The sequence below is a fragment of the Pseudomonas sp. O39 genome, assembly GCF_045447295.1.
Lineage (GTDB): Bacteria > Pseudomonadota > Gammaproteobacteria > Pseudomonadales > Pseudomonadaceae > Aquipseudomonas > Aquipseudomonas antarctica_A.
In genome coordinates, this window is the sequence record NZ_JBJGXV010000006.1 from 1 (window position 1) to 115,343 (window position 115,343).

The window sequence follows — 115,343 nt, forward strand, 5'->3', positions numbered from 1 at the left end:
ACCAACGACAAAGCAGCGCCCTATCACCATCATAGGTGGAGTCTAACCCCCCAACCCCCTAGAATCCCGCCCACGCGACACGCCACGATTAAAGGAGACGATTTCATGCTGATGGTGATTTCCCCCGCCAAAACCCTCGATTTCGAGTCAAAGCCGGTCACCCCGCGCTTCACCCAGCCGCAGTACCTCGACCACTCCCAGGAGCTGATCGAACAACTGCGCGAACTCAGCCCGGCGCAAATCAGCGAGTTGATGCACGTCTCCGATAAAATCGGTGGCCTCAACGCCGCCCGCTTCGGCAGCTGGACGCCCGCTTTCACCCCGGCCAATGCCAAGCAGGCCCTGCTGGCATTCAAGGGCGACGTCTACACCGGCCTCAACGCCGAAACCTTCAGCGATGCCGACTTCAGCTACGCCCAGGACCACCTGCGCATGCTCTCGGGCCTGTACGGCCTGCTGCGCCCGCTGGACCTGATGATGCCGTACCGCCTGGAGATGGGCACCAAACTGGCCAACGCCCGTGGCAAGGACCTCTACGCGTTCTGGGGCACGCGCATCAGCGAGTGGTTGAATGAAGCACTGGCCGAACAAGGCGATGATTTGCTGCTCAACCTGGCCTCCAACGAATACTTCTCGGCCGTCAAGCGCACGGCTCTGAACGCGCGGATCATCAACACCGAATTCAAGGACCTGAAGAACGGTCAGTACAAGATCATCAGCTTCTACGCCAAGAAAGCGCGGGGCATGATGAGCCGCTTTGTGATCGAAGAGCGCATCAACGACCCGGCCAAGCTCAAGCAGTTTGATGTGCAGGGTTATCGCTTCAACGCAGAGCAGTCCAAGCCGGACAATTTGGTGTTTTTGCGCGATCACGCGCCGGAATAAGGCCTTGCTCAGCCCTCACAAACGCTAACACTCTAATGTGGGAGCTGGCTTGCCTGCGATAGCGGAGTATCAGTCGACTGTTCTCTGACTGAAATTGCGCCATCGCAGGCAAGCCAGCTCCCACATTTTTGTTTACATTCCAAGCCCGAAATCGTCATTTATTTGACGTCAAAAAACACAAAGACACATCCCTAACAAATCTTTCACTCGACATTTCAAATTTTTTTTCGTAGTGGCACCGTTTTTTTCAAACGGTAGTGGCACAAAACTATCCTGCCTCACCAACTCCCTATTACGACTCGCCCAAGTAGCAAGTGCTATCACTGTAATGCCAGTGCCATCTTTTCTAATATTTCAAGAAATTTCTGGAAACAGGATGAGCGGCCAGGAACTTCATCCTGATGCACCGCTCATACCACCGGTAACGAAATTCTCTGTTGCTGTAAGAGATGACTTACATGGCGACCAACGGAAGTAGCAAAGTTGTCATATTTAACTTTGACTCAGGGGTCATATTACCAACCGATTAGTTAATAGCGGCGACAAGGAAGAATTGCCACGAACTATAAGGCCAAGGCTCAACCTCCCCTAATGGGTCAGTGATACAACCCAAGGCATTGATAATTAAAGGCTTAAAGCCTCTATCAAGGCTCTGCGGCACTGGCGCCAGGCCCTTCTCCCAAGAAGGCTGGCTGCATTTCAGGGCAGGCTCCAATAACAAGGCCACGTTTCGCACAACTTGAGTGCAATGATGAGTCACTCGTTATTTAACATGCCTATACACGGCAAGTCGGCGTCTATTCGCCCAACTTTCGTGGCATCAGTGACGCTTGCAAACATGAACTCCGGCCATCTAATTGGCATGATTAATATCGTCTTCAATGACAAAGAGGTAAATGCGATGCGCATCAGCATATTTGGTCTAGGTTACGTCGGCGCAGTCTGTGCCGGTTGCCTGTCTGCCCGTGGCCATGAAGTGGTCGGTGTAGACATCTCCAAGGATAAGATCGACCTGATCAATGCCGGCAAATCGCCCATCGTTGAACCGGGTCTGGGCGAACTGTTGAGCCAAGGCATCGCAAACGGTCGACTGCGCGGCACGACCAACTTCGCCGACGCCATCCGCGATACCGACCTTTCGATGATTTGCGTCGGCACGCCGAGCAAGAAAAACGGCGATCTGGAACTCAACTACATCGAATCGGTATGCCGCGAGATCGGTTTTGTCCTGCGTGACAAGACCACCCGCCACACCATCGTGGTGCGCAGTACCGTATTGCCGGGCACTGTGGCCAACGTTGTCATCCCGATCCTCGAAGACTGCTCCGGCAAAAAAGCCGGCGTCGACTTCGGTGTCGCGGTCAACCCGGAATTCCTGCGCGAATCCACTGCCATCGCCGACTACGACCTGCCGCCGATGACGGTCATCGGCGAGTTCGACAAAGCCTCCGGCGATGTCCTGCAGTCGCTGTACGAAGAACTCGACGCGCCGATCATCCGCAAGGACATCGCCGTCGCCGAAATGATCAAGTACACCTGCAACGTGTGGCACGCCACCAAAGTCACCTTCGCCAACGAGATCGGCAACATCGCCAAGGCCGTTGGTGTCGATGGCCGTGAAGTGATGGAAGTGGTGTGCCAGGACAAGACCCTCAACCTGTCCCAGTACTACATGCGCCCAGGCTTCGCGTTCGGCGGCTCGTGCCTGCCAAAAGACGTGCGTGCCCTGACCTACCGCGCCGGTGCCCTGGACGTGGAAGCGCCGCTGCTGAACTCGCTGATGCGCAGCAACGAGTCCCAGGTACAGAACGCCTTCGACATCGTCGCCGGCCATGACAAACGCAAAGTCGCCCTGCTGGGCCTGAGCTTCAAGGCCGGCACTGACGACCTGCGCGAAAGCCCACTGGTAGAGCTCGCGGAAATGCTGATCGGCAAGGGCTTCGACCTGAGCATCTACGACAGCAACGTCGAATACGCCCGTGTGCACGGTGCGAACAAGGACTACATCGAAGGCAAGATCCCGCACGTGTCGTCTCTGCTCAACTCGGACTTCGATGAGGTGATCAACAACTCCGACGTGATCATCCTCGGCAACCGTGACGAGAAATTCCGTGCCCTGGCGCATAACGCACCGCACGGCAAGCAAGTGGTCGACCTGGTGGGCTTCATGTCCAAGGCCACCAGCGTAAGTGGCCGTACCGAAGGTATTTGTTGGTGAGGAGCAGCGGCTAGTTTCAAGCGGCAAGCTGCAAGTTAGAAGCGATCTTTTTTCAGCTTGTAGCTTGCAGCTTGAAGCCCTACTCCTCCGTGACGGACATGAATATGCAACGGTTAAACCAAGCGACTGGCTGGCTATTATTTCTGGGGCTTTTAGCGCTTCTAGCTCTGGCTTTGCCAGCCAGCACATTCGACTCCGAGTCGAAGAATTTTATTTTCCTGATTGGCGCCGTCGGTATCTGGCGCTACTCGATGGGTGCTACGCATTTCTTTCGCGGCATGCTGTTCCTGTATGTGGTCTACCCACACCTGCGGCGCAAGGTGCGCAAGCTGGGCAAGGCGGCAGACCCGTCCCATGTGTTCCTGATGGTCACCAGCTTCCGTATCGATGCACTGACCACCGCCCAGGTCTACAGCTCGGTAATTCGCGAGGCCATCGAATGCGGCTTCCCCACCACCGTGGTCTGCTCGCTGGTGGAAATGTCCGATGAGCTGCTGGTGAAAAGCCTGTGGGAGCGCATGAACCCGCCGGACCACGTGAAGCTCGACTTCGTCCGCATCGCCGGCACCGGCAAACGTGACGGCCTGGCCTACGGCTTCCGCGCTATCTCCCGCCACCTGCCGGATGACCGTGCAGTGGTCGCAGTGATCGATGGCGACACCGTGCTCGCCGAAGGCGTAGTCCGCAAGACCGTGCCGTGGTTCCAGCTGTTCGGCAATGTCGGCGGCCTGACCACCAACGAGTTCTGCGAAGTGCGCGGCGGCTACATCATGAGCGAATGGCACAAACTGCGCTTCGCCCAGCGCCACATCAACATGTGCTCCATGGCCCTGTCCAAGCGCGTGCTGACCATGACCGGTCGCATGTCGGTATTCCGTGCCAGCGTCGTCACCGACCCGGGCTTTATCGCCGACGTGGAAAGCGACTCGCTGCAACACTGGCGCCTGGGCCGCTTCAAGTTTTTGACCGGGGATGACAAGTCCAGCTGGTTCAGCCTGATGCGCCTCGGTTACGACACTTTCTACGTGCCGGACGCCGCGATCAACACCGTGGAACACCCACCGGAAAAGAGCTTTATCAAGGCCAGCCGCAAGCTGATGTTCCGCTGGTACGGCAACAACCTGCGCCAGAACTCGCGCGCGCTCGGCCTGGGCGTTCGCCGCCTTGGCCTGTTCACCAGCGTGGTGCTGTTCGACCAGCGCGTGTCGATGTGGACCTCCCTGCTCGGCCTAACCGTGGCCGTCATCGCCACCTTCAAGTACGGCGGCGCGTTCATCCTCGCGTACCTGCTGTGGATCGGCATCACCCGCTTGATCCTGACCCTGCTGCTGTCGTGCTCCGGCCACACCATCGGCCCGGCGTACCCGGTGATTCTCTATTACAACCAGATCATGGGCGCGCTGGTGAAGATCTACGTGTTCTTCCGCCTTGATCAACAGTCCTGGACCCGCCAGGACACCAAACTGACCCGCGATTTGGCCAGCTTTCAACGTTGGTTCAACACCTGGTCGTCTCGGACCATGACCTTCTCCGCCGGCAGCATATTCGTCGCCGTGTTGCTGATGATGGTCTGACAGCCAAGCCTGAATTAACTCTAGGAAATTGCCCTGATGAACAGCCCCGTAAACGCCAATGTTGTCCACGAATCCGAAGCCCAGCGCCAACATGCCCGGGTCAAAATCCCGGCCAAGCTGCGCTTTTTCAACACCGACCGCACCCAGACCGAAGCACGGGTAATCGACCTGTCCGCCGGCGGCCTGGCGTTCACCGCCACGCAGCCGCTGACCGTGGGTGAAGTGCACAAGGGCCGCCTGCAATTCGTCATCGACAACCTCGGCCTGGCCATGGATGTAGAGCTGCAGATTCGCTCCTACGATCGCCAGAGCGGCCGCACCGGTTGCCAGTTCCAGAACCTCGATGCCCAGGATATTTCCACCCTGCGCCACTTGATCACCTCGCACTTGTCGGGCGACATCGTGACCATGGGCGACGTGTTGGCGACCCTGCAACGGGACAACTTCACCAAGGCGCGCAAGGTCAAGGATGGCGGCAGCGGCATGACCGCGTTCGGTCGCCTGCGCGCCGTGGTGTTCAGCGCCGGGATCTTCATTGTCGGCCTCGCCGCGTTCGGTTTTGTCTTCAAGTCGGTCTACGGCATGTACTTCGTCAGCCACGCCCAGGCCGGCCTCGTCAGCGTGCCCGGCATGAACGTAACCATGCCGCGCGACGGTACCGTACAAAGCCTGCTCAAAGGTGACGCGGTAGCGGCCAAAGGCGCGCCATTGGCGACGTTCAGCACCAGCATGCTCGATGTGCTCAAGGGCCATCTGGACGAAGAGCAGTTGCAACCGGCCAAGGTCGAAGAACTGTTCGGCAAGCAAATGACCGGCACCCTGACCTCCCCGTGTGATTGCGTCGTCGCCCAGCAACTGGTCGCCGACGGTCAGTACGCCAGCAAGGGCGACGTGATCTTCCGACTGGTGCCACGCGGCAGCCTGGCCAATGTAGAAGCGCGCTTCACCTATCGCCAGTTCGCCGACGTGCGCCCAGGTACCGCCGTGAGCTTCCAGGTGGCCGACGAAGAACAGGTCCGCACCGGCACCATCGTCAGCAGCGCCAGCCTGAACAGCGACGACCTGTCCTCGGACATCCGCGTACAGATCAAGCCGGATGCGCCGCTGGACAGCACCTACGCCGGCCGCCCGGTTGAAGTGACCAGCGACCGTGGCCCTTCGCTGAACTGGCTGATCGATAAAGCCATGGCTCACGGTCTGTAAGCGAGGACATGCCTGTGAACCCTATTTCAAGCACAACACAGAGCACTGTGGGAGCCGGGCTTGCCCGCGATGGGATCGACTCGGTGCACCTGAAAGATCGAGTTGCCCGCATCGCAGGCAAGCCAGCTCCCACACAGAGCGGGTCGCACTTCGCCTCTGCATTCTGCACATTGGCACTGGCGGTCAGCCTCGCCGGTTGCGCCGGCCTGCCCGACCAGCGCCTGGCCAACGAAGCCCTCAAACGTGGCGACACGGTCACCGCCCAACAGAATTATCAGCAGTTGGCGGACCTGGGTTACAGCGAGGCCCAAGTCGGCCTGGCGGATATCCAGGTGACCACCCGCGACCCCGAGCAAATCCGTCAGGCCGAGGCCACCTACCGCGCCGCCGCCGATACCTCGCCGCGAGCCCAGGCCCGTCTGGGTCGGCTGCTGGTGGCCAAGCCGGGCGCCACCGAGGCCGAGCAGCACGAAGCCGAAGGGCTGCTGAAAAAAGCCTTTGCCAATGGCGAAGGCAACACCCTGATCCCGCTGGCGATGCTTTACCTGCAATACCCGCACAGCTTCCCCAACGTGAATGCCCAGCAACAGATCAGCAAGTGGCAGGCGGCGGGTTACCCGGAAGCAGGTTTGGCCCAGGTGCTGCTGTATCGCACCCAGGACACCTACGACCAGCATCTGGATGATGTGGAGCGCATCTGCAAGGCCGCGCTGAACACCACCGACATCTGCTACGTCGAGTTGGCCACGGTCTACCAGAAAAAAGCCGAACCGGAAAAACAGGCCGAACTCCTCAAGCAGATGGAAGCCGCTTACAGCCGTGGCACCGTCACTGCCCAGCGCGTCGACAGCGTTGCACGTGTATTGGGCGACGCGACCCTCGGCAAGCCTGACGAAAAAACCGCCCAGGCCCTGCTGGAAAAAATCGCCCCCGGCTACCCCGCCTCTTGGGTCAGCCTGGCGCAACTGCTCTACGACTTCCCCGAACTGGGCGATGTCGACCAGATGATGAAGTATCTGGACAACGGTCGCGCCGCCGACCAGCCGCGCGCCGAACTGTTGCTGGGCAAGCTCTACTACGAAGGCAAGTGGGTGCCGGCGGACGCCAAGGCCGCCGAAGCGCACTTCGAAAAAGCCGTCGGCAAGGAAGTCGCCGCCGATTACTACCTCGGCCAAATCTACCGCCGTGGCTACCTGGGCAAGGTTTACTCGCAAAAAGCCCTCGACCACTTGCTGACCGCTGCGCGCAATGGCCAGAACAGCGCCGACTTCGCCATCGCCCAATTGTTTTCCCAAGGCAAGGGCACCCAGCCCAACCCATTGAACGCCTACGTCTTCAGCCAGTTGGCTAAAGCCCAGGACACGCCAGAGGCCAACGACTTGGCCACGCAGCTCGAAGCCCCACTGACGCCAGAGCAACGCGCCGAAGGCCAACGCCTGGTGCAACAGGAGCTGGCCACGCGCGGCACCCTGGCCCAGAGCACGCTGCAACTGCACGCCCTGCAAGAAGAAGACGGCGAGGAATCCCTATGAAGCTCAACCCATTCGTCAAGGCCGGCATCGGCCTGACCTGCGCCCTGCTGTGGTCATGCCCGACCCTGGCCGCGCTGACCGAAGCCAAGAACTTCGGCCTGGAAGTGAAAATCACCGGCCAGTCCGAAGACGACCGCGACCTGGGCACCAAGCCCGGCGGCGACGTCAACGGCATCGGCCTCGACCTGCGCCCATGGGTCTATGGCGAAAGCGGCGCGTGGAGCGCCTATGCCATGGGTCAGGCCGTGACGTCGAGCGACATCATCGAGACTGACACCCTGCAACAGTCCTCCGATGACAGCGCCTCACAATCGAGCAACAACGACCGCAAGACCAAGAAAAACTACCTGGCCATGCGCGAGTTCTGGGTCGGCTACAGCGGCTTCACGCCCTACCCTGGCGAGCTCCTCAAGTTCGGTCGCCAGCGCCTGAACAATGACGACGGCCAATGGCGCGATACCAATATCGAAGCGCTGAACTGGACCTTCGACACCACCTTGCTCAAGGCCAATGTCGGCGCCGCCGAACGCTTCAGCGAATACCGCACCGACCTGAAAAAACTGTCGCCTAAAGACAAAGACCGCAAGCACTTCTACGCCGACGCCGCCTACCAGTGGACGCCAGGGCAGTGGATCGGCCTGCGTGGCCACCACACCCATGACGACGGCAAGCTCGACTATGCCGAACCGGGTGTGGCCAGCGACCCGTTGGACAAGCGCGAAAACGGCGACATGACCTGGCTCGGTATCGAAGCCAACAGCGACGCCTATAACTGGCGCAACACCAACACCGTCAACTACTGGGCCAGCGTCACCGGCATGAAAGGCAACCGCGACACGGTCAACGCCTTGAACGCCGACGGCTCCCGCCCGACAGAAGCCAAGCGCAGCGATGACGTGAGCGGCTGGGCCACCGACCTGGGTATCCGTCTGCGCCTCGACCCGCAGTGGCAAGTCGGCGCGGCTTACTCGCGCGCCAGTGCCAATTACGAGCAGAACGGCCTGCAAAGTAACCGTTCGAACTGGACCGGCACCCAATCGCGCGTGCACCGCTTCGGCGAGGCGTTTCGCGGCGAGATGAACAACATGCAGTCCATGAGCCTGTTCGGTTCCTGGCAGCTGCGCGAGGACTATGACGCCAGCCTGGTCTACCACAAGTTCTGGCGCGTCGACGGTAACAAGCCGGTGGGCAGCAACGGCATCGATGCCGTGCAGAACAACACCGATGACGTGACCGGCGCAATCCTCTCCAGCACCTCGTTGCCGCTTGAAGACGGCAAGAAGGACCTGGGCCAGGAGATGGACGTCGTGGTCACCAAATACTTCAAGAAAGGCTTGCTGCCGGCCGCGCTGAGCCAGTCGATCAACGAACCGTCGGCCCTGGTGCGCTTGCGGGCGGGCGTGTTCAAGCCGGGCGACGCCTATGGCAGCGGCGTCGACTCGTACATGCACCGCGCCTTTGTCGACGTGATCTGGAAATTCTGATGGGAGCCTGCGCGATGAACCCTCAAGCCCTCAAAGGCTCGGTCAGCCTGCTGGTCGCAGCCATGCTGCTGGCCAGCACTTCGGCCTTTGCCGACGGTGCGGCGGTGAAAGCGCCGACCATCGCCAAAGAACTGCAACAGGCCAAAACCTACACCATCTCCAGCCCGCCAACCGCGCCACTGGAAATGGCCAAACCGGCCCTGCCGGACCTGTCGGGCTACACCGCTGCGGCGATGGAAAAGAAGATCGTGCGCAGCAAACCCGGCAAAGTCAGCATCCGCCGCATGATGCAAGAAGACGCCCTCAAGGACTTTATCGGCGGCGACAACAAGATGGCCGAATGGGTGGTGCGCCAACACGGTATTCCCCAGGCGATCTTTGTCGACGACGGCTACATGAACCTCAAGGACCTGCTCGGCAAAGTGCCCAAGCAGTACCTCAGCGAAACGTCGCCGGGTGTGTTCCTGGCCAAGCTGCCGATCGTGGTCGGCCGCAAGGGCATCCTCGAAATCGACAAGAAGACTCAGGAACTGCGCCTGTCCCAGCAGGCCGGTTCGTTCCTGATCAACGACGGCCAGCTGTTTGTGCGCGACACCCGGATTACCGGCTGGAACGAAAAGGCCAACGGCCCGGCGGCCTTCCAGTCGCCCAAGGAATTCCGCCCGTTCCTGTTGGCCTGGGGCGGCACCGAGACCTACATCGCCAACAGCAAGATGGCCAGCTTCGGTTACGCCAACAGTAAGTCGTACGGGGTGAGTATTTCCCAGTACACGCCGAACATGGCCAAGGTGCTCAAGCGCTCCGAGCCAACCGGCTGGATCATCGATTCCGAATTCTCGGACATGTGGTACGGCTTCTACTGCTACGAGACCACCGGCTTCGTGATCAAGGGCAACACCTACAAAGACAACATCGTCTACGGGATTGACCCGCACGACCGCTCCCACGGCCTGATCATCGCGGACAACACCGTCTACGGCACCAAGAAGAAGCACGGCATCATCATTTCGCGGGAAGTGAACGACAGCTTCATCTTCAATAACCGCAGCTATGACAACAAGCTTTCAGGCCTGGTGATCGACCGTAACAGCGTGAACAACCTGATCGCCGACAACGAGATCTACCGCAACCACACCGACGGCATCACCCTCTATGAGAGCGGCGACAACCTGCTGTGGGGCAACAAGGTGATTGCCAATCGTCGCCACGGTATCCGCATCCGTAACAGCGTGAACATTCGCCTGTACGAGAACAGCGCCATGGCCAACGGCCTGACCGGCGTGTACGGCCATATCAAGGATTTGACCGACACCGACCGCGACATCGCCCTCGACCCGTTCGACACCAAGGTCTCGCTGATTGTGGTCGGCGGTGAACTCGCGGGTAACGGCAGCGGGCCGCTGTCCATCGACTCGCCGTTGAGCGTCGAGCTGTACCGCGTAGCGATGCTGGCGCCGACCAAATCAAGCGGCATCAGCTTCAACGGCGTGCTGGGTGACCGTCAGGAAGAAATTCTCGACCTGCTGGTGCGCCAGCAGAAAGCCGTGCTGATCGATCCTGTCGAACGCCAGACCCAAATGCAGGACTGAGGATGACCCTTATGCACCCACACATGATCAAACTGCTGAGCCTCTCGGGTCTGACCCTCGGCCTGCTGGCGGCCAGCCAGGGCGTGCGCGCCGATGAAGTGAAAGCGCCTACGTTCAGCGCCGAGCCGTGCTGCAGCCTGTGCCCGGCCGCCCATGACGCGAAGAACTACACCACGCGCTACCAGCAGAACTTCACCACCCTGGTGCAAGCCCAGGGCGACTGGCTGTTCCGTACCCAGGAAGATTTGCGCACTGAATTCGACACCAGCCCCGCCGGCTACAAGCGCATGCAACAACTGCACGATGCGTTCAAGGCCAAAGGCGTGGAACTGGTGGTGGTCTACCAGCCGACCCGTGGCCTGGTGAACCGCAACAAGCTCAACCCCGCAGAGAAAGCCAGTTTCGACTTCGACAAAGCGCTGGGCAATTACAAAACCATGCTCGGGCGTTTTGCCAAGATGGGTTACGTGGTGCCGGACTTGTCGCCGCTTACCAACGAGCAACTGCCGGATGAGTTGCCCGCCCACGATTTCTACTTCCGTGGCGACCAACACTGGACCCCGTACGGTGCCCAGCGCACGGCGAAAATCGTCGGTGCCAAAGTGCGTGCAATGCCGGAGTTTGCCGGCATCCCCCAGCGTGAGTTCGAAACCAAGCGCTCCGGGCGCATGGGCAAGACCGGCACCCTGCACAACATGGCCGGGCAGCTGTGCGGCACCAGCTACGCGATCCAGTACATGGACCAATTCACCACCGAGCCCAAAGGCGAAGCGGGCGACGGCGACCTGTTCAGCGATGCCGGCAACCCGCAGATCACCCTGGTGGGCACCAGCCACAGCGGCAAGAACTACAATTTCGCCGGCTTCCTTGAACAGGAAATCGGTGCCGACATCCTCAACGTCGCCTTCCCCGGCGGTGGCCTGGAAGGGTCGATGATCCAGTACCTGGGCAGCGATGAATTCCAGAAAACCCCGCCGAAAATTCTGATCTGGGAATTCTCGCCACTGTATCGCCTCGACCAGGAGACCATCTACCGCCAGATGATGTCGCTGCTCGACAACGGCTGCGAAGGCAAGACCGCGCAGATGAGCGCCAGCACCACGTTGAAACCCGGCAAGAACGAATTAATGGTCAACAGTTCGAACAAAGACCTGCGCAACAGCAGCCATCAGGTCGACATCCGCTTCGCCGACCCGTCGGTGAAAACCCTGCAAGCCACCCTCTGGTACATGAACGGGCGCCACGAGGACATCAAGATCGACAAACCCGAAACATCCGATACAGACGGGCGTTTCGCCTTTGAACTGCGCACCGACGAAGACTGGGCCTCGCAAAACTTGCTGGCCGTGGAAGTGCAGGGCCCAGAAAAGGGCGCTGCCGCGCAGAAAGTCGAAGCGAAAATTTGCACACGCAACGTATTCCCCGCCGGTGGTCAACAGACCGCCTCAACCGGGCAATGAGGTTACCTATGCAGAAGTTATTGATCCCAACATTACTGGGCCTGGCGATGTTCGCCGGCTCCGTGAATGCCGCCGCGCCACTGCGTCCACCCCAGGGCTATTTCGCCCCGGTGGAAGCATTCAAGACCGGCGATTTCAAGAATGACTGCGACGCCATGCCGGCGCCGTACACCGGCTCGCTGCAATTTCGCAGCAAGTACGAAGGTTCGGACAAAGCCCGTTCCACCCTGAATGTGCAATCCGAAAAAGCCTTTCGCGACAGCACCGCCGACATCACCAAGCTGGAAAAAGACACCAGCAAGCGCGTGATGCAATTCATGCGCGACGGTCGTCCGCAGCAGCTGGAATGCACCTTGAACTGGCTCACGAGCTGGGCCAAGGCGGATGCGTTGATGTCCAAGGACTTCAACCACACCGGCAAGTCCATGCGCAAATGGGCGCTGGGCAGCATGGCTTCGGCCTATGTACGCCTGAAGTTCTCCGACTCGCACCCGCTGGCCAACCACCAGCAGGAGTCGCAGTTGATCGAAGCCTGGTTCAGCAAAATGGCCGATCAGGTCGTCAGCGACTGGGACAACCTGCCGCTGGAAAAGACCAACAACCACTCCTACTGGGCGGCCTGGTCGGTGATGGCGACGTCCGTCGCTGTGAACCGCCGCGACCTGTTTGATTGGGCGGTGAAGGAATACAAGGTCGGCGCCAACCAGGTCGATGACCAGGGCTTCCTGCCGAATGAATTGAAGCGCCAGCAACGTGCCCTGTCGTACCACAACTACGCGCTGCCGCCGCTGTCGATGATCGCCAGCTTCGCCCTGGTCAACGGCGTGGACCTGCGCCAGGAAAACAACGGTGCATTGAAACGCCTGGGTGACAAGGTGCTCGCCGGGGTCAAAGACCCGGAAATCTTCGAGAAGCAGAACGGCAAAGAGCAGGACATGAAGGACCTCAAGGAGGACATGAAATTTGCCTGGCTTGAACCCTTCTGCACCCTCTACACCTGCGCCCCGGATGTGCTCGAGCGCAAGCATGGCATGCAACCGTTCAAGACTTTCCGATTGGGCGGTGACCTGACCAAGGTCTACGACCCGACGCATGAAAAAGGCAACAAAGCTAACTGAAGAAACCGGCTCCAAATGTGGGAGCGGGCTTGCTCGCGAATGCAGTGTGTCAGTCGACACATCCGTTACTGAGCCACCGCATTCGCGAGCAAGCCCGCTCCCACACTGACCCGGTTCCTTCAGTGAGAGTGCAATACAACCTCCCCCGAAATCGTGGGGGGGTTTGGGGGGGCTCTGGCCCTTGACTGTTGGTTAAACATGGAGAGATCGGGATGGTTTTCTCGTCCAATGTGTTCCTGTTTCTGTTCTTGCCGATTTTCCTCGGCTTGTACTATTTGAGCGGGCAACGCTATCGCAACCTGCTGCTGCTGATTGCCAGCTATGTGTTCTACGCCTGGTGGCGAGTGGACTTCCTGGCGCTGTTCGCCGCCGTCACGCTGTGGAATTACTGGATCGGCCTCAAGGTCGGTGCGGCAGGCGTGCGCACCAAGCCGGCTCAACGCTGGCTACTGTTGGGCGTGGCCGTCGACCTGTGCATTCTCGGCTACTTCAAATACGCCAACTTCGGTGTCGACAGCATCAACGTGATGATGAAGTCGGCGGGCCTGGAGCCGTTCATTCTCACCCACGTGCTGTTGCCGATCGGGATCTCGTTCTACATCTTCGAGTCCATCAGCTACATCATCGACGTGTACCGCGGCGACACCCCGGCCACCCGCAACCTCATCGACTTTGCGGCGTTCGTAGCGATCTTCCCGCACTTGATTGCCGGCCCGGTGCTGCGCTTTCGCGACCTGGCCGACCAGTTCAACAACCGCACACACACCCTCGACAAGTTCTCCGAGGGCTGCACGCGGTTCATGCAGGGTTTCATCAAGAAAGTCTTCATCGCCGACACCCTGGCGGTGGTGGCCGACCATTGCTTCGCCCTGCAAAACCCCACCACCGGCGATGCCTGGCTCGGCGCGCTGGCCTACACCGCGCAGCTGTACTTCGACTTCTCCGGCTACAGCGACATGGCCATCGGCCTGGGCTTGATGATGGGTTTCCGCTTCATGGAAAACTTCAAACAGCCGTACATCAGCCAGTCGATCACCGAGTTCTGGCGCCGCTGGCACATCAGCCTGTCCACCTGGCTGCGCGATTACCTGTACATCACCCTGGGTGGCAACCGTAAAGGCACGCTGACCACCTACCGCAACCTGTTCCTGACCATGCTGCTCGGTGGCCTGTGGCACGGTGCGAACATCACCTACATCGTGTGGGGCGCCTGGCACGGCATGTGGCTGGCGATTGAAAAAGCCATCGGCCTCAACACCGCGCCGCGCAGTTTCAACGTGGTGCGCTGGGCCTTCACCTTCCTGCTGGTGGTGATGGGCTGGGTAATCTTCCGCTCGGAGAACCTGCACGTCGCCGGCCGTATGTACGGTGCGATGTTCAGCTTTGGCGAGTGGTCGCTGTCGGAACTCAACCGCGCCAACCTCACCGGCCTGCAAGTGGCAACCCTGGTGGTGGCCTACGCAACACTGGCGTTCTTTGGCCTGCGCGACTTCTACAGCAACCGCCCTGCCGAGAAAGCCAAGCCAGCCGACCCGAGCCTGATCAAGGCCGTGCCGGGCGACAACCCGGGCAGCATCCATCAGCCAGGTTTCACCGTCGGCCAGGACGCCGCCGTGCAACCGGCCTACTGGACCGCTGACTGGCCACGCTACGCCATGCGCGCCGCAGTGCTGCTGCTGTTCGTGGCGTCGATCCTGAAATTGTCGGCGCAGAGTTTCTCGCCGTTCCTTTACTTCCAATTCTGAGGGAGCCGACCATGACCCGTTCATTCCGCGTCCTCTATATCGCGCTGTTCCTGCTGGTGCTGCTGGCCCTGGGCGCCTGGTCGATGCGCAGTTTCTTCGGCTTCAGCACCAATCCCGACGCGACGGTGCTCAATGGTCGCTGGACCAAAGCCGTCGAAACGCATTACGACGACCAGTTCCCGATCAAGCGTATTGGCACCAACCTGTGGGCTGCGCTGGACTACAAGCTGTTCAACGAAGGCCGCCCTGGCGTGGTGCTGGGCCGCGATCACTGGTTGTACAGCGACGAGGAGTTCAACCCCGCCGTCAATGAAGACCAGAACCTGGAGGGCAACTACGCGCTGGTCGAAGGCGTACGCCAGAAGCTCAAAGCCCAAGGCATTCAATTGGTCATGGCGATTGTGCCGGCCAAGGTGCGCCTGTACCCGGAACACCTGGGTGACGTGAAACCGGCGAGCATCCACGCCAACCTGTACCAGGACTTCCACGCCCGCGTGGCTGCCGACAAGATTATCGCCCCGGACCTGCTAGGCCCGCTGCAACAGGCCAAGCTTGGCGGCAAGCAAGTGTTCCTGCGCACCGACACCCACTGGACGCCGGACGGCGCCGAAATCGCCGCCAAACAGCTGGCCAAGGTGATTAGCGAAAAGACGCCGCTCAGCGGTGAACGACAACGCTTTGTGACCGAGGCCGAGAAGACGGAGCCGCACAAAGGCGACCTGCGTCTGTTCCTGCCGCTGGACCCGTTGTTTGAAAACCTGATGCCGCCCAAGGAGCCGCTGCAAAAACGCGTGACGCACCTGGCTGAAAACCAAGGCGACGACGCGCTGTTCAGCAACAGCGAAACCCCAGTGGCACTGGTCGGCACCAGCTACAGCGCCAACCCCAACTGGAACTTCGTCGGCGCGCTCAAGCAAGCCTTGCACAGCGACGTCATCAACTACTCCGAAGACGGCCACGGCCCGATTCTGCCGATGCTCAGTTACCTGAAAAGCGACGATTTCAAGAACAGCCCGCCACAGGTGCTGATCTGGGAATTTCCTGAACGTTATCTGCCCGTCAACAACGAAATCGGTGACGCCGACCCGCAGTGGGTTGCGCAGCTTAAACAAGCCGGTTCGCGCCAACAAAACATGGCACTGAACACCCCAGTTAAACACCAAAAATCCGAGACGCCCGACCGGGCGCAAAACTGAAAGAGAGGTAACTCACATGACTTTCACTACTACTCCGCGTCGTCTCGCCAAGACCCTGGCTATTGCTGCCGGCTTGAGCTTCGTATCGATGTCCGCCTTCGCCGGGGGTGACGCCGCCCTCTACGGCCCAACCGCGCCGAAAGGCTCAAGCTTCGTGCGGGTCTACAACGCCAGTAACCAGGAAGTCAGCGCCACCGTCGGCGCCACCAACCTGAACGACGTTGCACCGCTGGCCAGCAGCGACTTCAGCTTCATGCCGGGCGGCGACTACAGCGCCAAGGTCGGCAGCCAGACCGTACCGGTCAAACTCGCCGCCGACCACTACTACACCCTGGTGAACAGCGGCAGCGGCCAACCACAACTGATCGAAGAACCGCCGTTCAAGAACAAGCAGAAATCCCTGGTACGCGTGCAGAACCTCAGCGACAAGGCCCTGACCCTGAAGACCGCCGACGGCAAGACCGACGTGGTCAAGTCGGTGGCCGCCAAAAGCCGTGGCGAGCGCGAAATCAACCCGGTGAAGGTGAGCCTGGCGTTGTATGACGGTGACAAGAAAGTCGGCGATGTGAAGCCGGTGGCGTTGGAACGTGGTGAAGCGGCGGTGCTGTATGTGACCGGTTCCGGTTCGAGCATCTCGCCAGTCTGGGTGAAACGCCCGGTGTCGACCCGCTGATTAGATTTTCAATTTGACGCTCCCCCTGTGGGAGCGGGCTTGCTCGCGAATGCGCTGGTTCAGCAACAGATGTGCTGACTGAAACACCGCTTTCGGGAGCAAGCCCCCTCCCACAGGCTCTGACCCAAATCGATTCAAGGAGAAACATCCATGATCCCAGTAATCCTTTCCGGTGGTAGCGGCTCACGTCTTTGGCCGCTTTCCCGCAAACAGTTCCCTAAGCAATTCCTGGCCCTGACCGGCGAGCACACGCTGTTCCAGCAAACCCTGGAGCGCCTGGTGTTTGAAGGCATGGACGCCCCAATCGTGGTCTGCAACAAGGACCACCGCTTTATCGTCAACGAGCAACTGAGCACGCGTAAGCTCGAATGCCAACGCATCCTGATGGAACCGTTCGGGCGCAACACCGCGCCGGCCGTGGCCCTGACCGCGATGATGCTGGTCAACGAAGGCCGCGACGAACTGATGCTGGTGCTGCCGGCCGACCACGTGATCGACGACCAGAAAGCCCTGCAACGTGCGCTGGCCCTGGCTACCGTGGCCGCCGAGCGTGGCGAGATGGTGCTGTTCGGCGTGCCGGCGACCCGTCCGGAAACCGGTTATGGCTACATCAAGTCCACCAATGACTCGCTGCTGCCCGAAGGCGTGAGCCGCGTGCAACAGTTCGTGGAGAAACCCGACGAAAAACGCGCGATCGAGTTCGTCAAAAGCGGCGGCTACTTCTGGAACAGCGGCATGTTTCTGTTCCGCGCCAGCCGCTTCCTCGAAGAGCTGAAAAAACACGATCCGGACATCTACGACACCTGCGTACTCACCCTGGAACGCAGCGAGCAGGATGCCGACACCGTGACGTTTGACGAAGCCACCTTCGCCTGCTGCCCGGACAATTCCATCGACTACGCCGTGATGGAAAAAACCCAGCGCGCCTGCGTGGTGCCGCTGAGTGCCGGCTGGAGCGACGTAGGTTGCTGGGCCTCGTTGTGGGCGGTCAACGACAAAGACGTCAACGGCAACGTCAGCAAAGGCGACGTGGTCATCCAGGACAGCCGCAACTGCATGATCCACGGCAATGGCAAGCTGGTGTCGGTGATCGGCCTGGACAATATCGTGGTGGTGGAAACCAAGGACGCGATGATGATTGCCCACAAGGACAAGGTCCAGGGCGTCAAGCAGATGGTCTCGACCCTCAACGAACAGGGCCGCAGCGAAACCCAGAACCACTGCGAAGTCTATCGCCCATGGGGCTCCTACGACTCGGTGGACATGGGCGGGCGTTTCCAGGTCAAGCACATCTCGGTCAAGCCGGGGGCGTGCCTGTCGCTGCAAATGCACCACCACCGCGCCGAACACTGGATCGTGGTCAGCGGCACGGCCGAAGTCACCTGTGACGAGAACGTGTTCCTGCTCTGCGAAAACCAGTCCACCTACATCCCCATCGCTTCGGTGCACCGCCTGCGCAACCCGGGCAAGATCCCGTTGGAGATCATCGAAGTGCAATCGGGCAGCTATTTGGGCGAAGACGATATCGAGCGGTTTGAAGATATCTACGGGCGCTCCACGCCGATTGAACGTGGTGTGTCGGTGAAAACTATCGCGCAGTAAAACGGTCGTAGAAGAAGCCCTCGTCCAGCCCATTGCGTCCCCTATCCGCAGTGGGCCGGGTGGGGGCTTTTTGTTTGGGCGTTGTGGTGCCTGTAAAGGCCTCATCGCAGGCAAGCCAGCTCCCACAGGGGAATGCATTCCAACGGATGTACCCGGTCAACTGTGGGAGCTGGCTTGCCTGCGATGGCGCCCGAAAGCACAACCGCCATCATTGACCCTTGCCCCCATCCTGCCTATCCTCGCGCCTGTCACGACTCATTCGTGATGAGGTTTGACGGCCTCGGAAACTCATAGGACCAAGCACAGCGTTATGGCGACTGTGCGTGGGGCGCTTTCGAGCGCGCCGGGTTCCTATGACCGGTCCGTCAACCTGCGCACAGTTGCCACCCATTCGTTTGACGGCGAAGCGTGGCAACTCCGATTTTCATAGGAGTTTTACCATGTCCAAACAAACCACCCGCCCCACCCCGTTCGGCCCTAGCGAGCGCAGTGAAGAACCGCTGTTTTGCGTACAACCCGGCATTCCCATCGAACATGCACTGGAACATGCCAGTTATGTTTTGGGCACCGCGCGCGTGCTCACCCTGGCGGCTCAAGACTTATGCACAGAACACCAGAGCTACCTGAATTGGGCCAGCCTGCAATTGGCCGAAACTGGCTTGGCATTGGTTGAGGCTTCCATCGAAGGCTTGCAGGCGGATTCTTCTGCGCAGTAAGCAAGTCATCGTGAGCAAGCCCCCTCCCGCGGTTGGCCGTATCTCAAACGCGGTACGCGGTTAAATGCGGGAGGGGCCGTAGAGGCTACGCGGTGAATGGCGTTTGACCGTGGGTAATGATTCGACTCACCTGCTCACCCTCGACTCTGTACTTCAAGGGCAGGGCAAATTTCGTCTCCACATAAAAAATATGCGGGTTATCGGTTTTCATGACCGTCAGCCCCGAGGTATTGACCTCGTAGTAATGCGTCATCTTGTCCAATTGGTTGCCATGTCGACGGCGCCCAAAAATAGTCGTGGAGATCTCTTTGGTTGCCGCATCATCAGGCGCCAGATCCGTGAAGTAATGCCTGGCTCGCCCACCCGGTAACGGCTTGCCATCCACGTTAAGCACCGAGGACTGCAGATGCCAATCGCTGTTGATTGCGGCATGAGACTTTGCCCCGGTGTAATGGTAGAAACGGTTCTCGCCTGTGACGGGCGGATCCATCAGCGCCTTTTCACCCGGGAAAGCTTCAGGCACCTTGGGTCGTTTAAAGGCCGGCTGACTGCCGGATACCCCCACGCCTGCAGATGAACCAGAGCTGCCTTGCCCGGCAGGACGTTTTTGCGGCTGAGGCCTGATCCCACTCATGCGTTGCAGTGTTTCGGGCTTGACGCCTCCCAGCATGCTGTTCAGTCGCCATTCGCCGGTGCCCGTTGGCTGCAGGAACATCACCGTTTTCTGGGTGACAGGATCAATAACCCGAACCTGGCCGCCCGCAACTTTATAGTTCCGGCTGATTTCAAATACTCGGCTGGTGGCCGTGCCATCGGTGAAACGAACATAGTGCTGATCACCGACTTGGTAAGTGCCATCCCCTTTTATATTACGGCCCTCAAGCAGGCTATCAGGCAGTGAGTGAGCACTGTAGTCGGGCAGCTGGCGACCGGTGCCGGCGATGTCGGATACCGCGTTCGATACCTTCCCAGAGACGCCAACACTGACAGACTGCTCCTGCAATAGTTGCTTCAGCTCCCTGTAACTACTTTTCAACACTGTCTTCCCGCCCCTTGCCAGTCCCACTGCCAGGTCTCCCAGACCATCGGTGGGGTTCAGGCCACTGGCAACTGAGCGCAAAACACCATTGGACACCTTGAACGCCCGTGTTCCGAGCTTTTCACCCAACTTGCCCAACGCTTTGCTCGCCTGCCCCAGCCCTTTGCCGAATGGAAGGATGAAGCCAAAGATATCCAGCGCAAAGTCCTTGATGGCCGCGCCGGTATTGCCCTTGACTGCGTTTTCGATGGCATTTTTGAACGGAATCAGTCCGGTCACAAAATCATGCCCGGCCTGGATGCCGACCTCTTCCTTTTCCACCTCGGTCACGTCTTTGGCGCCTGCCTTTATGGCATCGCGATCATGTAACAGGTGGTCGGCGATCACCTTGGCGATCGTGTTGAACCGAGCATTCACGGAAACCGTGGAACTGGCGTCCTGCCCTTGCCTGGGCTCAGGCAAATAAGGTGCGTTGAGCTGCTGAGTCAGCAGGCCCGTCGAAACCTTGCCGGCCTGTGACGGGGTGCCGTTTTCATAGGCCTCATAATCGACCGGAACACTGACCCCTTTAGCCTGAGTCGTGGCGTAGGTTTGAGCGTTGGCCACTCGTGGAGGCGGGTTAGGCAGATACCGGGGCAGGTCGTCGCGACGGCGGATGACGCCTTGCAAGGGGAACACTTCGTAGTACACATGGCGCAGGTTTTTATCGTCCCGGTCACTGCCGTTTTTGTCGATTTTGGTCAGCACCCGCATCAACAATCCGTAACGCGCCTTGGCCGCTTGTGCCTGCTCCGGGGTCTGCGCCCCCTCAGCCTGCGCAACACCGGCTTTGCGTAGAGAAAAAAACTCGACCTTACCCGACGCAATGGTGTGTTTGTCTTGCGCAGACAGCTGCAATAATTGGTGTCTGGAGGTGGTTGTCACGCCCTCCTTCAAGTTGTTGAAGTAGCTATCGAACTGGCTGTCGAATGTCTGGTTAACATCAGGAAGCGGCTTGACCCGGGGGAAACGGTTACCTAATTGAAAATCGTACCGCTCCCCTCTTGGGATACGGTCCATCTTTCCAGACATGTAGATATCCAGTAACGAGTGGTGCTGGCTTTCGCTGGCATCGATGTTGGCAATACTGATATTACGCACATCAAATGGGTGATCGGCGCCGTAGGCAGCCTTCAGGTTTTCAAGTGCGATGTTCTTGCGGACAGGCATGGCAGCGCTTATCTGCTCCTGGGCTTTTTTCAGTGAGGAGAGCTCCTCATTGAAAGCGTCGCGTAACCCGGCCACGTCTTCCGACGTATAGGCTTCATCGTCCTTTCCTGCAATTTTGTCCTGGGCAACGCCCCACTGAATCAACGCATTGGACTGAGCCTTGGCCTCGACAACCACCTCGGCCTCCGAGACTGGACTGTGGTTGGCCAGCCCCATGAACGTTTGAAAATCGGTGTATGTCGCGATGCCAGGCGCCCAAAACTCTTGCGCCTGCACAACCGCCGACAGCTTGGCAAAAGCCGCCGACTTGACCACCAGGTTGCTGGGCATATCTTCGGCAATGAAGGCAGGGTCAGCGCCTGCAAGCAACAAGCGCGCGGCGGCCGATGCCAGCGCGGCAGGTACCTTGCCCTGGTCCACCAGATGTTTCTCCAGGCGCGAGACCACCACCGAAGGATGGACGTCCCGATTGGCTGGCTGGTAAAGGTCATACCCGGCCACGACGCCACGCTTGCTGCCGGCCTGTGGATCCAGCGCCAGCACCATTGCCGCCAACGCCCAATTTGCATCTCTGCTGGTCAGTGACGCGTCACTGTTGAAGGCCGTTTCCAGCGCTTGGCCCAAGTGTCTGATCTGAGCACTGCCCAGCATGCTTTCAAGCATCTGCGCGGCGCTCATGCCTTGAAGCGAAGCCCCATGCGTCTCATAAAAAGCAGCGAAGATACCTTTGCCAGGCGACAACTTGGCCATTTCAGCGGTCGCCATTTCGCTTAGCCGGGTGCGCTGGCCACTGTCCAATGTGGCGGGCTGGGATAACAGCCCCCAGTAATTGCCGTGCTCAACCGGCTCGGGCAGCGGCTCCTTGCACACGGCGATGAGGTTGGCCAGTTGCCCGAGGTCCTTGGGGACCAGCAATTGATTTTCCCGCAGGAACCACGCCAGCGGCACATCCTCGCCCGGCGCGATTTTATAGGCGCGCCCAAAGGTTGAAACGTAATGAGCGGAAAACGTCTTCGCTTCGAGCAACGCTGCAACATCCAGACTCGGATCCTCGGCGATGGCCGCTTGAATATCTTCCAACGCCACCGTCAGGCAATAATTGTTATGAATGTTCCCTGCCAATTCTTGGCGCTGACTGAGCGTCAGCGCCGAAGGCTTAGAGGTGTCGCGGGCCGGAGGGTTTTCCAATGGGGCTCTGCGCAACCGAGGCAACGTGGGCGTTTGGGGAGCCGAAGGCGCTTGTGACGTTTCATAGCCCACCGCCGCCGCAGGTGGTTCAACCGGCAATGAAGAGGGTGGCGTTATAGCCAAAAGCGGTTGCAGATTGCCTGGACTGAGGGGGAGGTTAATCATCGACTCTTTCTCACATAAAAGGACTGGAAATAGGACCTGTTGAAGCGCTCTGTTCCGACAGGCTTCGGTACTTCCTGAGTGTCGATTCGTACAAAAACCGCTAAAAAAACTTGTTTGATCATGTGTTCAATGCAGCGCACATACCCTGTCTGTGTCCGCAGATAGTCAACCCAGCCCAGCCACAGGTACGATGGTCTATCCCTTCGCGAGGTCATCATCATGTTCTTCGGCGTTCTACTGATCATCACCTGGCTGATCCTGCTGCTGCGCTACCCCGCCAAGGCGTTGCCGGTGTCGCTGGCCGCTGCCGTCGGCCTGGGCTTTGTGGCCATTTGGGTGGTGTGGCTGGACAACCGCGAAGCCTCGCAACTGTCGCGCCTGGAATTGCGCATCAGCTATGCACCACAGGAATGCCCGGCCGACCGCCCCTTGAAACTGGTGCTGAACAACGGCAACGACGTGCCCCTCACCGAGCTGCGCTGGCGGCTCGCCGCTTATGCACCGGGCGATACCGTCAACCTGGCCGACAACGTCTATGCGGCACCACGTTATCGCGGCCCCGGCGAACTGCAGGCCGGCGCTACCTGGGACGATTGCCTGCCCACACCTCCATTGCGCCCAGGCTACCGCCCGCAAACCCTGGAATTTCGCGCCGAGCACCTGCAAGGCAGCTTCTCGGACTGACAAAGGACTGATCCATGCCCAACGTACTCATCACCGGTTGCTCCAGCGGCATCGGCCGCGCCCTGGCCGACGCGTTCAAATCTGCAGGCTTTGAGGTCTGGGCCAGTGCCCGCCGCGAGGCAGACGTCGCCGCCCTCGCTGCAGCCGGCTTCAACACGGTGCAACTGGACGTCAACGACAACGCCGCCTTGCAGCACCTCGCCGAACAGTGGGGCGAGCTGGATGTGTTGATTAACAACGCCGGCTACGGCGCCATGGGCCCGCTGCTCGACGGCGGCACCGCAGCAATGCAGCGCCAGTTCGAGACCAACGTGTTTTCCATCGTTGGCGTGACCCAGGCGCTGTTCCCCGCGCTGCGTCGCGGTAAAGGCCTGGTGGTCAATATCGGCAGCGTTTCCGGGGTGCTGGTTACACCGTTTGCCGGGGCTTACTGCGCGTCGAAAGCCGCGGTGCATGCCCTGAGCGATGCATTGCGCATGGAACTGGCACCATTTGGTGTAAGGGTCATGGAAGTACAGCCGGGGGCTATCGACACGAGCTTTGCGAAAAATGCAGGCGCCCAGGCCGAACTGTTGATCAACGAAAAGTCGCCGTGGTGGCCGTTGCGCGACGGTATTCGTGCGCGCACCCAGGCCTCGCAAGACAACCCGACCTCAGCCGAGCACTTTGCTGCTCAAGTGCTGAAAGCGGTGCAACAGTCAAAACCGCCACGGTTGTTGCGCGCGGGCAATGGCAGCCGGGCGTTGCCGTTGATGGCGGCCTTATTGCCCAAGGCGTTGCTGGAGGCGGTGTTGAAAAAGCGCTTCGGCCTGACGGGTTCACTCTAACCTTTCATAAAATCAATAAACGCCCGCACCTTCAGCGGCAAATGCCGGGTATCCGGGTACATCGCATAAACCCCTTGTGGGGCGAAGCGATGGTCGGCCAATAACCGCACCAGCCGCCCCGCCTCCAGATCCTCCTGCACCAGCCATTGCGGCAGCACTGCCACGCCGTGGCCACGCACGGCGAACGCCTGGAGGACGGCAGCACTGTCGGCCACCAGCGCCGTTTGACCGGCGCGGTATTGATGCGCGGCACCTGCCGGGTCGGTCACGCTCAGTTCCGTCAAACGGCCATGGCCCAACCTGGGCACGCGTTCCAACTCATCCAACGTCTGAACGCCGGAAAACTCGGGGGCGGCCACCGCGAATACCTCGAACGTCGACAGCTGCACCGCGCGATGGGTGGAGTCCAGCAGGCGGCCTAGCCGAATCGCCACGTCAAAGCGTTCCGAGATCAAATCGGCATGGGTGGAGGATGTGGATAAGTGAATGTTCAGGTCCGGGTGCGCGCGGCGAAAGGCTTCCACCGCCGGGGCGACTACCGCCAGCGCATATTCCACAGTGGTGGTGATGCGCAACGTGCCTTTGAGCTGGGCATGTTCGGAGCGCGCCTCTTCCACCGCCAGACGCGCTTCTTCAAGCATGCGTGTGCAACGCAGGTAGAAGCGTTCGCCGGCATCGGTCAGCGCCAGTTGCCGGGTGTTGCGGGTCAGCAGGGTGACGCCCAATTCTGCTTCCAGGCGCTTGAGGTTGAAGCTGACCACGGCACGGGTCTGGCCCAACAGGTCCGCCGCCGCGGTCAGCGAGCCGGCCTCGACCACGGCCTTGAAGGTGTCGAAACGGTCCAGGCTGACCATCGGCCACGCCCTCCTTTGTCAAAATATTTTTGACAAACTAACAGGCAAACCGGCGTATCCCAAACCCTGCATCGCGCCTACCCTGCCCGCTTCACTCGCAGGATCGCGTTCATGACCTACCGCTCGAAAGTCGCCTGGATCTTTTTACTGGGCTTCGCACTGGACCTGGTGAACATGTTTGTCGCCACAGTCGCCTACCCGGATATCGCCCGCGAACTGCACGCCTCGGTCACGCAATTGGCGTGGATCAGCAACGCGTACATGCTCGGGCTGACCGTGATTATTCCCTTGAGCGTCTGGCTGGCGGCGATCCTGGGCGAGCGAACACTGATCGCCGTGAGCCTGCTGGTGTTTGCCGGCGCGTCGGTAATGGTCGGCCAGGCCGGTTCCATCGAAACACTGATTGGCTGGCGTGCGTTGCAAGGGCTGGGCGGCGGCTTGCTGATTCCCGTGGGCCAGGCCATGGCTTATCGGCACTTTCCACCGGCAGAACGCAGCCAACTGACGGCACGCGTGATGTCGGTCGCCCTGCTGGTTCCGGCGCTGTCACCGGCGTTGGGTGGGTTGATTGTCGACACCATGGCCTGGCGCTGGATCTTTTACGCCAACCTGCCACTGGCACTGATGACCCTGCTGCTGGCGTTGCTGTGGATAAAACCTGATAGCCCGACAACCGTTCGACCGGGCCTGGAGCTGGGCAGCATTTTCAAACAAATCCGCAGCCCGCTGTTGCGGGTGGCGATGCTGATCTATCTGTTCATCCCCGGCGTATTCATCGGCACCAGCCTGATCGCCATCCTCTACCTGCGCGGCCTGGGCTATGACGCGACACACACCGGCGCACTGATGTTGCCGTGGGCGCTGGCCTCGGCGCTGGCGATTTTCCTCAGCAAAAAGCTGTTCAACCGCTGCGGCCCGAAACCGTTGCTGCTGGCGGGCATGGTGTTGCAATGCATCGGAATCCTCCTGCTGACCAAACCCGAGCCCGCCGTGATTATTGCGGCCTACGCCTTGATGGGCCTGGGTGGCAGCCTGTGCAGCAGCACCGCGCAGACGCTGGCGTTTCTCGACATTCCCGATACACACATGGGCCACGCCAGCGCCCTGTGGAATATCAATCGGCAAGTGAGTTTCTGCCTCGGCGCCGCCGCACTCAGTGCGCTGTTGTCGGCCTTGGATTCCTTCGCCATAACCTTCACGATAGCGGCAGCCCTGACACTGCTGCCCCTCTTGGCAGTGTTGCGCCTGGATGCGTCCAGAGTCCGCACACTGCTTCACCCTGCCAGCGAGCCACAGCCATGATTGATTACCGCGATTTTTTTGAGGAAGTGACCCAGACCCACGTCGAGATCGAACAGTGGTTTGCCGGGGTTGCGCCAGAAGGCACGTTGCAAAGTTTGCTGGCGCGCTTCTCGCCTGAATTCAGCATGGTTGCCCCCGCCACCGGCGCGAGGGTAAATGCAGCCGGATTGAATGCCTTGTTCACGCGCCTGGGCGGCATGCGCCCGGGGCTGAAAATCACCTTGAGTGAAATGGTCGGGATTGACCGGCATGCGCGCGGTGCCATCGTGACCTATCGCGAACATCAGGTTGACGACAGCGGCACCCAGACCGATCGCCGCGCCACCGTGGTGTTCGAAAAGCAGGCCAGCGGCGCGCTGCTGTGGCGCCACCTGCATGAAACCTTCATCAAGGCTTAACACGATCAAGTGTGGGAGCGGGCTTGCTCGCGAATGCGGTGGATCAGTCAGTACTTGCGTTAACTGACACACCGCATTCGCGAGCAAGCCCGCTCCCACACAAGCCAGCGCCACCTTTCAGTGTTGTGCTGGGTCAACGATAACGGTGCAGGTGATACCCGCCGCCAGCAACACGCCGTCCGGCACTTCATCAATGTGAATCCGCACCGGCACCCGCTGGGCCAGGCGCACCCAGTTGAAGGTCGGGTTCACATCCGCCACCAGCTCGCGGCTCTCGGGGTTGTCGCGGTCGTAGATGCCGCGCGAGATGCTTTCCACATGGCCCTTGAGCGTCTCGCCGCTCATCAGTTGCATATCGGCCTTGTCGCCGATTTTGACGTGGGGCAGCTTGGTTTCTTCGAAGAAGCCATACACCCAGAACGAGTTCATATCGACCACAGCCATCTTCGCTTCACCGATGCGCGCGTAGTCGCCACGGTGCACGTTGAGGTTAGTGACGTAGCCGTCCACCGCCGCCACGACTTGCGTTCGCTTCAAGTTAAGTTCAGCGGCTTCCAGCTGCGCCAGCGCGTGTTGATAGTCGGCCAGGGCGGAGTCAGCAATGTTGCTGGCGTCGTCGCGGTTTTCCCTGGAGATCACCAACGCGTCGAGGTCGGCGCGGCGGTGGGCGTTGACCTTGCGCATTTCCCAGGTGGCTTTACGGGACGCTACCAGGGACTGGGCTTGCTTGACCGCGATGCGGTAGTGCTCGGGGTCGATCTGCATCAGCAGGTCGCCCTTTTTCACCAACTGGTTGTCCCGCACCGGCACGTCGACCACTTCCCCGGTAACGTCGGCGGCGACGTTGATGATGTCGGCGCGCACGCGGCCATCGCGGGTCCACGGCGTTTCCATGTAGTGCGCCCACAATGTGCGGCCAATCCAGATCGCCAAAGCCAGTACCAGCAAGGTCGCAAGCAGGCTGAAAAACTTTTTCATCGGGGCATTCTCAACGGTAGACGGTCAGCGCCAGCGCGCCGAACAGGCAAACGAACAGGCTCAGGCGCAGCAACGCCGGGTGCCAGAAAAAACGGTACAGGTCGAACCCGGCCAGGAAGCGATCCAGGGCCCAGGCAAGCGCGGCCGCGATCAAGAACATCAGGGTCATGGTCGGCATGTAGAGGCCGTGAAAGGCTATTTCACGCGGCATGTGGAGATCCTTTGAGGGCAGCCAGCGGCGATTGCGGGTCAAACAACGAGGTGCGAATAAAGTGCAGGTAGCTTTTCACCCGGCGCAGGGCCGAGGTGTCGAAGTGCGGGGCGAAAGGTTCGTCGGTGGCCTGCACGCGGCTGATCGCATGGTCGACGGCAACTAGCCCGCGCTCCAGGTTGCTCGCGCTGGGCTGCAGGAACAGCCGCACCAGCGAGCGACCCATCACGCGGATTGCCTGGCGCCATGGCTGGGATTCGGCATAGGCCGGGTGCACCGGCAAAATCGCCTGCTCCTTGCGCAGTTCGATGATCGCGTGGCCGACTTCCAGCACCACGAACATCCAGCGCAGCAGGTCGCGCTGCACTTGCGGCTGGCCGACGGCTAGGCCGTAAGCCTGGTGCAGCAGGTCGCGGGTGCGGCTTTCGAAACTCGACGCCAGGCCCTTGAGCTTACCACTGATCGCATACACCACTTGCTCGCGCAGGTCCTGCTCGAGGCGGCGCCACAGCCAACGGCTGTTGGGCGGCAGGATGATCGCCCCCGCCGCCGCGCACACCAGCATGCCGATGACCATGGCGATGTAGTCGTTGATAAAGGTGTAGGGGTTGTAGACCGTGAGGTTGTCCGGCACCGAGCCGGTGCTGAAGAAAATCAGCAGGCCCACACCGACGCCCGCATATTTTGGCCGTGAGGCGAGGAAGGCGCCGAAGATGATCACCGGCGCAAGCATCACGCACAGCAGCGGGAAGCCGTCGATCCAGGGGAACACGAAGAACATTTCGACGAAGCCCACCAATGCGCCGATCAAGGTGCCGCAGGCCATCTGGAACGCCATGCGTTTGGGGTTGGGCGTGGCGGCGGACAGGCCAACGGTGGCGGCGGCGATCAGGGTCATGGTCGCGCCACTCGGCCAGGCGGTGGCCACCCAGTAGCTGCCGAGCACGATCAGGATGAACGACGCGCGAATCCCCGAAGCGGCGCAGGCCAGCCAGTTGGTTTTGGGGATAAAGGTTTCATCCCACTGCTCGCGTGCATGGCTGTGATCAGCCAAGGAGGCGTGGGTCTGCGCGTAGTTGTGCAGGTCGTCGACGAAGCGGTACAGCAGCTCGTAGGCCGTATGAAAATCCAGTTGCTCGGCTTCGCTCGGGTTGCCTTCCTGGAAGGTGGCACGCAGGCTGCGCACTTTGGCGGGCAGGCCGTCCTTGTAGGCGCTCAGTTGGTTGACCAGGCGCGCGGCGTCGGGGCTGGTGAGGGCACGGCCGGAGAAGCCGTCGAGCACTTCGGCAAGGTCCTGCAGGCCGGGCTTGATCGCCGCGACCACATGATCGGCTTCAACCGTGCGCAGCCGTTCCAACAGCTGGTGCAGCGCATTGAAACGCGTAGTAATGCTCATGAACTCGCTGTTGAGGCGGCTGAGCCGACCGTTGCGCCGACGCATATGCGGGTCTTCAAACACGGTGACGCTGCGCAAGCCTTCCAGGCCCACGGCTTCGGCGATAAAGCGCACGTTGCTGGCCTCAAAACCTTCGCGCTGGCTGCGCCCACGCAGGCCGTCGGTGACGAACAGCGCGAACACGCCAAAGCGCTGATACAGGGCGTTGCGCATGGCTGCGCTGCTGGTCTGCGGCAGGATCGCGGCGCTGACCAGCGTGGAACAGAGAATCCCCAGGGAAATTTCCAGCACCCGCCACACCGCCGCCATGAACGCGCCGTCCGGGTGCGCGAGGGCCGGCAAACCCACCATCGCCGCCGTGTAGCCAGCCAGCACAAAACCATAGGCGCGGAAGTTGCGGTTACGCGTTGCGCCAGCGGTGCAAATGCCGACCCAGATCGCCAATGCGCCGAGGAACAATTCGGTGTTCTGCGCAAACAAGGCAATCAAAAAGACCATCACCGCCGAACCCGCCAGGGTGCCGAGGAAGCGGTAAAAGCTCTTGGCGAACACCTGGCCGCTCTGCGGTTGCATCACGATAAACACGGTGATCATCGCGGTACGCGGTTGCGGCAGCTCCAGGCGCATGGCCAACCACAGCGTGAGGAACGCAGCGATCAGCACCTTGAAGATATAGACCCAGGTCACGCCATCACTGCGTGCCCAGTCGAAAAAACCACGGCGCCACTCAAGGGAGTGCAACCAGCGCAGCGGTGCAGGCAAGGAAGTCATGAACGCCTACTCAGTGATCAAACACGGCAAGCGCCGCCGGGGTTTTGCCGGGGAGACTCTTGGCATCTTGTGGCATATCGTTACCGGCGCCGAGCCCGCCACCCAGGGCGGTCACCAGTTCGGCATGGGCACTCAGGCGCGCGGCCTGCACCTGTTGCTCCACCTGTTGCTGGCGGAACAGCAGGGTCTGGGCGTTCAGCACATTGAGGTAGTCGGTAAGGCCGCGCTGATAGGCGATCATCGCGATGTCGTAGGTTTTCTGTGCCGAGGCCACCGACTGCGCGGCAAAGGCCGACTGCTTGTCCATGGATTCGCGGCGGATCAACTGGTCGCTGATGCCCTTGAGCGCATTGACCAGAGTCTGGTTGTACTTGGCCACGGCGATGTCATAACCGGCGCTGGCCTCGCCCAACTGCGCGCGCAAACGGCCGCCGTCGAAGATCGGCAAGGTGATCGCCGGGCCGACGTTGTAGTTGAATTTCTGACCGCTGAGAAAGCCCAGCATGGTGCCGCCGGTAGCGACGAAACCCAGGCTACCGACCAGGTCGACATTGGGGTAGAAACCGGCATGGGCCACATCAATGCCTCGGGCCTGGGCGGCGACTTGCCAACGGCTGGCGACCACGTCCGGGCGCTGACCAAGCAATTGCGCCGGCAAGCTCGATGGCAATTTCAGCGGCGCGGCGAGGGCCAGGCTCGGCCGTTGCAGTTGCGCGCCTTCACCCGGACCTTTGCCCGCCAACGCCGCCAACTGGTTACGGCTCAGGGCGATTTCTTCATCCAAGGCGTCGAGTTGGCGATGGGTTTCCGGCAGCGGCGTTTCAGCCTGGCTGACATCGAAATGGGTGCCGATCCCGGCACTCAGGCGTTTGTTGGCCAGGTCGAGAATTTGCTGTTGCTGGGCCAACGTGGCGGCAACGATGTCGCGGTTGGCATAGTGCAACGACAGCTGGATATAGGCGCGCACCACGTTGTTTTGCAATTCGAGCTGGGCCTGGCGCGCTTCGGCAGCGCTCATATGGGCCAGGTCGACGGCGCGTTCGGTGCTGTTACTTTCGCGGCCCCACAGGTCGAGGGCGTAACTCAGGCCCAGGGACGAATTGTTGTCCCAGGTGTTGGCGCCGCTCAATTCGCCCGGACCGTAAAACTGATCCTTCGGCCAATTGTGGCGCTTGAGGGTAGTGTCACTGTTGATCTGCAACGACTCGGCCGACTCGGCAATCCCGGCCATGGCCCGCGCTTCACGCACCCGCGCGGCGGCCATGGCCATGCTCGGGCTGTTTTGCGTGGCAAGTTCCACCCAGCGGTTCAATTGCGGATCGCCGTAGGCTTGCCACCAGTGGGTGGTGGGCCAGTGGGCGTCCCGGGCGGCGCTCTGGATCGCTTCGTCGGTGACCAGGTTACTGGCGTTGAGGGCCTGGCCTTGAGGGGCGATTCCTCCGGTTCCGATGCAGCCGCTGATTGCTAACGATAAGGCCCAGACACTGAGAGCCTTCAGCTCTCTGTTGATGCGACGCGGCACGGCAAGCGTATTCCTGAGGTGGTGTTGCGGGGAAGGTGGCGCAATTCTAGGGGGCGCGATGGAGGACGATAAGCTGGCATTCCTGTGAATCTTTGTTACCGTTCAGGCGATAATCCGTTGGTAGGGATCACTGGACGGCGTAACTTTCTGTCACAATTTGTTATCTCCCCTGAGAACACTCCATGGACACTTTGCAAAACATGCGCGCTTTCAGTTGCGTGGCCGAAGCCGGCAGCTTCACCGCCGCCGCCGTGCAACTGGACACCACCACCGCCAACGTCTCGCGCGCGGTCTCCAACCTTGAGGCCCATCTGCAAACCCGCTTGCTCAACCGCACCACCCGTCGCATTGCACTGACCGAAGCCGGTAAACGTTACTTGCTGCGCTGCGAACAGATCCTCGCCTATGTCGAGGAGGCCGAGGCCGAAGCCAGCGACGCCCACGCGCGCCCTGCCGGGCAGTTGAAAGTGCACACCATGACCGGTATCGGCCAGCATTTCGTGATTGACGCGATTGCCCGCTACCGCCGCACCCACCCCGACGTGACCTTCGACCTGACCCTGGCCAACCGCGTGCCGGACCTGCTCGACGAGGGCTACGACGTGTCCATCGTGCTGGCCAGCGAGCTGCCGGATTCGGGCTTCGTGTCCCAGCGCCTGGGCATCACCTACAGCATCGCGTGCGCCTCGCCGGACTACGTCAAGGCCAAAGGCTGCGCGCAACGGCCGCAGGATTTGCTCAACCACGCCTGCCTGCGCCTGGTAAGCCCGGTTATCCAGCTGGATAAATGGACCTTCAATGGCCCCGAAGGCCAGGAAAGCGTGGCGATCAACACCTCGCCGTTTCTGGTCAACTCGGCCGATGCGATGAAAACCGCGATCACCAGCGGCATGGGCGTTGGCCTGTTGCCGGTGTATGCGGCCATTGAAGGCCTGCGCAACGGCACACTGGTGCGCGTGATGCCCACCTATCGCTCGCAAGAGCTGAACCTGTACGCCATCTACCCGTCACGCCAGTACCTGGATGCGAAGATCAAGACCTGGGTCGAATACCTGCGCGGTTCGTTGCCGGAGATTCTGGCGGCGCATCAGGCGGAGTTGGTGGCGTATGAATTGAGTGGCAGCTTGAGCGGCGCTCGGCTGGCGAACTGATTTCTGCTCGTCGATATAACTCAAATGTGGGAGCGGGCTTGCTCGCGAAGGCGGTGTATCAGTTACAGATAAGCTGGCTGACCCATCGCATTCGCGAGCAAGCCCGCTCCCACATTTGGATCTCGATACATCAGACAGAGAGTGTGCCGCTGTGCTTCTGCCCTGCTTTTGCTTCAACCACTCAGGTCGGCTACCAGGCCGCCGTGCTCTTGCTTTTGATCTGACAGGCCCCGTTAACCACGGATTCAAGCCTAAGCGAGGCCCCGAGTGGTGGGGTAAAGCCAGCTCCCCTGTTAAAGGGTCGTCCTGACAATCGTCGACAGGAATGTTAGCGTGCTTGGTATTCTTCCGTAGTCGATGAGCCCGCCTGCAATGAAAAAGACTGTCCTCGCCTTCAGCCGCGTCACCCCGCACATGATCGAACGCCTGCAACAGGACTTCGAGGTGATCGCGCCCGACCCCAAGCGCGGGGACATCAATGCTCAATTCAATGAAGCCCTGCCCCACGCCCACGGTTTGATCGGCGTGGGCCGCAAACTCGGGCGCGCGCAGCTTGAGGGCGCCAGCAAACTGGAAGTGGTCTCCAGCGTCTCGGTGGGCTACGACAATTACGACGTGCCGTACTTCAACGAGCGCGGGATCATGCTCACCAATACCCCCGACGTACTCACCGAAAGCACCGCCGACCTGGCCTTCGCCTTGCTGATGAGCAGCGCACGCCGTGTGGCCGAGCTGGACGCCTGGACCAAGGCCGGCCAGTGGAAAGCCAGCGTCGGCGCTCCGCTGTTCGGCTGCGACGTGCATGGCAAGACCCTCGGTATCGTCGGCATGGGCAATATCGGCGCGGCTGTCGCCCGACGTGGACGCCTGGGTTTCAATATGCCGATTCTGTACAGCGGGAACAGCCGCAAGACCGAGCTGGAACAGCAGCTGGGGGCGCAATTTCGCAGCCTGGACCAGTTGCTGGCCGAGTCGGACTTCGTTTGCCTGGTGGTGCCGTTAAGCGAAAAGACCCGCCACCTGATCAGCACCCGCGAGTTGGGGCTGATGAAGCCCAGCGCGATCCTGATCAATATTTCCCGTGGCCCGGTGGTGGATGAGCCGGCGCTGATCGAAGCGCTGCAAACCCAGAAAATCCGTGGCGCCGGGCTGGATGTGTATGAACAGGAGCCGCTGGCTGAATCGCCGCTGTTCCAGCTGAGCAATGCCGTGACCCTGCCGCACATCGGCTCGGCCACGAATGAAACCCGTGAGGCCATGGCCAACCGCGCCCTGGACAACCTGCGCAGCGCCCTGCTCGGCCAGCGTCCGCAGGATCTGGTGAACCCGCAGGTGTGGAAGGGCTGACACCTGACCAATGCAGGAGCGGCCCCATGTGGGAGCCGGGCTTGCCCGCGATGCAGGCGCGTCGGTGTATCAGTGATACCGAGGTGACGCTATCGCAGGCAAGCCAGTTCCCACACACGCCTGTTCATCTCAACAAGCTGCATTCCATAAATCCGGTTAAAGCCTGGCGTGCCCAAGTCGATAACCCTCTATAGATCGTCATTCCTGATCCTCAGAAGGTTTTTATGTCCACCACCAAAGCCCGCGCAGATTCACTCTCGCTTCTGCTCTTTACCTTGCGCAGCGGCAAGTTGATGGCCATTAACCTGCTTAAAGTCAGTGAAATCATCCCGTGCCCGCCGCTGACCAAGCTGCCGGAGTCACACCCCCACGTCAAAGGCATCGCCACGCTGCGCGGTGCCTCGCTCTCAGTGATCGACCTGAGCCGCGCCCTCGGCGAAATGCCCCTGCAAGACCCGAACGGCGGCTGCCTGATTGTGACCGACGTCAGCCGCTCCAAGCAGGGCCTGCACGTACAGGCGGTGAGCAAGATCGTGCACTGCCTGACCACCGACATCCGCCCGCCGCCCTATGGTTCCGGCGGTAATCGCTCGTTTATCACTGGGGTGACCCAGGTCGAAGGCGGGCTGGTGCAGGTGTTGGATATCGAAAAGGTCATCCACGCCATCGCCCCGGCGCCGATTGAAGTGGCGCCGACCGACTTGACCATGGAAGAGGCCGAAGTGCTCGGCAACGCGCGGATTCTGGTGGTGGACGACAGCCAGGTCGCCCTGCAGCAATCGGTGCACACCCTGCGCAACCTCGGCCTGACGTGCCATACCGCACGCAGCGCCAAGGAAGCCATCGACGTACTGCTGGAGCTACAAGGCACGGTCGAGCAGATCAACGTGGTGGTGTCGGACATCGAAATGTCCGAAATGGACGGGTACGCCCTCACCCGCACCCTGCGCGAAACCCCGGATTTCCAGGAGTTGTACGTGTTGCTGCACACCTCCCTGGACAGCGCGATGAACAGTGAAAAAGCCCGCCTGGCCGGCGCCGACGCGGTGCTGACCAAGTTTTCGTCGCCCGAGCTGACCAAGTGCCTGGTTATCGCTGCCAAGGCTGTGGCGCAAAAGGGCCTGTAACCGGTGGCGGAATACTTCCAACTGCTGCGCCGCGACCTTACCGCCAGCCTGCCTGCGCCGCAGTGGCCAGCGGAGACCCGGCTGGAGCATTACCGCGACGAGCTGGCCCCGGCGATTCATGCGGTGTTGCGCATGACCCAGGATCAAGGCGGTGGTCGTGTCGCCAGCCTGGAACACTGGCGGCAGCAGTTCGTCACCGATGCCGAGTTCGACCCGACGCTGTGCCTGGTGGCCAGTCACCGTGACGGTATTCTCGGCGTGGCTCAATGCTGGACCAGCGCGTTTATCAAGAACCTCTCCATACACCCCTGCGCCCAAGGCCAGGGGCTGGGTCGCGCGTTGCTGCTGCACACCTTTCAGGTGTTCAAGCAGCGCGGCGAACCCTACGTAGACCTCAAAGTACGCGAGAGCAACCTGCGCGCCCGGCAACTGTATGAAAGTGCAGGCATGGTCTTTGTGCTGCGCGACCTGGTCCCCGCAGACTGACAGGCACTGGCGCATAACTTGCTTCCACAGAGCCTGAACAGTGAATAGAGGCAAAATCCCGCCACTGTTCAAGAGTGCCCTCTGACCTTGCCTGGTGACAGATCCTCCATGAACACTCATTTTTCCTGCGTGGGTTGCGGCAAATGCTGCACCGACCATCATGTGCCCCTGACCCTCGAAGAGGCCCGGAGTTGGGCGGCTGACGGCGGTAACGTTATTGTTCTGGTAGAGGGTTTTCTCGGCAATGGCCTGGGCTTGCCCGTGCTACAACGCGAACACGCCGAGCGCCGTTCGGTGGTGGTGCCCAGTGGCAATACCGAGGCGTTCGTGGCCATCACGTTTGCCGCCTACAACGCCGGGCGCTGCCGGAATCTTGACGAAGACAACCGCTGCGGCATTTATGAGCGCCGCCCGTTGGTGTGCCGTATCTACCCGATGGAAATCAACCCGCACATCCCGCTGAACCCTGCCGCCAAGGACTGCCCGCCGGAATCCTGGGAACAGGGCCCGGCGCTGATCGTGGGAGGCGAGTTGGTGGACCAGCAGCTGGCAGAACTGATACGCCGCTCCCGGCAGGCAGACCGTGACGACGTACACACCAAAGAGGCTGTGTGTGCGCTGCTGGGCATTCGCACCACCGCGCTAAAGGGCGATGGGTTTACCGCGTACCTTCCCGACATGCACGCCTTTGCCCAGGCCATCGAGCTGGCGGTTGACCAGCCATCCGTGGCCAGTGAGTGGGTGTTTCATGTGTCCGGCCTGGACATCGCCGAGCAGTTGCTGGATGCCGGCGCACAGATTGCTACCGAGGTGCCGGCCAACTACGCGTTTATTTCCTTGCGCACGGCTTGAGCACACAGGTTGCAAGGCGTCAGAGGCTGGCTATGAACCTGTCCTGCGCCAGCGCGCGCAATTAATGAACCGTCACGGCGCTTCCAAGTGGTAGGGCGCGAGGATCCGTTGGTATTGGCCGTTTTGCATCAGCTCTTCAAGGGCCCGGTTGAGTTGATTGCGCAACGCCGTATCGGGCTTGCGCACCGCGATTGCCACGCCGTCACCCAACAGTTCGGCCGAAATGGCAGGGCCCAGGAAGTTGAAATCCTGGCCGGCGTCGGTGTCGAGCAGCGCACCCCGAATTTCCACGGTGCCCTGCAGGGTCGCATCGATATCGCCGGCCACCAGGCTGCGGACCAGTTCGTCATTGAGCCAGAAACTCTCGATGATCACGCCCTCGGGCGCCCACTTCGAGCGGGTAAAAGCTTCGCGGTTGCTGCCCAGCAATACACCCACTCGCTTGCCCTTGAGCGAACTGATGGTCGGCATCAGGCCTGAGGACCTGCGGGCGACCAAACGCGTAGTGAAGGGATAAAGGTTATTGGTGAAGCCCACCCATCGCCGCCGCTCAGACGTGGGAGCCATCCCCATGATCGCATCGAATTGCCGGGCATCAAGCGCGGGGATGTTTTCGACAAGCACCTGGTCGACCCAGGTGCAGCGCACCTTCAGTTGCTGGCACAGGGCGTTACCCAGGTCGATATTCAGGCCGACCAGTTGGCCTTGCAGGTTGCGGCTTTGGAAAGGCGGGAATTGCGCGGCAACAGCGAAGCGGATTTCGCGCCGAGGCGGTTCAATAACCGCAACGGCATCAATCGAGAACAACAGGGCAAGCAGTGCAAAGCGCTGTATCAGTGCCACGGGAAACGTCCTTTTCCTGAAAGACCAGCCTCACTGCACCCAGCTCCGTTCAATTAATGGGGCGGTGCAGCGGCTGTGCAAACTTTCAAGAAACGGTCGCGGACCTACAATCAGAAATATAAGCAGAACCTGTAGGCAAACGCCGCTATAGCGCTCGCTGACTTATTCTTAGCGTTTACCCATGGAGCGACGAGTGCCCGGCGGGGCCATGCCTGGCGATTTGGTGTGGCCGTTTTTGGCGCCATTTTTATACCAAGGCTGGGCGGCATTCTTGGCCCCGGCCAGTTCACCCGGCTTGAACGGAAACTTGAACGCCGGGATCTCGGCTTTCTCAACGCTTTCAGCGCTGGCCGGATCGACGAGGTCGGCCGCTTCAACAGGGGGTTGTGTCGGGGAAGTCATGAAAGCTCCGGGGCGTGCAAAAAAATGAGGCAGGGCCAACTTGCGGGCCACGCTGGCGCGCAGTATACCTGCGCGCCTGGGATCTTTAACCACCGCTGGTACGAATGGTCGGAGTTTACTGACAGCCCTGTCAGTTAGCAGTCACCGTGCTGACCGGGTCGGCAGGCTATAAATGACCTTCACTCTCCCACCCCTTTGCCCCGGCGCCCCACCCCATGCACATTCAACGAAAAACCGCCTTGATCGTGGGTGCCCTCGTGGTCGTGGCAATTACAGCTTGGGCATTCAACCGACCGGCCAAGAGCAAACTGGCGGCGTCGACCGCTATTCCGGTACGGGTGGTGAGTGTCACGCAACAGGACATCCCCCGGTTTGTCAGCGGGATCGGCTCGGTGCTGTCGTTACACAGCGTGGTGATCCGCCCGCAAATCGACGGCATCCTCACCAAGCTGCTGGTCAAAGAGGGCCAGTTGGTCAAGGCCGGTGACTTGCTGGCGACGATCGATGACCGCTCGATCCGCGCCAGCCTCGACCAGGCCAAGGCTCAACTGGGGGAAAGCCAGGCGCAGCTGCAAGTGGCGTTGGTCAACCTCAAACGCTACAAAGAACTGAGCATCGACGACGGCGTCTCGAAGCAGACCTATGACCAGCAACAAGCCTTGGTCAACCAGCTCAAGGCCACGGCGCAAGGTAATCAGGCCGCGATTGATTCGGCCCAAGTACAACTCTCCTACACCCAGATTCGCTCGCCGGTCACTGGCCGCGTCGGTATTCGCACGGTAGATGAGGGCAACTTCCTGCGCATGAGTGACACCCAGGGCCTGTTCTCCGTGACGCAAATCGACCCGATTGCCGTCGAATTTTCCTTACCGCAACAAATGCTACCAACCCTGCAAGGCTTGATCGCGGCGCCGACCCAAGCCAGCGTCGATGCCTACATGGGGGCCGACACCGACGGCCAGACCGGCGACCTGCTCGGCGAAGGCCACTTGAGCCTGATCGACAACCAGATCAGTTCCACCACCGGCACCTTGCGCGCCAAGGCTGAATTCCAGAACGCCTCGCAGCGCCTGTGGCCGGGGCAACTGGTGACCATCAAGATCCAGATCGCCCTCGACAAAAATGCCCTGGTGGTACCGCCGACCGTGGTGCAACGCGGCCTGGACTCGCATTTCGTGTACCGCATCAACGGTGACAAGGTGGAGGTTGTGCCGGTGCAGATCACCTATCAGAACAGCGATGTGAACATCATCAAGGGCGTGCAGGCCGGCGATGTGCTGGTCAGCGACGGCCAGTCGCGCCTTAAGGCCGGCGCCCAGGTGGAAGTGCTCAAAGAACCGCCTCAAGTCATCCGTACCGTCGACGCCAAGGTGCAGCCATGAGTGGCAGCCGTTCGCCGTCCGCCTGGTGCGTTGACCACCCGGTTGCCACCCTGCTGCTGACCTTTGCTTTGGTGCTGCTGGGGCTGATTGCCTTCCCGCGACTGGCCATCGCCCCACTGCCGGAAGCGGAATTTCCGACCATCCAGGTGACCGCAACCCTGCCCGGCGCCAGCCCGGACACCATGGCGTCGTCGGTTGCTACGCCGCTGGAGGTGCAATTCAGCGCCATCCCCGGCATGACCCAAATGACCTCCAGCAGTGCCTTGGGCTCAAGCCTCCTGACCCTGCAATTCACCCTGAACAAGAGCATCGACACCGCTGCCCAGGAAGTGCAGGCGGCGATCAACACCGCGTCCGGCAAACTGCCCAGCGATATGCCGAGCCTGCCGACCTGGAAGAAGGTCAACCCGGCGGACAGCCCGGTGCTGATCCTCAGCGTCAGCTCCGACAACATGCCCAGCACCGAACTGAGCGACTATGTAGAAACCCTGTTGGCCCGTCAGATCAGCCAGATCGACGGCGTCGGCCAGATCAACATCACCGGCCAGCAGCGCCCGGCGATTCGTGTACAAGCCTCGCCGGATAAACTTGCGGCGATCGGCCTGACCCTCGCCGACGTGCGCCTGGCTATTCAACAGTCCAGTTTGAACCTGGCCAAAGGCGCGATTTACGGCGAGAACAGTGTGTCGACCCTGTCGACCAACGACCAATTGTTTCAGCCGGAGGAATACGGCCAGTTAATCGTTTCCTACAAAAATGGCGCGCCGGTTCAACTGCGTGATGTCGCCAAAGTGATCAATGGTTCGGAAAACGCCTACGTTCAGGCCTGGTCCGGCGATACACCGGGGGTCAACCTGGTCATTTCGCGCCAGCCCGGCGCCAACATTGTCGAGACCGTGGACCGCATTCAAGCCGAGCTGCCGCGCCTGGAGGGCATGTTGCCGGCGTCGGTGCAGGTCAGCGTGTTGACCGACCGCACCAAGACCATCCGCGCTTCCCTGCATGAAGTGGAGGTCACCTTGCTGATCGCCATCTTGCTGGTGGTGGCCGTGATGGCACTGTTCCTGCGCCAGTTATCCGCGACGATGATTGTGTCCAGCGTGCTGGGTGTGTCGCTGATCGCCAGTTTCGCCTTGATGTACCTGATGGGCTTCAGCCTGAACAACCTGACGCTGGTGGCGATCGTGATCGCCGTGGGCTTTGTGGTCGACGATGCCATCGTGGTGGTGGAGAACATTCACCGCCACCTGGAAGCAGGGCTCGACAAGCGCGAAGCCGCGATCAAGGGTTCCGGCGAGATTGGCTTTACCGTGGTGTCCATCAGCTTCTCGCTGGTGGCGGCGTTTATTCCGCTGCTGTTCATGGGCGGCGTGGTCGGAAGGCTGTTCAAGGAGTTTGCGCTGACGGCCACGTCGACCATCCTGATTTCGGTGGTGGTCTCGCTGACACTGGCGCCTACCCTGGCCGCGTTGTTCATGCGCGCGCCGACGCATCACGCCCACGACAAACCCGGCTTCAGCGAACGTCTGCTCGCCGGCTACGCGCGTAACCTGCGCCGTGCATTGGCCCATCAACGCACGATGGCGGCCATTTTCATGGTGACCCTGGCCTTGGCCGTGGTCGGCTACGTGTTTATCCCCAAGGGTTTCTTCCCGGTACAGGACACCGGCTTTGTACTCGGCACCAGCGAAGCGGCGGCCGACGTGTCGTACCCGGACATGGTCGCCAAGCACAAGGCCCTGGCCGAAATCATCAAGGCCGACCCGGCGGTGGAAGCCTTTTCCCACTCGGTGGGCGTCACCGGCAGCAACCAGACCATCGCCAACGGCCGCTTCTGGATCGCCTTGAAAGACCGCGGTGATCGCGATGTATCCGCCAGCCAGTTCATCGACCGCATCCGCCCAAAACTGGCGAAGGTGCCGGGTATCGTGCTGTACCTGCGCGCCGGCCAGGACATCAACCTCAGCTCCGGCCCCAGCCGCGCCCAGTATCAGTATGTGCTCAAGAGCAACGACGGCCCGACGCTGAACACCTGGACCCAACGCCTGACCGAAAAACTGCGCGCCAACCCGGCCTTCCGCGACCTGTCCAACGACCTGCAACTGGGCGGCAGCATTACCCACATCAGCATCGACCGCCAGGCCGCTGCGCGCTTTGGCCTGACCGCTACCGATGTCGACCAGGCGCTCTATGACGCGTTCGGCCAGCGTCAGATCAACGAGTTCCAGACCGAGATCAACCAGTATCAAGTGGTGCTCGAACTGGACAGCCAGCAACGCGGCAAGGCGGAAAGCCTGAACTACTTCTACCTGCGTTCACCCCTGACCAACGAGATGGTGCCGCTGTCGGCGCTGGCCAAGGTCGACCCGCCGACCGTGGGGCCGTTGTCCATCAGCCATGACGGCATGTTCCCCGCCGCCAACCTGTCCTTCAACCTCGCCCCCGGCGTGGCGTTGGGTGATGCGGTGATCATGCTCAACCAGGCCAAGAATGAAATCGGCATGCCGGCCACCATGATCGGCACGTTCCAGGGTGCGGCCCAGGCGTTCCAGAGTTCGCTGGCCAGCCAGCCGTGGCTGATCCTCGCCGCGCTGGTGGCGGTCTACATTATTCTGGGTGTGCTGTATGAGAGCTTCGTGCACCCGTTGACGATCATCTCCACCTTGCCCTCGGCGGGCCTGGGTGCACTGATCATGCTGTGGCTGCTGGGCCAGGACTTTTCGATCATGGCCTTGATCGGCCTGGTGTTGCTGATCGGGATTGTGAAGAAAAACGGCATCCTGATGATCGACTTTGCCCTGGAAGCCCAGCGCGTACGCGGGCTGGCGCCTGAGGAGGCGATTTACGAAGCGTGCGTCACCCGGTTCCGACCGATCATCATGACCACCCTCGCCGCCTTGCTCGGCGCGGTGCCGTTGATGCTGGGTTCCGGGCCTGGTGCGGAACTGCGTCAGCCACTGGGTATCGCAGTGGTTGGCGGCTTGCTGGTGAGCCAGGCGCTGACCCTGTTCACCACACCGGTCATATACTTGTACCTTGAACGGTTTTTCCACCGGCCCAAACCAGCCCCTGAGCTGGCGACCACACACTGAGGCTCAGGCCCCGTCCTGGAGCAAAAGGCTCATGCGCGTCCTGATTATTGAAGATGAAGAAAAAACCGCGGACTACCTGCACCGCGGCCTGACGGAGCAAGGCTACACCGTCGATGTGGCGCGCGAAGGCGTCGAGGGTTTGCACCTGGCGCTGGAGAACGATTACGCGGTGATCGTGCTCGACGTGATGCTGCCCGGCCTCGATGGCTTCGGCGTATTGCGAGCACTGCGTGCGCGCAAGCAAACGCCGGTGATCATGCTCACCGCACGCGAGCGCGTGGAAGACCGCATTCGTGGCCTGCGTGAAGGTGCCGACGACTATTTGGGCAAACCGTTTTCGTTCCTGGAACTGGTGGCGCGCCTGCAAGCCCTAACCCGTCGCAGCGGCGGCCATGAGCCGGTGCAGGTCACCGTCGCCGACCTGTGGATCGATTTGATCAGCCGCAAGGCCAGTCGCAACGGCTTGCGCCTGGACCTGACCGCCAAGGAGTTCTCACTGCTCAGCGTCTTGGCGCGGCGCCAGGGTGAGATCCTGTCCAAGACCGCCATTGCGGAGATGGTCTGGGACATCAATTTCGACAGCGACGCCAATGTGGTCGAAGTGGCAATCAAGCGCCTGCGCGCCAAGCTCGACGGGCCGTTCGAACAGAAGCTGCTGCACACCATTCGCGGCATGGGCTACGTGCTGGAGAACCGCAGTGTCGGCTAACTCCATCGCCCTGCGCCTGAGCGGCATGTTCACCCTGGTGGCGCTGCTGATCTTCGTGTTGATCGGCGGCGCGCTGTACCAGCAAGTGGATCGGGGCCTGGGGTTGTTGCCGGAGGCCGAACTGGAGGCGCGCTACAGCGTGCTGGAATCGTCGGTGAACCGCTTCGGCACGCCGGACCACTGGGCGAAAATCACCGCCAAACTGAAATTGCTCGGCGAGGAAGACAAGCGCATCCGCTTCTGGGTGGTGAGCAGCGACCCGAACTACGAGTACGGCAACCCCGACGCGCAGATCCGCGCCTTCGCCCAAGGGCCGACCGGCAAACGCGACTTGCGCCTGCCTGGGCATAAATACCCGTTCAAGGTGTTGCTGAGCCAATTCCCAGCCAAAGAACAACGCCCGCCGCTGCGCTTTATGATCGCCATCGACACCGAAAACTTCCGCGCCACCCAGCACCACCTGTTGATGGCCTTGATCGGCCTGGCGTTCGTCGGCGTGGTCCTGGCGGCGCTGCTGGGGTTCTGGGTCTCGCGTATCGGCCTCAAGCCGCTGGGCAAACTCTCGGATGAAGCGCAAAAACTCGCACCGCCCAAACTCTCCGGGCGCCTGCACTTGTCGCCGTTGCCGCCGGAGCTGAGCCAGTTCGTCAACTCGTTCAACTCAACGCTGGATCGAGTTGAACAGGCCTACTCGCGCCTGGAGTCATTCAACGCCGACGTCGCCCACGAACTGCGCTCGCCGCTGACCAACCTGATCGGCCAGACCCAAGTAGCGCTGACGCGCGGCCGTTCCGCCGAGCATTACTTCGAGGTGTTGCAATCGAACCTCGAAGAGCTGGAACGCCTGCGCTCGATCATCAATGACATGCTGTTCCTCGCCAGCGCCGACCAGGGCAGCAAGGCCACCAAGCTGATTGAAAGCTCCCTGGCCGATGAAGTCGCCACCACCCTCGACTACCTGGACTTCATCCTCGAAGACGCCCAAGTCAAGGTTCGGGTGCGCGGCGATGCCGTGGTGCAGATCGAAAAAGCCCACCTGCGCCGCGCGCTGATCAACCTGCTGAGTAATGCGGTACAGCACACCGCGCCAGGGCAGATCATCGAAGTGAACATCGAAGTGCAGGCGCATCAGGTGGCCATCGGGGTGACCAACCCGGGTGATGAAATTGCCAGCGAGCATTTGCCACGGCTGTTCGAACGCTTCTATCGGGTGGACGCGTCGCGCAGCAACAGCGGGGCCAATCACGGGTTGGGGCTGGCCATCGTCAAGGCAATTGCGTTGATGCATGGCGGGGATGTGTTTGTGCGCAGTGACGGTGGCGGCAATACGTTTGGCATTACGTTGCCGGTTTAGATCTTTAGAACACCTCAGTCCAATGTGGGAGCTGGCTTGCCGGCGATGCAGGCACCTCGGTACACCTTTTCGCACCGCGGCGATGCTATCGCAGGCAAGCCAGCTCCCACACACGCCAATCCCACCTTGAACCTCCCGACGTCCTGACTGTTGCGGTTTGGGCAACAGTCATTATCTTGTTACACTCTGTATCGCACCGCTCGCCTGCGTTACTTTGACGCACCGATGAGCGCGACGGCAAAGACAGCTTCCCCGCTCACCCGAATTTCCCTCGACTTATTTCCAGGGCTCTACACTGGGAATCTGTTTAAAGCCGCTGACTTCAGCGGCTTTTTTTTGCCGTTAAAAAAGGCCAGGCATACCCCCACGACATTGGCCGTTTTCGATTGACCAAAGGAGCTCCACCGGTGAAGAACTCGCTGACGTTCACCCCGTTATTCCTCGCGATTGCAGCAACGATCATCCCCCTTGCCCACGCGGCAGACACGCCTAAAGCTGACGGCTTTGTCGAAGGTTCAAGCTTCAAAATCAACACTCGCAACTACTACATGAACCGCGACCGTCGCGACATTCACACCGATGACAGCAAGGAATGGGGCCAGGGCTTTATCGGCACCTTCGAGTCCGGCTTCACCGAGGGCACCGTCGGCTTTGGCCTCGACCTCAACGCCATGCTCGGCCTCAAGCTTGACGGCGGTGGCGGCACCGATGGCTCCAGCATCCTGCCCGTAGGCTCCGGCAACGGCAAAGCCCCAGGCTCGTTCTCCACCGCTGGCGGCACCTTGAAAATGCGTGCCTTCGACACCGAACTGAAGGCCGGTGACCTGTTCCTCAACAACCCGGTCATCGCCGGCGGCATGACCCGCATGTTGCCGCAGGACTTCCGTGGCGTAAGCCTGACCAACCACAGCTTCGACGGCTGGATGCTCGAAGGCGGCCAGGCCAGTTTCACCAAGCTCTACAACCAGAGCGGCCACCGTCGCATCGGCACCAGCTACGGCACGCTGCCGGACCACGCCGACAGCCAGCACCTGAACTGGGCCGGCGTGTCGTTCAGCGGTGTTCCCGGCCTGACCAGCAACCTGTATGCCTCCGAACTCAAGGATGTATGGCATCAGTATTACTACGACCTGGACTACACCTACGCGCTGAATGATCTGGTCAGCCTCAACCCCGGCCTGCACTACTACCACACCGAGGACACCGGCCAGTCGCTGCTGGGTACTATCGACAACAACACCTACAGCCTGCATTTCACCGTCGGCGTGGGTAACCACAGCGTCACCGCTGCCTACCAGCGGGTCAACGGCAACACGCCGTTCGACTACATCAGCCAGGGCGACAGCATTTACCTGGACAACTCCCAGCAATACTCGGACTTCAACGGCCCCAACGAGCGCTCGTGGAAACTCAAGTATGCCTACGACTTCGCCGGCCTCGGCATGCCCGGGCTGACGTCCGCCGTGTCCTATATCAGCGGCAAGACCGACCTGACCAAAGTCGACCCGAACAGCCGTGGCTACAGCGCCTGGTACAGCGCCGATGGCAAGGACGCGAAACACTGGGAACGGGATATCGACTTGAAGTACGTGGTGCAAGGCGGCAAAGCCAAGGATTTGGCCGTGCGGCTGCAGTGGGCGACCAACCGCGGCGGCAACGGCTACTCGGCAGTGGACCGGGATGTGGATGAATACCGGGTGATCGTGGACTACCCGATCAACGTGTTCTAAGGCACTGATCTTTCTTTTTCACCCATGATTTAATTTTCATCGCGTAGAACTAAACTGCCAGCATCTTCCCTGCTGAAGCCTGCGCGATGAGTCCACCCCGCACTCCTACAATGCCTGCACGCCCAGAGCTTTTGCTGATTCTGGGCAGTAGTCTCACCGTCACTCTGATTGTGGTTATCGTCGCCGCGTTGCTGACCCGCGAACACGCCAGCACCGTGCAGGCGGCCAAGCGCGCCACCACCAACATTACCCAACTGATCAACGCCGATGTGCTGCGTAACGTCGAACTCTATGACTTGGCGCTGCAGGGCCTGATCTCGGCCACCGAGCTCAAGGACCTGTCGCAGGCGTCCCCGGACATCCGCCACATGGTGCAGTTTGATCAATCCACCGCGGCGCCCTTCAAAGGTGAAGTGCTGTTGCTGGATGCCGATGGAAACGTGATCGCCGACTCCTCGACCCTCTGGCCGACGCCGCGCAATTTCGCCAACCGTGATTATTTCCAGACCCATAAACAAAACGCGCAGGCGGGGCTGTTTATCAGCCGCCCGTTCAAGATCCGCTGCGCCTGCGATCAGGTATGGCGCATCGCGTTCAGTCGCAGGGTAACGGGCCCGGACGGCGAATTTGCTGGCGTGGCCGTGGCGACGATGCGCCTGGCGTATTTCGATCAATTGTTCAACCGCCTGACCATCGGCAATGGCAGCTCCGTCAACCTGCTGAACAATCAAGGCATTCTCCTGGCCCAGCAGCCGTTGCTGGAGCGCGACATGATTGATAAGGACCTGAGCGATCGGCCCAATTTCAAACGTATATTGCGCGAAGGCGAAGGCAGCTTCCGGGCGATCTCGACCCTCAGCGGTACTGAGCGTTTGTACACGTTCACCAATGTCGGCGAGTTGCCACTGATTGTGGTGGTGGCGCTGGCCAGCGAGGACGTGTTCGCGCCCTGGAAGCGCGCCGCACTGCTGACCAGTGGCGCCACCGGCGTGCTGTGTATTGGCCTGCTATGGCTGACCTGGATGCTGCGCCACGAACTGCGCCGCCGCTATCGTGCCGAACAGGAACTGTCTGAACTGGCAGCCACCGATGCCCTGACCGGGCTTGCCAACCGCCGCACCCTGGACCAGCGCCTGCGTCAGGAATGGGACCGTGCGCAACGCTCGACCGAGCCGCTGACGCTGCTGATGATCGACGTTGACCACTTCAAGGCCTTCAACGACCGCCATGGCCACCGCGGTGGCGACGAGGCATTACGCACGGTCGCCCAAGTCATCGGCAGTAACATCCGTCGCCCGGCCGACTTGGCCGCACGCTATGGCGGAGAAGAATTTGCAGTGGTGCTGCCCGACACGGATGCCAAGGGCGCCTGGGTGATCGCCGAACATATCCGCAGCAGTGTCGAACACTTGCCACGGGTAGCCGGCGCCGAGCATCCGATTACCGTGAGTATCGGCATGAGTACCTGGGACAAACACAGCCGCTTGCCTCTGGAAGCGTTGCTGCTGCGGGCGGATCAGGCGTTGTATGAGGCCAAGCACAGTGGGCGCAACCGGGTTGTGGAGGCTGCCGCGCGCTGAACTGACCCTGCACAGCCATACAAGGACTACGCTATTGGCATCCTCGAAGCAGAAGTAAGCCCGATGAGCCCACGCCTTTCCCGCCCCACACGTCGCCCGGAACGCTTGTTGATCCTGGGCAGCGTCCTCACGGCCCTGTTGATCGTGGGGATGGTGGCGGCGCTGTTGATTCGCGAACACGCCAATACCCTGCAGACCGCCCAACGCACCGCGAACAACATCACCCAACTGATCGACACCGATGTGCTGCGCAACATCGAGCTCTACGACATGGCCCTTAAGGGACTGATCGCCGCCACCGAACGCAGTGACCTGCAAGACGTCTCAGCCAGTATTCGCCACCTCATACTGTTCGACCGCTCCGCTGCCGCGCCATACAAGGGCGATACCCTGCTGCTGGATGCCAATGGCGAGGTCATCGCAGACGCTTCCTTACTCACGCCAAAGAAGGAAAATTTTGCTGATCGTGACTACTTCCAGGCTCAACGGAACAATCCGGACCTCGGGCTGTATATCAGCCGCCCGTTCATGGCGCGCTGCGTGTGCGACGATAAGTGGCGTATTGCATTCAGCCGCCGCTTATCCGGGCCGGACGGGCGCTTCCAGGGCGTCGCGGTGGCCACCATGCGCCTGTCGTACTTCCATCAGTTGTTCAGCAGCCTGAATATCGGCAGCAACAGCACCATCAACCTGATCAACCACGAAGGCATTGTGCTAGCACAGCACCCTCTGCTGGCTCAGGACCTGATCAATAAGGACTTCAGCCAGCGTCCCAACGTGACGCGGATGCTCAAGGACCGTGAGGGCAACTTTCGAGGCATTTCCAGCGTTGACCGGCAGGAGCGGCTTTATACCTTCTCCAGCGTCGGCAACTTGCCGCTGATCGTGGCGGTGGCCCTGTCCAGCGACGAAGTTTTCGCCCAATGGAAGCGAGCCGCCCTGCTGATCAGCTTCGCGACGGGCGTGCTGTGCATTGGCCTATTGTGGTTGACCTGGATGCTGAGCAAAGAACTGCGCCGCCGCCATCGCGCCGAACAGGTGCTGTCAGAACTGGCAGCCACCGACGCACTGACCGGCCTGGCCAACCGCCGCACCCTGGACCAGCGTCTGCACCTGGAATGGGACCGTGCGCAACGCTCGACCGAGCCGCTGACACTGCTGATGATCGACGTTGACCACTTCAAGGCCTTCAACGATCGCCATGGCCATCACGGTGGCGACGAGGCATTGCGCGCGGTGGCTCACGTCATCGAAGACAACATCCGCCGGCCAGCCGATCTGGCGGCACGATTTGGCGGGGAGGAGTTTGCGGTGGTGCTGCCGCACACCGACGCCAAGGGCGCGTGGGTGATTGCCGAGCACATCCGCAGCAGTGTCGAGCACTTGCCACGGGTGGCCGGCGCCGAGCGGCCGATTACCGTGAGTATCGGCATGAGTACCTGGGATAAACGCAGCCGCACTACATTGGAGGCATTGTTGCTGAGTGCCGATCAGGCGCTGTATGAGGCCAAGCACACGGGGCGTAATCGGATTGTGGATGCTGCAACGCTTTGAGATTCGTGAGTGCGCAGCCAATCGATGTGGGAGATGTCGAGCTTCAGCGAGGCTGCGAGGCAGGCGCCTCGGTATTACTTAGACACCGTGGTGATGCTATCGCAGGCAAGCCAGCTCCCACATGGAATGGCTGCGCTCTCAGAAAAGGCGGGCATAAAAAAAGGCCACCCGAAGGCAGCCTTTCAAAACTAAAGAAGAGAGTTGTTACTTACACCGCCGCAACGGGACGCATGTAAGAGATCGGTGCGGTGCTGGCATCTTCGAAGGTCACGACTTCCCAAGCATCTGTCTGTGCAATCAACTTGCGCAGCAGCTGGTTGTTCAGGGCGTGGCCCGACTTGAAGCCTTTGAACTCGCCTATCAGGCTATTGCCCAGCAGGTAGAGGTCACCGATTGCATCGAGGATCTTGTGCTTCACGAACTCGTCTTCATAGCGAAGGCCGTCTTCGTTCAGTACACCATCCGCGTCGACCACAATGGCGTTTTCAACGCTGCCGCCGAGTGCGAGGTTGTGCTTGCGCAGGTACTCGATGTCACTCATGAAACCAAAGGTACGGGCGCGGCTGACTTCTTTTACGAACGAAGTGCTGGAAAAATCCACGCTTGCACTTTGGGTGCGGTCACGGAATACCGGGTGATCGAAATCGATCTCAAAGCTCACTTTAAAGCCTTCGAACGGGACGAAGGTGGCGCGCTTGTCGCCGTCTTCTACTGTCACTTCCCGCAGAATGCGTATGAACTTCTTGGCTGCGTCCTGTTCTTCCAGGCCGGCAGATTGAATCAAGAATACGAAGGGACCAGCGCTGCCATCCATGATGGGGACTTCGGACGCGGAGAGCTCGACGTAGGCGTTATCGATGCCCAGGCCAGCCATGGCCGAGAGCAAGTGCTCCACCGTGTCCACTTTGACGTCACCGTTGACCAATGTGGTCGACATAGTGGTTTCGCCAACGTTTTCCGCGCGAGCAGGAATCTGCACCACAGGGTCCAGGTCGGCACGCACAAACACGATGCCGGTGTCGACAGGTGCAGGCTTGAGGGTCAGGTATACCTTCTCCCCGGAGTGCAGACCTACACCTGTGGCACGAATAATATTCTTCAGGGTGCGTTGTTTAATCATGGCTTGGACCGCTTCAGCGCAAATTGCGAACTGGTATCAACAAAGGCTGGCGATAATAGCAGACCAGACCTTTGCTGAACACCAATCACCTTCATAGCCCTGATACATTCCATTAATCGGCCTGACGACGCAAGAATGCCGGGATGTCCAGGTAATCCAGATCATCCTGCGGATTCAGGCTACGGGACGCCGCAGCACCGGCCTGAGCCTGGTTGCGCATCACGGTCGGACGGTCCAGATCACGGTAGTTCACCGACGGCAGTTCCTGGCGCGCAGGCGCTGGAGCGGCAGCCGCTTGGCTGGCGTGACTGTTGTGGCCGGTGTGAACGGTATTGTCGATGACCTTTACAGGCTTCTCGATTTTTGCGCCCAGGCCGGTAGCAACCACGGTTACATGCAGTTCATCACGCATGTCCGGATCGATAACGGTACCGACTTTGACCATCGCGTGCTCGGAAGCGAAGGCTTCGATGATGCTACCCACGTCGGAGTACTCACCCAGGGACAGGTCAGGACCGGCGGTGATATTCACCAGGATGCCGCGTGCGCCTTGCAGGTTCACGTCTTCCAGCAACGGGTTGCGGATGGCCGCTTCAGTGGCTTCACGTGCACGGTTCGGACCGCTGGCGCAGCCAGTGCCCATCATCGCCATGCCCATTTCGCTCATGACGGTACGTACGTCGGCGAAGTCGACGTTGATCATGCCCGGGCGCTTGATGATGTCGGAGATACCGCGAACGGCACCGGCCAGCACATCGTCAGCCTTGGCGAACGCGGACAGCAGGCTTGCGTCCTTGCCCAGGATGGTCAGCAGCTTCTCGTTGGGAATGGTGATCAACGAGTCGACGCTTTCAGACAGCAGACGGATGCCTTCGTCGGCAATCTGCATGCGCTTGCGACCTTCGAACGGGAACGGACGGGTCACGACAGCAACCGTCAGAATGCCCATTTCCTTGGCCACTTCGGCAATGATCGGCGCTGCACCGGTACCGGTACCGCCGCCCATGCCGGTGGTGATGAACACCATGTTGGTGCCTTGCAGCACTTCAGCAATACGCTCGCGGTCTTCCAGCGCGGCTTGACGGCCGACTTCCGGGTTGGCGCCAGCGCCAAGGCCTTTGGTCACGGCTGTGCCCAATTGCAGGATGGTCCGCGCGCCGATGCTTTTCAGCGCCTGGGCATCAGTGTTGGCGCAGATGAATTCAACGCCTTCAATGTTGCTCTTGACCATATGGTTGACAGCGTTGCCGCCGCCACCGCCGACACCGATTACTTTGATAACCGGGCTTGCGGGGATGTTGTCTACGAGTTCGAACATGTTCCCTCTCCTTTCGTTTTCTCTAGTTTTTTCGCCTACTGCTTTACATCAGCTCCAAGTTGCAAGCTATTAGCTGCAAGCTTGAAGCGTGTTACTTGAAGCTTAAAACTTGTCGCTTGAAGCTAACTTCATCAGAAGTTTCCTTTTACCCAAGCCTGCAGCCGCTCGAACAACGGCGCTTTGGCCTCGTCGTCGCTGCGGTAGCTGTCACGGATGCTCGGGCCCGACAGGGAAATGCCGTCGGTCTGCTTTTGCAGCCCGTACAACAGCAAGCCCACACCGGTGGAATAAATCGGGTTGCGCACCACGTCGCCCAGGCCTTTGACGCCATGGGGCACGCCCAGACGGACCGGCATGTGGAAGATTTCCTCGGCCAGTTCGACCGCGCCTTCCATCTTCGAAGTGCCACCGGTCAGCACGATGCCGGCCGGGATCAAATCTTCGTAGCCGCTGCGGCGCAGTTCAGCCTGGATCAGGGTGAACAGCTCGTCGTAACGCGGCTCGACCACTTCGGCCAGGGCCTGACGCGACAGCTCGCGCGGAGGACGGTCGCCCACGCTTGGCACCTTGATGGTTTCACCGGCACCGGCCAGTTTGGCCAGGGCGCAGGCGTAACGGATCTTGATTTCTTCGGCATACTGGGTCGGCGTGCGCAACGCCATCGCGATGTCGTTGGTGACTTGGTCACCGGCAATCGGGATCACGGCGGTGTGACGGATCGCACCCTCGGTGAAAATCGCGATGTCGGTGGTGCCGCCGCCGATGTCCACCAGGCACACGCCCAGTTCTTTTTCGTCGTCGGTCAGTACCGAGTAGGCCGAAGCCAGCTGCTCGAGAATGATGTCATCGATTTCCAGGCCGCAGCGGCGCACGCATTTTTCAATGTTCTGTGCGGCGTTGACGGCGCAGGTCACCACGTGAACCTTGGCTTCCAGACGTACGCCCGACATGCCCAGAGGCTCGCGAACGCCTTCCTGGTTGTCGATCACGTAGTCCTGCGGCAGTGTGTGCAGCACACGCTGGTCAGCTGGAATCGCCACGGCCTGGGCAGCGTCGAGTACGCGCTCAAGGTCGGCCGCGCTGACTTCGCGGTCGCGAATCGCCACGATGCCGTGGGAGTTCAGGCTGCGGATGTGGTTGCCGGCCACGCCGACGAACGCCGAGTGAATCCGGCAACCGGCCATCAGCTGCGCTTCTTCGATGGCGCGCTGGATCGATTGCACGGTGGACTCGATGTTCACCACCACGCCCTTCTTCAGGCCCCGGGACGGATGCGTGCCAATACCGACGATTTCGATAACGCCGTCTTCCCCGACCTCGCCCACCAGCGCCACCACTTTGGAGGTGCCGATATCGAGACCGACGATCATTTTGCCGCTTTGCACGTTTGCCATGGGTCCTGCCTCTTCTTAATTCTTCGCGACAGCGGGTTTGGCTGTCGTCGGCGCAGCCGGTTCACGCCAGCCGACGGCCAGGCCGTTGGCGTAACGCAGGTCGACGCTCGCAATGTTCGTAATCTGTTCTTTCAAGGTCTTGTCATAGATGGCAATAAAGCGGCGCATCTTTTCTACCAAGCGGTCGCGTCCCAGCAACAACTCGATACCGGGGCCGGAACTGCCTGCACCGGTGGTCAAAAACCAGCTGCCCCGCTCACGCAATTCCAGGCGTGCGATGGAGAAGCCCAGTGGCCGCAGCATCTGGCTCAAGGCCTGGTACTGCTGCATCACTTGCTGTTGCGCCCGCTGCGGCCCGAACAACTGCGGCAGGTGCTCGTAGTTGGCCAGTTCACGCGGGGTAAACGCCTGACCCTGGTTGTTCAACAGCGCGCCATCGCCCCAACGGGCAACAGGCAATTGCTCTTCCAGGCGGATCGTCACCTGGTCCGGCCATACGCGGCGGACTTCGGCATGCGCGATCCATGGCATCTGTTCCAACTCCGAACGCATACCGGCCAGGTCGATGGTGAAGAAGCTCGCCGCCAGGTACGGGCCGATGCGCTGCTGTACCGCTTGCTGGCTGATGTAGCTCAAGTCGCCCTGCACGCTGATCTTGGTGATCGGCCGGTCGGCATACGGCAACAGACGCTGTGCGCCTTCGTAAGTGCCGAAGCCCAACGCCACCAGCAGCACCGGCCAGAACAGCGCTTTGATAAAACCAAAGTTGGCTTTCGGCAGGCGCGCCGACATCGGTTCTTTAGCCACCATCCGGCTGGCACCCCGCGGCACCGGCTTGCGGCCGGGAGCTTGTGGGGGCTGATGACGAAGCGATGCGCCGTTCATGTGCTTAGCCTCTTGGCTCAATGCTTGCGGCCAGAATCGCCAGCACCAACTGCTGGAAATCCAAACCGGCGGCACGGGCTGCCATAGGTACCAGGCTGTGATCGGTCATGCCGGGAGCAGTGTTGACTTCAAGGAACCAAAAATTCCCTTGGTCATCCTGCATCACGTCTGCCCGCGCCCAACCGGCGATACCCAGCGCCTCACAGGCTTTCGCCGTGAGGTCCATCAATTCCTGTTCCTTGATTGCGTCGAGGCCACATGGGATCCGGTACTGAGTATCGGAGGCCAGGTATTTGGCGTCGTAGTCATAAAAGGTGTGGGGCGTGCCCAATGCGATAGGCGGCAATACCTGGCCACGCAGGGTGGCGATGGTGTACTCGGGACCCTGGATCCACTGTTCCACCAACACTTGCGAATCGTAGGTACTTGCCGCTTTCCATGCGTCGATCAATTCGGCGGCCGAGTTCACTTTGGCCATGCCGATACTGGAGCCTTCATGGGCAGGTTTGACGATCAAAGGCAGGCCCAGTTCCTTGGCTGCAGAAATACAATCGTCTTCGCTGCACAGCACGCTGTGACGCGGGGTTGGAATACCCAGGCTGTGCCACACCTGCTTGGTGCGCAACTTGTCCATCGCCAGCGCCGAAGCAAGGATGCCGCTGCCGGTGTAAGGGATGCCGGCGCACTCGAGCAGGCCTTGCATGCTGCCGTCTTCACCGCCACGGCCGTGCAGGATGATAAAGGCGCGATCAATCTTCTCGGCTTGCAGGCGGGCGAGGAAATCATCGCCCACGTCGATACCGAACGCGTTCACGCCGGCGCTTTGCAGCGCCTCAAGCACGGCATTGCCGGACTTGAGCGACACTTCGCGCTCAGCGCTCTTGCCGCCAAACAGCACGGCCACGCGGCCGAAGTCGGCAGGCGTGATGGTGGAAAACAGGGCGTCGTAGTTCGTGGTCATTTCGACGTCCCCTGCACGGCTGCAAACAGCGGGCTCGCGAGCAATTTAGGTGCAAGGCCACCGATGTCGCCGGCGCCCTGGCACAGCAGGATGTCGCCGGCACGCAGCAGCGGCTTGACGATTGGCGCCAGGTCCACACCGCGCTCGATGTAGATCGGGTCCAACTGGCCACGCTGGCGGATGCTGTTGCACAGCTTGCGGCTGTCGGCGCCCGGAATCGGCTCTTCACCGGCCGGGTAAACTTCCATCAGCAGCAGCACGTTGGCATCGGCCAATACATTGACGAAGTCGTCGTACAGATCGCGGGTGCGGCTGTAGCGGTGCGGCTGGTAAACCATCACCAGGCGGCGCTCCGGCCAGCCACCGCGTACGGCTTTGATGACCGCTGCGACTTCAGTCGGGTGGTGACCGTAGTCGTCCACCAGCATCACGTCGCCGCCGTCTACCGGCAGTTGGCCGTAGACCTGGAAGCGACGGCCGACACCGGCAAAGCGCGACAGGCCTTCGACGATGGCTTCATCGCTGACGCCCTCATCGGACGCGATGCAAATGGTCGCCAGGGAGTTGAGCACATTGTGGTTGCCCGGCATGTTCACCGACACATCCAGCGGCTCGCGATCCGGGCGCAATACGGTAAAGAAGGTTTGCATGCCTTCCTGGCGCACATTGATCGCGCGCACGTCAGCGTCTTCGCTGAAGCCATAGGTCACGGTCGGACGCTTGACCTGCGGCAGAATTTCGCGAACCACCGGGTCGTCCAGGCACACCACGGCCAAACCGTAGAAAGGCAGGTTGTGCAGGAACTCGACGAAGGTTTTCTTCAACTTGTTGAAGTCACCGTCGTAGGTCGCCATGTGGTCTTCGTCGATGTTGGTGACGACAGCGACCAGCGGTTGCAGGTGCAGGAAGCTTGCGTCGCTTTCATCGGCCTCGGCGATCAGGTAACGGCTGGTGCCGAGCTGGGCATTGGTACCCGCTGCATTCAGACGGCCACCGATCACGAACGTCGGGTCCAGGCCACCGGCCGCGAACACCGAAGCGATCAGGCTGGTGGTGGTGGTTTTGCCGTGGGTACCGGCGACGGCGATGCCGTGGCGATAGCGCATCAGCTCGGCGAGCATCTCGGCACGCGGCACGACCGGAATACGACGTTCAAGGGCAGTGGCCACTTCCGGGTTGGAGGTGTTCACGGCGCTGGATACCACCAGCACGTCAGCCTCGGCGGCGTTCTCGGCACGGTGGCCGATAAAGATCTGTGCACCAAAACTCTTCAGGCGATCAGTCACCGGCGACTCTTTCAAGTCGGAGCCGGACACCTGATAACCCAGGTTCAGCAGCACTTCGGCAATCCCGCACATGCCCACGCCGCCGATGCCGACGAAGTGAATGCGACGGATGCGGCGCATCTCGGGTTGTGGCATGGCTTTCTGATTCTCAACCATGGGCCACCTCCAGGCAGATATCGACCACGGTGCGGGTTGCGTCAGGTTTAGCCAGGCGGCTTGCGGTGCTCGCCATGCTGTTGAGTCGTTCCGGTTGCATCAAAACCTCGGTCAGGCGTGCGGCCAAATCGGCGGCGCCAGTCGTTCTTTGCGGCAGCAGGAAGGCAGCGCCCTCCCCGGCCAAATATTCGGCGTTGCGGGTCTGGTGATCGTCGATGGCGTGGGGCAAAGGCACCAGCAAGGACGGCAGACCGGCCGCAGCCAGTTCACTGACGGTCAACGCGCCTGCGCGACAGACCACCAGGTCGGCCCAGCCATAGGCGTGGGCCATGTCTTTGATGAAGGGCTGTACATCAGCCTCCACACCCGCCTCGCGATAGCGTTGGGCAGTGACTTCATCATGATTTTTGCCAGCCTGGTGAAACACCTCTGGCCGCAATTCCACAGGCAGCTGCGAGAGTGCCTCAGGCAGCAACTTGTTCAGCGGCTCAGCACCCAGGCTCCCGCCAAGGATCAGCAAGTGCGGCTTACGGCCTGTCAGCGCTTGGCGGGCAATATCCATGAACAGCTCGGTACGCACCGGGTTGCCTGTGGTGCGAAGCTTGTCCGAACCAGCAAAGGTTTTCGGGAAAGCCTCACACACTCGCGCGGCCAACGGCACCAGCAAACGGTTCGCGGTACCGGCGACGGCGTTCTGTTCGTGCACAATCACCGGCACACCGGCGAGCTTGGCGGCGACACCGCCAGGGCCGGTCACATAACCGCCAAAACCCAGCACACACACCGGCTTCAATTCTTGGATGATTTTGCGCGCCTGCCAGACGGCCTTGAGCAACACGAACGGCGCCTTGAGCAGGGACAGTTTGCCCTTGCCGCGCAGGCCGGTGACGTTGATCAAATGCAGCGGCAAGCCGGCGTTCGGCACCAATTCATTTTCAATGCCGCGTGGCGTACCGAGCCAATGCACGGTGTAGCCACGGTTCTGGAATTCACGCGCGCAAGCCAGGGCCGGGAACACATGGCCCCCGGTGCCGCCCGCCATAATCAGCACGTTAGCGCCCATGGTTCGGCTCCTCGGCAAAATCGCTCTCGCTGAATTCCATCTCTTCGCTGCCCAAGTGGGTTCGACTCTCCCACTCGATGCGCAGCAACAAGCCGAGGCAAACGCAGCAGATAACCAACGAACTGCCGCCGTAGCTGAGAAACGGCAGGGTCAAACCCTTGGTCGGCAGACGACCGATGTTTACCCCGATGTTGATCAGCACCTGGCCGATCCACAAAAACGCCAACCCGTATGCGACATAGGCGGCGAAAAACTGTTTGGCTTTCTCGGCCCAAAGACCGATGTAAAGCGCGCGCACGCAGACGAACACGAACAGTGCAACGGTGCACAGCGAGCCCACGGCGCCGAGCTCTTCGGCAAGCACGGAGAACACGAAGTCGGTGTGCGCTTCCGGCAGGTAGAACTGCTTCTGCACGCTGTTCCCCAACCCCACGCCCAGCCATCCGCCGCGACCAAAGGCGATCAGCGCCTGGGTCAACTGGTAGCCGGAGCCGAACTGATCGGACCAGGGGTCGGTAAAGGTAATCAGGCGCGCCATCCGATACGGTTGTGCTTCGACCAGCAGGTAAACGGCAACCACCGCCAGCACCACCATCAAGGCGAACCGGAACAAGCCCACGCCGCCGAGAAACAGCATCGCCGCCGCCGCGCCCATCATTACCACGGTGGCACCGAAGTCGGGCTCCATCAGCAACAGGCCGGCCATGGGCAGCAGCACGATGAATGGCTTGAAGAAGCCCATCCAACTTTCGCGCACTTCTTTCTGGCGACGGACGAGGTAGCCGGCGAGGTAAATCACCACGAAAACCTTGGCGATTTCAGACGGCTGCACGTTGAACGCACCGAAGCCGATCCAGCGCATCGAACCGTTCACCTCGCGGCCGATGCCGGGGAGGATCACCATGACCAGCAAACCAAACGCACCGATCAGCATCAGCCAACCCAGGCGCTGCCAGGTAGCAATCGGAATCATCATGGTGACGATGCAAGCGCCCAAGCCGATCACCAGGTACACCAGGTGGCGGATCATCATGTACAGCGTGTTGCCCGACTGCACGGCGGCCACTTCGGAGGACGCCGACGTAATCATCACCAGGCCCAGGCCCAGCAACGCGAGGCAACCGGCAAGCATCGGGAAGTCGAGGTCGATACCACGCCCGGTGATGATCGGCGACGGATACGGCTTGATGATATTTCTGAAATTCATGCCAAGGCCTCCACGCCGCGGGCGAACAGCTGGCCGCGCTCTTCGTAGTTCTTGAACATGTCGAAGCTGGCGCACGCCGGCGACAGCAGCACGGCATCACCCGGCTGGGCCATGGCTTTGCACTGGGCAATGGCGTCGTCCAGGGACGTGGCGCGCACTTGCGGCACAGCGTCACCCAGGGCGGCGGCGATCAGGTCGGCATCACGCCCCATCAGCACCACGGCGCGACAATGCGCAGCCACCGGCCCTTTAAGGTCCTTGAAGTCGGCACCCTTGCCATCGCCACCGGCGATCAGCACCAGCTTGCCTTCGATGTCAGCACCGAGGCCTTCGATGGCCGCCAGGGCAGCACCGACGTTGGTGGCCTTGGAATCGTTGTAATAGCTGACGCCATTGAGGTCGCGCACCCACTGGCAGCGGTGCTCAAGGCCGGCGAATGTGCGCAGGCTGGACAACATGGCATCAAACGGCAGGCCCACAGCATGGCCCAGCGCCAAGGCCGCCAGGGCATTGGACTGGTTATGTGCGCCACGGATTTTCAGTTCGCGGACCGGCATCAGGTTCTGGAATTCGAAGGCCAGGTATTTCTCGCCGTTCTCTTCGCGAATGCCGAAAGCTTTGAAATCAGGTTTACCCAGGCCGAAGGTCCAGCATGGCAGGCCCTCGCCCATCAGCGGACGGCTCAGGGCATCCTGGCGGTTGACCACCACTTGCCGGGCACCGCGGAAGATCCGGTGCTTGGCCAGGTGATACGCCGGCAGGCCGCTGTAACGGTCCATGTGGTCTTCGCTGACATTCAGCACGGTGGCCACTTCGGCACCCAGGTCGTGCGTGGTTTCCAGCTGGAAGCTCGACAGCTCCATCACGTACAGCTCGACGTCGTCGCTGAGCAAGTCCAGCGCCGGCGTGCCGAGGTTGCCGCCCACAGCCACGCGCTTGCCGGCCGCAACCGCCATCTCGCCGACCAGGGTCGTCACGGTGCTTTTTGCGTTGGAGCCGCTGATGGCCACGATCGGCGCCTTGGCGTTACGTGCGAACAGGTCGATGTCGCCGGACAGCTTCACACCACGCGCCGCTGCCGCTTGCAGGGCCGGTGTCGAAAGAGCCAGGCCGGGGCTCACGTAGAGCTCATCGGCGCGGCACAGAAACTCGACATCCAACTCGCCACAACGCACTTCCACGTGCGGGTAGTCACGGCGCAGCGTGACCAGCTCCGGTGGATTTTCCCGCGTGTCGGCCACGGCAAACGACGTGCCCCGGTTCGCGAGGAAGCGAACCAGGGACATGCCGCTCTTGCCGAGGCCGACAACGATGCGGAAGTGGTCTGAAGCGATCAGGGACACTCGTTTCTACCTCAGTTTCAGGGTGGCAAGGCCGACCAGTACCAGAATCACGGTGATGATCCAGAAACGGACAATCACACGCGGCTCGGGCCAGCCCTTGAGTTCAAAGTGGTGGTGAATCGGCGCCATACGGAACACGCGGCGCCCGGTCAATTTGAAGGAGGCCACCTGGATGACCACCGACAGGGTTTCCATCACGAACACACCGCCCATGATGAACAGCACGATTTCCTGGCGAACGATCACGGCGATGGTGCCCAAGGCTGCGCCCAGCGCCAGTGCGCCGACGTCGCCCATGAAGACTTGTGCGGGATAGGTGTTGAACCACAGGAAGCCCAGGCCGGCACCGATCAGCGCGCCGCAGAACACGATCAACTCACCCGCGCCCGGCACATAAGGGATCAGCAGGTATTCAGCGAACTTCACGTTACCCGACAGGTAGCAGAAGATGCCGAGCGCGCCGCCCACCATCACCGTCGGCATGATCGCCAGGCCATCGAGGCCGTCAGTCAGGTTCACGGCGTTGCTGGAGCCGACGATGACGAAGTAGGTCAGCACCACGAAGCCAATGCCCAGTGGAATGCTCGCATCCTTGAGCATCGGGATGATCAGGGTGGTTTCCACGGCGCTCGGCGCGGTGGTGTAAAGGAAGATCGCCGCCGCAAGGCCGAACACCGACTGCCAGAAATACTTCCAGCGGCTCGGCAGCCCCTTGGAGTTCTTTTCGATCACTTTGCGGTAGTCATCGACCCAGCCAATGGCGCCGAACAACAGGGTCACCAGCAGCACCGTCCACACGTAGCGGTTATGCAGGTCGGCCCACAGCAAGGTGCTGATGCCGATGGACGAGAGGATCAACGCGCCGCCCATGGTCGGGGTGCCGGACTTGGACAGGTGCGACTGCGGGCCGTCATTGCGAACCGATTGACCAATTTGCAGGTTCTGCAGGGTGCGGATCATCCACGGCCCCAGGAACAGCGACAGAGACAGCGCGGTCAGCACACCCAGAATCCCGCGCAGGGTCAGGTACTGAAAGACCGCGAAGCCTTTGTGGAACTGTTGCAGATACTCAGCCAGCAGCAGCAGCATTAATGTTTCTCCGTACTTGAGCCACACAAGGCCGCGACGACGTTTTCCATCACCGCGCTGCGCGATCCCTTGATCAAAATGGTTGTGTGTTTGTCTTGTTCAGCCACGCCCAGCGCCTGGATCAGCTCGGCCTGGGTTGCAAAATGCCGCGCGCCGAGACCGAAGGCGTTTACCGCGTGAGCCATGTTCGGGCCGACGGCGTAGAGCGCATCGACTTTGCCTGTGGCGTAGGCGCCGACTTCGCGATGGGACTGTTCGGCCCAGTCGCCCAGTTCGGCGATATCGCCCAGCACCAATACCTTGCGCCCCTCGAAGCCTTTGAGCAGGTCAATGGCGGCACAGACCGAGGATTGGTTGGCGTTGTAAGTGTCATCAATCACGCGCATGCCGTTGGTAGCCAACTGTGCGACCGTGCGGCCTTTAACCGGCTGCACCGCGCCCAGGCCAGTGGCAATTCCGAACAGCGACACACCCAGGGCATGGGCGGCAGCGGCGGCGGCCAAGGCATTGGCGACGTTATGGTTGCCCAGCAGATTCAGTTGCACATGCTCACTGCCTTGCGGGGTATGCAAGGTGAAGGACGGGCAGCCACGGGCGTCAACAGTGATCGTGGAGGCATGGAAATCAGCCGCCGCGTTCAGCACGGCAAACGTCAGCACCTTGCGACCGGCGGCGCGTACACGCCAGGTCTCGAACGCCTTGTCGTCGAGGTTCAATACAGCGGTGCCCGAAGCATCGAGGCCTTCAAGGATTTCGCCCTTGGCTTCGACGATTTTTTCCGGGCCGCCGAACTCGCCAACGTGGGCGGTACCGGCGTTATTGAGAATCGCAACGTGGGGCTTGGTCAGCGCCACGGTGTAGGCAATTTCGCCAATACGCGAAGCGCCCAGCTCGATCACCGCCGCCGTGTGTTCCGGGGCCAGTTCGAGCAAGGTCAGCGGAGCGCCGAAATCATTGTTCAGGTTGCCACGGGTAGCGAGGACCGGCCCGCGCGTGCGCAGGACGCCAGCGAGCAGTTCCTTGACCGTGGTTTTGCCGCTGGAGCCGGTGATGGCTGCAACCGGCTTGTTAAAGGCAGCGCGGTTCAGAGCCCCAAGTTGGCCCAAAGCCAGGCGGGTATCAGCGACCAACAACTGCGGCAAAGTGGAATCCGCCACTTCGCGCTGTACCAAGGCGCCTACGGCACCTTTGGCGGCGACCTCGTTCAGGTAATCGTGGCCATCGAAACGCGGGCCGGCCAATGCGACAAACAGTTGCCCCGGTTTGATGTTGCGACTATCGATACTGACACCGTCGAAGCTGCAATCGCTCGACAGTACGCGGGCCGACAAGGCCTGGGTCAGTTCGCTGAACTTCATCGCCTTAAGCATGGGCGATCTCCCAGGCCGTCAGCGCGTGATCGGCCTCGACCAGGTCAGAGAAGGCATGGCGTTGGCCGTTGATTTCCTGATAGTCCTCGTGACCTTTACCGGCCAGCACCACGACATCGTCAGCGCTGGCGCTGGCGATCAATTGCGCAATGGCTGCGCCGCGACCGGCAACGAAGCTCGCCTTGGAGGCGTCTTTAAAGCCGACACGGATGTCATCGAAAATCTGGCTCGGGGCTTCGCTGCGCGGGTTGTCGTCAGTCACGACCACACCATCGGCCAGGCGCTCGACGATCTCGGCCATCAACGGACGTTTGCCGCGATCGCGATCACCGCCGCAGCCGAACAGGCACAGCAGTTTGCCCTTGGCGTGTGGGCGCAGGGCTTCGAGCACTTTTTCCAGGGCGTCCGGGGTATGGGCGTAATCGACCACGACCAGCGGTTGTGTACCGCCACCCAGGCGCTGCATGCGACCGGCCGGGCCTTCCAGCTTCGGCAGCACACGCAGGATTTCATCCAGCGCGTAATCCAGGCCGAGCAGTGCGCCGATGGCGGCAAGCACGTTGCTCAGGTTGAAACGGCCGAGAAGTGCGCTGCGCAAGTGGTGCTCGCCCTGCGGCGTGACCAAGGTGGCGAGCACGCCTTCATCATTAAATTGGCCTTCACGGCAATACAGGTACGCGCTGGAATCTTCCAGGCTGTAGGTGATCAAGCGCGCTTCGCTGTCTTCGGCAGCCAACTGACGACCGAATGCATCATCCAGGTTGACCACCCGGCACTTCAGGTCATTCCAGGCAAACAGCTTGGCCTTGGCGGCGGCGTAAGCCTCCATGGTGCCGTGGTAATCCAGATGATCGCGGGACAGGTTGGTCATCACCGCCACGTCAAACGCCAGGGCAGCCACGCGCCCCTGGTCCAGACCGTGTGAGGAGACTTCCATGGCAACGGCCTTGGCACCGGCCTTTTTCAGGTCGGCCAGGGTGGCTTGCACGGCAATCGGGTTCGGTGTGGTGTGCATGCCGCTTTGCAGCGCGCCATAAAAACCGGTGCCCAGGGTGCCGACAATGCCGCAGTGCTGACCCAGCAGGTCAAGGGCTTGCGCGACCAATTGGGTCACGCTGGTCTTGCCGTTGGTGCCCGTCACGCCCACCAGGTTCAATTGACGGCTCGGGTCGCCATAGAAACGCCCGGCAATGTCCGACAGCTGCGCAGCCAGACCCTTGACCGGAATCAACGGCACATCGGTGATCGGCAGCACGGTGGCGCCTTCCACTTCATAAGCGACGGCGGCCGCACCGCGTTGCAAGGCATCCGCAATGTGCGCACGGCCATCGAACTTGCCGCCAGGCACCGCCAGGAACAAGTCACCGGCGCGTACATTACGACTGTCCAGGCTCAACTCGCGAATCAGCAGATCGCGACCGGCGTGGGCAAAAATCTTGTTCAGACTAAGAGACATCAGCCGCGCCCTCCATTGGCTTTGGCAGCAGCGGCCGGTGGCCCGGCGTTCGCTTGTTGAGTCGGCGGCAAGTTGTCCGGCGTGATGTTCATCAGGCGCAGGGTGCCGGACATCACTTTGCTGAACACGGGCGCCGATACCAGGCCACCGAAGTAGCCGGCCTTACTCGGTTCATCAATCACGACAACAATGGCGTAGCGCGGGTCGCTCATCGGGCCAAAGCCGGCGAACAGCGAACGGTATGAGTTTTCGGCGTAACCCTTGGTGCCCACCGACGTTTTACGGGCGGTACCCGACTTGCCTGCCACGTGATACGCCGGCACCTGGGCACGGAATACGCCGCGCGGCGCTTCGATCACTTGTTGCAGCATGCCTTGCATGGTCTTGGCGACGTTTTCCGGGATCACCTGGGTGGCTTTCGGCGCTTCGTCGACATGGATCAGGCTCAAGGGAACCATGCGGCCATTATTGGCCAATACAGAGAAGGCATGGGCCAACTGGATCGCGGTCACCGACAGGCCGTAGCCGTAGGACAGCGTGGCGGTCTCGGCTTTTTTCCAGTCGCGGTAGTTCGGCAGGTTGCCCACGCGCTCACCCGGAAAATCCAGGCCTGTGGGTTGACCCAAGCCGATTTTTTGCGCCAGGTGATAGATGGTTTCGCCGCCGATATCGAAGGCGACCTTACTCATGCCCACGTTACTGGAGTTGATCAAAATACCGGTCAAATCCAGCACTGGGCCTTCGGTACGGGATACGTCACGAATGGTGTATTTGCCCAGTTGCAGGGTGCCCGGGTAAACCTCGACTTTGTCGCTCGGCTTCCAGCGCCCGGTTTCCAGGGCGGCACTCATGGAGATGGCTTTCATGGTCGAACCAGGTTCGAACACATCGATCATCGCGCGGTTACGCATCATCGCCGGTTGCAGGTTGCGACGGTTGTTCGGGTTGTAGGTCGGCTGGTTGACCATGGCGAGGATCTCGCCGGTCTTCACGTCCATAATCACCAGGCTGCCGGCCTTGGCGCCGTTTTCGATGATCGCGTTACGCAGTTCGCGGTTGGCCAGGTATTGCAGGCGCAGGTCAATCGACAACGCCAAGGGCTTACCAGCCTTGGCGTTTTTGGTGACCTGGACATCCTTGATCAGTCTGCCGCGCCGATCCTTGATGACCTGCCGCTTACCGGGAACGCCGGCCAGCCATTCATCGTAGGCCAGCTCTACGCCTTCACGGCCATGGTCATCGATGTCGGTAAAACCAACCATATGCGCGGTGGTTTCACCGGCCGGGTAGAAACGACGAAACTCCTCGATGCCGTAGACACCGGGGACTTTAAGGTCGAGCACTTGCTGGCCTTGCTCGGGGGTGAGCCCGCGAACAAGGTAGATGAATTCTTTATTAGCCTGGGCCTCCAGGCGTTCGGCCAGGGCTTTCGGGTCTTGACCCAGGGCGGCAGCAAGCTCTGGCCACTTTTCCTTGGCGGTTTGCAGTTCCTTGGCGTTGGCCCACAGAGTGGTCACCGGCGTACTGACGGCCAGAGGCTCGCCGTTACGGTCGGTGATCAGGCCGCGGTGCGCAGGAATCGGGATATGCCGCAGGCTACGGGCATTGCCCTCGCCGATCAGGAAGTCACGGTCGACCACTTGCAGGTCGATGATCCGCCAGGCAATCGCGCCCACCATGAGTGCCAACAAGCCCAGCATCAGACGGAAGCGCCATGGGTAGAGTGCGCCTTCAAGTTTCATCATGGCGCCACCATGCGAACTTCAGCCGCGCCCGGAATATGCATTTTAAGCTGTTCGGTGGCCAATACTTCGATGCGGCTATGGGCCGTCCAGGTACTTTGCTCAAGGATCAACCGGCCCCATTCCGCCTGCGCTTTGTCACGCACACTCAATTCCCCATAAAGGGTATTGAGCAATTGGCGGTTGTAGTGGGCGCTGTAGGACACCGCAATCGCGGACACCAGCACGCCGACAAACAGCAGCAACATAAAGAAGCTGCCGCCCGGGAGGGGCTTGGCGAAAAGCTTGCTCACCGCAGCTTCTCCGCGACGCGCATGACGGCGCTACGGGAACGTGGGTTGGCCTTGAGTTCGGCTTCGGAAGCGAACTGCGCTTTGCCATGAATTTTGATTTTCGGCACAAAGGCTTCAAAACGTACCGGCAGGTTGCGCGGCAGGTTATCGGACTCGCCCTTGACCAGACGACGCATGAACAGCTTGACGATGCGGTCTTCCAGGGAGTGGAAGCTGATCACCACCAGGCGACCGCCCACTTCCAGGGCTTCCAGTGCGGCTTCGAGACCGGCTTCCAGATCGCCCAGTTCGTTATTGACGTGAATGCGCAGGCCCTGGAATGCGCGGGTCGCAGGGTTCTTGCCCTTTTCCCACGCCGGGTTGGCGACTTTCAGTACTTCAGCCAGGTCGGCGGTGCGTTCAAACGGCTGGATTTCGCGGCGCTCGACAACCGCGCGCGCCATACGGCCAGCGAAGCGCTCTTCGCCGTATTCCTTGAATACACGGGTAATTTCTTCGTGGGGTGCGGTGGCGATGAACTGCGCAGCGCTGATGCCGCGAGTAGGGTCCATGCGCATATCGAGCGGGCCGTCGTTCATGAAACTGAAGCCGCGCTCCGGGTCGTCAAGCTGTGGCGAAGACACGCCCAGGTCGAGCAGAACCCCGGCCACCTTGCCTGCCATGCCGCGCTCGGCCACTTCGGCACCCAGCTCGGCAAAGCTACGCTGCACAACGACAAAGCGGCCGTCTTCGGCCGCTAGCGCTTGCCCGGTGGCAATCGCTTGAGGGTCTTTGTCAAACCCGAGGAGTTTGCCGTCAGGCCCGAGCTGGCTGAGTATCAACCGGCTGTGCCCGCCCCTGCCGAAGGTGCCATCCAAATAGCAGCCATCCGCGCGTACGGCGAGAGCCTCAACGGCTTCGTCAAGCAGTACGGTGATGTGGTTAAAGCCGCTATCAATAGTCACAGGATCAAATCACGCAGTTCATCAGGCATAGCGCCCGGTTGTTGAATAGCAGCCAGGTCAGCTGCAGAAACAGCATCCCAGGCATCTTCGTCCCACAATTGGAACTTGTTCAGTTGGCCGACCAGCATTGCGCGCTTATCCAGCTTGGCGTACTCGCGCAAACGCGGAGGCACCAGGAAACGACCGCTGCCATCGAGCTCTAGGTCGACGGCATTACCGATCAGCAGACGCTGCAGGCGGCGGTTTTCTTCACGCAATGAAGGCAGAGCGCGCAACTTGGTTTCGATCAACTCCCACTCATCGAGCGGGTAAACACACAAACAAGGGTCAACGGCGTCAATCGTGATGATTAACTGGCCTGAACTTCGCGAAACGAGCTCGTCACGATACCGGCTCGGCATAGCGAGACGGCCTTTTGCATCGAGACTGATAGCGTTAGCTCCGCGAAACACAGATGCGTTTCTCCAAATTTTAGCGTTTTACGTTCAAAAAACCCACTTTGTGCCACTTTCCGCCACTTGCGCACACTATAGGAATGCGCCCACCACACCGTCAAGGCGCGGATTCAAGGAAAAGCCTTACAGAACGGAGATTTAGGAACGTAAAAGGAGGAGAAACGAGAGTTTGGCGATATTTTTGACTCAACAACCGCAGATAGCTCATAGAGCTATGGCTTAAAGTTAAAGTAATTTATTAAGAGTAAGATTTTTTTGGTATTACGAAGATGCATCTGCCAATGATTTGGCAGGGAGGGATTCTTGCGTTACTACCGGGTTTCTGCACGAGATTCGAACAGAAGGAAAAAAGGTGGAGAGTCGATCTGTAAGCCGGGTTCTGTCTTGAACAGTCATTCGTCTACGATGGCCATCACTGGACATCTTTAGCAACCTACCCGGTCCCAGCGCGGGCCACGCCTTGGGACCCTATTTGGTCTTGCTCCAAGTGGGGTTTACCTAGCCACGAACTGTTGCCAGTCGTGCGGTGCGCTCTTACCGCACCTTTTCACCCTTACCGGCACCGAAGTGCTTAGGCGGTTATTTTCTGTGGCACTTTCCGTAGGCTCACGCCTCCCAGGCATTACCTGGCACTTCGCCCTATGGAGCCCGGACTTTCCTCCCCCCCCTAATTTTCATAGAGGGCAGCGACTGTCCAATCGACTCTCCGCCGCGCAGGTTAACGGCACGGCGGGCTCAGGACAAGTATTAAAGTGCAGCAATGCCATCACGTTCAGACGGAATACAGGTTTAACCCCGGAACTATTCGGCTTTCTGTTTATCCAGTGCGACCTGATAAAGCACATTCTTACGCACACCGGTAATTTCAGCCGCCAGGGCTGCTGCACGCTTGAGCGGCATCTCCTTGAGCAACAAATCCAGCACACGCATGGCTTCGCTGCTCACGGCATCTTCACTTTCCGGGGCAGTCCAACCGGCCACCAGCACCACACATTCGCCGCGCTGCTGATTGCTGTCACCCTCGACGAAGGCTCGCAGCTCTTCGAGGGGCAAGCCCTTGAGGGTTTCGAAGGTCTTGGTCAGCTCCCGGGCCAGCAGCGCCAGGCGCTCACCGCCGAATACCAGTTCCATATCCTGCAGGCATTCAAGAATGCGGTGCGGGGCTTCGTAGAAGATCAAGGTGCGCGGTTCTTCCTTTAAGGCTTGCAGACGCGCCCGACGCCCAACCGCCTTGGCCGGCAGGAAACCTTCGAAGATAAAACGGTCTGAGGGCAACCCGGCCGCCGATAATGCAGCAATCAGCGCGCAAGCCCCCGGAACAGGCACTACATTGATACCTGCGGCACGGGCCTGGCGGACCAGGTGGTAGCCGGGATCGGAAATCAACGGGGTTCCGGCATCCGAGATTAACGCCACATCATCACCGGCCAACAAGCGGGTGATAAAACGGCTGCCTTCTTCGCGCTCGTTATGTTCATGGCACGCGGCTAATGGCGTGCTGATACCAAAATGCTGCATCAAACGCTGGGAGTGCCGTGTGTCTTCCGCCGCGATCAGTTTTACGTCGCGCAACACTTTCAGCGCCCGGGCACTGATGTCGTCCAGGTTGCCAATGGGCGTCGCCACGACAAAAAGCGAGCCTGCAGTGGAATTCAAAGGACCTGGAGCAGTCAAAACGCACACCTCGATGGTTGGCAAAAGCCGCATTGTAACGCGTAGGCGCTTCGAAAATATGCCATCAGCGCTGATGCCTTTTCAGCCGCCGATGACGAATAGCAACATTTACATGACCTAAATCGACGGTTTCACACCAGTAACATCGCGCCTGGGCCAGTGCTTGGGTACAATTCCACGCTAATTTGATCGGTATCAGGAACACTTACATGATCGCTTGCCTGCGGCTGCTCTCCGCCCTCTGCCTCGCTGCCTTATTGGCCGCTTGCGCCAGCTCGCCCTCGTCCAGCCTTGGCGACCTCCCCCGGACCCCGGACGCCAGTATCGAGCAACTGCTCGAACAGGCCACTTCCGCCAAGACGCCAGAAAAGGCCGCGTTGTTGCGCCTGAGTGCGACAGACCTGGCCTACCACCAGAACAACCCTGGCCGTTCGTCGCAGATTCTTGCGCAGGTGCCCCTGGATGTCCTGAAGCCGGCCGCGCAAGTATTTGCCAGCACCCTGGCTGCCGAATTGGCCATGGCGCGCAACCAGCCCAAGGCTGCGTTGGCCGCCCTGAACCACCCCAGCCTGCAAAGCCTGAAGGAGCTGCCGACAGACCAGCAGGTCCGCACCGGCACCGTGCATGCGCGCGCCTATGAAGCGGATGGCCAGACCCTGGCAGCCGCTCGCGAGCGTGTCGCCATGGCCCCGCTGCTGACAGGTGACGCCGCCAAGAGCAACCACGAAGCCATCTGGGCGTTGATTGCCGCGCTGCCGGCCGAACAACTGCAAGCCAGCGGCAACCCGACACTCGACGGCTGGATCAGCCTGGCCAAGGCCGTCAAAGGCGCCGGGACCCTGGAGCAGCAGCAAGCCGCTATCGATACCTGGCGCGCTCAGAACCCAGGCCACCCAGCGGCGGTGGATCTGCCAACCCCGCTGACCAAGCTCAAGGAACTGGCCAGCCAGCCCCTGAGCAAAATCGCCCTGCTGCTGCCGCAGGAAGGTCCGCTGGCCTCGGTCGGCAAGGCACTGCGCGAAGGCTTCATGGCCGCGCACTACCAGGCTGAACAAGCCGGACAGAAGCCGCCAGTCATCGAGTTCTATGACAGTTCGCGCTTGAGCTCCATCGACGACTTCTACGCCAAGGCCCAGGCCGCCGGCGTACAACTGGTGGTCGGCCCGCTGGAAAAACCGCTGGTCAAACAACTGGCCGCGCGCCCGCAACTGCCGATTACCACCCTGGCGTTGAACTACAGCGAAGTCGATCAAAACCCGCCGCAACTGTTCCAGTTCGGCCTGGCAGCTGAAGACGAAGCCCGCGAAGTCTCGCGCCGCGCCCGCGCCGACGGCTTGCATCGCGCCGCCGCCATGGTGCCCCGTGGCGAATGGGGTGAACGTGTCTACAAGGCCTTCCGTCAGGACTGGGAAGCCAATGGCGGCACCGTCGTCGGCGTCGAGTATGTCGATCAGCCGGTCGCCCTCGCCCAACAGATTGCCGACCTGTTCCAACTGCGTAAAAGCGAAGGCCGCGCCAAGAGCCTGCAAAGCACCGTCGGCACCGACGTAGCGGCGCAGCCTTCGCGCCGTCAGGACATCGAGTTCATCTTCCTGGCCGTGACACCGCAACTGGCCCAGCAGATCAAGCCGACCCTGAACTTCCAGTACGCCGGTGATGTGCCGGTGTATGCGACGTCCCACGTGTTCAGCGCCAGTGGCGACAAAAACCAGTACCTGGACATGACTAACGTGATGTTCTGCGAAACCCCTTGGTTGCTCAACACCACTGACCCACTGCGCAATCAGGTTGCCGCGCAATGGCCACAGGCCAATGGCAGCCTCGGCCGCCTGTATGCGATGGGCGTGGACGCCTACCGCCTGGCACCGCGCCTGGGCCAACTCAAGGCACTGCCGGACACGCGCGTTGACGGTCTCTCGGGCAACCTGGGCATCAGCGCCAACCAGCGCGTTGACCGCCAGATGCCGTGGGCGAAGTTCGTCGGCGGCGATATCCAGCGCCTGCCGGACACCCCGCGCTGATGCCCGAGCGGTCCAGCGCACAAAGCGGCAAGGACGCCGAACTGCAAGCTCTCGAGTATCTTCAACAACGGGGTCTGCGCCTTCTGGCGCAGAACTGGTTGTGTAAACGCGGTGAGCTTGATCTGGTCATGCTTGACGGCGATACAGTAGTATTCGTCGAAGTCCGCTACAGAAAACACGCACAATGGGGTGGCGCGCTCGCCAGTATCGACGGGCGCAAGCGTCAGAAGCTGATACTCGCTGCGCAGTTTTTCCTGCAAAAAGAGCATCGCTGGGCTGACTATCCCTGCCGTTTCGATGTGGTTGCCATAGAAAGCACACCGTCTGGTCCTGCTGATCCGAACTGGCTCAAAGATGCCTTCGACAGCTGATTCACCGGACATCTTCACCACACACTTTTGCTCTTTGCTTTGCGGGCTGCACATTCCTGTGCCACACAGCCGCGCTACTTAAGGTCACACAGATGGACATGCAATCCCGAATTCGCCAGCTTTTCCAGGCCAGCATCGACACCAAGCAACAGGCGATGGACGTACTTGCACCGCACATCGAGCAAGCCAGTCAGGTCATGGTCAATGCCTTGCTCAACGAGGGCAAAATGCTTTCGTGCGGCAACGGCGGTTCGGCCGGTGATGCCCAGCATTTTTCCTCCGAGCTGCTCAACCGCTTCGAGCGCGAGCGCCCGAGCCTGCCGGCCATTGCCTTGACGACCGACACCTCGACGATCACCTCAATCGCCAATGACTACAGCTACAACGAAATCTTCTCCAAGCAGATCCGTGCCCTTGGCCAGCCGGGTGATGTGTTGCTGGCGATTTCCACCAGCGGCAACTCGGCAAACATTATTCAAGCGATCCAGGCCGCACATGATCGCGAAATGATTGTCGTAGCATTGACCGGACGCGATGGCGGCGGCATGGCCTCGCTGCTGTTGCCTGAAGACGTGGAGATCCGCGTCCCGGCCAATGTCACTGCACGCATTCAAGAAGTCCACCTGCTGGCGATCCACTGCCTGTGCGATTTGATCGACAGCCAACTGTTCGGGAGTGAAGAATGACCGTTAACCGCATCAGCCTTTTGGCCATTACGCTGTGCCTCGCCATCAGCGGCTGCAGCACGGCAATCACTGCGACACGTGACACCCCCATCCAGGACGACAAGGGCACACGCACCTTCGGCAGCAAGATTGACGACTCGTTGATCGAAACCAAAGTTGAAGTGAACGTCGCCAAGGCCGCCACCGACTTGGGCAATGGTGCGTCGCGCATTGTCGTGACCAGCTTCAACGGCGTGGTGTTGCTCGCCGGCCAAACCCCGCGTGCCGACCTCAAGGCGCAGGCTGAACAAGCGGCCTCTAGCGTGCAACGGGTGAAAAAGGTTCACAACGAACTGCAAGTCATGGACCCGATCACGCTGCTGGCCATCAGCAACGATGCCCTGCTGACCACCAAGATCAAGGCGCAGATGCTGACCGACAACGCGATCCCTGGCTCGCGCATCAAGATCGTCACCGACAACGGCATCGTCTACATGATGGGCCTGCTGACCCAGGCGGAAGCCACCCGTGCAGCCAACCTGGTACAGGGTGTGTCCGGCGTGCAGAAAATCGTGAAAGTGTTCGAATACATCGACTGATGTAAACGACAGCCACAAAAAAAGGGCGCCGTGCATTGATTGCACGGCGCCCTTTTTTGTGGCCGGTGTTTACTGGTACTGCTGGTATGGGTTGCCCTGGAACTGGTTGTTCTGCTGTGGCGCCTGTTGCTGTTGCTGCTGTTGCCCAGGCTGACCGTATTGCTGACCCGGAATCGGGCCGAGGTTGACCTCTACGCGACGGTTCTGGGCACGGCCATTCACATCGGCGTTGCTGGCAATCGGGTTATCCGGGCCGGCACCGCGTGCACTCAGGTTGGTCGGGCTGACACCTTGGGAGGTCAGGTAGTTGGCCACGCTTTGCGCACGACGCTGGGACAGGTCCATGTTCAACTGGCGGCTGCCGGTGCTGTCGGTGTAGCCGACGATCTGGATAGTGTTCTGGTTGAACTGCTTGAGCGAGTTGGCCAGGTTGTTCAGCGGCGTGTAGAAACTGCCGGCAATATCCGCCGAGTTGGTAGCAAAGGTGATGTTACCCGGCATGATCAGCTTGATCTGGTCGCCCTGGCGCTGAACTTCAACCCCGGTATTGGCCATGCTGGCCCGCAGTTTCTTTTCCTGCTGGTCGGCGTAGTAGCCATAGCCCGCACCACCCAGGCCCGCAACGGCAGCACCAATCAGGGCGCCCTTGCCACGGTTATTGTGGTCGATCGCAGCACCGGCCAGACCACCGGCCAATGCAGCCAGGCCACCGTACTTGGCCGTGTTGCTGATGCCCGATGAGCCGTTTGCCTGTCCTTGGCTTCCATCATAAGGGTTAGGAGACGCACAGCCGGACAACAAGGCAACAGCCGTGGCAACGACAAGCAGACGACGCGAAGTGAACATGAAGAAAGCTCCTACTTTTGCATTCTGTGATGCAGAGGACATTGGCAATAGACCTGTGCCGAGTTTGGAACACGACAAACGGTAAAAATTCCATGCCCGGCAGGCCCGCGCTCTACAACCGATGAGCACTCTAAAACCCTAGCAGAGACTTCCTGAACGGGAATTGTCATTTTCTTTATAGGGATCGTCGAACGGTTGCCACTTGGTATCCGCGAAGATACCTAAGCCCTTACGAACGGGTTCTCACGCATTTCATCCCCAAGACGCGTGTCCGGCCCATGCCCCGTCACGACGGTTGCGCCCTCATCCAGGGTATACAAACGCTGCTTGATCGAACGCACGATGGTCGCCTGGTCCCCGCCCCACAGATCCGTACGCCCCACGCCGCGCTTGAACAAGGTGTCTCCGGCAATCAATAACCTGGCATCGGCAAACCAAAAGCTCATCGAGCCCGGTGTGTGCCCCGGCGTATGCAGCGCCACCCCGCAACCGCAGGCCAACTCCTCGTCATCTTCCAGCCAGCGATCCGGCGGCGGCACCGGCGTGTAGGGCACACGGAACATCTGGCACTGCATTTCCAGGTTGTCCCAGAGGAATTGGTCCTCCTTGTGCAAATGCAGGGTCGCACCGGTTTTCTCTTTCAACTGGCCGGACGCCAGGAAGTGATCGAGGTGCGCATGGGTATGGATGATGCTCACCACCTTCAAGCCCAGCGCGTCGAGGCGTGCCAGGATCAGCTCGTGATTACCGCCCGGGTCGACCACGATGGCTTTTTTGGTGATCGGGTCGCCGATAATGGTGCAGTTGCACTGCAACGGGCCGACGGGGAAGGTTTCGCGGATCAGTGCGGCTTTTTCGATATTCATGGGCGTTCCTGCAAACTCTATGGCACATTCCAGTCGCAGTATGGTTGACCTTGCCCTTGATCAGGAAGGGATCAAGCTTGGGATGCTTCAACTGCTAATCTACTCAGGCGCCATCAAACCCGTAGCACGTCCAACACCGCAGCGTCGCGTCTGGAGCGAGACTTATGGCGAATCACCGGGTCATCTGCGAACACTGCGATTGTGTGTACGAAAAGGTCACGCTCGCCAAACATCAAAAAGCCCTGTGCACACGCTGCGCCGGCGTATTGCAGCGCTACAACGGGTTGTCAGTGCAACAGCGACTCGCGCTGACCGTCACGGCGGCAGTATTGTGGACCTTCGCCAACTTTTACCCGGTGATGAGCATCAGCCTGCAAGGCTTGAAAAACAGCGCGACCCTGTGGGATTCGGTGGTTGCATTGAGCCTGGGGCCGATCACCTTTATTGCGTTGGTGGCGGCGATCTCCATGATCATCGCGCCGGTTTTTCAACTGCTGTTGCTGATCTGGGTCTTGAGTTTCGCCTTGTCCGGCAAGCGCTCGCCGGCGTTCAAATTGTGCATGCGCTGGCTGGAAGCGCTCAGGCCGTGGAGCATGCTGGAAGTCTGCTTGCTGGGCTCGATGGTGGCCGTGTTCAAACTGGCCGGCATGCTCGACGTGATACCCGGCACCGGCCTGTTTGCCCTCGCCGCCCTGGCCTTGTTGCTGATCCGCATCGCCGGGCGCGATGTGCGCGACTTGTGGGACACCGTATGAATTCGCCACCGACCGCCCGCGAGCTGAACCTGTGCCTATGCCACACCTGCGGCCAATCGTGCGACATGCGCGACGAGCCCAGCGAGTGCGAGCGCTGCGGCGCGCCCCTGCACCGGCGCAAGATTCACTCACTGACGCGCACCTGGGCCTATATGCTCACGGCACTCGCGTTTTATATCCCGGCGAATTTGTTACCGGTGATGAACACGACGATGCTCGGCTCGGGGGCGGACAGCACCATCATGAGTGGCGTACTGGAGTTCTGGCAGCACGGCGCCTGGGACATTGCTCTGATCATTTTCATCGCCAGCATTGCAGTGCCGGGGATCAAGTTCGTGTCGTTGACGCTGCTGCTGGTCACCGTGCAGCGCAACAGCCTGTGGGCGCGCAAGGAACGCTCGAAGCTGTTTCGGTTTGTCGAGCTGATCGGCTACTGGTCGATGCTCGATGTAATTGTGGTCGCACTGGTGGCCGCACTGGTGAAGTTCCAGGCGTTGGGCACCATCGAGCCGCGCCTGGGCATCCTGTTTTTTGGCCTGGTGGTAGTCTTCACGATGCTGGCAGCCATGAGTTTTGATCCACGGCTGATCTGGGAAAACCCACACAATGAGGAGACCTCGGATGAGCTCACCCAACACTGACACGCCGGCCGGCTCACCCGCGATCAAGACACGACGTTTCAGCGTTTCGCTGGTGTGGATCGTGCCGATAGTGGCGGTGCTGGTGGGGATTTCGCTGGTGGTTCACAGCGTGCTGCAACAGGGACCGACCATCGTCCTCAATTTCAAGACCGGCAGCGGCTTGGTCGCCAACAAAACTGACGTCAAATATCGCAATGTGGTGATCGGCCAGGTCTCTGACGTGGCCTTGAGTGACGACCAGAAAAGCGTCAACGCCACGATCAAGTTGGCCAAGCAGGCGGAAAGCTTCACCCGAGAAGACTCAAAATTCTGGGTTGTCCGCCCGCGCATCGGCGCCGGTGGCGTGTCCGGCATCGACACCTTGCTGTCCGGCGACTACATCGGTGCCGATATCGGCCAGTCCGACACCCGCGCCAAACAGTTCAAAGGCCTGGAAAACCCGCCGCCCATCACCTATGGCGAACCGGGCAAACGTTTTACCCTGCATACCCAGGGCCTGGGTTCGCTGGATATCGGCTCGCCAGTGTATTACCGCAAAATTCCGGTCGGCCAGGTGGTGGCCTATGAGCTGGATGACGACGGCAAAGGCGTGAATATCGAAGTCTTCGTGCATGCGCCCAATGATGTGTATGTCACCGAAAACACGCGATTCTGGAACGCCAGTGGTATTGACCTGAGCGTCGGCGCCAATGGCTTCGCGCTTAAAACCGAGTCGCTGTCGTCAATGCTGGCTGGAGGCATCGCTTTCCAGGCGCCGCCCTACAGCCCCAACGACAAGCCGGCCGCTGAAGATCACGCCTATGAACTGTTCGACGACCAGCAAAGCGCCCTCGCCCCGCCCAATGGCAAAGGGCAATATATGGCCTTGCGGTTTGATCAGGCCCTGCGCGGCCTGAAAGTCGGTGCACCGGTGGAGTTCCTCGGCGTCGAGTTCGGCAAAGTGGTGTCGATCAACCTGGATTACGATGCGAAGAAACGCAGCTTTCCGATCAACGTCGGCATCGTGATTTATCCGCAATTGCTCGGGGAAGCCAATACCAAGCTGCTCAAGGCCACCAATCATGACCCCAACGACGAAGCGGGCGGCGTTCGCTTGATCGGCACGTTTATCGAAAACGGCCTGCGTGCCCAGGCTCGCAGCGGCAACCTGCTGACTGGCCAGCTGTACATCGCCCTGGACTTCTTCCCCAAAGCCGAAAAAGTTGCGTTTGACCCGAACCTGCGCCCAATCAACATTCCGACCATTCCCGGCAACCTGGAACAGCTGCAGGAAAAACTCGAAGGCATCGTCAACAAGCTCAACCAACTGCCCGTCGAGCGCATTGCGGGTAACCTCGACAGCAGCCTGGTCGAACTGCGCAAAGGGCTCGCCCAGTTCAACGCCAAAACCCTGCCCGGTGTACAGGCCACGCTGGGCGACGTGAGCAAGACGCTGCAATCGGCCAACTCGACCCTGGCCGACGACTCGCCGCAACGCGAACAACTGACCCAGACCCTGGATGAACTGGCGCGCATGTCGCGCTCCTTGCGCGAACTGTCGGACTACCTCGGCCGACATCCGGAGTCGCTGATTCGCGGTCGCCCCGACAACGCCGCGCCACTGGACCTGCAAGGGCCACCGCGCAAATGAGCAATGGAGCCGCCATGACCCGTCCCTTGAAAATCACTCTGGTTACCGCGCTGGTGCTACTCGCGGCGTGTCGCAGTGAGCCGATTGCATTCCACACCCTGACGCCGGCGCACTGGAATAACGCCACTCAAGCGCAGGCGAGCGATATCCGCATTGAAAGCATCAGCGTGCCGCCACAGGTTGACCGGCCGCAGATCGTGATTCGTCAGGGTGACAGTGGTGTGGCGATTCTGGAAACCCAGTGGTGGGCCGCCAGCCTGGCCGATGAGCTGAAAAGTGCGCTGGTGGATCAACTGGCGAACAGTCATTCCCGGCAAGCCGTGTCGTTGCGCCTTGAGGTTCAACGTTTTGACTCGGTGCCCGGGCAGTACGCGTTGCTCGACGTGCGCTGGCGCCTGAGGCCAACCAGCGGCGGTGACCGCCCGCCGTTGAACTGCCGCACCACCTTGCAAACGCCCGCAGGCCCGAGCATCGACGACCTCGTGGCGGCGCACCAAAACAACGTCAAGCGCTTCGCCGCCCTGGTCAGCCAAGCGGTGGACACATCGCTGAAAGAGTGCCCGACCGCGCGGTAGTTTCAGGCCAGCAAGCCCATCGACTTGGCCCGCGCTACCGCTTGGGTGCGGCGCTCCACGCCCAACTTGCTGTTGATATGGCTGGCGTGGGTCTTCACCGTGTGCAGGGAGATGAACAACTGATTGCTGATTTCCTGGTTCGAGCAGCCCTGGGCAATCAGTTGCAGCACCGCCAGTTCGCGGGTGCTCAGCGTTTCGTGGTTGGGCGCCGCCGGCGCGTCAGCGACTGCCGGCAGCAGCGCCAACAGACTCTGGTTCAGCAAGCCATGGGGGTCTTTGCCCAGTTGCTCACGCATCCAGTCCGGGTAACGTTCCAGCAGGCGCTGGAACGGCTGCAACGCACCACCGGCGGCGGCTTCAAGGGCCTGAACCACTATGGCCCGCGCCTTGGCTTCCTGGCCGCATTCCAGCAGTAAATACGCCTGCTGGGTCAGGGCCATCAAGGCAATCATCTGGCGCCCACTGTTATGCGCCTGTTGCGCCAGGTCTTCGAGGCGTTCCAATGCGGCGGCGGGCTGATGCCGAGTAGCGTCCAGCGCGGCCTGTTGCAGCCCGATGTGCTGCGGCAGGTGTGGGTGAAACTCCGGGGCGGCGGCGGCGTGCTCGCCATTGTAGGTTTGGCCCAGCCGAGCCAGCCAGGCGTCGGCCAGGTGAGTGCGCCCCTGGGCCAGCCACAGCTCGCATTTGATCAGGGTGATCATCGCCAGGTAGTAGATCGGCGGCACATCCCAGATATGCATCAAGCGCTCGGCTTCGGCGAGTTCGGCGAAGGCCTTCGGGAAATCGCCACGCCGCCCTTCAAAGCTGGCGATGACGCAATGCCCGATCAACACACTGATATCCCGGCAGGCGCGGGCCTCGCTCAAGCCGGCACGTAAGCGAGCAAGGCCGGCCTCGGGCTGGTAGCGCACCAGCAGCAAATAACCTTCGTAGAGCGACAACCGCGCACGCACGGCGTACAGGCGCTGGGGCGCCAGGCCATGCAAGCGCTGCAAGCCTTGGCGAACCTCATCCAGAGAACGCAGGATTTCGCCGCGCGCTTGTAAGACACGCGCCCGGTCGTAGTGGGCCAGGGCTTCAAACAGCGGGTTGCCGACGCGCTGGGCCAACTCCAGGGATTCGCGATTCAGGCCACGGGCGCGCCACAGATCAGCGTCGACGATGGCCAGGTTGGACAGGGTCGACAAACACATCAGGCGCTGGCCGTAACGCTTGTGCGGCAGGCTTTCCAACGCCTCGCTGCAATAGCGTTGGGTCAACTCGCGATCGCCTCGGCCGCGAGCGATGATCCCGCTCAGCGCCAGCCATTGCGCCAGCATCGATTTTTGCGCAGTGGCCGACGGCGCCGGCAGGAAGCGACTGAGATAGCCGGACAATTCTTCCGCCGCATCCAACTGACAGGCCAGCCCCAACGCCCAGCTGTAAAGCACGATCAACCGCGGCGTGCTGATCAGCAGGCTGTCGGGCAAGTCCATCTTCCAGCGCAGCAGCATGCCGACATTCTGTTCAGCCAGCAGTTGCTCCTCCGACAGGTTTTGCACCAGGTTCGCCGCCACATCCAGGTGGCCGGCGCGCAACGCCTGCTCCACCGCCTCATCAATCAAACCCTGGGCGTTGAACCAGCGGCAGGCCCGCAGGTGCAGGCTGGCAATCGGCAATGTGGCATTGCTGGCACGGCGGGTGCGCAGCAAGTCGGAAAACAGATGGTGATAACGATACCAGTGGCCCTGCTCGTCCAGCGGCACCAGAAACACTTGGTGGGCCTGCAAATACCCGAGGATTTCCGCGCTGTCATGGGCCTCACGCACGGCGTCGCACAGCTCACTGCAGAAACGATCCTGAGGGGCGGTGTCGTACAAAAACGCTTGCACGTCAACCGGCAGACAGTCGATGACCTCTTCCAGCAAGTAATCGCGAATCAGCCCTTCGCCGCCGTGCAAGTGTTGCGGCAACACGGCCTCATTGCCGGCTTCGGAAATGGCCAGCAACCAGAAACGCAGGCCGGCCACCCAGCCCTCACTGCGACGAATCAAGTTATCCAGGGCCTCGCCGCGCAACGAGCTGCTGTGCCGATCCAACACAGCCAGCGACTCGTCATGGGTCAGGCGCAGGTCTTGTTCGTGCAGTTCCAGCAGGTGCCGCGACAACCGCAGTCGCGCCAGATGCCAGTCCGGACGTTGGCGGCTGGTGACCATGACCAACAGCCCATCGGGCAAATGGTTGAGGAAAAATTGCAGGCAGCGATCCAGCACCGGGCCCTGGGCCAGGTGGTAGTCATCCAGCACCAGCAATATCGGCGCGCGCGTGGAGAGGTGCAGCGTCAGCTCATCGAGCAAGCCATCGAGCCATTCTTCAAAGGCAAAGGGTTGGTGACGCTGGCGCATTTTCAGCAGGCCCAGGGACTGGGCGCCGAGCTGTGGGAAGTATTGTTGTAAACCGTCGAGCAGGCGCTCGAGGAAGCGGCCTGGGTCGTTATCCCGAGGGCTCAGGCCCAGCCACAGGCTTTGCCAATGGGCGGGCAGGCTCTGGCAGAACTCCACCGCCAACGAACTCTTGCCGAACCCGGCCGGGGCGCTGACCAGTAACAGTCGCCCTTCCAGCCCCGCGCTCAGCCGCTCGCACAGGCGCGGGCGCAGCACATAGCCGTCAGGCAACGGTGGCCTGTAGAAGCGCGCTTCCAGCGTCGGAATCACAGCGCTTGCAGGCCCTTGGATTCGGGACAGATCAGTCATCGCCGGGCTCTTGTAGAAGGCTGTTGTCGGCATTGCAGATGTCCGCAGACTAGCGGTAAAAGCGGCAGGTTTGTAGATCTTTGCAACATTTGCCTGAAAAAGAACTGCGACAAAAAATATCCCAGCCAGAGCACCACGAACAAAAGTGGGAGGGGGCTTGCTCCCGATAAGGGTGTGTCAGTCACTTAATACATCGACTGACCCACCGCTATCGGGAGCAAGCCCCCTCCCACATTGTCGAGCGAGTGCTGCTTAGCGAACACCGTCCTGGCGCAAGGCCGCGGGGGTGAAGTCGCTGGTGGTGGCGGTGAAGCCGAAGTCATACGCCTGCTTCTCTTCGTTCTTCATGCCCAGCGCCAGGTAGCGGCCGGACTGCAGGTCGTAGAGGGTTTCCAGGGCGTACCACGGCACTTGCTTGTCGTAGTAGTTCTCGGCATGGGCTTCGGCGACGCGCCACAGTTGGCCACGGCCGTCGTAGTGGTCGATGACCGCTGCTTGCCAGGTGTCTTCGTCGATGAAGAAGTCACGTTTGGCGTAGATGTGGCGCTGGCCTTCCTTCAAGGTCGCGACCACGTGCCAGACGCGACGCAGCTCGTAGCGAGCCAGGTCCTGGTTGATGTGGCCGGCCTTGATGATGTCGACATACTTGAGTTTCGGATCGTCGATCTTGTAGCTGTTGGAGGCGATGTAGATTTCTTTTTTGCCTTCCAGCTTCCAGTCGTAGCGGTCGGGTGCGCCGTTGTACATGTCGAGGTTGTCCGAGGTACGCAGGCCATCGGCAGCGGTACCCGGCCCGTCATAGGACACTTGCGGTGCCCGGCGCACGCGGCGCTGGCCGGCGTTATAGACCCATGCCGAACGCGGTTCTTTCACCTGGTCGAGGGTTTCGTGCACCAGCAGCACACCACCGGCCAGACGCGCCGGTGCGGTCACTTGCTGCTTGAAGTAAAACAGCACGTTGCCCGGGTTTTTCGGGTCGTAGTCCTTCATCTTGTCGCGGAACACGAACTGATCGCGGAAGTACACCAGACTGAACGAACCGTTGGTTTGCGGGGTGGCCTGGGTGACCAGACGGGTCACGCTGCCGCCGCGATAACGGGTGATGTGGTTCCAGATAACCTCGACGCCGCTCTTGGGAATCGGGAACGGTACAGCGGTTTCGAAGTTTTCCAGGCCGTTGCCGCCCGACACCAGGTTGGTGTGGGTGGCGTTCTTCTTGATGGCGGCAAACACATCAGCCGGCACGGTAGCGCCGCGATGCGTCGGGTAGACCGGCATCTTGAAGGTGTCCGGGTAACGCTTGAACATCGCGTACTGCCCAGGCGCCAGCTTGTCTTTGTACTGCTCGACGTTCTGCGCGGTGATGGTGAACTGCGGTTGTTCGCTGGCATACGGGTTGGCCAGGAAACCACGGGCATCCACAGCGCCGGCATTGGTCGGCAGTGGCGACCATTTCGGAATGGTGCCGGCCGCGTTGCCGGCCATTTCGGCGCCCATCGGCGTCAGGGTCGTGCCCAGTTTGGCCGCCTCATCCGCCGAGACTGCCGCCATGACGCTACCCGCCATGATCGACAGCCCAAGCACACCCACCTGCAACAGACTTTTAGTTATTTTCATGTTCTGGTTCTTCCTGAATTACATGCATCTGAAAAGAGTGTGCTTAGAAGTTCACGCCGGCGCTCAGAGCGATGAAATCGCGATCATCCACCGTGGTGAATTTGCCACCAAAGAAGTTGGTGTAGTTCAGGCTGACGGTGTAGGTGTTCTGGTACTCGGCATCGACACCCAGGCTGACGGCCTTGCGACCCTCTTCAAAGTTGCCGCCAGGGCCTGGCGAGTAACCTTTGACGTCATGGGACCAGGCCACGTTGGGCTTGAGGTTCACACCGGCAAACACATCCGGGTATTCCCAGATTGCCCGGGCGCGGTAACCCCAGGACGTCGCAGTGGTGTAGCCGTCATTGTTGCAGTTGGTGTTCAGGCCGGACGCATTGGGCAGGCCGGCACCTTGAGCCGTCGAATTGTCGAGTGCGGTGCAGAAACCGCCAGGCAGGGTGCCGGGACCAAAGACTGGATCACGGCCATAACGTGCAACGTTTTTGCTCTCAAGGCCGCCCACATGGGTCACGCCGATTTCGCCCACGGTTGTCAGGCGGGTGGCGCCCATCACCTGGTCGAAGAAGTGCGTAAAGGTGGTCTGGAACTGGGTCACTTCCTTGCGGTTGTAACCGTGCAGGTCCTGGCCCGGCGTGCCCTTGAGCACCGAAGCATTGCCAAAGCCCGGAATCGGCGTGACGCCCGCATACAGAATATCGGTGGTGCTCAGCTGTACCGGCGCGTTTGGCCGGTAGCTCAATTCACCACTCCAGGCGGTGCCGGTAGGCAGCGTGGTGGAGAAGCTCAAGCCATAGAGGCGGATATCTTCCGGGTACTCAACGAAGTAATTCGAACTGCCCGCCACGATCAACGGACGCAATGCCGCCAACGGCCCCAGCGGACGGGTGTAGGCCGAGTTTGGCGCACCTGTCGCGCTGAAGATCGGCGCACGGCTGTGGTAGTTCATGAAATACGCGCCGAACTCAGTGTCCAGCGGCTCGAAGTTGTAGTGCATGGCCACGCCGAACTGGCCGCTGTCGCGTGCATCACGGTCACCGCCGCGACGCACCAGCACGCCTTCGTTGTTCACATCGACGCCAAGCGCGTTAAGGGTTGGCAAGGCCGCGCCAGGGATGGTGGAACGCTTGTTCAAGACCCGCAGGTTATTGCTGCAACCATCGGCAATCACGTCCGGCTGGGAGAAGAACGTACCGCAGTTATCCACCACGGTCTGGTCCCACTCCAACTGGTAGAACGCCTCTGCGGAGAGGTTATCGGTCAGGGTCTGGGACACGTAGAACATGTTGACCGGAATCAGGCCTTCCTTGATCTCGGCGCCCGGACGGCGGAATGCAGAGACGTCGATCGGGTTGATCGAGTTGATACCGCCACCAATGAACGTACTTTCGCCCCAGCTTACGACCTGCTTGCCAAGACGCACGTTACCCGGCTGATCGGCGATGGTGTAGTTGTGGTAGACGAAGGCATCGAGAATCTGCCCGCCAGAGGACTTGGCGCCCTCTTTACGGTTGTCGTTGCTGACGTTCTTGAAGTCCAGGTCTTCGTTTTGCAGCGCGAAGTCGTACCAGTATTTGCCACGCACAAAGATGCCGGTATCGCCGTATTTCAACTCAAGGTCATGGATGCCCTTGAAGATCTTCGAGAAGGCATCACCCTTGTTGAAGTTCAGGTGGCCGTCATCGGAGGTTTGCGATAACCCCCTGCCACCGTTGTTGGCACCGATCAGGTCTTTATTGCGACCGGCAGTCGACCAGCTCGCCCCTACGGACAGGGATGAGTCAAAGCTACCTTCGATTTCACCGATGTTGAAACTGACGCCGAATGCGGGCCCGGCGAGCGTAGAAGCGAGACTGACGGCCAGGGGCAGTCTTGCCCGGCGCCAGAACTGGTTTACTGAGGTCATCGACGCTACTCCATGTGCATTATTGTTATGGCAGTGAGTTCTTTCTTCTGGATGCTTGTAACGGCCGGAATACAACGATTCCAATGCTGAACGGCAACCGAGCCCCCATGGCCCGAAGCACAACATCCTTGAAAAACTCTGGAAGGGACTATAGCCAGCGGGGGGTATCGCTTGATCCCTCTAAAGTGTGATTTGCATCACCGACCCGTCTGCCACAACCCTTTCGCCACGCCGACGAAGGCCGGCGAGGCAAGGATGGCTGAAAATCGATAAATCACAAGTGAAGGCGCGAGATAGAGCATTGCCGCGCCCGAACGGGCGCGGCGAGAGGCGTCAGAGAGTGGACAGGAACGTGCTGTTGTTGGCCTGCCATTCAATGATGTCGATGCGGATACGTTTTTTGTCGAGTTTCCCGACGCTGGTCTTGGGAATTTCAGTAACAACGGCGATCTGGCTAGGAATGGCCCACTTGCTCAAATGGCCCAGCTCGACGAAAGGCTTGAGGTGTTCCTTGAGCTCGCGGGCACCTATCACATGGCCATCACGCACCACCAGCAAGGCAAACGGACGCTCGCCCCATTGCGGGTCGGCGATGCCCACCACCGCTACTTCGCGTACCGCCGGGTGACGGCTGACCAGGTCTTCGAGGGCCAGGGACGAGATCCACTCGCCACCGGTCTTGATCACGTCCTTGATGCGGTCGCGAATATCGATCACGCCAAATGCATCCAGGGTGGCCACGTCTCCGGTGTGCATCCAGCCGCCTTCCCACAGCTCGGCGCCCTTTTGCGGCTCGTTGTAATAGCCTTCGGTCAGCCAGGGCGCCCGCAGCACCAACTCGCCCTGGGACTCGCCATCGGCGGGCAGGAAGTTGCCGTCGCCGTCGATGATCGCCGCCTCCACCAATGGCCCGGGCACGCCGGCCTTGATGCGGTAGGTGGTGCGTTCGTCTTCGCTGCCGGCCATCAGCTCTTCGTTGAGATGGGCGCAAGACACCAGCGGCCCGGTTTCGGACATGCCGTACGCGGCGGTCAGTTGAATGCCTCGCGCTTTGGACGCTTCATACAGTGTGCGATTAAGCGCGCTGCCGCCGATGACAATTTTCCAACCGCCAAAGTGCACGTCCTGGGCAGCCTTGGCGTTAAGCACCATTTGCAGGATGGTCGGCACGCAGTGGGAGAAGGTGACCTTTTCCTTGCGCCACAACTCCACCAGGTATTCCGGGTCGTAGCGGCCGGGGTACACCTGCTTCAAGCCGAGCATGGTTGCCACATACGGCAAGCCCCAGGCGTGGACGTGGAACATCGGTGTGATCGGCATGTACACATCGTTGGTGCCCAGCAGGCGCACGCTGTCGACACTGCCCATGATGGTCGCCACCCCCATGGTGTGCAGCACCAACTGGCGGTGGGTGAAGTACACGCCCTTGGGGTTGCCGGTGGTGCCTGTGGTGTAGAAGGTGGTGGCGACCGAATTTTCGTCGAAGTCCTGGAAGTCGTACTTGGGGCTCGCGGCCGCCAGCAGGGTTTCGTACTCGCCGACCAAATGGGGCAACTCGGCGGTTTTGGAATCGCCGTCGGTGAGCAGCAGGGTCTTGTCGACCGTGGTCAACTGGCCGGCAATGGCCTGGTAGAGCCCGACAAACTCACTGTTGACCAGCACAAAGCGGTCTTCGGCGTGGTTCATGGTGTAGAGGATTTGTTCCGGCGACAGGCGCACATTGATCGTGTGGATCACCGCGCCGATCATCGGGATCGCGAACATGCATTCCAGGTAACGGTGGCTGTCCCAGTCCATCACGGCGACGGTGTCACCGGCCTTGACCCCGGCTTCGGTCAACACATTGGCCAGGCGGGCAACGCGTTCGATCAGGGTTGGGTAGGTGTAGCGCAGTTTGTCGCGGTAGATGATTTCCCGGGTCTTCTCGTAGCGCGCCCCGGACATCAACAGGCGTTTGATCAACAGCGGGTATTGGTAAGCGCCTTCGGCGGGCGGGATAACACGGGTCTGCAACATACGAATCCCTTATCTGACTGCACGGTCTTGGCTTGAAGACCTGCACTTTAGAGCGCTTATGTTTCAGCTAAATCAGCCAAAGGAATGATTTGCAGCGTTCAATGAATGCTAGCTTTACGCCATTAGTGGAGCATTGCTGAGATGAAATGTGGGCACTATCAGGGGATAACTATCTGCAAGCCTTATGGTTGTCACCGGGCTACGGAGTACATATCCGTTATAAGCGTCATGGCAGCTATGGGTTTCGCCCTTACGGCGACTCACTTTGGAAAAGCCCCAAAGTAAGCAAAGGGCTCTTGCCCCACCACTCGGCACCTCGCCTAGGCTCGGTGTGCCCTCACGCAGGCTTTGGACCGTGGGCCGCCGCCATGGGCCATCCTTGGCCCATCGCGGCTAACCCGGCGTCCTGCCGGGTTACCCACGCTCCAAAGCCTGCGTTCGGCCAGCGTGGTTAACGGGGCGCCTAAGATCAACAGCAGATCAAGATCAAAAGCAGAGCACGGCGGCCTAGTAGCCGACCTGAGTGGTTAGATCAAAAGCAAAGCTGAGGCGGCCTTACAGCCGAGCTGATCTTGGAAACTGAACTCGGATAAATGTGGGAAGGGGCTCGCTCCCGATAGCAGTGTGTCAGTTGATGCATCTGGTGACTGACCCGCCGCATTCGCGAGCAAGCCCGCTCCCACATTTTGACCTCGGTGCATCAGGCAGAGGGTGTGCTGCTCTTCAGGCTGTACACCGTCAATGTGGGAGCTGGCTTGCCTGCGATGGCATCAACTGGATATGCCTGATGTACCGATGTGTCTGCATCGCAGCGGTTCGGCGGTCCGACAAGCCAGCTCCCACAGAAAAGCAGTTCTGCTTCTGATCTGCCTCTGCTGTGTTTTTGCCCTGCTTTCGCTTCTACCACTCAGGTCGGCTACCAGGCCGCCGTGCTCTGCTGTTGATCTGCTGTCGATCTTGATCTGACAGGCCCCGTTAACCACGATGGCCGAACGCAGGCTTGAATCCGTGGGTAACCCGGCAGGACGCCGGGTTAGCCGCACTGGGCCAAGGATGGCCCATTGCGGCGGCCCACGGATTCAAGCCGGAGTGCGGGCATGCCGAGCCTGGGCGAGGCACCGAGTGGTGGGGCAAAGCGTTTTTTGGTTACTTTTTTAGGGCGCTTGTAAAAAAGTGACCCGCCGTAAGGGCGGAACCCTAAGCCGCCGTTACCGCAGCAACGGACATGCCCCCCATCTACCCCACCCGAAAAAAAACCCCACCTCATTTCATGCTGGTAAACGCAAGCTTCACACCAATAGCAATCAACACCGCCCCCATGGTCCGATCAAACCAGTGCCCCATACGCGCAAACCCAGCCCGCACGCGCTGCTGGCTGAACAACATGGCCACCAGGCAGAACCACACAGCCGTCGCCACAGCCAGGTACACCCCATAACCCGCCTGAATCGCCAGCGGCGTATGCGGATTAATCACCACGGTAAACAGCGACAGAAAGAACAGCGTGGCCTTGGGGTTCAAGCCATTGGTCACAAAACCTGCAGTAAACGCCCCACGCGCAGTGCGTTCGCCCACTTCACGGTGCAACTCGCCCTCGGCCACGGGCTTGGCCGGTTGCGCGCGCAACGCCTTGAAGCCGATGTACAGCAAGTACGCCGCCGCCGCCCATTTCAGCGCATTGAACAGCACGATCGACTGGGACACGATCAAGCCAATCCCGAGCAACGAGTAACCCACGTGCAGGAAAATCGCCGAACCAACACCCAGCGCGGTCCAGGTTCCGGCGCGACGGCCATGGGTCACACTCTCGCGCACCACCACGGCGAAATCCGGACCGGGACTGGCCACCGCCAACAAGTGAATCAAGGCTACGGTCAAAAACTCGGCGGCGTACATACTCACTCCAGTAAGTAACTGATTATTTCATCTGATAGGCTCGGGAGATTACGCCTTCGAACCCTGTCGCAAAAGGTACAGTTGATGACGAACAATCGCCGCGCCGTCTTCCTTGATCACCCGTCCCTGGACCTGGGGGACCTGGACCTCAGCGAATTGCGCAACAGCTTCAGCGACCTGCAGCTATACGCACACACCACGCCGCAAAACGTGGTCGAACGCTTGCAAGGCGCCCAGATAGTCATCAGCAACAAGATCGCCCTGAACACCGAAACCCTGGAGGCCTGCCCCGAGCTAAAGCTGATCCTTGTATCGGCCACCGGCACTAACAACGTCGACCTCGCCGCCGCCCGCGCCCATGGCATTACCGTGAGCAACTGCCAGGGCTACGGCACGCCGTCGGTGGCGCAACATACGATCATGCTGTTGCTCAACCTGGCGACGCGCTTGAACGACTACCAACGGGATGTCGCCGCAGGCAAGTGGCAAGAGGCCAAGCAGTTCTGTCTGCTGGACTACCCGATTGTCGAGTTGGAGGGCAAAACCCTTGGCCTGCTCGGCCATGGCGAACTGGGCAGCGCCGTGGCGCGACTGGCCGAGGCCTTTGGCATGCGCGTGGTGCTGGGCGCAATTCCCGGGCGCCCTGCCCGCGCCGACCGCGTGCCGCTGGATGAATTGCTCACGCAGGTCGACGCGCTCACGCTGCACTGCCCGCTCAATGAACACACCCATGACTTTATCGGCGCCCGCGAACTGGCGCTGCTCAAGCCCGGCGCGTTTATCGTCAATACGGCGCGCGGCGGCTTGATCAACGAACAGGCGCTGGCGGACGCTTTGCGCAGTGGCCATCTGGGCGGCGCGGCGACCGACGTACTGAGCGTGGAGCCACCGGTGCAGGGCAACCCGCTGCTGGCTGGCGACATTCCTCGGCTGATCGTCACCCCCCACAACGCCTGGGGCAGCCGCGAAGCGCGGCAACGAATCGTCGGCCAATTGGCCGAAAACGCTCGAGGCTTTTTCAGCGGCGCCCCGCTGCGTGTCGTCAGTTGATAAACTGCGCCCCTTTTCAAGGAGCAGACCATGGATCCGCGCAGTGAAGTACTGCTTCGTCAGGCCGAACTTTTTCAAGGCAACCTGCTGCTGGTAGGGTTGCCCGCCGACGATTTGCTCGGCCGCCTGCCCAATGCTCACGGCTGGTGCTGGCATGCCGGTGACCAGGCCGCGCTCGACGCACGCTTCCCCGAGCGCAGCCTGTTCGGCGTGAACGTGCCCGAGCGCGCGTTTGATGCGGCGGTGATTTTCCTGCCCAAGTCCAAGGACCTCACCGACTACCTGCTCAACGCCGTGGCCGCGCGCCTGCCCGGCGCCGAGCTGTTTCTGGTCGGGGAGAAAAAAGGCGGTATCGAAAGCGCCGCCAAACAGATGACCCCTTTCGGCAAGCCACGCAAGCTCGATAACGCGCGGCATTGCCAGCTGTGGCAAGTCACCGTGGCCAACGCGCCCCAAGCGGTCGAGCTGGAAAGCCTGGCACAGGTGTTCGAGGTGCCACTGGCCGAGGGGCCGCTCAAGGTGGTGAGCCTGCCGGGCGTGTTCAGCCACGGTCGCCTGGATCGCGGCACCGAACTGTTGCTCGAGCATTTGGACAAACTGCCCAGCGGGCATTTGCTGGACTTCGGTTGCGGCGCGGGCGTGCTGGGGGCGGCGGTCAAACGTCGCTACCCGCACAACACCGTGACGATGCTGGACGTGGATGCATTCGCCGCTGCCAGCAGTCGCCTGACCCTGGCGGCCAATAGCCTGGAAGCCGAGGTGCTGACCGGTGACGGCATCGACGCCGCGCCGATGGGTTTGAACGCGATTTTGAGCAACCCACCGTTCCATGTCGGGGTGCACACGGATTATTTCGCCACCGAAAATCTGCTGCGAAAAGCCGCGAAACACCTGGCAAAAGGCGGCGAACTTCGCCTGGTGGCCAACAGCTTCCTCAAGTACCAACCGTTGATCGAAGAGCACTTGGGCATCTGTGCGATCAAGGCCGAGGGCAATGGTTTCCGCATCTACCGTGCCAAACGCGGCTGATGGCTTTTTGAAAAAGAAGGCTTGCCGAATGGGTTTTGCCTAGGCAGAATCCGCTCCGTCCTAGGGGAGTAGTCTCCCACGAGCGCCACGCTCGTCCGGCATACGTCAACATACTTGTTCAGCAGACCATGGCGTATGCGACCCAGGAGTCCGCACAGACGGACCGGGGTTTGACAAGACCTATGACACGCACACCTTACCCGGGGCGGGAAGGCTGTACGTGTCATAGCCGTGTCGACCCGCCCCTGGAAACCTACCTGATGCTGGATTCATTACTCGTTCCTACCGCAATCGTTGCCTTGGCCGAAATCGGCGACAAGACGCAGCTGCTCGCACTCATCCTGGCCGCACGCTTTCGCAAACCCTGGCCGATCATCGCCGGCATTGTCGCCGCGACCCTGGCCAACCATGCGGCCGCCGGTGCCGTGGGGGCCTGGTTCGGCAGTTTCTTCTCGGATGCGGTGTTGCACTGGATTCTCGCGGCGAGTTTCTGTGCCACCGCGCTGTGGACCCTGGTGCCGGACAAACTCGACGATGACGAAGCCAGTACCACACGCAAGTTCGGGCCGTTCCTGACCACGCTGATTGCGTTCTTCCTTGCGGAAATCGGTGACAAGACGCAGATCGCCACGGTGATGCTGGCGGCGCAGTATCCGGAGTTGTGGCTGGTGATTATCGGCACCACCCTGGGCATGCTGATTGCGAACGTGCCGGTGGTCTTGGCGGGGAATTTCGCGGCGGAGAAACTGCCGCTGACGTTGATTCGTCGACTGGCGGCTACGGCGTTTTTCGTCCTGGCGGTGGTGGCGGTTTACAAGGCCATGCAAAGCAGCGGCTGGTTGTAAACCCAATCAAATGTGGGAGCGGGCTTGCTCGCGAAGGCGGCGGTCCAGTCAAAGATTTACCGACTGATACTGCGCATTCGCGAGCAAGCCCGCTCCCACATTTAGATCTTCACAAGCCTTGAAATATCAGGTTTTTTTGGCCTGTTGATAGAGCGGCATCACCTTCGGAATCGCCGCCTGCAACGAAGCGATCCGACTGTCGGAAGCCGGGTGCGTGCTCATGAACTCCGGTGGCGCGCCTTCCGAAGCCTTGGCCATCTTGTTCCACAACGTGATGGCCGCGTTTGGGTTGTAGCCAGCCCGGGCCGAAAGCTCCAGCCCGATCAGGTCCGCTTCGTTTTCGTTGGCGCGGCTGTTCGGCAAGGTCATGCCGTAGTTTGCAACCGTATCGGCTAAAGCCAGGCTGTCCTGGCCCAACCCGAACAAGGCACCAGCGCCCTGCTTGGCCATTTGGATGCCGTAGGCCTTGGACATGGCTTCACGCCCGTGTTCGCGCAACGCGTGGGCGATTTCATGGCCCATCACCGCAGCCAACTCGTCATCGGTAAGCTTGAGGTTGTCGATCAACGCGCTGTACACAAAAATCTTGCCGCCAGGCCCGCAGTTGGCGTTCATCTCATCGCTTTTGATCAGGTTCACTTCCCACTTCCACTGCGCCGCATCCGGGCGGAAGGTCGGTGCCTGGGCGATCAGACGATTGGCAATCGCCTGCACGCGCTTGGCGTTGGCGCTGGTTTTGTCCAGCATGCCTTTACCACTCGCCTCCCCCAGCGTCTGCTGATAGGACTGGGCGTACATCTGGTCGACTTCCTGGCTCGATAGCATGCTGAACATGTACTGCTTGCGCTCTACCCCGACGGCACCGCCGTTGGTGGTGTTTACCGACTGGCAACCAGCCAGCAGCATCGCTGCACTGAGTACGCTTACCGCCAATGACTTCTTCATCAACACTCTCCCTGGAAACCTGGCGCGTATCGTAGGCGGTCGTGTGTATCTGCGCCAGATACACAAGACGTGTAACCACCAACTTTCAGATACATCCCACACGCCTACAGCGGAGGCGGGTCATCCCGTTCAAGGTTTAGCGGTTTGCGGTGGTGTTGAGGCCGGTGAATCCAACCTGCAACCACAAGGCTTAAGCCGGCGTCAGGCACTCGGGCCCATTCAACTTCGGGTCATTCACCATGTTGGCCAGGACCCGCTCGCGCAATGCGACGGGCTCGCTGGCCAGCAAGCCTTGCAACACATGCAAGGGGGTCTCTGGATTCAACCAGGCCTCCTGCCCCGCCGCGTCGAGAATCAACGGCCGCCGCTGACTCTGCGCGGCCTGGGTGACCACTGCCGTGCTCAGCCACACCTGCTCCTGCACCGGATACGCCTCCCAGATGGCCGCAAAAAACAGCGTCGAGCCTTCACCCGGCGTCAGCCAGTAAGGACGCTTGCGTTGGGTGCCACGCCATTCGTAAAAACCATTGGCCGGCAGCAGGCAACGGCGCTGGCGAAAGGCTTCGCGAAACATCGGTTGCTCCGCCAGGGTTTCGGCGCGGGCATGGGCCGGAGTGCGGGAAAGGTCGGTCAGCCACGGCGGCGTGAGCCCCCAGCGGGCACGCGCAAGGGTGCGCTGGCCTTCGCTCTGGCGCTGGATCAGCACCGAATCATTCGGGGAGATATTCCACTGGGCCTTTTGATCCGAGGGGAATCCCGGTAAGGCAGCGAAGGCAGGGTTCCAGCGAAACAGGGCATAACGTCCACACATGGGGTAACACGACTCTTGGGTAAACCGACCGACAGCCTAACAGACCAATACGTCGGGGAAGCTGTCGGGTTCATCGCCGGGCAAGGGCTGCGCACCGATGTAAGCGGTAATCAGCTCGCGGGCGTAGGCGGCCTGGTCGTTATCTACTTCCAGCCCCAGCAGGCCGAAAATCGGCAGTTCGCCGGTACCGCCGAGCAAATGGCGCCCCACCAGGTGCGCCTCGATGCCCTCGCTGGCGAGCATTTGTTGCAGCAGCTCGCCTTCCATCAGGTTTTCCGGCTCATAAATTCGCTGCATGGGCGTACCTGTTATTCGTTTTCGCTGCGCACGTTCAGCATCCACTCGTCACCGTGTACCTGGAGCTCGAACGTAATCGGCCGGCAGCACACAGGGCAGTCTTCTATATATTCCTGATCGCCCGCCGACAGGTCCAGCAACGCTGTGACCACCTCTCCACAATAAGGACATTCGTACGACTCCTCTTCCATCGCGGTCTCTCAGGTGACTTGTGCGTATAATCGCCGGTCTATTTACAGGGCTATTCACGGCAGAGCCAATGTTGCGGCCGCACCCTGATATTTCCTTTACTAACACTAGCCGTTTCTAACAAGAGAGCATGATGGGCGAATTCGATACCATCCGACCTTACAACGACAGCGAAGTCCCGGCAGTGCTGGCACGTCTGTTCAGTGACAAGGCCTTTCTGGACATCCTGACCCACTTCCGCTTCCCGCGCTTTGCCGGCGCCCTGGGCTGGCTGCTCAAGCCGATGATCGCCCGCAAGCTGCGCCGTGAATTCGCCGGCGTCACCACCGTGGCCACGCTGCAGGACAAAGTCGAGTATTACGTCGATCACACCATTGATCGCGCGACCGACGGCGTAACCTACACCGGCGTCGAGCAACTCAAGTCGGGCACCGCTTATCTGTTTTTGGCCAACCACCGCGATATCGTGATGGACCCGGCCTTCGTCAACTATGCCGTGTACCACGCCGGCCTGCCAACGCCACGCATCGCCATCGGCGACAACCTGCTGCAAAAGCCGTTTGTCAGCGACCTGATGCGCCTGAACAAGAGTTTTATCGTGCACCGCTCGATCACCGGGCGAAAGGAAAAGATGGCGGCCTACCAACTGCTGTCGGCCTACATCAACCATTCGATCCGCAACGACTGCCAGTCGATCTGGATCGCCCAGGCCGAAGGCCGTGCCAAGGATGGGGATGATCGCACCGAGTCAGCGATCCTCAAGATGTTCCATGTCAGCCGCAAAGACGAGCCGTTTGCCGAGGTGATCCAGTCGTTGAACCTGACGCCGGTGTCCATCAGCTATGAATACGACCCGTGTGACAGCGCCAAGGCGCGCGAGCTGTATATCCGCGCCACCACCGGCACCTACAGCAAGGCGCCGGGCGAAGACGACGTAAGCATTGCCCTCGGTATCACCGGCTACAAGGGCCGCGTGCACGTGAACTTTGCACCGCCTATCACCGAACGTTTTGAAGACACCAAGCTGCTGGCCGTGGAGATGGACCGGCAGATTCTTGGGGGTTATCGCTTGTTCCCGGTGCATTACCTGGCGTACGCACAGTGGAGCGATGCCGACCCGCAATTGCAGGTGCCAACCGCGGCCGAGGTATTCCCGGCCGATGAATTGGCGAAGGCGAAAGCGGAGTGGGAGCGACGCTTGAATGAATGCCCGGCTGAACACCGGCCGTTTCTGGTGGTGCAATATGCAACGCCGGTGCGCAACCAGTATCGGGTAAAGGCCGGTATTCCCCTGTAAACACCGAATCAAAAATGTGGGAGCCGGTTTGCTTGCGAATGCGCTGATTCAGTCAACGATGTATCGACTGACACGCCGCTTTCGCGGGCAAGCCCGCTCCCACATTTGGTTGTGCGGTGTTCTTAGAGGTGGGTGCTGAGCCAGGAAATGGCCAGCGCCAGCCCAAGGCAGGCGAACCCGACACGGTAGGCCAGACGATGCGCCCGTTCGGTGCGCACATCCAGAAACAACATCGGCAGGTCGATCGCGCGGTCTTCGCTTTTCGCGGTCAGGTCGGCCAGGGCGCGCTGCTCACGCAAGCGGGTAATGAACAGCAGCGCTGCACCCGGGCAGGCCACCAATAAAGCCACAGCATTGATCAGTAGTGCGGGCAGCGCCATCGCAAACCTCGGTCGACCAGTATCTTGGTATCTATTCAGATACAAACCTGAACGATAGTGGCCTCCTGCCCGAGTAATGCTCCGTCCCCATGTACCCGTAATGTATCCAGTAATTTACAGCGTCACCTGAACGTCACCTTAACAAGCCACTCTGTTGCCCTTCGACGCTTAGGAGCTTGTCATGCTGCATGCGCAAAACCAGGATCGGCTGTACCTGATCGCCCCAAACGAAGAGCAAGAAGCCCTGGTCGGCGGCTTGGCATTCAACGTCCAGGATCGCCACTGGCTGGTGTATTGCGCCCTCGGCGGGCACCAGCACGCCGACCTGCCGGAACTGGATCTGCTGACTGGCGTAAGTGTGTTGGACTTTTATGTCGAAACGGCTGCATAAAAGCGACAGGCGTAAAAAAACCGGGCTCATCGCTGAGCCCGGTTTTTTGTGAGGCGCTTGTCGGCGGTTACTGCGCGCTGAGCAATTGGCCGATGCTTGGGTCTTTAAACAAACGCGTCAGCGCGTCGCTCAACACGTCGCTGACCAGCTTGGTGTTGGTTTCCTGGTTCGGCGACATACCGAAGCGCTGATTCAGAGAAGCGCCGTAGCGGCCACTGTAGCGACGCGTACCGGCACTGACATCAGATTTGAACGTCGCGCCGATGGAGGCTTCCGTCACATACAGGCCTTCTTTAGGCGACTGGTATTTCAGCTCCGCCAAGGTAATGGTCAGTTGAGGAGCGCCCGGCGAGTTGGCCGGGGTGAAACCCAACAGGCGCACGGCGGCTTCGGCCTGGGCTTGCAGCTTGGGCAGCACGTCCTGGCCGGTTACCGAAATAAGCGCAGTCTCAGGGTACAGGCCGCCACGGGAGCCCAGGGTTGGCGACGGACGACCATCCACTACACGCACCGACACCGGTTGGCCATGGCCTACAGGGGCCAGCTGCGCAGTGACTTTAGGTTGCGGGCTGAGTTGTTGCGGGCTGTTGGCGCAGCCAACCAGGGTCAAACTGGTCACAGTGATCAAACCGAACAGCAGGCGTTGCAACATACTCATTTCTCCAGGACTAGGTGCAAACAGACCGCCAGTATAACGGTGCACGCAGGTCACCCACCAGCCATCCTGAACGGCAGCTGAAGGCTTGCCGAAATTACAATTTCACATAAATTCGTCACTCCACTGTCATGGCACACTGGCAACCTTCGAGCATGTAACGTAACAGGTACAAAGCCATGCGCCTTCTCAAGTCATTGTTCATGTCACACCCCCGTCATCGCCACTATGCCCTGCTCGATGCGCACGGGCATTGCCTGGCGTTCAAGCAGTGCAGCCTGCCGCCTGTTGGCGAAGGTTGGGTGGAAGTGTCAGAGACGCATCTGGGCTGGATGCACCGCCCGCTACCGACAAGTGCCCGGGTCAGCCCACACGTTATGCACGCGCAACCCCAGCATGCGTTGGCCTCCTGACCGAGACACTAATAAAAGTCATAAAACACGCCCATTTCCTTGGCGTTCTTCGCTACAATCTCCCCCCGATTATAAGGACGTCTCCTGATCGGGCCTCGCAGCATCGTTAATGCCTCGGTATTAACCCCCAAATCGCCCACAGAGAGCCGCCCACACAGATCGAGTGAAGCTGGCGCGCTTGCTGTTTTCTTTGCAAACCACCCCTCTTTGCCGAATCTGCCAGAGCTGCCATTGCGCTCGGCCACTTGAGTTGTTTGCCCGTTTTGCCGCCTGTCGGCAGAGGTTTGCGGGCCAGGTGCCAGGCTGGGGCAGCCCTTTTTTGAGGTTCACGTCTTCAAAAGAGCGTGAAAAAACGGGTTTTCACAACTTCACAAGAGTGTGGCGAGCAAATGAATAGTTTGGCGTTTGTACAAGCACCATCAGCGTCTGGAACAGCCCAACCACACAGGACCGAGCACTCCTCAAACACCGGAGCTTGAGCCTGTCCGCTACGGATTGGTTGCACAAATCGCACGCTTTGACCATAAGTCGAATTGCCACAGGCGCCCATGAATGCGTTCATAGGCAGATTAGCCCGGCAGGAAGCGTGTGCTGAAGATGCAAAGAATTGCGAATCGGACATGGCGATCCTGGCCATGGGTAACCTGGGGCAACACGTGAACCGCCCCGTCACTCCTGGCAGCCATGCCGTCAATTTGGTGCTGCAGATTTTGGAGACGCGTTAAATGGCGCATAACGAAGCAGTCGACGTAGTACTGGTAGGGGCCGGCATCATGAGTGCCACCCTGGCCGTATTGCTCAAAGAGCTCGACCCCGGCCTCAAGCTGGAAGTCGTTGAGCTGATGGATTCGGGTGCCGCGGAGAGTTCCAACCCGTGGAACAACGCCGGTACCGGCCACGCTGGTCTGTGCGAGCTGAACTACACGCCGCAGGCAACCGACGGCTCGATCGATATCAAGAAAGCCGTGCACATCAACACCCAGTTCGAGGTGTCGAAGCAGTTCTGGGCGTACCTGACCAAAAAGGGCACCTTTGGCTCGTCCAAATCCTTTATCAGCCCAGTGCCGCACCTGAGCTTCGTGCAGGGTGAAAAAGGCGTTTCCTTCCTCAAGAAGCGCTTTGAAACCCTCAGCCAGCACCACGCGTTCTCGGACATGCACTACACCGAAGACCGCAATGAGATGGCCGAGTGGATGCCTTTGATGATGCCGGGCCGCCCACTCGACGAAAAAATCGCTGCCACCCGCGTCATGAATGGCACCGACGTCAACTTCGGCGCCCTGACCAACCAGTTGCTCAGCCACCTGAGCAGCTCGGCCGACGCCCAGGTCAAGTACAGCAAGCGCGTTACCGGCCTCAAGCGTAATGGCGCGGGCTGGACCGTCAGCATCAAGGACGTCAACAGCGGCAACAGCCGTGAAGTGGACGCCAAGTTCGTGTTCCTCGGCGCCGGTGGCGCGGCCCTGCCGCTGCTGCAAGCCTCTGGCATCGAAGAAAGCAAAGGCTTCGGTGGTTTCCCGGTCAGCGGTCAGTGGCTGCGTTGCGACAACCCGGAAGTGGTCAAGCACCACCAGGCCAAGGTCTACAGCCAGGCCGCCGTGGGTTCGCCGCCAATGTCCGTGCCGCATCTGGACACCCGCGTGGTCGATGGCAAGAAATCCCTGCTGTTCGGACCCTACGCCGGTTTCACCACCAAGTTCCTCAAGCACGGCTCGTTCCTTGACCTGCCACTGTCGGTTCGCGCCGGCAACATCGGCCCGATGCTGGCCGTGGCCCGCGATAACATGGACCTGACCAAGTACCTGGTCAGCGAAGTCATGCAGTCCATGGAGCAACGCCTGGAATCCTTGCGCCGCTTCTACCCTGAGGCGAAAGCCGAAGACTGGCGCCTGGAAGTGGCCGGCCAACGGGTGCAGATCATCAAGAAAGACCCGAAAAAAGGCGGCGTGCTGCAATTCGGCACCGAGCTGGTGGCGGCCAAAGACGGCTCGCTGGCAGCCCTGCTGGGCGCGTCCCCGGGCGCTTCGGTGACGGTGTCGATCATGCTTGAACTGATCGAGCGCTGCTTCCCGGCCAAGACTGCCGGTGAGTGGGCCGCCAAGCTGCACGAGATTTTCCCGGCCCGGGAAAAAGTGCTGGAGACGGATGCCGAGCTGTATCGCAAGATTAACACGCAGAACAACATCAGCCTGGAACTGGTTGAGCAAAGCAATGAGGCCGAAAGCTACGCTTGAGGCTTTAACGCAATAAAAAACGCCCCGCTCTGTGCATGAGAACGGGGCGTTTTTTTATGTCTCGGATAATCAGCCGCGAGCGTTGTCGATCAGTTCGATGTACTCGGCGGCATTACGCTGATCCTTGATCAGGTCAACGAAGGTCTGGCCATGCTCATCCTTGCCGTCGAGGTCCAGGCCTGCTTCCTTGAAAAAGCCCAGGAACCGCGCGAAGTCATCGATACGCAGGCCACGGTAGGCCTTGATCAGTTTGTGCAGGGACGGTGAAGTCGCATCGACCGGCTCGAAGTCCAGGAACAACTTGATCTGGTCGTCGCCGATCTCGTCACCAATCACCTGTTTCTTATCTTTACGCATTACCGACTCCAGCCTGCAGACATTACACGGGAGAGGAAGTCTACCTGCCAGACACCCCCTTCGAAAACAACCAAGCACACCTGTGGGAGCTGGCTTGCCTGCGATAGTGTTGCATCAGTGACAGTTGGGCCAACTGGCTCACCGCTATCGCAGGCAAGCCAGCTCCCACATTGATTGCATTCACATGACTGAACGCGTGTCGGCTGAATCACTTTGCGCGAACAGCGCCGGTGTGCAGGTCCGCCCAGATATGCCCGTTGGCATAACTGAGGAACTGTACGTACACCGTGTCATTGCGCAGCAAGTCGACAATCACCCGGTACTGCGCCATCGGGTATGACAACGTCAGGGTTTTGCTGGTGTTATCGAACACTGGCTTTTTCAGGCTTTTGCTTTCGGCGTCAAAATTGAGCACCACCTGGCTGATGGTCGCGCCTTTGTTCAGGGACTTGCCCTTGAGGCGAATCATCAACGGCGAGGTCACCGGGATGGGCTGCTGCGTGGATTGCCGCTGGTTACCCACCACCACCGCGTACTCGGTGACTTGCAGCAGTTGCTGCTGGTCGGGGGTGTTGGCGCGCAGGGTGAGGTCATCCGGCGGCAGGAACTGGCTGTGCATCGGCGCGGGCGCCGCCGCCAGGGGCAGGCTGAGGGTCAACGCCAGGGCGGCGCAAGTGCGTATCAACAGGCTCATGGGCCGCTCCGTGGAAGATGGCCGAGCACTGTAGCTCAATCGAACTGGGCAAGCATCCAGCGTTGATACGCGGCGACGCCGGCATCGCCTTCGCGCGGTGCCCAGTCAGCCGCCTCGCCCTCGCCCAGCGCTCGATACGGCCCGGCCTTGCATTCGAACATCACCGTATCGGGCTCCAGCACCACCAAGCCATGAAAGACGCCCGGTGGCAGGTCGACACCCGCACATTCGCCGCCCGCCTGTATCACGCGCTTGGCGATCACCTCGCCGGTATCACCGAACACCAACAGGCCCAGGCTGCCCTTGAGCACCAGCAGGGTTTCCGCCTTGTCCGCGCTCAAGTGCCGATGAGGCGGCACATACGTCTCAGGTTGCAAGCCGATGGCCAGGCGATGACACGGCTCTTCCATCTGATGGAAGTTGTGGTGGTGCCTACCACGGGGGCTGGCGGCCGCTTTCTCGGCCAATTCGGTGAACAGCGTCTGATCAAGAAAGCGGACCACGGATTACATCCCTTTAACGGCGAAGATCCCATTGGCGTTACGCCAGTAGCCTTTGTAGTCCATGCCGTAACCGAAAATGTAGCGGTCGATGCACGGCAGGCCGACGTAATCGGCTTTCAGGTCCGGACGGGCCTTACGGTCGTGGTCTTTGTCGATCAGCACGGCGGTGTGCACTTTGCGTGCGCCGGCGTGTTTGCAGAAGTCGATGATTGCGCCCAGGGTGTGACCTTCATCGAGGATGTCGTCGATGATCAGCACGTCGCGATCAATGAACGAGACTTCCGGCTTGGCTTTCCAGAACAGGTCGCCGCCGGTGGTTTCGTTGCGATAACGGGTAGCGTGCAGGTAGGAAGCTTCCAGCGGGAATTGCAGGTGGGTGAGCAATTTGCCGGCGAAGATCAAGCCGCCGTTCATCACACAGAACACCACCGGGTTGGTCTCGGCCATTTCGCGGGTGATGTGTGCGCCAACCTTGGCGATCGCTTCTTCGACTTGCGCTTCGGTGTACAGGCAGTCAGCCTCGCGCATGATTTGACGGATATGCTCGAGATCAGCGGACATGGCGCTCTCCAAGGGGGTGCTGTGGCAAGAAAAGCGGGCAAAGGTACGCATGTGAGGCGCAACGATCAAGCCTTAATGGACTAACGTACTAGATGTCTATAGGACAACACCCTCGGATAGATTAATCTAGGCCGGTTTTTTTGCCCGCCGCCGGAGCCTTTCCCATGCCCACTCGCGAGATCCGCCACCCGCTGATCCGACACAAACTCGGCCTTATGCGCCGCGCCGACATTAGCACGAAGAACTTCCGTGAGCTTGCTCAGGAAGTCGGAGCGCTGCTCACTTACGAAGCTACCAAAGATTTGCCTCTGGAAACCTACGAGATCCCCGGTTGGGCCGGTCCCGTCCAGGTCGAGAAAATCGCTGGTAAGAAAATCACCGTGGTGCCGATCCTGCGCGCTGGTATCGGCATGCTCGAAGGCGTACTCAGCCTGATCCCGGGCGCCAAAGTCAGCGCCGTCGGCGTGGCGCGTAATGAAGAAACCTTGCAAGCCCACACCTACCTGGAAAAACTCGTACCGGAAATCAACGAGCGCCTGGCGATGATCATCGACCCGATGCTCGCCACCGGCAGTTCCATGGTTGCCACCATCGACTTGCTGAAAAAAGCCGGTTGCAAGGACATCCGCGCCATGGTGCTGGTCGCCGCCCCCGAAGGCATCGCCGCCGTCGAGAAGGCCCACCCGGACGTGCAGATTTATACCGCGTCCATTGATGAGCGCCTGAACGAACACGGCTACATCATCCCAGGCCTGGGCGATGCCGGTGACAAGATCTTCGGCACCAAGCAGAAGGACGCTTGAGCATGCAGGATGAATTCAACGACCCGCTTTGGCGCCAGATCCTGTCTGGCGCACAAATGCTCTTCGTAGCATTTGGCGCGCTGGTGTTGATGCCGCTGATCACAGGTCTTGATCCAAACGTTGCACTGTTTACCGCCGGCCTTGGCACCTTGCTGTTTCAGGTAGTCACAGGGCGGCAGGTGCCCGTGTTCCTGGCGTCGAGCTTTGCGTTCATCACCCCGATCATTCTCGCCAAAGGCCAGTTCGGCCTCGCGGCGACCATGGGCGGCGTGATGGCGGCTGGTTTCGTTTATACGTTCCTGGGGCTGGCCGTGAAGGTCAAAGGCACCGGTTTTATCGACCGCCTGCTACCGCCCGTGGTGATCGGCCCGGTGATTATTTCCATCGGCCTGGCCATGGCGCCGATTGCCGCCAATATGGCGATGGGTAAAGCTGGTGATGGCAGTGAGCTGATCCATTACCAGACAGCGATGCTGATTTCGATGCCGGCGCTGCTCACCACCTTGATCGTGGCGGTATTCGGCAAAGGCATTTTCCGCCTGGTGCCGATCATCTCCGGTGTGCTGGTAGGTTTTGCCATGGCCTTCTACTTTGGTGTGGTCGACACGGCGAAAATCGCTGCTGCGCCGTGGTTCGCCCTGCCCCACTTCACCGCGCCGGAGTTCAACTGGCAGGCGATCCTGTTTATCGTCCCGGTGGCCCTGGCCCCGGCGATCGAACATATCGGTGGTGTGATTGCAGTGGGCAGCGTGACCGGTCGCGACTACCTGAAGAAGCCCGGCCTGCATCGCACCTTGCTCGGTGACGGCATTGCCACCACGGCTGCCGGGCTGTTTGGCGGCCCGCCGAACACCACGTACGCCGAAGTGACCGGCGCAGTGATGCTGACCAAGAACTACAACCCGAAAATCATGACCTGGGCGGCGGTGTTTGCCATCAGTCTGGCATTTATCGGCAAGTTCGGCGCACTGCTGCAGAGCATTCCAATACCGGTAATGGGCGGGATTCTGTGCCTGCTGTTCGGCTCGATTGCCGCGGTAGGCATGAACACGCTGATCCGCCACAAGATCGACCTTGGGGAAGCGCGCAATCTGGTGATTGTGTCGGTGACCCTGGTGTTCGGGATTGGCGGTGTGCTGGTCGGCACCGGCACCGGCCCGGATGATTTCGGCCTCAAGGGCATTGCCCTGTGTGCGGTGGTAGCCATTGCACTGAACCTGCTGCTGCCGGGCAATGATGGCTGGAAGAACAAGAAGCCGGATGAGCCTTTGCTGTAACCAACGCCGCAAAAACAATGTGGGAGGGGGCTTGCTCCCGATGACGGTAAATCAGTCAATTAGATGTCGACTGACACTCCGCCATCGGGAGCAAGCCCCCTCCCACATTTGCTTTCAGCGGATGTTAAAGCTCGCCAAGACCATCAATCAGCGCCTGGTTCTGCTCCGGCGTACCGATGCTGATCCGCAGGAACTGGGCAATCCGCTCCTGCTTGAAGTGCCGCACAATCACGCCCTGCTCACGCAACTTCGCGGCCAAACCAGCGGCGTCGTGCCGTGGGTGGCGAGCAAAGATGAAATTGGCCGCCGACGGCAACACTTCAAAGCCTTTAGCTTGCAGTTGCGCGACCACCTGGTTACGGCTCTCGATCACCTGCTGGCAGGTCTTCTCGAAGTATTCACGGTCCTCGAATGCCGCCGCCGCACCAACAATCGCCAGCCGATCCAACGGATAGGAGTTGAAGCTGTTCTTGACCCGCTCCAGCGCCTCGATCAGGTCCGGGTGGCCCACCGCCAGGCCCACGCGCAAACCGGCCAGTGAGCGCGATTTGGACAGGGTCTGGGTCACCAGCAGGTTCGGATAGCGATCCACCAGGCTGATGGCCGTTTCGCCACCGAAGTCGATATAGGCCTCATCGACCACCACCACCGAATCCGGGCTGGCCTTGAGGATCTGTTCCACCGCATCCAGTGCCAGCACGCAGCCAGTCGGCGCGTTCGGGTTGGGGAAGATGATCCCGCCGTTAGGCCTGGCGTAGTCGGCAACACGAATCTGGAACTGCTCATCCAACGGGATCGGGTCAGACTTGATGCCATAAAGACCGCAGTAAACCGGATAAAAGCTGTAGCTGATATCCGGAAACAGCAGCGGCAGGTCGTGCTGGAACAGACCGTGGAAAATGTGCGCCAGGACTTCGTCGGAACCGTTACCGAGGAACACCTTGCCGGCATCAATCCCGTAATACTTGGCCACCGCCTGCTTGAGCAGGTCGCTGTTGGGGTCCGGGTACAGGCGCAAGTTGTCGTTCAACTCGGCCTGCATGGCTGCCAACGCCTTGGGGGACGGGCCGTACGGGTTTTCATTGGTATTGAGCTTGACCAGCTTGGTCAGCTTCGGCTGCTCGCCAGGTACGTAAGGCACGAGGTCCTTGACGAAAGGGCTCCAGAATTTGCTCATGTCTTAGTTCCCTTCTTCAAGGATGCGGTATTCGGCGCTGCGGGCGTGAGCGCTGAGGGATTCACCACGGGCCAGCACCGAGGCGGTCTTGCCCAGCTCGGATGCACCTTGTGGCGAGCAGAAGATGATCGACGAGCGCTTCTGGAAGTCATACACCCCCAGCGGCGACGAGAAGCGCGCAGTGCCGGAAGTCGGCAGCACGTGGTTCGGGCCTGCACAGTAGTCGCCCAAGGCTTCGCTGGTGTGGCGCCCCATGAAGATCGCACCGGCGTGGCGAATCGACGGCAGCCAGGCTTGTGGGTCAGCCACGGACAACTCCAAGTGCTCCGGCGCAATGCGGTTGGCCACTTCGATGGCCTGCTCCATGTCACGCACCAGGATCAGCGCGCCACGCCCATTGATCGACTTCTCGATGATCTCGGCGCGTTCCATGGTCGGCAGCAGCTTGTTGATGCTGGCGATGACCTTGTCGAGGAACTCGGCGTCGGGGCTGACCAGGATCGCCTGGGCGTCTTCATCGTGCTCGGCCTGAGAAAACAGGTCCATGGCGATCCAGTCCGGGTCGGTCTGGCCGTCACACACCACCAGGATTTCCGAGGGGCCTGCGATCATGTCGATACCGACCTGGCCAAATACGTGGCGCTTGGCGGTGGCCACGTAGATGTTGCCGGGACCGACCACTTTGTCGACCTTCGGCACGCTTTCGGTACCGTAGGCCAGCGCCGCAACGGCTTGAGCACCACCAATGGTGAACACGCGGTCAACGCCGGCGATGCAGGCTGCCGCCAGTACCAGCTCGTTGATTTCACCGCGCGGGGTCGGCACGACCATGACCACTTCGGTCACGCCCGCCACTTTGGCCGGGATTGCGTTCATCAGTACCGACGACGGGTACGAGGCTTTACCGCCCGGCACGTACAGGCCGGCGCGGTCCAGAGGCGTGACCTTTTGGCCCAGCACGGTGCCATCGGCCTCGGTGTAGCTCCAGGAATCCTGCTTCTGTTTTTCGTGGTAACTGCGCACCCGCGCCGCCGCGACTTCCAATGCTTCGCGCTGAGGCACAGTGATACGCGTCAGGGCCAGCTCGAGGCGTTCGCGGGGCAGGATCAGGTCCGACATCGACGCGACGTCGAGGCCGTCGAACTGGCGAGTGAAGTCCACCAGCGCCGCATCACCGCGCTCGCGCACGGCCTTGATGATGTCGAGCACTCGCACGTTGACCGAGTCGTCGGACACGCTTTCCCAGCTCAGCAGATGATCCAGATGATAGGCGAAATCCGGGTCGGCAGCGTTGAGTCGGGCAATTGCAGTGGACGTGGTCATAGCGAGGGCCTCATAGGATTGGCAAAAACTCAGGCGCCCGAAGGTGCGCTGACGTTCAATAACGAAGCGCGTTGGTACTGTGGTTGTGCCAGGCAAGGCGCGGGCGCTGGTAAGGGTTGTTTCCTTACCAAGTCCCGCAACGCAGCATGGAGCAACCACAGTGCCAACCCGCAGGGCCTTACCTCAAAAGGCTGACTGCTACGCGTCGCTAATTATTGAAAAAGAATCTTCTACTAACATAAGTTGCCTTTTGGGGTAAGGCGCGATTCGTTATTGAACGTCAGCGCACCTTCCCAGCAGTCGATCCGCTTGGGCACCTGAGAATTCTGGCTATGAGGCGGATAGACGGGCGCGACCCAAGGCCGCGCAGGTGAGTCAACCGCGGTGTCGAGACTCCACTGCCTTGCGCAGGGTGTCGATCAACGCCTGGATACGGGCGTGTTGCATTTTCATCGAAGCTTTGTTGACGATCAGGCGAGAGCTGATGTCGGCAATGAAATCCTGAGGCTCAAGACCGTTGGCACGCAGCGTGTTGCCGGTGTCGACCACGTCGATAATCTTGTCGGCCAGGCCGATCAGCGGCGCCAGCTCCATCGAGCCGTAGAGCTTGATGATGTCGACCTGACGGCCTTGTTCTGCGTAGTAGCGCTTGGCGACGTTGACGAACTTGGTCGCCACGCGCAGGCGGCCTTTGGGCTCGACGTCACCGACACGGCCGGCGGTCATCAGCTTGCACAGGGCAATACGCAGGTCCAGCGGCTCGTAAAGGCCCTGGCCGCCGTATTCCATCAGCACGTCTTTGCCGGCGACGCCGAGGTCGGCCGCGCCATGTTCAACGTAGGTCGGCACGTCGGTAGCCCGCACGATCAGCAGGCGAACGTCGTCCTGGGTCGTGGGGATGATCAGCTTGCGGCTCTTGTCCGGATTCTCGGTCGGCACGATGCCCGCTTCAGCCAGAAGCGGCAAAGTGTCGTCAAGGATGCGGCCCTTGGACAGTGCGATGGTCAACATGGGAAACGTCAGTCCTTCATCAGGCTATTGCTGTCCGGTCGCAAACGGCGCCAGACACAGATCGAGGCCATTACAGCCTCGATTTGAAACAAATTCGGCCGGGGTGCGCAAGCGTTAATGCGCGTACACACCCCGGGCGGGCGCTTCCCTGCGCCCGTGCAGCGGGAACTAGCCCGGTACGCGGCGGATCTTGGCGCCGAGCATCTGCAGTTTTTCTTCGATGCACTCGTAACCACGGTCTATGTGGTAGATGCGGTCGATGAGGGTGTCGCCGTCAGCGCACAACGCCGAGATCACCAGGCTGGCGGAAGCACGCAGGTCGGTCGCCATGACTGGCGCACCCTTGAGCTTCTCGATGCCAGTGACGATGGCGGTGTTGCCTTCGACCTGGATCTTGGCGCCCATGCGATGCAGTTCATACACGTGCATGAAGCGGTTTTCGAAGATGGTCTCGATCACGGCACCGGTGCCTTCGGCAATCGCGTTCAAGGAAATGAACTGCGCCTGCATGTCGGTCGGGAACGCCGGGTACGGAGCGGTACGCACGTTGACCGCTTTGGGCCGCTTGCCGTGCATGTTCAGCTCGATCCAGTCTTCGCCGGTGGTGATTTCTGCACCGGCTTCACGCAGCTTTTCCAGGACCGCTTCCAGGATAGTCGGATCAGTGTCCTTGACCTTGACGCGACCACCGGTAACGGCAGCGGCAACCAGGTAGGTACCGGTCTCGATGCGATCAGGCATCACTTTGTAGGTGGCCGGATGCAGGCGTTTAACACCGTCGATGGTGATGGTGTCGGTGCCGGCGCCAGTGATGTTGGCACCCATGGCGATCAGGAAGTTGGCCAGGTCGACCACTTCCGGCTCGCGCGCGGCGTTTTGCAGCACGCTGCGGCCGTTGGCCAGGGCTGCCGCCATCATGATGTTCTCGGTACCGGTCACACTGACGGTATCAAAGAAGAAGTTGGCACCGCGCAGGCCGCCTTCCGGCGCCTTGGCCTTGATGTAGCCGCCTTCAACGTCGATGGTTGCACCCATGGCTTCAAGGCCACGAATGTGCAGGTCGACCGGACGCGAACCGATGGCGCAACCGCCAGGCAGTGCCACTTCAGCTTCACCGAAGCGCGCAACCATCGGGCCCAGTACCAGGATCGACGCACGCATGGTTTTCACCAATTCGTACGGAGCGATCAGGGTTTTGATGGTGCGCGGGTCGATTTCGACGCTGAGTTTCTCGTCAATCACAGGCTCAATGCCCATGCGACCGAACAGCTCGATCATGGTGGTGATGTCGTGCAGGTGCGGCAGGTTGGCCACAGTCACCGGGCCGTCGCACAGCAGGGTTGCTGCCAAAATCGGCAAGGCGGAGTTTTTCGCACCGGAAATGCGGATCTCGCCGTCAAGGCGGGCACCGCCGGTAATAATCAATTTATCCATAAGAATCTCGACGCCTTGGGGGCTCAGGTGCGCTCGGCCCAGGCCGCGCGGCTGAAAAATTTCATAGTGACCGCGTGAATGCTGCCATCGGTGATCCACGGGTTTAAATGGGCATAGATCTGCTGTTGACGCTTGACCGGGCTCAGTGCCGCCAGTTCATCGCTAATCACGTTCAGCTGGAAATTGCAGCCTTCGCCTTCAACTTCTACGTTCGTTTCCGGCAGCTTTCCTTCAAGGAAGCTTTTAACTTCTAGGGCCTGCATGCTCAACCTCTATCGGCGCCCAGTGCGCACGGGTCGCACATCATACAAAAAAGCCCCGCGCCTGCGAACCCCGCATAGCAGGACTCTGACGGGGGGCTTCTTTAATAATGTGTATTAAGGATGCGCCAACAGCTCGGTCAGACCGGAAACCTGCGCAATTTCACGCATGTCGTCGGGCAAGGCACGAATGCTGACCGGCTTCCTGGCCGCTTCGGCATCACGAATGAAACACAGCAACAACGACAGGCCGACGCTGCTGGACTTGGTCACCGCCGAGCAATCAAGCACCAGCGCAGGCGCCGCACTGGACTTGATCAGCGCCTGACCCTGCTTGCGCAGGTCAGGCCCGGAGCGGTAATCCAGCACGCCACTGAGGAACAACTCGCCGGCGTCGCCAAGACGAACAGCCGACTCGGTCATTGCGCAGGCTTCCCGGCAGCTTGTTTGTCGGTTTCTTCTTTGGCCTTGGCGACTTCACCGGCCCAACCATTGATGGTCTTGTCCAGGTTGTTGCCATTGCGCTGCATGGCGTCGGCGAACTGATCGCGGAACAGCTTGCCGATGTTGATACCGTTGATGATCACGTTACGCAGCTTCCACTCGCCGTTGACCTTCTCCAGCGTGTACTGCACAGGGTAGATGGCGCCGTTGTTGCCTTTGACGCTCATGTTAACGCTGGTGCGATCACCCGACTCATCCCCGGCTGGGGCGACGGTAATACCCTGATTGTTGTACTCCAGCAGGGCGTTGCCATAAAACTGGAACAGGCCCTTCTTGAAGTTTTCCTGGAATGTCTGCATTTGCGCAGGGGTAGCCTTGCGCGAATACTTGACCGTCATGATGCTGCGGGAAATGCCTTCGGCATCGACCACCGGACCAACAATGGTATTCAGCGCATCGTAAAACTTGGTCGGGTCTTGCTTGTACTGCTCTTTGTTGGCAGTCAGGTCAGCCAACATCTTGTTGGTCGTGTCCTGCACCAGATCGTGCGCAGAACCCGCCGCGTTGGCCATCAGCGGCAGTGCTGCAAGCAGCACCAGCAGGCCACGTCGCAAGGTAGAGATCATGAACAGATTCCTCATTTGGCGTCTTTATTGACCGTATTGAGCAGGAATTTACCGATCAGGTCTTCAAGCACCAACGACGACTGTGTGTCGTGGATTGTCGAACCATCCTTGAGCAAGGCTGTTTCCCCGCCCACGCTGACACCGATGTACTTCTCGCCCAGCAGACCCGCAGTGAGAATAGATGCAGTCGAGTCAGTCGGCAGATTATCTACCTTCTTGTCGACTTGCATGGTCACTCGGCCGGTGAAGCTGTCGCGATCCAGATCGATTGCCGTGACCTTGCCGATGGTTACACCGGCCATGGTCACTTTAGCTCTGACAGTCAAACCGGCAATATTATCGAAGTACGCGTAAAGTTTATAAGTGTCGGCGGTGGGGCTGGCCGAAAGACCGCTGACTCGCAGGGCCAGTAACAGTAAAGCCAGGATGCCAGCCAGCAAGAAAAGGCCGACACCGATTTCCACAGTGCGGTTTTGCATCAGAAATCTCCAAACATCAAGGCGGTCAAAATGAAGTCAAGGCCCAGTACCGCCAGCGAGGCGTACACAACGGTCTTGGTGGTGGCGCGACTGATCCCTTCTGAAGTGGGCTCACAGTCATAGCCTTGGAATACGGCGATCCAGGTCACTACAAAGGCGAAGACGATGCTCTTTATGATGCCGTTGAGCACGTCGCCGCTGAAGGTCACGCTGTTTTGCATGTTGCCCCAGTAAGAGCCGTCATAGACGCCCAACCAGTCAACCGCCACCCACGAACCGCCCCAGATGCCCACCACGCTGAAAATCATCGCCAGCAGTGGCAGGGAAATGAAGCCAGCCCACAGGCGCGGGGCAACAATGTACTTGAGCGGGTCCACGCCGATCATTTCCAGGCTGGACAACTGCTCGGTGGACTTCATGTTGCCGATTTCGGCAGTCAACGCGGAACCCGCGCGACCGGCAAACAGCAAGGCGGTGACCACCGGGCCCAGTTCGCGCAACAGCGTCAGGGCGACCATCTGCCCCACAGCCTGCTCCGAACCGTAGCTGGAGAGGATATTGAACCCCTGCAGTGCCAGCACCATGCCGATGAAAATCCCGGAAACCACGATGATCACCAGGGACATCACGCCTACTGAGTGCAGTTGCTTTAGCAGCAGGCCAAAGCCGCCACCAATGCCGCCGCGACCGAGCAACGCATGAAACAGGAAAATCGTCGAACGCCCCAGCACCTCGACCAAGTCGATACCGGAGCGACCGAAAAGGCGAACCTTCTCGATTAAAGATGTCTTGCGCATCAGCGCTTCCCCAGAAGATCTGAGCGGTAGTCCGCTGCCGGAAAATGAAAAGGCACCGGGCCATCGGGATCGCCGGTCATGAATTGGCGAATGCGCGGGTTGTCAGCGTTCATCAGTTCTTCAGGCGTGCCCTGCCCCAGCACCTGACCATCGCCGACTACATAAAGGTAGTCGGCGATGCTCGCGGTTTCGGCCAAGTCGTGCGATACCACGATACTGGTAATCCCCAACGCATCGTTGAGCAGGCGAATCAGGCGCACCAGTACGCCCATGGCGATCGGGTCCTGGCCCACGAAAGGCTCGTCATACATAAGGATCTGCGGATCGAGGGCGATGGCTCGCGCCAGCGCGACACGGCGCTTCATGCCACCGGACAACTCGTCAGGCATCAGGTCGATGGCACCGCGAAGGCCAACGGCCTGCAGTTTCAGCAACACGATGTCACGAATCATCTCATCGGACAGCTGAGTGTGGACCCGCAGCGGAAACGCCACGTTTTCGAACACGTCGAGGTCGGTGAACAGTGCGCCGCTCTGGAACAGCACCCCCATGTGCTTGCGCGCATCGAACAGATCACTGCGCGACAATGTCGGCAGGTTCTGGCCGTTGACCCACACTTCGCCGGCGCTGGGACGCAATTGCATGCCCATCAGGCGCAACAGTGTGGTCTTGCCGCAACCGGAAGGCCCCATGATGCCCGTGACCTTGCCGCGGGGAATGCGAATATCGACGTTATTGAAGATGCTGCGCGTCCCGCGCTTGAAGGTAAGGCCCTTCAGCTCGACCGCGTAGGCGTTATCGGCACTCATCTAATCTCCTTGGGATGCAGCCTTTCACTCAGACACCATGCTTGCGACTTTCGTTTACAACGAATGCGCAATAATTAGGCAAATTGGCTGGGCGGACCGAACTGGCGGCGAACTATATCACTGCTGGTACAGAGCCCCCAAGGCCGGAACAGCGCTCGTTCAGATTCGGGACAGGGAAAAAACGCTGCCGAGCATGAAACTCAGGCACCTGCCGAATAAAGCCTGACGAACTAACGTGAGGGAATTGATCATTACCGCTATAATCGCCGCCTTTTCGTCAGGCTATACGATTTAAGACATGAGCCAATCCAGCGAGCTTATTCAATCCGCACAACGCACCATCCGCCTCGAGCTTGAAGCCGTAGAAGGTTTACTGGCCCATATCGACGCAGATTTCGTACGTGCATGCGAGATGATTCTGGCCAGCAAGGGCCGCGTTGTCGTGGTCGGCATGGGCAAATCCGGCCACGTCGGCAACAAAATCGCCGCCACCCTGGCAAGTACCGGGACCACGGCTTTTTTTGTGCACCCGGCCGAAGCCAGCCACGGCGACATGGGCATGATCACCAAGGATGACATCATCCTGGCACTGTCTAACTCCGGCACCACCAACGAAATCGTGACCCTGCTGCCGCTGATCAAGCGTCTGGGCATCAAAATGATCAGTCTCACCGGTAATCCGGAGTCAACGCTGGCCAAGGCTGCCGAAGTGAACCTGAATGTTCACGTGGCCCACGAGGCCTGCCCGCTGAACCTGGCGCCGACCTCCTCCACCACAGCAGCGTTGGTCATGGGCGATGCCCTGGCCGTGGCCCTGCTGGAAGCTCGCGGCTTTACCGCTGAGGACTTCGCGTTTTCGCACCCGGGCGGCGCCTTGGGTCGTCGACTGCTGCTTAAAGTGGAAAACGTCATGCATTCAGGCGATGAGTTGCCTCACGTGCAGCGCGGCACCTTGCTGAAGGACGCGCTGATGGAAATGACCCGCAAAGGCCTGGGCATGACCGTGATCCTGGAGGCTGATGGGCGTTTGGCCGGGGTATTCACCGACGGTGACCTGCGCCGCACCCTGGACCGCACGATCGATATCCACACCGCCACCATTGATGCAGTCATGACGCCACACGGCAAGACTGCACGCCCCGAGATGCTTGCAGCCGAAGCGCTGAAGATCATGGAAGACCACAAGATTGGCGCGCTGGTGGTGGTCAATAGCGACGACCGCCCGATTGGCGCCCTGAACATGCACGACTTGCTGCGTGCGGGAGTGATGTAAATGACCAGCAACTTGCTAGAACGCGGCAAAAACATCAAATTGGCGATTTTCGACGTTGATGGCGTACTGACCGATGGCCGCCTGTACTTTCTCGAAGATGGCAGCGAATTCAAGACCTTCAACACCCTCGACGGCCAGGGCATCAAAATGTTGATGGCTGCCGGTGTGCAAACAGCCATTATCAGTGGTCGAAAAACACCGGTTGTGGAACGCCGCGCACAAAACCTGGGGATTCCTTACCTGTATCAGGGCCGCGAGGATAAACTGGTGGTTCTGGACGAGCTTCTTGGCCAACTCAACCTAAGCTATGAGCAGGTTGCCTATCTGGGCGACGATCTGCCTGACCTGCCGGTCATTCGCCGGGTGGGCCTGGGCATGGCCGTCGCCAATGCGGCGGCGTTTGTTCGCGAACATGCCCATGGCATCACTACCGCACGTGGCGGTGAGGGTGCCGCCCGCGAGTTCTGCGAATTGATCCTGCGTGCCCAGGGCAGTCTTGAAGCGGCCCACGCCGCCTACCTATAGAGCGTTTTATGCTGAGCAAAAAGATTCGCAACTTCCTGCTATTCGGGGTCATCGCCGCGCTGTTCCTGGCGGTGGGCTACTGGAATATCAGCCCGGAGCGCTTTCTCGACAAGCCTGTAGCACAGGTTGACGAAGGCGCTGTCGACTATTACGCGACCAATGCCTACTCCGTGCAATTCCTGCCTGACGGCAAGGTGCAGTATGAGATGACTTCGGACAAGGTCGAGCATTTGAAGGCTTCGGAGGTCAGTTTGCTGACCAACCCGGACATGAACCTTTACCGCGGCACCGAGTTTCCGTGGCACGTCACCAGCAAGCGTGGCGAGGTCAACCCGGACGGTACCCAGGTGGAACTGATCGACTCGGTACGTGTTGCACGTACTGACGAGAAGAAGCGCGACACCATTATTACCAGCAGTCGCATGACCGTTTTCCCACAACAGCAATATGCGCAGACCGAGCAAGACGTTAGAATCGACGGCGCTGGCGGTGTATCGACTGGCAAGGGAATGAAAGCGTATTTGAAAGAAAGCAGGATACACCTGCTATCGAACGTAAGAGGACAGTATGAGGCTCGTTAAAACCCTCCCTATTTTGCTCGGTCTGGGCGCAGCACTGGGAAGCGTGAGCGCCTGGGCTCTGCCGAACGATAGCCAGCAACCGATCCACATCCAGGCTGACGACGCTCAGCTGGATGACAAGCAAGGTGTTGCGACCTACACAGGCGCCGTGATCATCACCCAAGGCTCGATGAAAATCACCGGCAACACGGTGACGCTCACGCGTACGCCGGCTGGCGACATTGATGTGGTGACGTCGGTGGGCAACCTGGCTTACTTCGAACAGAAGCAGGCGGCTACGGACCCGGCCCCGATCAAGGGCTATGGCAAGACCATCCAGTATCACGCCCAGCAGAATCGCATCATCCTGATCGACCAGGCCAGGGTTGTCAGCAGCGATGGCAACACCACCGACGGTGAAAAAATCACCTATGACACGGTGAAGCAGATCGCCCAGGCGGGTCGCGCTACCGGCTCGAAGATCGGCACTCCGAAGCCGCGCATCGACATGGTTATCCAGCCGAAGCAGAAAGAAGGCGCCGCCCAGCCTGCGCCCAAACCCGCTGCGAAGAAGGCGAACTAATGGCAACCCTGAAAGCCCAGCATCTGACCAAGGCTTATAAAAGCCGTCAGGTCGTACGCGACGTCAGTTTATCGATAGACAGCGGCCAGATCGTTGGCTTGCTCGGCCCCAACGGCGCCGGCAAGACCACGTGCTTCTACATGATTGTTGGCCTGGTCCAGGCGGATCAGGGCCGTGTATTGATCGATGACCTGGACGTCAGCAACCAGCCGATGCACGGTCGTGCGCGCGCAGGTATCGGCTATCTTCCCCAAGAGGCGTCGATCTTCCGCAAACTGTCGGTAGCAGACAACATCATGGCGATCCTGGAGACCCGCAAGGAACTCGACCGTGACGGCCGCCGCAAAGAGCTGGAAAGCCTGCTGCAGGAATTCCACATCAACCACATTCGCGACAACCTTGGCATGAGCTTGTCCGGTGGTGAGCGTCGCCGTGTGGAAATCGCCCGTGCCCTGGCCACTGCGCCGAAATTCATCCTGCTGGATGAACCCTTCGCCGGCGTCGACCCGATCTCGGTCGGCGACATCAAGCAGATCATCCATCATCTCAAGGCCAAGGGTATCGGTGTATTGATCACCGACCACAACGTCCGTGAGACCCTCGATATCTGTGAAACGGCTTATATCGTCAACGATGGTCAGCTGATCGCCGAAGGCGACTCCGCCACCATCCTGGCCAACGAACTGGTCAAGGAAGTATACCTGGGCCACGAGTTCCGCCTGTAAGCACTGTGGTGTCTGGCCGTTCGCCAAAGCGCGCGGGAGTCAATAAAAACCTCCGGTTTTTTATTGTTACCGCGCTCTAGGCAAAGCCCCCGACATCAGGCATATAATTTGCTTATGTTTGGCGCTCACGCGCCCTGTCGTGGATGGCGCATTGCGCCGGCGAATAAGGTGTTAAGCCCCTGCCATGAAACCATCGCTAGTCCTGAGAATGGGCCAGCAGCTGACGATGACACCGCAGCTGCAACAGGCCATCCGCCTGCTCCAATTGTCGACCCTGGACCTGCAACAGGAAATCCAGGAGGCCCTGGAGTCCAATCCGATGCTCGAACGCCAGGAAGAAGGCGACGACTTCGATAATGCAGACCCGCTGGCCGACAACATCGAGCAAAAACCCAATTCCGACGTGCAGGAACCTTCCTATCAGGAAACCGCCCCTACGGTGGACAACCTTGAGGAAGGCGAATGGAACGAACGCATTCCCAACGAGCTTCCGGTAGACACCGCCTGGGAAGACGTTTACCAGACCAGCGCCAGCAGCCTGCCCAGCAA

At 60.2% G+C, this 115,343-nt stretch carries 105 protein-coding genes, 1 other RNA gene and 1 riboswitch (1 of these 107 running past the window's edge); of the genes, 53 read left to right on the plus strand and 53 right to left on the minus strand.

Going from position 1 to position 115,343, the window contains the following annotated elements; genetic code table 11:
• Window positions 1-105: 105 nt before the first annotated feature.
• The 14 genes from yaaA to ACI77D_RS10770 all read left to right on the plus strand — a co-directional run bounded on the left by yaaA (window position 106) and on the right by ACI77D_RS10770 (window position 18,995).
• A complete protein-coding gene (gene yaaA, locus ACI77D_RS10705; RefSeq protein ID WP_221293988.1) occupies window positions 106-885 on the plus strand; it encodes a peroxide stress protein YaaA in 780 nt (259 codons plus the stop codon).
• 901 nt (window positions 886-1,786) lie between these two features.
• Complete coding sequence (locus ACI77D_RS10710; protein WP_064454857.1) at window positions 1,787-3,103, plus strand: nucleotide sugar dehydrogenase; 1,317 nt, start codon at window positions 1,787-1,789, stop codon at window positions 3,101-3,103.
• A 98-nt stretch (window positions 3,104-3,201) separates the two neighbouring features.
• On the plus strand, window positions 3,202-4,677 hold the full coding sequence (gene alg8, locus ACI77D_RS10715) for a mannuronan synthase (protein WP_156526250.1): 1,476 nt from the start codon (window positions 3,202-3,204) through the stop codon (window positions 4,675-4,677).
• A gap of 36 nt (window positions 4,678-4,713) precedes the next feature.
• Entirely contained in the window at window positions 4,714-5,880 is a 1,167-nt protein-coding gene (locus ACI77D_RS10720; protein ID WP_064450797.1) for an alginate biosynthesis protein Alg44, read from the plus strand.
• An 8-nt stretch (window positions 5,881-5,888) separates the two neighbouring features.
• Complete coding sequence (gene algK / locus ACI77D_RS10725; RefSeq protein ID WP_262667066.1) at window positions 5,889-7,412, plus strand: alginate biosynthesis TPR repeat lipoprotein AlgK; 1,524 nt, start codon at window positions 5,889-5,891, stop codon at window positions 7,410-7,412.
• Entirely contained in the window at window positions 7,409-8,896 is a 1,488-nt protein-coding gene (locus ACI77D_RS10730; RefSeq protein WP_407016558.1) for an alginate export family protein, read from the plus strand. The genes algK and ACI77D_RS10730 overlap by 4 nt, the downstream gene beginning before the upstream one ends.
• A complete protein-coding gene (gene algG, locus ACI77D_RS10735; RefSeq protein ID WP_064450794.1) occupies window positions 8,896-10,485 on the plus strand; it encodes a mannuronan 5-epimerase AlgG in 1,590 nt (529 codons plus the stop codon). The genes ACI77D_RS10730 and algG overlap by 1 nt, the downstream gene beginning before the upstream one ends.
• 11 nt (window positions 10,486-10,496) lie before the next feature.
• Entirely contained in the window at window positions 10,497-11,945 is a 1,449-nt protein-coding gene (locus ACI77D_RS10740; protein WP_064454856.1) for an alginate O-acetyltransferase, read from the plus strand.
• Window positions 11,946-11,953: 8 nt separating this feature from the next.
• Complete coding sequence (locus ACI77D_RS10745; protein ID WP_156526249.1) at window positions 11,954-13,063, plus strand: mannuronate-specific alginate lyase; 1,110 nt, start codon at window positions 11,954-11,956, stop codon at window positions 13,061-13,063.
• Between the two features lie 212 nt (window positions 13,064-13,275).
• Window positions 13,276-14,808 (plus strand): MBOAT family protein, encoded by a 1,533-nt coding sequence (locus ACI77D_RS10750; protein WP_128590854.1) that lies wholly within the window; start codon window positions 13,276-13,278, stop codon window positions 14,806-14,808.
• Between the two features lie 11 nt (window positions 14,809-14,819).
• Window positions 14,820-16,004, plus strand: a complete 1,185-nt coding sequence (locus tag ACI77D_RS10755) for an alginate O-acetyltransferase (protein ID WP_064450791.1) — start codon at window positions 14,820-14,822, stop codon at window positions 16,002-16,004.
• Between the two features lie 16 nt (window positions 16,005-16,020).
• The gene (locus ACI77D_RS10760) at window positions 16,021-16,677 is read left to right on the plus strand and encodes an alginate O-acetyltransferase AlgF (RefSeq protein ID WP_064450790.1); all 657 of its coding nucleotides are present in this window, start codon (window positions 16,021-16,023) and stop codon (window positions 16,675-16,677) included.
• Between the two features lie 150 nt (window positions 16,678-16,827).
• Window positions 16,828-18,279, plus strand: a complete 1,452-nt coding sequence (locus tag ACI77D_RS10765) for a mannose-1-phosphate guanylyltransferase/mannose-6-phosphate isomerase (protein ID WP_407016559.1) — start codon at window positions 16,828-16,830, stop codon at window positions 18,277-18,279.
• Window positions 18,280-18,719: 440 nt separating this feature from the next.
• Window positions 18,720-18,995 (plus strand): DUF3077 domain-containing protein, encoded by a 276-nt coding sequence (locus ACI77D_RS10770; protein ID WP_064450788.1) that lies wholly within the window; start codon window positions 18,720-18,722, stop codon window positions 18,993-18,995.
• Between the two features lie 85 nt (window positions 18,996-19,080).
• On the opposite strand, the gene ACI77D_RS10775 is transcribed toward ACI77D_RS10770, so the two are convergent.
• Window positions 19,081-22,596 carry a hypothetical protein gene (locus tag ACI77D_RS10775; RefSeq protein WP_407016560.1) on the minus strand — a complete coding sequence of 1,172 codons (3,516 nt, stop codon included), beginning with the start codon at window positions 22,594-22,596 and terminating at the stop codon, window positions 19,081-19,083.
• Window positions 22,597-22,815: 219 nt separating this feature from the next.
• Between ACI77D_RS10775 and ACI77D_RS10780 the strand changes: the two genes are divergently transcribed.
• Complete coding sequence (locus tag ACI77D_RS10780) at window positions 22,816-23,280, plus strand: hypothetical protein (protein ID WP_064450787.1); 465 nt, start codon at window positions 22,816-22,818, stop codon at window positions 23,278-23,280.
• A 14-nt stretch (window positions 23,281-23,294) separates the two neighbouring features.
• Window positions 23,295-24,107 (plus strand): SDR family oxidoreductase, encoded by an 813-nt coding sequence (locus ACI77D_RS10785; protein ID WP_064450786.1) that lies wholly within the window; start codon window positions 23,295-23,297, stop codon window positions 24,105-24,107.
• Here the strand turns inward: ACI77D_RS10785 and ACI77D_RS10790 are convergent.
• Window positions 24,104-24,961 (minus strand): LysR family transcriptional regulator, encoded by an 858-nt coding sequence (locus tag ACI77D_RS10790; protein ID WP_221293984.1) that lies wholly within the window; start codon window positions 24,959-24,961, stop codon window positions 24,104-24,106. The genes ACI77D_RS10785 and ACI77D_RS10790 overlap by 4 nt on opposite strands.
• Before the next feature lie 111 nt (window positions 24,962-25,072).
• Between ACI77D_RS10790 and ACI77D_RS10795 the strand changes: the two genes are divergently transcribed.
• Window positions 25,073-26,263 (plus strand): MFS transporter, encoded by a 1,191-nt coding sequence (locus ACI77D_RS10795; protein ID WP_064450784.1) that lies wholly within the window; start codon window positions 25,073-25,075, stop codon window positions 26,261-26,263.
• On the plus strand, window positions 26,260-26,661 hold the full coding sequence (locus tag ACI77D_RS10800) for a hypothetical protein (RefSeq protein WP_064450783.1): 402 nt from the start codon (window positions 26,260-26,262) through the stop codon (window positions 26,659-26,661). Before ACI77D_RS10795 ends, ACI77D_RS10800 begins: the two co-directional genes overlap by 4 nt.
• A 117-nt stretch (window positions 26,662-26,778) precedes the next feature.
• On the opposite strand, the gene ACI77D_RS10805 is transcribed toward ACI77D_RS10800, so the two are convergent.
• The 4 genes from ACI77D_RS10805 to ACI77D_RS10820 are packed head-to-tail and all read right to left on the minus strand — an operon-like array spanning window position 26,779 to window position 31,539.
• On the minus strand, window positions 26,779-27,639 hold the full coding sequence (locus ACI77D_RS10805) for an efflux RND transporter periplasmic adaptor subunit (protein WP_407016561.1): 861 nt from the start codon (window positions 27,637-27,639) through the stop codon (window positions 26,779-26,781).
• A 10-nt stretch (window positions 27,640-27,649) separates the two neighbouring features.
• Window positions 27,650-27,850, minus strand: a complete 201-nt coding sequence (locus ACI77D_RS10810; RefSeq protein WP_053254492.1) for a DUF1656 domain-containing protein — start codon at window positions 27,848-27,850, stop codon at window positions 27,650-27,652.
• On the minus strand, window positions 27,840-30,017 hold the full coding sequence (locus tag ACI77D_RS10815) for an FUSC family protein (protein ID WP_407016562.1): 2,178 nt from the start codon (window positions 30,015-30,017) through the stop codon (window positions 27,840-27,842). The genes ACI77D_RS10810 and ACI77D_RS10815 overlap by 11 nt, the downstream gene beginning before the upstream one ends.
• Before the next feature lie 10 nt (window positions 30,018-30,027).
• Window positions 30,028-31,539: an efflux transporter outer membrane subunit gene (locus tag ACI77D_RS10820; RefSeq protein ID WP_407016563.1), complete on the minus strand. Its 1,512-nt coding sequence runs from the start codon at window positions 31,537-31,539 to the stop codon at window positions 30,028-30,030.
• 182 nt (window positions 31,540-31,721) lie between these two features.
• Between ACI77D_RS10820 and ACI77D_RS10825 the strand changes: the two genes are divergently transcribed.
• The 5 genes from ACI77D_RS10825 (at window position 31,722) to ACI77D_RS10845 (ending at window position 36,502) form a co-directional block, all read left to right on the plus strand.
• A complete protein-coding gene (locus tag ACI77D_RS10825; RefSeq protein ID WP_053254489.1) occupies window positions 31,722-32,690 on the plus strand; it encodes a LysR family transcriptional regulator in 969 nt (322 codons plus the stop codon).
• Between the two features lie 372 nt (window positions 32,691-33,062).
• A complete protein-coding gene (locus ACI77D_RS10830; RefSeq protein ID WP_064450778.1) occupies window positions 33,063-34,037 on the plus strand; it encodes a D-glycerate dehydrogenase in 975 nt (324 codons plus the stop codon).
• 224 nt (window positions 34,038-34,261) lie between these two features.
• Entirely contained in the window at window positions 34,262-35,164 is a 903-nt protein-coding gene (locus ACI77D_RS10835) for a chemotaxis protein CheV (RefSeq protein WP_064450777.1), read from the plus strand.
• A 3-nt stretch (window positions 35,165-35,167) separates the two neighbouring features.
• Window positions 35,168-35,650 (plus strand): GNAT family N-acetyltransferase, encoded by a 483-nt coding sequence (locus tag ACI77D_RS10840; RefSeq protein WP_064450776.1) that lies wholly within the window; start codon window positions 35,168-35,170, stop codon window positions 35,648-35,650.
• A 108-nt stretch (window positions 35,651-35,758) separates the two neighbouring features.
• Window positions 35,759-36,502 carry a YkgJ family cysteine cluster protein gene (locus tag ACI77D_RS10845; RefSeq protein ID WP_064450775.1) on the plus strand — a complete coding sequence of 248 codons (744 nt, stop codon included), beginning with the start codon at window positions 35,759-35,761 and terminating at the stop codon, window positions 36,500-36,502.
• A 72-nt stretch (window positions 36,503-36,574) separates the two neighbouring features.
• Here the strand turns inward: ACI77D_RS10845 and ACI77D_RS10850 are convergent, their stop codons facing one another.
• Together ACI77D_RS10850 and ACI77D_RS10855 are read right to left on the minus strand one after the other, a co-directional pair.
• The gene (locus tag ACI77D_RS10850) at window positions 36,575-37,339 is read right to left on the minus strand and encodes a transporter substrate-binding domain-containing protein (protein WP_407016637.1); all 765 of its coding nucleotides are present in this window, start codon (window positions 37,337-37,339) and stop codon (window positions 36,575-36,577) included.
• A 174-nt stretch (window positions 37,340-37,513) separates the two neighbouring features.
• On the minus strand, window positions 37,514-37,747 hold the full coding sequence (locus ACI77D_RS10855; protein WP_053254483.1) for a hypothetical protein: 234 nt from the start codon (window positions 37,745-37,747) through the stop codon (window positions 37,514-37,516).
• 215 nt (window positions 37,748-37,962) lie between these two features.
• Between ACI77D_RS10855 and ACI77D_RS10860 the strand changes: the two genes are divergently transcribed.
• From ACI77D_RS10860 to ACI77D_RS10890, 7 genes are all read left to right on the plus strand, one after another.
• The gene (locus tag ACI77D_RS10860; protein ID WP_407016564.1) at window positions 37,963-39,129 is read left to right on the plus strand and encodes an efflux RND transporter periplasmic adaptor subunit; all 1,167 of its coding nucleotides are present in this window, start codon (window positions 37,963-37,965) and stop codon (window positions 39,127-39,129) included.
• Complete coding sequence (locus ACI77D_RS10865; protein WP_064450772.1) at window positions 39,126-42,221, plus strand: multidrug efflux RND transporter permease subunit; 3,096 nt, start codon at window positions 39,126-39,128, stop codon at window positions 42,219-42,221. Before ACI77D_RS10860 ends, ACI77D_RS10865 begins: the two co-directional genes overlap by 4 nt.
• Window positions 42,222-42,252: 31 nt before the next feature.
• Window positions 42,253-42,930, plus strand: coding sequence for a heavy metal response regulator transcription factor (locus ACI77D_RS10870; RefSeq protein ID WP_064450771.1), 678 nt, complete (start codon window positions 42,253-42,255; stop codon window positions 42,928-42,930).
• Window positions 42,920-44,284 carry a heavy metal sensor histidine kinase gene (locus ACI77D_RS10875; RefSeq protein WP_064450770.1) on the plus strand — a complete coding sequence of 455 codons (1,365 nt, stop codon included), beginning with the start codon at window positions 42,920-42,922 and terminating at the stop codon, window positions 44,282-44,284. Before ACI77D_RS10870 ends, ACI77D_RS10875 begins: the two co-directional genes overlap by 11 nt.
• 407 nt (window positions 44,285-44,691) lie before the next feature.
• Window positions 44,692-46,014, plus strand: a complete 1,323-nt coding sequence (locus ACI77D_RS10880; protein WP_128590817.1) for an OprD family porin — start codon at window positions 44,692-44,694, stop codon at window positions 46,012-46,014.
• 86 nt (window positions 46,015-46,100) lie between these two features.
• The gene (locus ACI77D_RS10885) at window positions 46,101-47,594 is read left to right on the plus strand and encodes a sensor domain-containing diguanylate cyclase (RefSeq protein WP_064450768.1); all 1,494 of its coding nucleotides are present in this window, start codon (window positions 46,101-46,103) and stop codon (window positions 47,592-47,594) included.
• A gap of 63 nt (window positions 47,595-47,657) precedes the next feature.
• Window positions 47,658-49,148 carry a diguanylate cyclase gene (locus tag ACI77D_RS10890; RefSeq protein ID WP_407016565.1) on the plus strand — a complete coding sequence of 497 codons (1,491 nt, stop codon included), beginning with the start codon at window positions 47,658-47,660 and terminating at the stop codon, window positions 49,146-49,148.
• Window positions 49,149-49,356: 208 nt separating this feature from the next.
• Here the strand turns inward: ACI77D_RS10890 and lpxC are convergent, their stop codons facing one another.
• The 18 genes from lpxC to rsmI all read right to left on the minus strand — a co-directional run bounded on the left by lpxC (window position 49,357) and on the right by rsmI (window position 68,937).
• Window positions 49,357-50,268, minus strand: a complete 912-nt coding sequence (lpxC, locus tag ACI77D_RS10895; RefSeq protein WP_003216227.1) for a UDP-3-O-acyl-N-acetylglucosamine deacetylase — start codon at window positions 50,266-50,268, stop codon at window positions 49,357-49,359.
• A 112-nt stretch (window positions 50,269-50,380) separates the two neighbouring features.
• The gene (ftsZ, locus tag ACI77D_RS10900; RefSeq protein ID WP_053254475.1) at window positions 50,381-51,586 is read right to left on the minus strand and encodes a cell division protein FtsZ; all 1,206 of its coding nucleotides are present in this window, start codon (window positions 51,584-51,586) and stop codon (window positions 50,381-50,383) included.
• Window positions 51,587-51,717: 131 nt separating this feature from the next.
• The gene (gene ftsA, locus ACI77D_RS10905) at window positions 51,718-52,980 is read right to left on the minus strand and encodes a cell division protein FtsA (protein WP_017738691.1); all 1,263 of its coding nucleotides are present in this window, start codon (window positions 52,978-52,980) and stop codon (window positions 51,718-51,720) included.
• 15 nt (window positions 52,981-52,995) lie between these two features.
• Window positions 52,996-53,865, minus strand: coding sequence for a cell division protein FtsQ/DivIB (locus ACI77D_RS10910; protein WP_064450766.1), 870 nt, complete (start codon window positions 53,863-53,865; stop codon window positions 52,996-52,998).
• A gap of 4 nt (window positions 53,866-53,869) precedes the next feature.
• Window positions 53,870-54,826 (minus strand): D-alanine--D-alanine ligase, encoded by a 957-nt coding sequence (locus ACI77D_RS10915; RefSeq protein ID WP_064450765.1) that lies wholly within the window; start codon window positions 54,824-54,826, stop codon window positions 53,870-53,872.
• Window positions 54,823-56,268 carry a UDP-N-acetylmuramate--L-alanine ligase gene (murC, locus tag ACI77D_RS10920; RefSeq protein WP_064450764.1) on the minus strand — a complete coding sequence of 482 codons (1,446 nt, stop codon included), beginning with the start codon at window positions 56,266-56,268 and terminating at the stop codon, window positions 54,823-54,825. Before murC ends, ACI77D_RS10915 begins: the two co-directional genes overlap by 4 nt.
• Entirely contained in the window at window positions 56,261-57,331 is a 1,071-nt protein-coding gene (gene murG / locus ACI77D_RS10925; protein WP_064450763.1) for an undecaprenyldiphospho-muramoylpentapeptide beta-N-acetylglucosaminyltransferase, read from the minus strand. Before murG ends, murC begins: the two co-directional genes overlap by 8 nt.
• A complete protein-coding gene (ftsW, locus tag ACI77D_RS10930; RefSeq protein WP_407016566.1) occupies window positions 57,321-58,538 on the minus strand; it encodes a putative lipid II flippase FtsW in 1,218 nt (405 codons plus the stop codon). The genes murG and ftsW overlap by 11 nt, the downstream gene beginning before the upstream one ends.
• Window positions 58,535-59,881 carry a UDP-N-acetylmuramoyl-L-alanine--D-glutamate ligase gene (gene murD, locus ACI77D_RS10935; protein ID WP_064450761.1) on the minus strand — a complete coding sequence of 449 codons (1,347 nt, stop codon included), beginning with the start codon at window positions 59,879-59,881 and terminating at the stop codon, window positions 58,535-58,537. Before murD ends, ftsW begins: the two co-directional genes overlap by 4 nt.
• Before the next feature lie 6 nt (window positions 59,882-59,887).
• Window positions 59,888-60,970 carry a phospho-N-acetylmuramoyl-pentapeptide-transferase gene (gene mraY, locus ACI77D_RS10940; RefSeq protein ID WP_058414269.1) on the minus strand — a complete coding sequence of 361 codons (1,083 nt, stop codon included), beginning with the start codon at window positions 60,968-60,970 and terminating at the stop codon, window positions 59,888-59,890.
• Complete coding sequence (gene murF / locus ACI77D_RS10945) at window positions 60,970-62,340, minus strand: UDP-N-acetylmuramoyl-tripeptide--D-alanyl-D-alanine ligase (RefSeq protein WP_064450760.1); 1,371 nt, start codon at window positions 62,338-62,340, stop codon at window positions 60,970-60,972. The genes mraY and murF overlap by 1 nt, the downstream gene beginning before the upstream one ends.
• Complete coding sequence (locus ACI77D_RS10950; protein ID WP_407016568.1) at window positions 62,333-63,796, minus strand: UDP-N-acetylmuramoyl-L-alanyl-D-glutamate--2,6-diaminopimelate ligase; 1,464 nt, start codon at window positions 63,794-63,796, stop codon at window positions 62,333-62,335. Before ACI77D_RS10950 ends, murF begins: the two co-directional genes overlap by 8 nt.
• Window positions 63,796-65,538 (minus strand): penicillin-binding protein 2, encoded by a 1,743-nt coding sequence (locus tag ACI77D_RS10955; protein ID WP_167353720.1) that lies wholly within the window; start codon window positions 65,536-65,538, stop codon window positions 63,796-63,798. Before ACI77D_RS10955 ends, ACI77D_RS10950 begins: the two co-directional genes overlap by 1 nt.
• Window positions 65,538-65,831, minus strand: coding sequence for a cell division protein FtsL (gene ftsL / locus ACI77D_RS10960; protein WP_003216203.1), 294 nt, complete (start codon window positions 65,829-65,831; stop codon window positions 65,538-65,540). The genes ACI77D_RS10955 and ftsL overlap by 1 nt, the downstream gene beginning before the upstream one ends.
• Entirely contained in the window at window positions 65,828-66,775 is a 948-nt protein-coding gene (gene rsmH / locus ACI77D_RS10965) for a 16S rRNA (cytosine(1402)-N(4))-methyltransferase RsmH (protein ID WP_064450757.1), read from the minus strand. Before rsmH ends, ftsL begins: the two co-directional genes overlap by 4 nt.
• Complete coding sequence (mraZ, locus tag ACI77D_RS10970) at window positions 66,772-67,227, minus strand: division/cell wall cluster transcriptional repressor MraZ (protein ID WP_064450756.1); 456 nt, start codon at window positions 67,225-67,227, stop codon at window positions 66,772-66,774. Before mraZ ends, rsmH begins: the two co-directional genes overlap by 4 nt.
• Before the next feature lie 355 nt (window positions 67,228-67,582).
• Window positions 67,583-67,936, minus strand: an RNA gene (gene rnpB, locus ACI77D_RS10975) — RNase P RNA component class A.
• A gap of 95 nt (window positions 67,937-68,031) precedes the next feature.
• Window positions 68,032-68,937: a 16S rRNA (cytidine(1402)-2'-O)-methyltransferase gene (gene rsmI / locus ACI77D_RS10980; protein ID WP_167353675.1), complete on the minus strand. Its 906-nt coding sequence runs from the start codon at window positions 68,935-68,937 to the stop codon at window positions 68,032-68,034.
• 176 nt (window positions 68,938-69,113) lie between these two features.
• Between rsmI and ACI77D_RS10985 the strand changes: the two genes are divergently transcribed.
• From ACI77D_RS10985 to ACI77D_RS11000, 4 genes are all read left to right on the plus strand, one after another.
• Complete coding sequence (locus tag ACI77D_RS10985) at window positions 69,114-70,925, plus strand: penicillin-binding protein activator (protein ID WP_407016569.1); 1,812 nt, start codon at window positions 69,114-69,116, stop codon at window positions 70,923-70,925.
• Window positions 70,925-71,296, plus strand: a complete 372-nt coding sequence (locus tag ACI77D_RS10990; RefSeq protein WP_064450754.1) for a YraN family protein — start codon at window positions 70,925-70,927, stop codon at window positions 71,294-71,296. Before ACI77D_RS10985 ends, ACI77D_RS10990 begins: the two co-directional genes overlap by 1 nt.
• Window positions 71,297-71,388: 92 nt before the next feature.
• Window positions 71,389-71,982: a phosphoheptose isomerase gene (locus ACI77D_RS10995; protein ID WP_003216190.1), complete on the plus strand. Its 594-nt coding sequence runs from the start codon at window positions 71,389-71,391 to the stop codon at window positions 71,980-71,982.
• Window positions 71,979-72,560, plus strand: coding sequence for a BON domain-containing protein (locus tag ACI77D_RS11000; protein ID WP_064450753.1), 582 nt, complete (start codon window positions 71,979-71,981; stop codon window positions 72,558-72,560). Before ACI77D_RS10995 ends, ACI77D_RS11000 begins: the two co-directional genes overlap by 4 nt.
• Window positions 72,561-72,629: 69 nt before the next feature.
• Here the strand turns inward: ACI77D_RS11000 and ACI77D_RS11005 are convergent, their stop codons facing one another.
• Window positions 72,630-73,406 carry an OmpA family protein gene (locus tag ACI77D_RS11005; protein WP_053254460.1) on the minus strand — a complete coding sequence of 259 codons (777 nt, stop codon included), beginning with the start codon at window positions 73,404-73,406 and terminating at the stop codon, window positions 72,630-72,632.
• Between the two features lie 221 nt (window positions 73,407-73,627).
• On the minus strand, window positions 73,628-74,272 hold the full coding sequence (locus ACI77D_RS11010) for an MBL fold metallo-hydrolase (RefSeq protein ID WP_064450752.1): 645 nt from the start codon (window positions 74,270-74,272) through the stop codon (window positions 73,628-73,630).
• A gap of 164 nt (window positions 74,273-74,436) precedes the next feature.
• On the opposite strand from ACI77D_RS11010, the gene ACI77D_RS11015 reads away from it, so the two are divergent.
• From ACI77D_RS11015 to ACI77D_RS11030, 4 genes are read left to right on the plus strand one after another with little or no spacing between them, the layout of a single operon-like run.
• A complete protein-coding gene (locus tag ACI77D_RS11015) occupies window positions 74,437-75,027 on the plus strand; it encodes a paraquat-inducible protein A (RefSeq protein ID WP_064450751.1) in 591 nt (196 codons plus the stop codon).
• On the plus strand, window positions 75,024-75,668 hold the full coding sequence (locus ACI77D_RS11020; protein WP_064450750.1) for a paraquat-inducible protein A: 645 nt from the start codon (window positions 75,024-75,026) through the stop codon (window positions 75,666-75,668). The genes ACI77D_RS11015 and ACI77D_RS11020 overlap by 4 nt, the downstream gene beginning before the upstream one ends.
• On the plus strand, window positions 75,649-77,298 hold the full coding sequence (locus ACI77D_RS11025) for an intermembrane transport protein PqiB (RefSeq protein WP_064450749.1): 1,650 nt from the start codon (window positions 75,649-75,651) through the stop codon (window positions 77,296-77,298). Before ACI77D_RS11020 ends, ACI77D_RS11025 begins: the two co-directional genes overlap by 20 nt.
• Window positions 77,299-77,312: 14 nt before the next feature.
• Window positions 77,313-77,873 carry a membrane integrity-associated transporter subunit PqiC gene (locus ACI77D_RS11030; RefSeq protein ID WP_262667046.1) on the plus strand — a complete coding sequence of 187 codons (561 nt, stop codon included), beginning with the start codon at window positions 77,313-77,315 and terminating at the stop codon, window positions 77,871-77,873.
• 2 nt (window positions 77,874-77,875) lie between these two features.
• Here the strand turns inward: ACI77D_RS11030 and ACI77D_RS11035 are convergent, their stop codons facing one another.
• The 5 genes from ACI77D_RS11035 to ACI77D_RS11055 form a co-directional block, all read right to left on the minus strand.
• A complete protein-coding gene (locus tag ACI77D_RS11035; RefSeq protein WP_407016570.1) occupies window positions 77,876-80,605 on the minus strand; it encodes a LuxR C-terminal-related transcriptional regulator in 2,730 nt (909 codons plus the stop codon).
• A gap of 252 nt (window positions 80,606-80,857) precedes the next feature.
• Window positions 80,858-82,222, minus strand: a complete 1,365-nt coding sequence (locus ACI77D_RS11040; protein ID WP_064450746.1) for a DUF1329 domain-containing protein — start codon at window positions 82,220-82,222, stop codon at window positions 80,858-80,860.
• A 43-nt stretch (window positions 82,223-82,265) separates the two neighbouring features.
• Window positions 82,266-84,125: a DUF1302 domain-containing protein gene (locus ACI77D_RS11045; protein ID WP_064450745.1), complete on the minus strand. Its 1,860-nt coding sequence runs from the start codon at window positions 84,123-84,125 to the stop codon at window positions 82,266-82,268.
• Window positions 84,126-84,458: 333 nt separating this feature from the next.
• Window positions 84,459-86,141 carry a fatty acid--CoA ligase gene (locus tag ACI77D_RS11050; RefSeq protein ID WP_407016571.1) on the minus strand — a complete coding sequence of 561 codons (1,683 nt, stop codon included), beginning with the start codon at window positions 86,139-86,141 and terminating at the stop codon, window positions 84,459-84,461.
• A gap of 1,263 nt (window positions 86,142-87,404) precedes the next feature.
• Entirely contained in the window at window positions 87,405-88,037 is a 633-nt protein-coding gene (locus ACI77D_RS11055) for a LysE family translocator (protein ID WP_053254450.1), read from the minus strand.
• Window positions 88,038-88,121: 84 nt separating this feature from the next.
• On the opposite strand from ACI77D_RS11055, the gene ACI77D_RS11060 reads away from it, so the two are divergent.
• The 3 genes from ACI77D_RS11060 to ACI77D_RS11070 all read left to right on the plus strand — a co-directional run bounded on the left by ACI77D_RS11060 (window position 88,122) and on the right by ACI77D_RS11070 (window position 90,961).
• Window positions 88,122-89,087 (plus strand): 2-hydroxyacid dehydrogenase, encoded by a 966-nt coding sequence (locus ACI77D_RS11060; RefSeq protein ID WP_407016572.1) that lies wholly within the window; start codon window positions 88,122-88,124, stop codon window positions 89,085-89,087.
• A gap of 30 nt (window positions 89,088-89,117) precedes the next feature.
• On the plus strand, window positions 89,118-90,116 hold the full coding sequence (locus tag ACI77D_RS11065; RefSeq protein WP_064450742.1) for a class I SAM-dependent methyltransferase: 999 nt from the start codon (window positions 89,118-89,120) through the stop codon (window positions 90,114-90,116).
• Between the two features lie 51 nt (window positions 90,117-90,167).
• Window positions 90,168-90,287: riboswitch (yybP-ykoY riboswitch) on the plus strand.
• A gap of 89 nt (window positions 90,288-90,376) precedes the next feature.
• On the plus strand, window positions 90,377-90,961 hold the full coding sequence (locus ACI77D_RS11070) for a TMEM165/GDT1 family protein (RefSeq protein ID WP_053254447.1): 585 nt from the start codon (window positions 90,377-90,379) through the stop codon (window positions 90,959-90,961).
• A gap of 126 nt (window positions 90,962-91,087) precedes the next feature.
• On the opposite strand, the gene ACI77D_RS11075 is transcribed toward ACI77D_RS11070, so the two are convergent.
• The 4 genes from ACI77D_RS11075 to ACI77D_RS11090 form a co-directional block, all read right to left on the minus strand.
• Entirely contained in the window at window positions 91,088-91,906 is an 819-nt protein-coding gene (locus ACI77D_RS11075; RefSeq protein WP_064450741.1) for a M48 family metallopeptidase, read from the minus strand.
• 190 nt (window positions 91,907-92,096) lie between these two features.
• Window positions 92,097-92,717, minus strand: coding sequence for an SOS response-associated peptidase (locus tag ACI77D_RS11080; protein WP_259763041.1), 621 nt, complete (start codon window positions 92,715-92,717; stop codon window positions 92,097-92,099).
• Between the two features lie 36 nt (window positions 92,718-92,753).
• Complete coding sequence (locus tag ACI77D_RS11085) at window positions 92,754-93,014, minus strand: putative signal transducing protein (RefSeq protein WP_064450739.1); 261 nt, start codon at window positions 93,012-93,014, stop codon at window positions 92,754-92,756.
• An 11-nt stretch (window positions 93,015-93,025) separates the two neighbouring features.
• The gene (locus ACI77D_RS11090; protein ID WP_053254444.1) at window positions 93,026-93,205 is read right to left on the minus strand and encodes a CPXCG motif-containing cysteine-rich protein; all 180 of its coding nucleotides are present in this window, start codon (window positions 93,203-93,205) and stop codon (window positions 93,026-93,028) included.
• A 131-nt stretch (window positions 93,206-93,336) separates the two neighbouring features.
• Here ACI77D_RS11090 and ACI77D_RS11095 point away from each other — a divergent pair, with 131 nt between their 5' ends.
• Entirely contained in the window at window positions 93,337-94,500 is a 1,164-nt protein-coding gene (locus ACI77D_RS11095; protein WP_208604450.1) for a 1-acyl-sn-glycerol-3-phosphate acyltransferase, read from the plus strand.
• A 122-nt stretch (window positions 94,501-94,622) separates the two neighbouring features.
• Here ACI77D_RS11095 and ACI77D_RS11100 read toward each other — a convergent pair whose 3' ends face one another.
• Window positions 94,623-94,880: a hypothetical protein gene (locus ACI77D_RS11100; RefSeq protein WP_064450737.1), complete on the minus strand. Its 258-nt coding sequence runs from the start codon at window positions 94,878-94,880 to the stop codon at window positions 94,623-94,625.
• Between the two features lie 181 nt (window positions 94,881-95,061).
• Here ACI77D_RS11100 and ACI77D_RS11105 point away from each other — a divergent pair, with 181 nt between their 5' ends.
• Window positions 95,062-95,271 (plus strand): hypothetical protein, encoded by a 210-nt coding sequence (locus tag ACI77D_RS11105; protein WP_053254441.1) that lies wholly within the window; start codon window positions 95,062-95,064, stop codon window positions 95,269-95,271.
• 67 nt (window positions 95,272-95,338) lie between these two features.
• Here the strand turns inward: ACI77D_RS11105 and ACI77D_RS11110 are convergent, their stop codons facing one another.
• Entirely contained in the window at window positions 95,339-95,923 is a 585-nt protein-coding gene (locus tag ACI77D_RS11110; protein ID WP_064450736.1) for a YajG family lipoprotein, read from the minus strand.
• 182 nt (window positions 95,924-96,105) lie between these two features.
• Between ACI77D_RS11110 and ACI77D_RS11115 the strand changes: the two genes are divergently transcribed.
• Entirely contained in the window at window positions 96,106-96,339 is a 234-nt protein-coding gene (locus tag ACI77D_RS11115; protein ID WP_064450735.1) for a hypothetical protein, read from the plus strand.
• Between the two features lie 725 nt (window positions 96,340-97,064).
• Window positions 97,065-98,573, plus strand: coding sequence for a malate dehydrogenase (quinone) (gene mqo / locus ACI77D_RS11120; protein WP_064450734.1), 1,509 nt, complete (start codon window positions 97,065-97,067; stop codon window positions 98,571-98,573).
• Between the two features lie 69 nt (window positions 98,574-98,642).
• On the opposite strand, the gene ACI77D_RS11125 is transcribed toward mqo, so the two are convergent.
• The 4 genes from ACI77D_RS11125 to ACI77D_RS11140 form a co-directional block, all read right to left on the minus strand.
• Window positions 98,643-98,930 (minus strand): PA4642 family protein, encoded by a 288-nt coding sequence (locus tag ACI77D_RS11125; protein WP_106578694.1) that lies wholly within the window; start codon window positions 98,928-98,930, stop codon window positions 98,643-98,645.
• A 208-nt stretch (window positions 98,931-99,138) separates the two neighbouring features.
• Window positions 99,139-99,624 (minus strand): hypothetical protein, encoded by a 486-nt coding sequence (locus ACI77D_RS11130; RefSeq protein ID WP_064450732.1) that lies wholly within the window; start codon window positions 99,622-99,624, stop codon window positions 99,139-99,141.
• Window positions 99,625-99,659: 35 nt separating this feature from the next.
• Window positions 99,660-100,127 (minus strand): WbuC family cupin fold metalloprotein, encoded by a 468-nt coding sequence (locus tag ACI77D_RS11135; protein ID WP_407016573.1) that lies wholly within the window; start codon window positions 100,125-100,127, stop codon window positions 99,660-99,662.
• Between the two features lie 3 nt (window positions 100,128-100,130).
• A complete protein-coding gene (locus ACI77D_RS11140; RefSeq protein WP_053254434.1) occupies window positions 100,131-100,688 on the minus strand; it encodes a hypoxanthine-guanine phosphoribosyltransferase in 558 nt (185 codons plus the stop codon).
• A gap of 164 nt (window positions 100,689-100,852) precedes the next feature.
• On the opposite strand from ACI77D_RS11140, the gene upp reads away from it, so the two are divergent.
• Both upp and ACI77D_RS11150 read left to right on the plus strand, forming a co-directional pair.
• A complete protein-coding gene (gene upp, locus ACI77D_RS11145; protein ID WP_017138223.1) occupies window positions 100,853-101,491 on the plus strand; it encodes a uracil phosphoribosyltransferase in 639 nt (212 codons plus the stop codon).
• A gap of 2 nt (window positions 101,492-101,493) precedes the next feature.
• Entirely contained in the window at window positions 101,494-102,768 is a 1,275-nt protein-coding gene (locus ACI77D_RS11150; RefSeq protein WP_064450730.1) for a uracil-xanthine permease family protein, read from the plus strand.
• A 124-nt stretch (window positions 102,769-102,892) separates the two neighbouring features.
• On the opposite strand, the gene hisC is transcribed toward ACI77D_RS11150, so the two are convergent.
• The 10 genes from hisC to ACI77D_RS11200 form a co-directional block, all read right to left on the minus strand.
• Window positions 102,893-103,945, minus strand: coding sequence for a histidinol-phosphate transaminase (gene hisC / locus ACI77D_RS11155; protein WP_262667038.1), 1,053 nt, complete (start codon window positions 103,943-103,945; stop codon window positions 102,893-102,895).
• 3 nt (window positions 103,946-103,948) lie between these two features.
• Window positions 103,949-105,268 (minus strand): histidinol dehydrogenase, encoded by a 1,320-nt coding sequence (gene hisD, locus ACI77D_RS11160; RefSeq protein WP_407016574.1) that lies wholly within the window; start codon window positions 105,266-105,268, stop codon window positions 103,949-103,951.
• A gap of 375 nt (window positions 105,269-105,643) precedes the next feature.
• On the minus strand, window positions 105,644-106,279 hold the full coding sequence (gene hisG, locus ACI77D_RS11165; protein ID WP_003188599.1) for an ATP phosphoribosyltransferase: 636 nt from the start codon (window positions 106,277-106,279) through the stop codon (window positions 105,644-105,646).
• 168 nt (window positions 106,280-106,447) lie between these two features.
• On the minus strand, window positions 106,448-107,713 hold the full coding sequence (gene murA, locus ACI77D_RS11170) for a UDP-N-acetylglucosamine 1-carboxyvinyltransferase (protein WP_053254430.1): 1,266 nt from the start codon (window positions 107,711-107,713) through the stop codon (window positions 106,448-106,450).
• A gap of 23 nt (window positions 107,714-107,736) precedes the next feature.
• Window positions 107,737-107,976 (minus strand): BolA family protein, encoded by a 240-nt coding sequence (locus ACI77D_RS11175; protein WP_008434291.1) that lies wholly within the window; start codon window positions 107,974-107,976, stop codon window positions 107,737-107,739.
• Between the two features lie 114 nt (window positions 107,977-108,090).
• A complete protein-coding gene (locus ACI77D_RS11180) occupies window positions 108,091-108,396 on the minus strand; it encodes a lipid asymmetry maintenance protein MlaB (RefSeq protein WP_064450727.1) in 306 nt (101 codons plus the stop codon).
• Window positions 108,393-109,043, minus strand: coding sequence for a phospholipid-binding protein MlaC (locus ACI77D_RS11185; RefSeq protein WP_064450726.1), 651 nt, complete (start codon window positions 109,041-109,043; stop codon window positions 108,393-108,395). The genes ACI77D_RS11180 and ACI77D_RS11185 overlap by 4 nt, the downstream gene beginning before the upstream one ends.
• 11 nt (window positions 109,044-109,054) lie before the next feature.
• Window positions 109,055-109,522: an outer membrane lipid asymmetry maintenance protein MlaD gene (mlaD, locus tag ACI77D_RS11190; protein WP_005784855.1), complete on the minus strand. Its 468-nt coding sequence runs from the start codon at window positions 109,520-109,522 to the stop codon at window positions 109,055-109,057.
• Window positions 109,522-110,319, minus strand: a complete 798-nt coding sequence (gene mlaE / locus ACI77D_RS11195) for a lipid asymmetry maintenance ABC transporter permease subunit MlaE (RefSeq protein WP_053254427.1) — start codon at window positions 110,317-110,319, stop codon at window positions 109,522-109,524. Before mlaE ends, mlaD begins: the two co-directional genes overlap by 1 nt.
• Window positions 110,319-111,128: an ATP-binding cassette domain-containing protein gene (locus ACI77D_RS11200; RefSeq protein ID WP_003171811.1), complete on the minus strand. Its 810-nt coding sequence runs from the start codon at window positions 111,126-111,128 to the stop codon at window positions 110,319-110,321. Before ACI77D_RS11200 ends, mlaE begins: the two co-directional genes overlap by 1 nt.
• Before the next feature lie 298 nt (window positions 111,129-111,426).
• Here ACI77D_RS11200 and ACI77D_RS11205 point away from each other — a divergent pair, with 298 nt between their 5' ends.
• The 6 genes from ACI77D_RS11205 to ACI77D_RS11230 form a co-directional block, all read left to right on the plus strand.
• Window positions 111,427-112,401, plus strand: a complete 975-nt coding sequence (locus tag ACI77D_RS11205; protein ID WP_053254425.1) for a KpsF/GutQ family sugar-phosphate isomerase — start codon at window positions 111,427-111,429, stop codon at window positions 112,399-112,401.
• Entirely contained in the window at window positions 112,402-112,926 is a 525-nt protein-coding gene (locus ACI77D_RS11210; RefSeq protein WP_064450724.1) for an HAD family hydrolase, read from the plus strand.
• 8 nt (window positions 112,927-112,934) lie between these two features.
• Entirely contained in the window at window positions 112,935-113,507 is a 573-nt protein-coding gene (gene lptC / locus ACI77D_RS11215; RefSeq protein WP_064450723.1) for an LPS export ABC transporter periplasmic protein LptC, read from the plus strand.
• On the plus strand, window positions 113,494-114,069 hold the full coding sequence (gene lptA / locus ACI77D_RS11220; protein WP_064450722.1) for a lipopolysaccharide transport periplasmic protein LptA: 576 nt from the start codon (window positions 113,494-113,496) through the stop codon (window positions 114,067-114,069). Before lptC ends, lptA begins: the two co-directional genes overlap by 14 nt.
• Entirely contained in the window at window positions 114,069-114,794 is a 726-nt protein-coding gene (gene lptB / locus ACI77D_RS11225) for an LPS export ABC transporter ATP-binding protein (RefSeq protein WP_407016575.1), read from the plus strand. Before lptA ends, lptB begins: the two co-directional genes overlap by 1 nt.
• Before the next feature lie 184 nt (window positions 114,795-114,978).
• Window positions 114,979-115,343 carry the start of an RNA polymerase factor sigma-54 gene (locus ACI77D_RS11230; RefSeq protein WP_064450721.1) on the plus strand. It continues 1,129 nt past the right edge of the window, so only the first 365 of its 1,494 coding nucleotides appear in the window; the start codon lies at window positions 114,979-114,981; its stop codon lies off the right edge, out of view.

Coding starts and splice junctions, on each gene's coding strand:
- ACI77D_RS10755 (WP_064450791.1), top strand. CDS start 14,820: ATGACCCGTTCATTCCGCGTCCTCTATATCGCGCTGTTCCTGCTGGTG.
- ACI77D_RS11075 (WP_064450741.1), bottom strand. CDS start 91,906: ATGAAGAAGTCATTGGCGGTAAGCGTACTCAGTGCAGCGATGCTGCTG.
- mlaD (WP_005784855.1), bottom strand. CDS start 109,522: ATGCAAAACCGCACTGTGGAAATCGGTGTCGGCCTTTTCTTGCTGGCT.
- ACI77D_RS11100 (WP_064450737.1), bottom strand. CDS start 94,880: ATGGCGCTGCCCGCACTACTGATCAATGCTGTGGCTTTATTGGTGGCC.
- murA (WP_053254430.1), bottom strand. CDS start 107,713: ATGGATAAATTGATTATTACCGGCGGTGCCCGCCTTGACGGCGAGATC.
- ACI77D_RS11090 (WP_053254444.1), bottom strand. CDS start 93,205: ATGGAAGAGGAGTCGTACGAATGTCCTTATTGTGGAGAGGTGGTCACA.
- ACI77D_RS10760 (WP_064450790.1), top strand. CDS start 16,021: ATGACTTTCACTACTACTCCGCGTCGTCTCGCCAAGACCCTGGCTATT.
- ACI77D_RS11010 (WP_064450752.1), bottom strand. CDS start 74,272: ATGAATATCGAAAAAGCCGCACTGATCCGCGAAACCTTCCCCGTCGGC.
- alg8 (WP_156526250.1), top strand. CDS start 3,202: ATGAATATGCAACGGTTAAACCAAGCGACTGGCTGGCTATTATTTCTG.
- ACI77D_RS10860 (WP_407016564.1), top strand. CDS start 37,963: ATGCACATTCAACGAAAAACCGCCTTGATCGTGGGTGCCCTCGTGGTC.
- ACI77D_RS10775 (WP_407016560.1), bottom strand. CDS start 22,596: ATGATTAACCTCCCCCTCAGTCCAGGCAATCTGCAACCGCTTTTGGCT.
- lptB (WP_407016575.1), top strand. CDS start 114,069: ATGGCAACCCTGAAAGCCCAGCATCTGACCAAGGCTTATAAAAGCCGT.
- ACI77D_RS10910 (WP_064450766.1), bottom strand. CDS start 53,865: ATGAACGGCGCATCGCTTCGTCATCAGCCCCCACAAGCTCCCGGCCGC.
- ACI77D_RS10765 (WP_407016559.1), top strand. CDS start 16,828: ATGATCCCAGTAATCCTTTCCGGTGGTAGCGGCTCACGTCTTTGGCCG.
- ACI77D_RS11115 (WP_064450735.1), top strand. CDS start 96,106: ATGCGCCTTCTCAAGTCATTGTTCATGTCACACCCCCGTCATCGCCAC.
- ACI77D_RS11070 (WP_053254447.1), top strand. CDS start 90,377: ATGCTGGATTCATTACTCGTTCCTACCGCAATCGTTGCCTTGGCCGAA.
- ACI77D_RS11140 (WP_053254434.1), bottom strand. CDS start 100,688: ATGTCCGCTGATCTCGAGCATATCCGTCAAATCATGCGCGAGGCTGAC.
- murC (WP_064450764.1), bottom strand. CDS start 56,268: ATGGTTGAGAATCAGAAAGCCATGCCACAACCCGAGATGCGCCGCATC.
- ACI77D_RS10785 (WP_064450786.1), top strand. CDS start 23,295: ATGCCCAACGTACTCATCACCGGTTGCTCCAGCGGCATCGGCCGCGCC.
- ACI77D_RS11085 (WP_064450739.1), bottom strand. CDS start 93,014: ATGCAGCGAATTTATGAGCCGGAAAACCTGATGGAAGGCGAGCTGCTG.
- ACI77D_RS10855 (WP_053254483.1), bottom strand. CDS start 37,747: ATGACTTCCCCGACACAACCCCCTGTTGAAGCGGCCGACCTCGTCGAT.
- hisC (WP_262667038.1), bottom strand. CDS start 103,945: ATGAGCAAATTCTGGAGCCCTTTCGTCAAGGACCTCGTGCCTTACGTA.
- ACI77D_RS10825 (WP_053254489.1), top strand. CDS start 31,722: ATGGACACTTTGCAAAACATGCGCGCTTTCAGTTGCGTGGCCGAAGCC.
- ACI77D_RS11065 (WP_064450742.1), top strand. CDS start 89,118: ATGGATCCGCGCAGTGAAGTACTGCTTCGTCAGGCCGAACTTTTTCAA.
- lptC (WP_064450723.1), top strand. CDS start 112,935: ATGCTGAGCAAAAAGATTCGCAACTTCCTGCTATTCGGGGTCATCGCC.
- ACI77D_RS10800 (WP_064450783.1), top strand. CDS start 26,260: ATGATTGATTACCGCGATTTTTTTGAGGAAGTGACCCAGACCCACGTC.
- ACI77D_RS11055 (WP_053254450.1), bottom strand. CDS start 88,037: ATGTACGCCGCCGAGTTTTTGACCGTAGCCTTGATTCACTTGTTGGCG.
- ACI77D_RS10810 (WP_053254492.1), bottom strand. CDS start 27,850: ATGCCGCGTGAAATAGCCTTTCACGGCCTCTACATGCCGACCATGACC.
- ACI77D_RS11000 (WP_064450753.1), top strand. CDS start 71,979: ATGACCGTTAACCGCATCAGCCTTTTGGCCATTACGCTGTGCCTCGCC.
- ACI77D_RS10915 (WP_064450765.1), bottom strand. CDS start 54,826: ATGACCACGAACTACGACGCCCTGTTTTCCACCATCACGCCTGCCGAC.
- ACI77D_RS11080 (WP_259763041.1), bottom strand. CDS start 92,717: ATGTGTGGACGTTATGCCCTGTTTCGCTGGAACCCTGCCTTCGCTGCC.
- ACI77D_RS11180 (WP_064450727.1), bottom strand. CDS start 108,396: ATGACCGAGTCGGCTGTTCGTCTTGGCGACGCCGGCGAGTTGTTCCTC.
- ACI77D_RS10955 (WP_167353720.1), bottom strand. CDS start 65,538: ATGAAACTTGAAGGCGCACTCTACCCATGGCGCTTCCGTCTGATGCTG.
- ACI77D_RS11210 (WP_064450724.1), top strand. CDS start 112,402: ATGACCAGCAACTTGCTAGAACGCGGCAAAAACATCAAATTGGCGATT.
- ACI77D_RS10865 (WP_064450772.1), top strand. CDS start 39,126: ATGAGTGGCAGCCGTTCGCCGTCCGCCTGGTGCGTTGACCACCCGGTT.
- ACI77D_RS10795 (WP_064450784.1), top strand. CDS start 25,073: ATGACCTACCGCTCGAAAGTCGCCTGGATCTTTTTACTGGGCTTCGCA.
- ACI77D_RS11035 (WP_407016570.1), bottom strand. CDS start 80,605: ATGACTGATCTGTCCCGAATCCAAGGGCCTGCAAGCGCTGTGATTCCG.
- ACI77D_RS11110 (WP_064450736.1), bottom strand. CDS start 95,923: ATGTTGCAACGCCTGCTGTTCGGTTTGATCACTGTGACCAGTTTGACC.
- ftsZ (WP_053254475.1), bottom strand. CDS start 51,586: ATGTTCGAACTCGTAGACAACATCCCCGCAAGCCCGGTTATCAAAGTA.
- ACI77D_RS10815 (WP_407016562.1), bottom strand. CDS start 30,017: ATGACTTCCTTGCCTGCACCGCTGCGCTGGTTGCACTCCCTTGAGTGG.
- ACI77D_RS10990 (WP_064450754.1), top strand. CDS start 70,925: ATGCCCGAGCGGTCCAGCGCACAAAGCGGCAAGGACGCCGAACTGCAA.
- ACI77D_RS10830 (WP_064450778.1), top strand. CDS start 33,063: ATGAAAAAGACTGTCCTCGCCTTCAGCCGCGTCACCCCGCACATGATC.
- ACI77D_RS10745 (WP_156526249.1), top strand. CDS start 11,954: ATGCAGAAGTTATTGATCCCAACATTACTGGGCCTGGCGATGTTCGCC.
- hisD (WP_407016574.1), bottom strand. CDS start 105,268: ATGACCACGTCCACTGCAATTGCCCGACTCAACGCTGCCGACCCGGAT.
- ACI77D_RS10740 (WP_064454856.1), top strand. CDS start 10,497: ATGCACCCACACATGATCAAACTGCTGAGCCTCTCGGGTCTGACCCTC.
- ACI77D_RS10790 (WP_221293984.1), bottom strand. CDS start 24,961: ATGGTCAGCCTGGACCGTTTCGACACCTTCAAGGCCGTGGTCGAGGCC.
- ACI77D_RS10805 (WP_407016561.1), bottom strand. CDS start 27,639: ATGAAAAAGTTTTTCAGCCTGCTTGCGACCTTGCTGGTACTGGCTTTG.
- ACI77D_RS11005 (WP_053254460.1), bottom strand. CDS start 73,406: ATGTTCACTTCGCGTCGTCTGCTTGTCGTTGCCACGGCTGTTGCCTTG.
- ACI77D_RS10890 (WP_407016565.1), top strand. CDS start 47,658: ATGAGCCCACGCCTTTCCCGCCCCACACGTCGCCCGGAACGCTTGTTG.
- ACI77D_RS11040 (WP_064450746.1), bottom strand. CDS start 82,222: ATGAAAATAACTAAAAGTCTGTTGCAGGTGGGTGTGCTTGGGCTGTCG.
- ACI77D_RS11060 (WP_407016572.1), top strand. CDS start 88,122: ATGACGAACAATCGCCGCGCCGTCTTCCTTGATCACCCGTCCCTGGAC.
- ACI77D_RS11025 (WP_064450749.1), top strand. CDS start 75,649: ATGAGCTCACCCAACACTGACACGCCGGCCGGCTCACCCGCGATCAAG.
- ACI77D_RS11015 (WP_064450751.1), top strand. CDS start 74,437: ATGGCGAATCACCGGGTCATCTGCGAACACTGCGATTGTGTGTACGAA.
- ACI77D_RS11095 (WP_208604450.1), top strand. CDS start 93,337: ATGGGCGAATTCGATACCATCCGACCTTACAACGACAGCGAAGTCCCG.
- ACI77D_RS11200 (WP_003171811.1), bottom strand. CDS start 111,128: ATGAGTGCCGATAACGCCTACGCGGTCGAGCTGAAGGGCCTTACCTTC.
- ACI77D_RS10770 (WP_064450788.1), top strand. CDS start 18,720: ATGTCCAAACAAACCACCCGCCCCACCCCGTTCGGCCCTAGCGAGCGC.
- ACI77D_RS11185 (WP_064450726.1), bottom strand. CDS start 109,043: ATGATCTCTACCTTGCGACGTGGCCTGCTGGTGCTGCTTGCAGCACTG.
- ACI77D_RS11175 (WP_008434291.1), bottom strand. CDS start 107,976: ATGCAGGCCCTAGAAGTTAAAAGCTTCCTTGAAGGAAAGCTGCCGGAA.
- ACI77D_RS11125 (WP_106578694.1), bottom strand. CDS start 98,930: ATGCGTAAAGATAAGAAACAGGTGATTGGTGACGAGATCGGCGACGAC.
- ACI77D_RS11045 (WP_064450745.1), bottom strand. CDS start 84,125: ATGACCTCAGTAAACCAGTTCTGGCGCCGGGCAAGACTGCCCCTGGCC.
- lptA (WP_064450722.1), top strand. CDS start 113,494: ATGAGGCTCGTTAAAACCCTCCCTATTTTGCTCGGTCTGGGCGCAGCA.
- mlaE (WP_053254427.1), bottom strand. CDS start 110,319: ATGCGCAAGACATCTTTAATCGAGAAGGTTCGCCTTTTCGGTCGCTCC.
- mraY (WP_058414269.1), bottom strand. CDS start 60,970: ATGCTGCTGCTGCTGGCTGAGTATCTGCAACAGTTCCACAAAGGCTTC.
- ACI77D_RS10720 (WP_064450797.1), top strand. CDS start 4,714: ATGAACAGCCCCGTAAACGCCAATGTTGTCCACGAATCCGAAGCCCAG.
- ACI77D_RS11020 (WP_064450750.1), top strand. CDS start 75,024: ATGAATTCGCCACCGACCGCCCGCGAGCTGAACCTGTGCCTATGCCAC.
- ACI77D_RS11150 (WP_064450730.1), top strand. CDS start 101,494: ATGCAGGATGAATTCAACGACCCGCTTTGGCGCCAGATCCTGTCTGGC.
- ACI77D_RS10870 (WP_064450771.1), top strand. CDS start 42,253: ATGCGCGTCCTGATTATTGAAGATGAAGAAAAAACCGCGGACTACCTG.
- ACI77D_RS10835 (WP_064450777.1), top strand. CDS start 34,262: ATGTCCACCACCAAAGCCCGCGCAGATTCACTCTCGCTTCTGCTCTTT.
- ACI77D_RS11130 (WP_064450732.1), bottom strand. CDS start 99,624: ATGAGCCTGTTGATACGCACTTGCGCCGCCCTGGCGTTGACCCTCAGC.
- ACI77D_RS10710 (WP_064454857.1), top strand. CDS start 1,787: ATGCGCATCAGCATATTTGGTCTAGGTTACGTCGGCGCAGTCTGTGCC.
- lpxC (WP_003216227.1), bottom strand. CDS start 50,268: ATGATTAAACAACGCACCCTGAAGAATATTATTCGTGCCACAGGTGTA.
- ftsA (WP_017738691.1), bottom strand. CDS start 52,980: ATGGCAAACGTGCAAAGCGGCAAAATGATCGTCGGTCTCGATATCGGC.
- hisG (WP_003188599.1), bottom strand. CDS start 106,279: ATGTTGACCATCGCACTGTCCAAGGGCCGCATCCTTGACGACACTTTG.
- ACI77D_RS10750 (WP_128590854.1), top strand. CDS start 13,276: ATGGTTTTCTCGTCCAATGTGTTCCTGTTTCTGTTCTTGCCGATTTTC.
- ACI77D_RS11050 (WP_407016571.1), bottom strand. CDS start 86,141: ATGTTGCAGACCCGTGTTATCCCGCCCGCCGAAGGCGCTTACCAATAC.
- ACI77D_RS10885 (WP_064450768.1), top strand. CDS start 46,101: ATGAGTCCACCCCGCACTCCTACAATGCCTGCACGCCCAGAGCTTTTG.
- ftsW (WP_407016566.1), bottom strand. CDS start 58,538: ATGAATTTCAGAAATATCATCAAGCCGTATCCGTCGCCGATCATCACC.
- ACI77D_RS10845 (WP_064450775.1), top strand. CDS start 35,759: ATGAACACTCATTTTTCCTGCGTGGGTTGCGGCAAATGCTGCACCGAC.
- algK (WP_262667066.1), top strand. CDS start 5,889: ATGCCTGTGAACCCTATTTCAAGCACAACACAGAGCACTGTGGGAGCC.
- ACI77D_RS11105 (WP_053254441.1), top strand. CDS start 95,062: ATGCTGCATGCGCAAAACCAGGATCGGCTGTACCTGATCGCCCCAAAC.
- rsmI (WP_167353675.1), bottom strand. CDS start 68,937: ATGCGGCTTTTGCCAACCATCGAGGTGTGCGTTTTGACTGCTCCAGGT.
- ACI77D_RS11030 (WP_262667046.1), top strand. CDS start 77,313: ATGACCCGTCCCTTGAAAATCACTCTGGTTACCGCGCTGGTGCTACTC.
- ACI77D_RS10950 (WP_407016568.1), bottom strand. CDS start 63,796: ATGTCTCTTAGTCTGAACAAGATTTTTGCCCACGCCGGTCGCGATCTG.
- ACI77D_RS11205 (WP_053254425.1), top strand. CDS start 111,427: ATGAGCCAATCCAGCGAGCTTATTCAATCCGCACAACGCACCATCCGC.
- ACI77D_RS10730 (WP_407016558.1), top strand. CDS start 7,409: ATGAAGCTCAACCCATTCGTCAAGGCCGGCATCGGCCTGACCTGCGCC.
- algG (WP_064450794.1), top strand. CDS start 8,896: ATGGGAGCCTGCGCGATGAACCCTCAAGCCCTCAAAGGCTCGGTCAGC.
- ACI77D_RS10985 (WP_407016569.1), top strand. CDS start 69,114: ATGATCGCTTGCCTGCGGCTGCTCTCCGCCCTCTGCCTCGCTGCCTTA.
- upp (WP_017138223.1), top strand. CDS start 100,853: ATGCCCACTCGCGAGATCCGCCACCCGCTGATCCGACACAAACTCGGC.
- yaaA (WP_221293988.1), top strand. CDS start 106: ATGCTGATGGTGATTTCCCCCGCCAAAACCCTCGATTTCGAGTCAAAG.
- murF (WP_064450760.1), bottom strand. CDS start 62,340: ATGCTTAAGGCGATGAAGTTCAGCGAACTGACCCAGGCCTTGTCGGCC.
- murG (WP_064450763.1), bottom strand. CDS start 57,331: ATGGGCGCTAACGTGCTGATTATGGCGGGCGGCACCGGGGGCCATGTG.
- mqo (WP_064450734.1), top strand. CDS start 97,065: ATGGCGCATAACGAAGCAGTCGACGTAGTACTGGTAGGGGCCGGCATC.
- ACI77D_RS10995 (WP_003216190.1), top strand. CDS start 71,389: ATGGACATGCAATCCCGAATTCGCCAGCTTTTCCAGGCCAGCATCGAC.
- ACI77D_RS10780 (WP_064450787.1), top strand. CDS start 22,816: ATGTTCTTCGGCGTTCTACTGATCATCACCTGGCTGATCCTGCTGCTG.